The organism is Bradyrhizobium sp. STM 3557, from assembly GCF_045571465.1.
Taxonomy (GTDB): Bacteria; Pseudomonadota; Alphaproteobacteria; order Rhizobiales; family Xanthobacteraceae; genus Bradyrhizobium.
This window is the reverse complement of record NZ_CP120697.1, coordinates 5,721,691-5,831,624: the sequence shown is the minus strand read 5'-3', so window position 1 is coordinate 5,831,624 and position 109,934 is coordinate 5,721,691. Positions and strand designations below refer to the sequence as shown.

General features: G+C 64.6%; 118 protein-coding genes and 1 riboswitch (2 of these 119 only partly in view). Of the genes, 64 read left to right on the top strand and 54 right to left on the bottom strand.

The features are described 5' to 3' along the window. From P6U24_RS27015 to P6U24_RS27005, 3 genes are all read left to right on the top strand, one after another. A protein-coding gene (locus P6U24_RS27015; protein WP_407155495.1) for a TonB-dependent siderophore receptor crosses the window boundary here: on the top strand, positions 1-1,608 show its 3' portion. The gene continues 681 nt to the left of window position 1, outside the view; only the last 1,608 of its 2,289 coding nucleotides appear in the window; the start codon falls outside the window, past its left edge; its stop codon occupies positions 1,606-1,608. Between the two features lie 2 nt (positions 1,609-1,610). Continuing rightward, complete coding sequence (locus tag P6U24_RS27010; protein ID WP_407155494.1) at positions 1,611-3,059, top strand: PepSY domain-containing protein; 1,449 nt, start codon at positions 1,611-1,613, stop codon at positions 3,057-3,059. Between the two features lie 135 nt (positions 3,060-3,194). Continuing rightward, the gene (locus P6U24_RS27005) at positions 3,195-3,428 is read left to right on the top strand and encodes a hypothetical protein (protein ID WP_407155493.1); all 234 of its coding nucleotides are present in this window, start codon (positions 3,195-3,197) and stop codon (positions 3,426-3,428) included. A gap of 17 nt (positions 3,429-3,445) precedes the next feature. On the opposite strand, the gene P6U24_RS27000 is transcribed toward P6U24_RS27005, so the two are convergent. The 3 genes from P6U24_RS27000 to P6U24_RS26990 form a co-directional block, all read right to left on the bottom strand. After that, on the bottom strand, positions 3,446-4,423 hold the full coding sequence (locus P6U24_RS27000) for a glycosyltransferase family 9 protein (RefSeq protein ID WP_407155492.1): 978 nt from the start codon (positions 4,421-4,423) through the stop codon (positions 3,446-3,448). A gap of 267 nt (positions 4,424-4,690) precedes the next feature. After that, positions 4,691-5,443 carry a flagellar type III secretion system pore protein FliP gene (gene fliP, locus P6U24_RS26995; protein ID WP_407155491.1) on the bottom strand — a complete coding sequence of 251 codons (753 nt, stop codon included), beginning with the start codon at positions 5,441-5,443 and terminating at the stop codon, positions 4,691-4,693. Beyond that, positions 5,440-6,555 carry a flagellar biosynthetic protein FliO gene (locus P6U24_RS26990; protein ID WP_407155490.1) on the bottom strand — a complete coding sequence of 372 codons (1,116 nt, stop codon included), beginning with the start codon at positions 6,553-6,555 and terminating at the stop codon, positions 5,440-5,442. Before P6U24_RS26990 ends, fliP begins: the two co-directional genes overlap by 4 nt. Positions 6,556-6,913: 358 nt before the next feature. On the opposite strand from P6U24_RS26990, the gene flgB reads away from it, so the two are divergent. The 9 genes from flgB to P6U24_RS26945 all read left to right on the top strand — a co-directional run bounded on the left by flgB (position 6,914) and on the right by P6U24_RS26945 (position 15,324). Then, the gene (gene flgB / locus P6U24_RS26985) at positions 6,914-7,318 is read left to right on the top strand and encodes a flagellar basal body rod protein FlgB (protein WP_407155489.1); all 405 of its coding nucleotides are present in this window, start codon (positions 6,914-6,916) and stop codon (positions 7,316-7,318) included. Positions 7,319-7,350: 32 nt separating this feature from the next. Next, entirely contained in the window at positions 7,351-7,776 is a 426-nt protein-coding gene (flgC, locus tag P6U24_RS26980) for a flagellar basal body rod protein FlgC (protein ID WP_407155488.1), read from the top strand. Between the two features lie 19 nt (positions 7,777-7,795). Continuing rightward, positions 7,796-8,152, top strand: a complete 357-nt coding sequence (gene fliE / locus P6U24_RS26975; RefSeq protein WP_407155487.1) for a flagellar hook-basal body complex protein FliE — start codon at positions 7,796-7,798, stop codon at positions 8,150-8,152. Positions 8,153-8,323: 171 nt separating this feature from the next. Then, entirely contained in the window at positions 8,324-8,587 is a 264-nt protein-coding gene (gene fliQ, locus P6U24_RS26970; RefSeq protein WP_407155486.1) for a flagellar biosynthesis protein FliQ, read from the top strand. 92 nt (positions 8,588-8,679) lie between these two features. Continuing rightward, positions 8,680-9,447, top strand: coding sequence for a flagellar biosynthetic protein FliR (fliR, locus tag P6U24_RS26965; protein WP_407160599.1), 768 nt, complete (start codon positions 8,680-8,682; stop codon positions 9,445-9,447). Positions 9,448-9,462: 15 nt separating this feature from the next. Further along, a complete protein-coding gene (gene flhB / locus P6U24_RS26960; protein ID WP_407155485.1) occupies positions 9,463-10,542 on the top strand; it encodes a flagellar biosynthesis protein FlhB in 1,080 nt (359 codons plus the stop codon). A gap of 155 nt (positions 10,543-10,697) precedes the next feature. Continuing rightward, positions 10,698-13,292, top strand: a complete 2,595-nt coding sequence (gene cckA, locus P6U24_RS26955; protein WP_407155484.1) for a cell cycle histidine kinase CckA — start codon at positions 10,698-10,700, stop codon at positions 13,290-13,292. A 272-nt stretch (positions 13,293-13,564) separates the two neighbouring features. Beyond that, positions 13,565-14,503 carry a Tim44 domain-containing protein gene (locus P6U24_RS26950; protein ID WP_407160598.1) on the top strand — a complete coding sequence of 313 codons (939 nt, stop codon included), beginning with the start codon at positions 13,565-13,567 and terminating at the stop codon, positions 14,501-14,503. A 116-nt stretch (positions 14,504-14,619) separates the two neighbouring features. Beyond that, positions 14,620-15,324 (top strand): glutathione S-transferase, encoded by a 705-nt coding sequence (locus P6U24_RS26945; protein WP_407160597.1) that lies wholly within the window; start codon positions 14,620-14,622, stop codon positions 15,322-15,324. Between the two features lie 170 nt (positions 15,325-15,494). Here P6U24_RS26945 and P6U24_RS26940 read toward each other — a convergent pair whose 3' ends face one another. The 4 genes from P6U24_RS26940 to P6U24_RS26925 all read right to left on the bottom strand — a co-directional run bounded on the left by P6U24_RS26940 (position 15,495) and on the right by P6U24_RS26925 (position 17,518). Beyond that, the gene (locus P6U24_RS26940; protein ID WP_407155483.1) at positions 15,495-15,851 is read right to left on the bottom strand and encodes a GFA family protein; all 357 of its coding nucleotides are present in this window, start codon (positions 15,849-15,851) and stop codon (positions 15,495-15,497) included. A 55-nt stretch (positions 15,852-15,906) separates the two neighbouring features. Further along, positions 15,907-16,107, bottom strand: coding sequence for a hypothetical protein (locus P6U24_RS26935; protein WP_407155482.1), 201 nt, complete (start codon positions 16,105-16,107; stop codon positions 15,907-15,909). A 145-nt stretch (positions 16,108-16,252) separates the two neighbouring features. Next, the gene (locus tag P6U24_RS26930) at positions 16,253-16,729 is read right to left on the bottom strand and encodes a hypothetical protein (protein WP_407160596.1); all 477 of its coding nucleotides are present in this window, start codon (positions 16,727-16,729) and stop codon (positions 16,253-16,255) included. 111 nt (positions 16,730-16,840) lie between these two features. Beyond that, positions 16,841-17,518: an alpha/beta fold hydrolase gene (locus P6U24_RS26925; RefSeq protein WP_407155481.1), complete on the bottom strand. Its 678-nt coding sequence runs from the start codon at positions 17,516-17,518 to the stop codon at positions 16,841-16,843. 122 nt (positions 17,519-17,640) lie between these two features. Here P6U24_RS26925 and P6U24_RS26920 point away from each other — a divergent pair, with 122 nt between their 5' ends. From P6U24_RS26920 to P6U24_RS26905, 4 genes are all read left to right on the top strand, one after another. Further along, a complete protein-coding gene (locus tag P6U24_RS26920; RefSeq protein ID WP_407155480.1) occupies positions 17,641-17,862 on the top strand; it encodes a hypothetical protein in 222 nt (73 codons plus the stop codon). Between the two features lie 6 nt (positions 17,863-17,868). Then, entirely contained in the window at positions 17,869-18,111 is a 243-nt protein-coding gene (locus P6U24_RS26915) for a type II toxin-antitoxin system RelE/ParE family toxin (protein WP_407155479.1), read from the top strand. Next, on the top strand, positions 18,072-18,167 hold the full coding sequence (locus P6U24_RS26910) for a hypothetical protein (protein WP_407155478.1): 96 nt from the start codon (positions 18,072-18,074) through the stop codon (positions 18,165-18,167). Before P6U24_RS26915 ends, P6U24_RS26910 begins: the two co-directional genes overlap by 40 nt. A gap of 165 nt (positions 18,168-18,332) precedes the next feature. Then, a complete protein-coding gene (locus P6U24_RS26905; RefSeq protein ID WP_407155477.1) occupies positions 18,333-19,988 on the top strand; it encodes a fumarate hydratase in 1,656 nt (551 codons plus the stop codon). A 146-nt stretch (positions 19,989-20,134) separates the two neighbouring features. On the opposite strand, the gene P6U24_RS26900 is transcribed toward P6U24_RS26905, so the two are convergent. The 4 genes from P6U24_RS26900 to P6U24_RS26885 all read right to left on the bottom strand — a co-directional run bounded on the left by P6U24_RS26900 (position 20,135) and on the right by P6U24_RS26885 (position 23,237). After that, positions 20,135-20,431, bottom strand: a complete 297-nt coding sequence (locus tag P6U24_RS26900) for a hypothetical protein (protein ID WP_407155476.1) — start codon at positions 20,429-20,431, stop codon at positions 20,135-20,137. A gap of 100 nt (positions 20,432-20,531) precedes the next feature. After that, positions 20,532-21,083 (bottom strand): septation protein IspZ, encoded by a 552-nt coding sequence (locus P6U24_RS26895; RefSeq protein ID WP_407155475.1) that lies wholly within the window; start codon positions 21,081-21,083, stop codon positions 20,532-20,534. 31 nt (positions 21,084-21,114) lie between these two features. Continuing rightward, positions 21,115-21,690 carry a hypothetical protein gene (locus tag P6U24_RS26890; protein WP_407155474.1) on the bottom strand — a complete coding sequence of 192 codons (576 nt, stop codon included), beginning with the start codon at positions 21,688-21,690 and terminating at the stop codon, positions 21,115-21,117. Positions 21,691-21,827: 137 nt separating this feature from the next. Further along, the gene (locus tag P6U24_RS26885) at positions 21,828-23,237 is read right to left on the bottom strand and encodes a carotenoid oxygenase family protein (protein WP_407155473.1); all 1,410 of its coding nucleotides are present in this window, start codon (positions 23,235-23,237) and stop codon (positions 21,828-21,830) included. Between the two features lie 123 nt (positions 23,238-23,360). On the opposite strand from P6U24_RS26885, the gene P6U24_RS26880 reads away from it, so the two are divergent. Then, positions 23,361-24,077: a TetR/AcrR family transcriptional regulator gene (locus P6U24_RS26880; RefSeq protein WP_407155472.1), complete on the top strand. Its 717-nt coding sequence runs from the start codon at positions 23,361-23,363 to the stop codon at positions 24,075-24,077. Between the two features lie 12 nt (positions 24,078-24,089). Here P6U24_RS26880 and P6U24_RS26875 read toward each other — a convergent pair whose 3' ends face one another. Continuing rightward, complete coding sequence (locus tag P6U24_RS26875; protein ID WP_407155471.1) at positions 24,090-24,725, bottom strand: hypothetical protein; 636 nt, start codon at positions 24,723-24,725, stop codon at positions 24,090-24,092. Between the two features lie 155 nt (positions 24,726-24,880). Here P6U24_RS26875 and P6U24_RS26870 point away from each other — a divergent pair, with 155 nt between their 5' ends. Then, a complete protein-coding gene (locus P6U24_RS26870) occupies positions 24,881-25,501 on the top strand; it encodes an SET domain-containing protein (RefSeq protein ID WP_407155470.1) in 621 nt (206 codons plus the stop codon). 3 nt (positions 25,502-25,504) lie between these two features. Here P6U24_RS26870 and P6U24_RS26865 read toward each other — a convergent pair whose 3' ends face one another. From P6U24_RS26865 to P6U24_RS26855, 3 genes are read right to left on the bottom strand one after another with little or no spacing between them, the layout of a single operon-like run. Further along, on the bottom strand, positions 25,505-26,128 hold the full coding sequence (locus tag P6U24_RS26865; RefSeq protein WP_407155469.1) for a class I SAM-dependent methyltransferase: 624 nt from the start codon (positions 26,126-26,128) through the stop codon (positions 25,505-25,507). A gap of 18 nt (positions 26,129-26,146) precedes the next feature. Next, positions 26,147-26,434, bottom strand: a complete 288-nt coding sequence (locus P6U24_RS26860) for a DUF6522 family protein (RefSeq protein ID WP_407155468.1) — start codon at positions 26,432-26,434, stop codon at positions 26,147-26,149. Further along, positions 26,431-26,859, bottom strand: a complete 429-nt coding sequence (locus tag P6U24_RS26855; RefSeq protein WP_407155467.1) for an RrF2 family transcriptional regulator — start codon at positions 26,857-26,859, stop codon at positions 26,431-26,433. The genes P6U24_RS26860 and P6U24_RS26855 overlap by 4 nt, the downstream gene beginning before the upstream one ends. A gap of 96 nt (positions 26,860-26,955) precedes the next feature. Between P6U24_RS26855 and P6U24_RS26850 the strand changes: the two genes are divergently transcribed. After that, complete coding sequence (locus tag P6U24_RS26850) at positions 26,956-27,411, top strand: group III truncated hemoglobin (protein ID WP_407155466.1); 456 nt, start codon at positions 26,956-26,958, stop codon at positions 27,409-27,411. Between the two features lie 50 nt (positions 27,412-27,461). Here the strand turns inward: P6U24_RS26850 and P6U24_RS26845 are convergent, their stop codons facing one another. Beyond that, positions 27,462-27,869: a hypothetical protein gene (locus P6U24_RS26845; RefSeq protein ID WP_407155465.1), complete on the bottom strand. Its 408-nt coding sequence runs from the start codon at positions 27,867-27,869 to the stop codon at positions 27,462-27,464. A gap of 145 nt (positions 27,870-28,014) precedes the next feature. Between P6U24_RS26845 and P6U24_RS26840 the strand changes: the two genes are divergently transcribed. Together P6U24_RS26840 and P6U24_RS26835 are read left to right on the top strand one after the other, a co-directional pair. Further along, complete coding sequence (locus P6U24_RS26840; protein WP_407155464.1) at positions 28,015-28,833, top strand: helix-turn-helix domain-containing protein; 819 nt, start codon at positions 28,015-28,017, stop codon at positions 28,831-28,833. A gap of 63 nt (positions 28,834-28,896) precedes the next feature. After that, positions 28,897-29,562, top strand: coding sequence for a DsbA family oxidoreductase (locus P6U24_RS26835; RefSeq protein WP_407155463.1), 666 nt, complete (start codon positions 28,897-28,899; stop codon positions 29,560-29,562). A gap of 6 nt (positions 29,563-29,568) precedes the next feature. Here the strand turns inward: P6U24_RS26835 and P6U24_RS26830 are convergent, their stop codons facing one another. From P6U24_RS26830 to P6U24_RS26820, 3 genes are all read right to left on the bottom strand, one after another. After that, positions 29,569-30,771 (bottom strand): GNAT family N-acetyltransferase, encoded by a 1,203-nt coding sequence (locus P6U24_RS26830; RefSeq protein ID WP_407155462.1) that lies wholly within the window; start codon positions 30,769-30,771, stop codon positions 29,569-29,571. A 124-nt stretch (positions 30,772-30,895) separates the two neighbouring features. Further along, complete coding sequence (locus P6U24_RS26825) at positions 30,896-31,945, bottom strand: HD-GYP domain-containing protein (RefSeq protein WP_407155461.1); 1,050 nt, start codon at positions 31,943-31,945, stop codon at positions 30,896-30,898. Between the two features lie 236 nt (positions 31,946-32,181). Next, on the bottom strand, positions 32,182-32,616 hold the full coding sequence (locus P6U24_RS26820; RefSeq protein WP_407155460.1) for a hypothetical protein: 435 nt from the start codon (positions 32,614-32,616) through the stop codon (positions 32,182-32,184). Between the two features lie 198 nt (positions 32,617-32,814). On the opposite strand from P6U24_RS26820, the gene P6U24_RS26815 reads away from it, so the two are divergent. The 3 genes from P6U24_RS26815 (at position 32,815) to P6U24_RS26805 (ending at position 37,128) form a co-directional block, all read left to right on the top strand. Next, on the top strand, positions 32,815-34,380 hold the full coding sequence (locus tag P6U24_RS26815; RefSeq protein ID WP_407160595.1) for a caspase family protein: 1,566 nt from the start codon (positions 32,815-32,817) through the stop codon (positions 34,378-34,380). Between the two features lie 153 nt (positions 34,381-34,533). Then, the gene (locus P6U24_RS26810) at positions 34,534-34,776 is read left to right on the top strand and encodes a hypothetical protein (protein WP_407155459.1); all 243 of its coding nucleotides are present in this window, start codon (positions 34,534-34,536) and stop codon (positions 34,774-34,776) included. A gap of 321 nt (positions 34,777-35,097) precedes the next feature. Beyond that, a complete protein-coding gene (locus P6U24_RS26805) occupies positions 35,098-37,128 on the top strand; it encodes a pyrroloquinoline quinone-dependent dehydrogenase (RefSeq protein WP_407155458.1) in 2,031 nt (676 codons plus the stop codon). Here P6U24_RS26805 and P6U24_RS26800 read toward each other — a convergent pair. Together P6U24_RS26800 and P6U24_RS26795 are read right to left on the bottom strand one after the other, a co-directional pair. Then, on the bottom strand, positions 37,125-37,382 hold the full coding sequence (locus tag P6U24_RS26800) for a PilZ domain-containing protein (RefSeq protein WP_407155457.1): 258 nt from the start codon (positions 37,380-37,382) through the stop codon (positions 37,125-37,127). The two genes, P6U24_RS26805 and P6U24_RS26800, sit on opposite strands and share 4 nt — an antisense overlap. 151 nt (positions 37,383-37,533) lie before the next feature. Then, a complete protein-coding gene (locus P6U24_RS26795; protein ID WP_407155456.1) occupies positions 37,534-37,974 on the bottom strand; it encodes a PaaI family thioesterase in 441 nt (146 codons plus the stop codon). 264 nt (positions 37,975-38,238) lie between these two features. On the opposite strand from P6U24_RS26795, the gene P6U24_RS26790 reads away from it, so the two are divergent. After that, positions 38,239-38,544, top strand: coding sequence for a hypothetical protein (locus P6U24_RS26790; RefSeq protein ID WP_407155455.1), 306 nt, complete (start codon positions 38,239-38,241; stop codon positions 38,542-38,544). 77 nt (positions 38,545-38,621) lie between these two features. Continuing rightward, positions 38,622-38,873, top strand: a complete 252-nt coding sequence (locus tag P6U24_RS26785; protein ID WP_407155454.1) for a hypothetical protein — start codon at positions 38,622-38,624, stop codon at positions 38,871-38,873. 34 nt (positions 38,874-38,907) lie between these two features. Here P6U24_RS26785 and P6U24_RS26780 read toward each other — a convergent pair whose 3' ends face one another. The 3 genes from P6U24_RS26780 to P6U24_RS26770 all read right to left on the bottom strand — a co-directional run bounded on the left by P6U24_RS26780 (position 38,908) and on the right by P6U24_RS26770 (position 40,010). Beyond that, complete coding sequence (locus P6U24_RS26780) at positions 38,908-39,105, bottom strand: hypothetical protein (protein ID WP_407155453.1); 198 nt, start codon at positions 39,103-39,105, stop codon at positions 38,908-38,910. A gap of 138 nt (positions 39,106-39,243) precedes the next feature. Next, positions 39,244-39,483 carry a DUF6894 family protein gene (locus tag P6U24_RS26775; RefSeq protein ID WP_407155452.1) on the bottom strand — a complete coding sequence of 80 codons (240 nt, stop codon included), beginning with the start codon at positions 39,481-39,483 and terminating at the stop codon, positions 39,244-39,246. 341 nt (positions 39,484-39,824) lie between these two features. Next, positions 39,825-40,010: a hypothetical protein gene (locus P6U24_RS26770; protein ID WP_407155451.1), complete on the bottom strand. Its 186-nt coding sequence runs from the start codon at positions 40,008-40,010 to the stop codon at positions 39,825-39,827. Positions 40,011-40,515: 505 nt separating this feature from the next. On the opposite strand from P6U24_RS26770, the gene P6U24_RS26765 reads away from it, so the two are divergent. The 3 genes from P6U24_RS26765 to P6U24_RS26755 all read left to right on the top strand — a co-directional run bounded on the left by P6U24_RS26765 (position 40,516) and on the right by P6U24_RS26755 (position 41,356). Continuing rightward, the gene (locus P6U24_RS26765; protein WP_407155450.1) at positions 40,516-40,746 is read left to right on the top strand and encodes a hypothetical protein; all 231 of its coding nucleotides are present in this window, start codon (positions 40,516-40,518) and stop codon (positions 40,744-40,746) included. A 152-nt stretch (positions 40,747-40,898) separates the two neighbouring features. Continuing rightward, positions 40,899-41,150, top strand: a complete 252-nt coding sequence (locus tag P6U24_RS26760; protein ID WP_407155449.1) for a hypothetical protein — start codon at positions 40,899-40,901, stop codon at positions 41,148-41,150. A gap of 32 nt (positions 41,151-41,182) precedes the next feature. Beyond that, positions 41,183-41,356, top strand: a complete 174-nt coding sequence (locus P6U24_RS26755; protein WP_407155448.1) for a hypothetical protein — start codon at positions 41,183-41,185, stop codon at positions 41,354-41,356. 229 nt (positions 41,357-41,585) lie between these two features. Here the strand turns inward: P6U24_RS26755 and P6U24_RS26750 are convergent, their stop codons facing one another. Further along, positions 41,586-41,963 (bottom strand): ADP-ribosylation/crystallin J1, encoded by a 378-nt coding sequence (locus P6U24_RS26750; RefSeq protein ID WP_407155447.1) that lies wholly within the window; start codon positions 41,961-41,963, stop codon positions 41,586-41,588. Positions 41,964-42,019: 56 nt separating this feature from the next. Further along, a complete protein-coding gene (locus P6U24_RS26745) occupies positions 42,020-42,283 on the bottom strand; it encodes a hypothetical protein (RefSeq protein WP_407155446.1) in 264 nt (87 codons plus the stop codon). Positions 42,284-43,400: 1,117 nt separating this feature from the next. On the opposite strand from P6U24_RS26745, the gene recA reads away from it, so the two are divergent. Both recA and P6U24_RS26735 read left to right on the top strand, forming a co-directional pair. Then, positions 43,401-44,489 carry a recombinase RecA gene (recA, locus tag P6U24_RS26740; RefSeq protein WP_407155445.1) on the top strand — a complete coding sequence of 363 codons (1,089 nt, stop codon included), beginning with the start codon at positions 43,401-43,403 and terminating at the stop codon, positions 44,487-44,489. A gap of 159 nt (positions 44,490-44,648) precedes the next feature. Continuing rightward, positions 44,649-45,695, top strand: a complete 1,047-nt coding sequence (locus tag P6U24_RS26735) for a DUF1835 domain-containing protein (protein WP_407155444.1) — start codon at positions 44,649-44,651, stop codon at positions 45,693-45,695. Between the two features lie 4 nt (positions 45,696-45,699). On the opposite strand, the gene gcvP is transcribed toward P6U24_RS26735, so the two are convergent. The 3 genes from gcvP to gcvT form a co-directional block, all read right to left on the bottom strand. Beyond that, a complete protein-coding gene (gcvP, locus tag P6U24_RS26730) occupies positions 45,700-48,573 on the bottom strand; it encodes an aminomethyl-transferring glycine dehydrogenase (protein WP_407155443.1) in 2,874 nt (957 codons plus the stop codon). Between the two features lie 186 nt (positions 48,574-48,759). Continuing rightward, positions 48,760-49,128: a glycine cleavage system protein GcvH gene (gene gcvH / locus P6U24_RS26725; RefSeq protein ID WP_407155442.1), complete on the bottom strand. Its 369-nt coding sequence runs from the start codon at positions 49,126-49,128 to the stop codon at positions 48,760-48,762. Positions 49,129-49,151: 23 nt separating this feature from the next. Continuing rightward, entirely contained in the window at positions 49,152-50,300 is a 1,149-nt protein-coding gene (gcvT, locus tag P6U24_RS26720; RefSeq protein ID WP_407155441.1) for a glycine cleavage system aminomethyltransferase GcvT, read from the bottom strand. Positions 50,301-50,437: 137 nt separating this feature from the next. Next, positions 50,438-50,544: riboswitch (glycine riboswitch) on the bottom strand. Positions 50,545-50,723: 179 nt separating this feature from the next. Between gcvT and alaS the strand changes: the two genes are divergently transcribed. From alaS to P6U24_RS26705, 3 genes are all read left to right on the top strand, one after another. Then, a complete protein-coding gene (gene alaS / locus P6U24_RS26715) occupies positions 50,724-53,393 on the top strand; it encodes an alanine--tRNA ligase (protein WP_407155440.1) in 2,670 nt (889 codons plus the stop codon). A 212-nt stretch (positions 53,394-53,605) separates the two neighbouring features. Beyond that, complete coding sequence (locus P6U24_RS26710; protein ID WP_407155439.1) at positions 53,606-54,838, top strand: cyclic nucleotide-gated ion channel; 1,233 nt, start codon at positions 53,606-53,608, stop codon at positions 54,836-54,838. Positions 54,839-55,923: 1,085 nt separating this feature from the next. After that, complete coding sequence (locus tag P6U24_RS26705) at positions 55,924-56,076, top strand: hypothetical protein (RefSeq protein ID WP_407155438.1); 153 nt, start codon at positions 55,924-55,926, stop codon at positions 56,074-56,076. Positions 56,077-56,194: 118 nt separating this feature from the next. On the opposite strand, the gene P6U24_RS26700 is transcribed toward P6U24_RS26705, so the two are convergent. The 3 genes from P6U24_RS26700 to P6U24_RS26690 all read right to left on the bottom strand — a co-directional run bounded on the left by P6U24_RS26700 (position 56,195) and on the right by P6U24_RS26690 (position 58,803). After that, the gene (locus tag P6U24_RS26700; RefSeq protein ID WP_407155437.1) at positions 56,195-56,404 is read right to left on the bottom strand and encodes a hypothetical protein; all 210 of its coding nucleotides are present in this window, start codon (positions 56,402-56,404) and stop codon (positions 56,195-56,197) included. Then, positions 56,401-56,565, bottom strand: coding sequence for a hypothetical protein (locus tag P6U24_RS26695; protein ID WP_407155436.1), 165 nt, complete (start codon positions 56,563-56,565; stop codon positions 56,401-56,403). Before P6U24_RS26695 ends, P6U24_RS26700 begins: the two co-directional genes overlap by 4 nt. A 423-nt stretch (positions 56,566-56,988) precedes the next feature. Next, positions 56,989-58,803 (bottom strand): chloride channel protein, encoded by a 1,815-nt coding sequence (locus tag P6U24_RS26690; protein ID WP_407155435.1) that lies wholly within the window; start codon positions 58,801-58,803, stop codon positions 56,989-56,991. 188 nt (positions 58,804-58,991) lie between these two features. On the opposite strand from P6U24_RS26690, the gene P6U24_RS26685 reads away from it, so the two are divergent. The 3 genes from P6U24_RS26685 (at position 58,992) to P6U24_RS26675 (ending at position 61,229) form a co-directional block, all read left to right on the top strand. Next, the gene (locus P6U24_RS26685) at positions 58,992-59,456 is read left to right on the top strand and encodes a MarR family winged helix-turn-helix transcriptional regulator (RefSeq protein WP_407155434.1); all 465 of its coding nucleotides are present in this window, start codon (positions 58,992-58,994) and stop codon (positions 59,454-59,456) included. Between the two features lie 310 nt (positions 59,457-59,766). Then, the gene (locus P6U24_RS26680; protein ID WP_407155433.1) at positions 59,767-59,976 is read left to right on the top strand and encodes a cold-shock protein; all 210 of its coding nucleotides are present in this window, start codon (positions 59,767-59,769) and stop codon (positions 59,974-59,976) included. A gap of 251 nt (positions 59,977-60,227) precedes the next feature. Beyond that, positions 60,228-61,229, top strand: a complete 1,002-nt coding sequence (locus P6U24_RS26675) for a fatty acid desaturase (RefSeq protein ID WP_407160594.1) — start codon at positions 60,228-60,230, stop codon at positions 61,227-61,229. A 243-nt stretch (positions 61,230-61,472) separates the two neighbouring features. Here P6U24_RS26675 and ilvD read toward each other — a convergent pair whose 3' ends face one another. The 3 genes from ilvD to P6U24_RS26660 form a co-directional block, all read right to left on the bottom strand. Next, on the bottom strand, positions 61,473-63,314 hold the full coding sequence (gene ilvD, locus P6U24_RS26670) for a dihydroxy-acid dehydratase (protein WP_407155432.1): 1,842 nt from the start codon (positions 63,312-63,314) through the stop codon (positions 61,473-61,475). A 296-nt stretch (positions 63,315-63,610) separates the two neighbouring features. Beyond that, a complete protein-coding gene (locus P6U24_RS26665; RefSeq protein WP_407155431.1) occupies positions 63,611-64,111 on the bottom strand; it encodes a DUF3455 domain-containing protein in 501 nt (166 codons plus the stop codon). Between the two features lie 105 nt (positions 64,112-64,216). Next, complete coding sequence (locus P6U24_RS26660; protein ID WP_407155430.1) at positions 64,217-65,431, bottom strand: NADP-dependent isocitrate dehydrogenase; 1,215 nt, start codon at positions 65,429-65,431, stop codon at positions 64,217-64,219. A 294-nt stretch (positions 65,432-65,725) separates the two neighbouring features. On the opposite strand from P6U24_RS26660, the gene P6U24_RS26655 reads away from it, so the two are divergent. The 3 genes from P6U24_RS26655 (at position 65,726) to P6U24_RS26645 (ending at position 68,601) form a co-directional block, all read left to right on the top strand. Beyond that, positions 65,726-66,925: a TrmJ/YjtD family RNA methyltransferase gene (locus P6U24_RS26655; protein ID WP_407155429.1), complete on the top strand. Its 1,200-nt coding sequence runs from the start codon at positions 65,726-65,728 to the stop codon at positions 66,923-66,925. A gap of 305 nt (positions 66,926-67,230) precedes the next feature. Further along, positions 67,231-68,355: a DUF2336 domain-containing protein gene (locus P6U24_RS26650; protein ID WP_407160593.1), complete on the top strand. Its 1,125-nt coding sequence runs from the start codon at positions 67,231-67,233 to the stop codon at positions 68,353-68,355. A 27-nt stretch (positions 68,356-68,382) separates the two neighbouring features. Further along, entirely contained in the window at positions 68,383-68,601 is a 219-nt protein-coding gene (locus P6U24_RS26645; protein WP_407155428.1) for a hypothetical protein, read from the top strand. Between the two features lie 371 nt (positions 68,602-68,972). On the opposite strand, the gene P6U24_RS26640 is transcribed toward P6U24_RS26645, so the two are convergent. Further along, positions 68,973-69,644, bottom strand: coding sequence for a TetR/AcrR family transcriptional regulator (locus P6U24_RS26640; RefSeq protein ID WP_407155427.1), 672 nt, complete (start codon positions 69,642-69,644; stop codon positions 68,973-68,975). Between the two features lie 244 nt (positions 69,645-69,888). On the opposite strand from P6U24_RS26640, the gene P6U24_RS26635 reads away from it, so the two are divergent. From P6U24_RS26635 to cynS, 7 genes are all read left to right on the top strand, one after another. Further along, positions 69,889-70,431 (top strand): OsmC family protein, encoded by a 543-nt coding sequence (locus P6U24_RS26635; protein ID WP_407155426.1) that lies wholly within the window; start codon positions 69,889-69,891, stop codon positions 70,429-70,431. A 29-nt stretch (positions 70,432-70,460) separates the two neighbouring features. Then, positions 70,461-71,582, top strand: a complete 1,122-nt coding sequence (locus P6U24_RS26630) for an acyl-CoA dehydrogenase family protein (RefSeq protein ID WP_407155425.1) — start codon at positions 70,461-70,463, stop codon at positions 71,580-71,582. A 44-nt stretch (positions 71,583-71,626) separates the two neighbouring features. Beyond that, positions 71,627-72,505, top strand: a complete 879-nt coding sequence (locus P6U24_RS26625) for a sulfurtransferase (RefSeq protein WP_407155424.1) — start codon at positions 71,627-71,629, stop codon at positions 72,503-72,505. A 98-nt stretch (positions 72,506-72,603) separates the two neighbouring features. Next, positions 72,604-73,986 (top strand): CmpA/NrtA family ABC transporter substrate-binding protein, encoded by a 1,383-nt coding sequence (locus tag P6U24_RS26620; RefSeq protein WP_407155423.1) that lies wholly within the window; start codon positions 72,604-72,606, stop codon positions 73,984-73,986. 181 nt (positions 73,987-74,167) lie between these two features. Then, positions 74,168-75,007 (top strand): nitrate ABC transporter permease, encoded by an 840-nt coding sequence (ntrB, locus tag P6U24_RS26615; RefSeq protein WP_407155422.1) that lies wholly within the window; start codon positions 74,168-74,170, stop codon positions 75,005-75,007. A gap of 180 nt (positions 75,008-75,187) precedes the next feature. Continuing rightward, positions 75,188-76,120 carry an ABC transporter ATP-binding protein gene (locus P6U24_RS26610; protein ID WP_407155421.1) on the top strand — a complete coding sequence of 311 codons (933 nt, stop codon included), beginning with the start codon at positions 75,188-75,190 and terminating at the stop codon, positions 76,118-76,120. Between the two features lie 69 nt (positions 76,121-76,189). Further along, entirely contained in the window at positions 76,190-76,678 is a 489-nt protein-coding gene (cynS, locus tag P6U24_RS26605) for a cyanase (RefSeq protein ID WP_407155420.1), read from the top strand. Positions 76,679-76,754: 76 nt separating this feature from the next. Here the strand turns inward: cynS and P6U24_RS26600 are convergent, their stop codons facing one another. Continuing rightward, on the bottom strand, positions 76,755-77,072 hold the full coding sequence (locus P6U24_RS26600; protein ID WP_407155419.1) for a DUF1476 domain-containing protein: 318 nt from the start codon (positions 77,070-77,072) through the stop codon (positions 76,755-76,757). Positions 77,073-77,378: 306 nt separating this feature from the next. Here P6U24_RS26600 and purC point away from each other — a divergent pair, with 306 nt between their 5' ends. The 7 genes from purC (at position 77,379) to P6U24_RS26565 (ending at position 83,444) form a co-directional block, all read left to right on the top strand. Next, positions 77,379-78,146 (top strand): phosphoribosylaminoimidazolesuccinocarboxamide synthase, encoded by a 768-nt coding sequence (gene purC / locus P6U24_RS26595; protein ID WP_008974302.1) that lies wholly within the window; start codon positions 77,379-77,381, stop codon positions 78,144-78,146. 13 nt (positions 78,147-78,159) lie between these two features. Further along, positions 78,160-78,402, top strand: coding sequence for a phosphoribosylformylglycinamidine synthase subunit PurS (gene purS, locus P6U24_RS26590; protein WP_407155418.1), 243 nt, complete (start codon positions 78,160-78,162; stop codon positions 78,400-78,402). Between the two features lie 27 nt (positions 78,403-78,429). Beyond that, complete coding sequence (locus P6U24_RS26585) at positions 78,430-78,660, top strand: hypothetical protein (RefSeq protein ID WP_407155417.1); 231 nt, start codon at positions 78,430-78,432, stop codon at positions 78,658-78,660. After that, complete coding sequence (gene purQ, locus P6U24_RS26580) at positions 78,657-79,358, top strand: phosphoribosylformylglycinamidine synthase subunit PurQ (protein ID WP_407155416.1); 702 nt, start codon at positions 78,657-78,659, stop codon at positions 79,356-79,358. The genes P6U24_RS26585 and purQ overlap by 4 nt, the downstream gene beginning before the upstream one ends. Before the next feature lie 113 nt (positions 79,359-79,471). After that, on the top strand, positions 79,472-80,830 hold the full coding sequence (locus P6U24_RS26575; protein WP_407155415.1) for a DUF1236 domain-containing protein: 1,359 nt from the start codon (positions 79,472-79,474) through the stop codon (positions 80,828-80,830). A gap of 125 nt (positions 80,831-80,955) precedes the next feature. Further along, positions 80,956-82,560, top strand: coding sequence for an ABC transporter substrate-binding protein (locus P6U24_RS26570; RefSeq protein ID WP_407155414.1), 1,605 nt, complete (start codon positions 80,956-80,958; stop codon positions 82,558-82,560). Between the two features lie 146 nt (positions 82,561-82,706). Beyond that, positions 82,707-83,444: a tetratricopeptide repeat protein gene (locus P6U24_RS26565; protein WP_407155413.1), complete on the top strand. Its 738-nt coding sequence runs from the start codon at positions 82,707-82,709 to the stop codon at positions 83,442-83,444. 241 nt (positions 83,445-83,685) lie between these two features. Here P6U24_RS26565 and P6U24_RS26560 read toward each other — a convergent pair whose 3' ends face one another. After that, positions 83,686-84,168: a PaaI family thioesterase gene (locus tag P6U24_RS26560; protein WP_407155412.1), complete on the bottom strand. Its 483-nt coding sequence runs from the start codon at positions 84,166-84,168 to the stop codon at positions 83,686-83,688. A gap of 321 nt (positions 84,169-84,489) precedes the next feature. Here P6U24_RS26560 and purL point away from each other — a divergent pair, with 321 nt between their 5' ends. Beyond that, positions 84,490-86,700 carry a phosphoribosylformylglycinamidine synthase subunit PurL gene (purL, locus tag P6U24_RS26555; protein ID WP_407155411.1) on the top strand — a complete coding sequence of 737 codons (2,211 nt, stop codon included), beginning with the start codon at positions 84,490-84,492 and terminating at the stop codon, positions 86,698-86,700. Between the two features lie 91 nt (positions 86,701-86,791). Here purL and P6U24_RS26550 read toward each other — a convergent pair whose 3' ends face one another. Beyond that, entirely contained in the window at positions 86,792-87,988 is a 1,197-nt protein-coding gene (locus P6U24_RS26550) for an acyltransferase family protein (RefSeq protein WP_407160592.1), read from the bottom strand. Positions 87,989-88,194: 206 nt separating this feature from the next. On the opposite strand from P6U24_RS26550, the gene P6U24_RS26545 reads away from it, so the two are divergent. After that, positions 88,195-88,368, top strand: coding sequence for a DUF1328 domain-containing protein (locus P6U24_RS26545; RefSeq protein ID WP_407160591.1), 174 nt, complete (start codon positions 88,195-88,197; stop codon positions 88,366-88,368). Positions 88,369-88,441: 73 nt separating this feature from the next. On the opposite strand, the gene P6U24_RS26540 is transcribed toward P6U24_RS26545, so the two are convergent. Further along, positions 88,442-88,804: a DUF427 domain-containing protein gene (locus tag P6U24_RS26540; RefSeq protein ID WP_407155410.1), complete on the bottom strand. Its 363-nt coding sequence runs from the start codon at positions 88,802-88,804 to the stop codon at positions 88,442-88,444. Between the two features lie 254 nt (positions 88,805-89,058). On the opposite strand from P6U24_RS26540, the gene P6U24_RS26535 reads away from it, so the two are divergent. Together P6U24_RS26535 and P6U24_RS26530 are read left to right on the top strand one after the other, a co-directional pair. Beyond that, a complete protein-coding gene (locus tag P6U24_RS26535; RefSeq protein ID WP_407155409.1) occupies positions 89,059-89,295 on the top strand; it encodes a BolA/IbaG family iron-sulfur metabolism protein in 237 nt (78 codons plus the stop codon). 32 nt (positions 89,296-89,327) lie between these two features. Beyond that, positions 89,328-90,530, top strand: coding sequence for a low temperature requirement protein A (locus P6U24_RS26530; protein WP_407155408.1), 1,203 nt, complete (start codon positions 89,328-89,330; stop codon positions 90,528-90,530). Here P6U24_RS26530 and egtD read toward each other — a convergent pair. Next, entirely contained in the window at positions 90,506-91,477 is a 972-nt protein-coding gene (gene egtD / locus P6U24_RS26525; RefSeq protein WP_407155407.1) for an L-histidine N(alpha)-methyltransferase, read from the bottom strand. The genes P6U24_RS26530 and egtD overlap by 25 nt on opposite strands. Before the next feature lie 77 nt (positions 91,478-91,554). Beyond that, entirely contained in the window at positions 91,555-92,805 is a 1,251-nt protein-coding gene (gene egtB, locus P6U24_RS26520) for an ergothioneine biosynthesis protein EgtB (protein ID WP_407155406.1), read from the bottom strand. A gap of 269 nt (positions 92,806-93,074) precedes the next feature. On the opposite strand from egtB, the gene grxD reads away from it, so the two are divergent. Genes grxD through P6U24_RS26505 form a run of 3 tightly spaced genes read left to right on the top strand, consistent with a single transcriptional unit; the run spans position 93,075 to position 95,267 of the window. Continuing rightward, positions 93,075-93,413, top strand: a complete 339-nt coding sequence (gene grxD, locus P6U24_RS26515) for a Grx4 family monothiol glutaredoxin (RefSeq protein ID WP_407155405.1) — start codon at positions 93,075-93,077, stop codon at positions 93,411-93,413. Further along, on the top strand, positions 93,410-93,964 hold the full coding sequence (locus P6U24_RS26510) for an O-acetyl-ADP-ribose deacetylase (protein ID WP_407160590.1): 555 nt from the start codon (positions 93,410-93,412) through the stop codon (positions 93,962-93,964). The genes grxD and P6U24_RS26510 overlap by 4 nt, the downstream gene beginning before the upstream one ends. Before the next feature lie 43 nt (positions 93,965-94,007). Continuing rightward, positions 94,008-95,267 (top strand): serine hydrolase domain-containing protein, encoded by a 1,260-nt coding sequence (locus P6U24_RS26505; protein WP_407155404.1) that lies wholly within the window; start codon positions 94,008-94,010, stop codon positions 95,265-95,267. A gap of 9 nt (positions 95,268-95,276) precedes the next feature. On the opposite strand, the gene P6U24_RS26500 is transcribed toward P6U24_RS26505, so the two are convergent. The 9 genes from P6U24_RS26500 to P6U24_RS26460 form a co-directional block, all read right to left on the bottom strand. Beyond that, on the bottom strand, positions 95,277-96,344 hold the full coding sequence (locus tag P6U24_RS26500; protein ID WP_407155403.1) for a threonine aldolase family protein: 1,068 nt from the start codon (positions 96,342-96,344) through the stop codon (positions 95,277-95,279). A 116-nt stretch (positions 96,345-96,460) separates the two neighbouring features. Then, positions 96,461-97,012, bottom strand: a complete 552-nt coding sequence (locus P6U24_RS26495; RefSeq protein WP_407155402.1) for a hypothetical protein — start codon at positions 97,010-97,012, stop codon at positions 96,461-96,463. A gap of 184 nt (positions 97,013-97,196) precedes the next feature. Next, positions 97,197-97,814: a 30S ribosomal protein S4 gene (rpsD, locus tag P6U24_RS26490; protein ID WP_407155401.1), complete on the bottom strand. Its 618-nt coding sequence runs from the start codon at positions 97,812-97,814 to the stop codon at positions 97,197-97,199. A gap of 265 nt (positions 97,815-98,079) precedes the next feature. Then, positions 98,080-98,880: an acyltransferase gene (locus P6U24_RS26485; protein ID WP_407155400.1), complete on the bottom strand. Its 801-nt coding sequence runs from the start codon at positions 98,878-98,880 to the stop codon at positions 98,080-98,082. A 306-nt stretch (positions 98,881-99,186) separates the two neighbouring features. Then, a complete protein-coding gene (locus tag P6U24_RS26480; protein WP_407155399.1) occupies positions 99,187-99,960 on the bottom strand; it encodes an HpcH/HpaI aldolase family protein in 774 nt (257 codons plus the stop codon). A 114-nt stretch (positions 99,961-100,074) separates the two neighbouring features. After that, the gene (gene murI / locus P6U24_RS26475; RefSeq protein WP_407155398.1) at positions 100,075-100,872 is read right to left on the bottom strand and encodes a glutamate racemase; all 798 of its coding nucleotides are present in this window, start codon (positions 100,870-100,872) and stop codon (positions 100,075-100,077) included. 771 nt (positions 100,873-101,643) lie between these two features. Further along, positions 101,644-102,294: a hypothetical protein gene (locus P6U24_RS26470; RefSeq protein WP_407155397.1), complete on the bottom strand. Its 651-nt coding sequence runs from the start codon at positions 102,292-102,294 to the stop codon at positions 101,644-101,646. Between the two features lie 460 nt (positions 102,295-102,754). After that, on the bottom strand, positions 102,755-103,276 hold the full coding sequence (locus tag P6U24_RS26465) for a thermonuclease family protein (RefSeq protein WP_407160589.1): 522 nt from the start codon (positions 103,274-103,276) through the stop codon (positions 102,755-102,757). 236 nt (positions 103,277-103,512) lie between these two features. After that, entirely contained in the window at positions 103,513-104,613 is a 1,101-nt protein-coding gene (locus P6U24_RS26460) for a D-alanine--D-alanine ligase family protein (RefSeq protein WP_407155396.1), read from the bottom strand. A gap of 269 nt (positions 104,614-104,882) precedes the next feature. Here P6U24_RS26460 and P6U24_RS26455 point away from each other — a divergent pair, with 269 nt between their 5' ends. Continuing rightward, entirely contained in the window at positions 104,883-105,011 is a 129-nt protein-coding gene (locus P6U24_RS26455) for a hypothetical protein (RefSeq protein WP_407155395.1), read from the top strand. A 69-nt stretch (positions 105,012-105,080) separates the two neighbouring features. Here the strand turns inward: P6U24_RS26455 and P6U24_RS26450 are convergent, their stop codons facing one another. Beyond that, positions 105,081-106,487: a pyridoxal phosphate-dependent decarboxylase family protein gene (locus P6U24_RS26450; RefSeq protein ID WP_407155394.1), complete on the bottom strand. Its 1,407-nt coding sequence runs from the start codon at positions 106,485-106,487 to the stop codon at positions 105,081-105,083. Between the two features lie 225 nt (positions 106,488-106,712). On the opposite strand from P6U24_RS26450, the gene P6U24_RS26445 reads away from it, so the two are divergent. Both P6U24_RS26445 and P6U24_RS26440 read left to right on the top strand, forming a co-directional pair. Beyond that, a complete protein-coding gene (locus P6U24_RS26445) occupies positions 106,713-107,294 on the top strand; it encodes a bifunctional transcriptional activator/DNA repair enzyme AdaA (protein WP_407155393.1) in 582 nt (193 codons plus the stop codon). A 58-nt stretch (positions 107,295-107,352) separates the two neighbouring features. Continuing rightward, positions 107,353-108,366, top strand: a complete 1,014-nt coding sequence (locus tag P6U24_RS26440) for an NAD(P)-dependent alcohol dehydrogenase (RefSeq protein WP_407155392.1) — start codon at positions 107,353-107,355, stop codon at positions 108,364-108,366. A 2-nt stretch (positions 108,367-108,368) separates the two neighbouring features. On the opposite strand, the gene P6U24_RS26435 is transcribed toward P6U24_RS26440, so the two are convergent. Both P6U24_RS26435 and P6U24_RS26430 read right to left on the bottom strand, forming a co-directional pair. Then, entirely contained in the window at positions 108,369-109,277 is a 909-nt protein-coding gene (locus tag P6U24_RS26435; RefSeq protein WP_407155391.1) for a DMT family transporter, read from the bottom strand. 233 nt (positions 109,278-109,510) lie between these two features. Continuing rightward, positions 109,511-109,934, bottom strand: the 3' end of a protein-coding gene (locus tag P6U24_RS26430) for a M20 aminoacylase family protein (RefSeq protein WP_407155390.1). Its footprint extends 749 nt past the window's final position; 424 of the gene's 1,173 nt are visible here — the last part of the coding sequence; the start codon falls outside the window, past its right edge; it ends in the stop codon at positions 109,511-109,513.

Genomic DNA, 109,934 nt, shown 5'->3' with positions numbered 1-109,934 from the left:
CAGAGCAACCAGGCCGAGATGTCGTTCGACAGCAACATGACGCGGCGCATCGCCGTGGACAGCGGCGGACCGGTCAACAAGGATGTCGCGTACCGCGTCACCGCCACCGCCAATGCATCCGATGGCTGGGTCGATCGCGGTGATAACTCCAACGTCGAGTTGCATGCGGCGGTCCAGGTGAAGCAGAACGAAGACGTCACCTGGACGATGTCCACCGACTATGGCGACCGCCGCCCGATGCGCTATTTCGGCACGCCGCTTGTCGGCGACAAGCTCGTGGAAGCGCTGCGCTTCAAGAACTACAACGTCGGCGACAGCAATATCCGCTATCAGGACAGCTGGAACCAGGTGAAAACGGAGTGGCAGGTCACCGACGGCATCTCGGTTCGCAATACGCTGTATTATCTCAATAGCCAACGGCACTGGAGAGATGCCGAAAGCTATGCCTATGATGGCAATCCCGATCCCGTGAAGGGACAAATCAACCGCACAGACTATATCGAGATCTTTCATGACCAGCAGCAGATCGGCGACCGCATGGACGCTACCTTCCGCGGTCACGTCCTCGGCATGGCCAATGAGTTCGTCGCTGGCTTCGACGTCAACAACATCAGCTTCACCCACACCAACAACTCGCCCTATGACGGCACGTCGTCAGTACCTCTGTACGCTTTCGATCCCGGCCTCTTCAGCGGCGGGAACCCAACCCGCACGAGGCCGGGCTTCAGCAGCACGACCAATCAGTATGGCGTGTTCGCCGAGAACCGGCTGTCACTAACCAACGAACTATCGCTGATCGGCGGTATCAGGCAGGACCAGCCGACCATCGCGCGCACCGACTATGTCACGCCTGGCAACAGCTTCGAGAGATCGTATCACGCCACCAGCTGGCGTGCCGGCGCCGTGTATACGCCGATCAAGGATCTGGCCTTCTACGGCCAGTATTCTGTGGCCGTGGACCCTGTGGGCAGTCTGATCACGATCTCGAACGCCAACCGGAATTTTGAACTGTCGAGCGGCAAGCAGGTCGAGGTCGGCGTCAAGCAGTCGTTCTGGGGCGGCCGCGGCGAATGGACGCTCGCCGGCTACCAGATCGTCAAGAACAATCTGCTCCAACGCGACCCGACTGCGCCGACGCTGACGGTGCAGGTCGGTCAGCAGTCCTCGCGCGGCGTCGAGGCGTCGGTGGGCTTCGCCCTCGATCACGGCTGGCGTATCGACGCCAACACCGCGTTGCTGCGTGCGAAGTACGACAACTTCGTCCAGGTCGCAGACAATGCGCCCGTGAACTATGCGGGCAATGTGCCCGTCAACGTGCCGCAGACCGTCTCGAATATCTGGGCGACCTGGGCGTTCGCACCGAATTGGTCGGCCAATGTCGGCATCCAGATCGTCGGCAAGACCTATGCGGACAACGCCAACACGGTGGCGATGCCGGCCTACAACATCGTCAATGCCGGCGTGCAGTGGAAGCCGGAGCTGAACACGACCGTGTCGTTCCGGGTCTACAACCTGTTCGATGCGGTCTACGCGACCTCGGGCTATACCAATCAGTGGCTGCTCGGCATGCCGCGCACCGCCCAGCTCGCGGTCAACGTAAAATTCTGAGCATGCGCCGCGGACTGATCCGGACCGCGCGGCGGTGGCTGTATATCGGGCACCGCTGGGTCGGCATCATCACCTGCCTGCTGTTTGCCATGTGGTTCATGTCGGGCGTGGTGATGATGTACGTCGGCTTCCCCGGCCTGTCCGACAAGGAGAGGCTGGCGGCGTTGCCAGACATCAAGTGGGAGACGGTGGCGCTGTCGCCTGATGATGCGATGAAGGCGGCGGGAGCCACGCGCTTTCCACGTGATCTCAGGCTGTCGATGCTGGCCGACGAGCCGGTGTATCGGCTGACCGATTGGGATGGCAAGCGGCAGGCCATCTCCGCCGTCGATGGCCGCGCCATCACAGACATCTCCGAACAGCAGGCGCTTATAGTGGCACGGCATCATCCGGCCAGCCGCGCACCGCGATTAGCCGACATCATCGATCGCGACCAGTGGAGCGTGACGGCGCGCTATGATCCGCTGCGGCCGCTTTATCTGATCGCACTCGGCGACGAGGCCGGCACCGAGGTCTACGTCTCTTCGCGCTCCGGCGAGATCGCGCTCGACACCAACCACACCGAGCGCGTCTGGAATTGGCTCGGCTCGATCCCGCACTGGATCTATCCGACGGTGCTGCGCAAGCATGGGCCGCTCTGGCGACTCGTGGTGCTCTGGATTTCCGGCGTCGGCCTGATCGTCGGCATCAGCGGCATCTGGATCGGCATTTTGCGCGTACGATTGAAGCGGCGCTATGGCGACGGCAGGATCACGCCGTATCGCGGCTGGATGGCGTGGCATCACGTCACCGGACTGCTTGCCGGATTATTCGTGCTGACCTGGATGTTCTCTGGCTGGATGTCGCTCAATCCCGGCGACTACTTCGTGGAACGCGACACCGTGCGCGAGGCGATGCAGCGCTATGCCGGCCACGATGCGCCTGACATCGCGGCGCGACTGACGACACCGCAGCAGGGCGGTGTGGTCGAAGCGCGCTTCGTCTGGCTGGACGGAGGTGCGATGATGATCCTGGAGAGGCGCGACGGCGCCTCGTCGCCGGTCGATCCGACATCGGGCGCGCCCATCCACCTGGCGCAGGATCGGCTGTGGACCGCGGCTGCGAAGCTGATCCCGGACGCGCATCTCACAGGCCGGCTAACGCTCCAGCAATATGACGCGTACTGGTACGCACATCATCAGGAGCGCGAGCTGCCGGTCCTGCGCGCCGTGTTCGACGATGAGGCGCGGACCTGGTTTCACTTGAGCCCTATCACCGGCGACATCGTCGGGCGCGTTGACGAGAGCCGGCGCACCTATCGCTGGCTTTTTAATGCGCTGCATAGCCTCGATTTTCAGCTGCTGGTGATGTATCGCCCCGCCTGGGACATCGTCGTGGTGCTGCTCTCGATGCTCGGCACCATGGTGTCGGTGAGCGGTGTTGTGATCGGCTGGCGCTACCTCCGGCGCTGAAAGCGTTCCATCGGGATTCGCTGATCGCGGCATGCGCCTGTGCTCTCGACAGTTGCGCCGGAAGGCGGCAATTTGCGAATCGACCAGCTGCGCAAGTGCGAGCCGAGTTGATCGCACGATCGTACCGGAGGACTCATGAGCAAGCCGACCAAGACCGAAGCCGAGTTGATCGAGATGGCGATAACGGAGCTGAAGGCGCATCTCGATTATCCCGCGGGGATGTCGATCTCGGTGTTGCGTTGGGGCACGCGGTGGGAATTTCGCGCCAAGGCCGATCCGGGCACGGCAACCAAGCCGGGCTATCCCGAGTGCGTCGCGATGCTGGTGCAGATCGGCGATCATCTCAGCAAGCAATATGACGTGGCGTGACGGCGGCGTCCGTCCTCCTATGTGACCATCTCTGATGGAAGGGAGCGGGGCTCATGCCATGCCCGGCACCTGTCGATGACGCGCTTCAACCAGTCGAGATCCGCTCCATTCGGAAACCAGGCGCGGCGCGCCAGTGCGAGGTCACCGACGCCGCGCGCGAATTCGAGGCCAGGCGGCAGTGCCGAACGAAGTGGAACGGCGACACAGCGCGGATAGTCGCGCACGCGCCATTCCGGCCGATGGGTCGGGAAGAAGGCGAGGCACGGCACGCCGAACGCATCGGCCAGATGCACCATGGCTGTATCCGTGGAGATCACCCAGCGGGCGCCACGCACCAGCGCACATAGCTCCGCGAGCGCCTTGCATTCGGGTGCATGCGCGACCTCGTCGGCGAGACCGTCCGGTACGTGGCCCTGGGTGACCACGGCGCAGCGGCCGGCGAGTTGGCGCAGGATGGCGTCGTGAATCTCGTCCGGCATGTCACGAATGCGCATCGACGCGCGCGGGCAGACCAGAACATAACCTTGAACATGGCCCCGGGCACGCGCCGCCGGCTGCGGCGTCACGCGCGGCGCAAGCCATGTGTTGCGCTTGAAGGCGGACGGGAGGAGCTGCGGGTCGACGCCGAGCCGGCGCAGGAAGAAGTCGATCATCGAGGTCCGCTGGAAATCCGCTGCAAAGGCGAATTCTCTGACGTCGATGACCTGATCGAACTCGTTCGCAGCGTCGAATCGTGTCTGCGGCCTCGCATGCGCAGGCGGCAGGATCCTGATTTCGGCGATATCGGCCGCGGCATGGACGGCCTCGACCATCGGCCCGAAACCGGCAAGCCGAAACAATGTCGGACGCGAGGGCACGATGCCGAGCCGCATTGCCAGATGCAGAGCCTGCAGGCCGATGATGCCGTCGCCGAGCGTGCGACCAAAGCCGTTGAGGATCGCGACCCGGCGCGCGGGCGAATGCAGCGTGTCGACATCGATGAGCGGAGCGGTCATCAGCGGGCCATCCGGACTCACAGGGCCGTTGCGGCTGGGCACAACGGCGTGGGATCGAGGTGTCAACTACGGCCGACGATCGTCAGTCGAGATTGCCGATCGATGTCGCAAACGGACAAAATTGGTTGCGCTTGAAATGAGAGCCGCCGGTCGGGAATAGGTTGTAAACCGTATTGCAGCAGTAGTTTGAATGCGCGCATCCGCGCATGTCAATTCCAATGAAGGTTTGCACAGCGCGGTGCCGGGCCGCCGAAAGCGGCCCGGCGCTCAGCCTCCGTAGCTCTGCACCAGGCTGCCTGCCACCAGCGACCAACCGTCGACCAGCACGAAAAAGATCAGCTTGAACGGCAGCGACACCACGACCGGGGGCAGCATCATCATGCCCATCGACATCAGGACCGAGGCCACCACGAGATCGATGATGAGGAATGGCAGGAACAAGAGGAAGCCGATCTCGAAAGCGCGTTTCAGCTCCGAGATCATGAAGGCCGGCACCAGGATGCGCAGCGAGAGCTCGTCGGGCGTTGCCGGCGGCGCCTCGCCCGAGAGATTCAGGAACAGCTTCAGATCCTTCTCGCGCACATTCTTCTGCATGAAGCCGCGCAGCGGCACCGAGGCGCGCTGTAGCGCGTCCTCGACGCCGATCTGGTTCTCGATCAGCGGCCGGATGCCATCATCATAAGACTTCTGCAGCACCGGACCCATCACGAAGGCGGTCAGGAACATCGCCAGCGCGATGATGACCGAGTTCGGCGGCGCGGTCGCGGTGCCCATCGCCGTGCGCAGCAGCGACAGCACCACCACGATGCGCGTGAACGACGTCATCATGATCAAGATCGACGGCGCGATCGACAGCACCGTGAGCAGCGCGATCAGCTGCACCGCGCGCTCGGTGACGCCCCCATTGCCCGGCCCAAGGTTGATGCTGATGTCCTGGGCAGCCGCAGTCCCCGCCAGCGATCCGGCGGCAATCAGAGCGAAAAAGAAGACAACTCTACGCGGGGTGAGAAAGCGCCTCACGAAGACGACTTTGGACGGCCGAGCAGCGAGGCCATTTCGTCCTCGAGATTCTCGAAGCTGGTCTTGGGCCCCGGCGCCGGGCCCGAAGCAGGGGCGCCCGGCTCAGTGCGTGCGGCCGGCCGCAGCGGCGGCGGCTCGCTAGGTGGTGCGCCTGGGGCTGGCGGCTGCTCGGCCGGCGGACGGCGCAGGGCCGCTTCCAGTCGCTGCGCCATCTCGGCGAGATTGGCTTCCGCGCTCTGGGCTGGCGGACCGGCCGGAGATGCCGGCGGCGCAGGAGGAGGGGGCGGCGGCGCCGCAGCGCGTTCGGGCGCGCGCATCGGCGGCGGCTTGACCGGCTGCTCGCTCGCCTGCGGCCTGAACGGATCGACGGGCTTCGGCTGCTCGGCCGGCCGCAGCGGGCGCGGCACAATTGGCTCGCGCATCGGCTCGCCGCGCGGCATCAACCGTTCGGGGCGAGGCTCGCCACGCGGCTCCATTCGCGGTTCGCCGCGCAACTCGGCTCGCGGCTCTTGCCGTGGCTCGGGGCGCCCGGGCAGGGACTCCGGAGCAAAGCCTGTGATCGGCTCGCGCCGGTCGGGCATCTCGCTTCGCACGTCCCGCCGCTCGGGCATCTCGCCCCGTGGCTCGCGGCGCTCGGCCATCGCCGGGCGGCGGCCATCGTCACCGAACGCCGGGCGCAGCGGCCGGGTTGGCAACTCCGGCATCGGCGGCACGGCCGGCTCGGGATGGTCGACGTCGGCCTTGGCGGCTTCGCTCTCGGGCCAGGGCTGGGCATCCGGCAAGGGTGCGATCCGCGGCGGCGGCTCCGCGGCGAGACCGGGACGCTGGGGAATCTGCTCGCGTGCCGGCCCGGCCCGGACGATGTTCGATTCCACGACGATGTCGGTCGGGCCGCCGATCATGATGAGGTGTTCGATGTTGTCACGACGCACCAGCACCAACCGGCGCCGTCCATCCACAGCGGCGGCATCGATCACGGCCAGGCGCGGCATGCGTCCGCGATTCGCTGTCGTGCCGAGGCGATTCCCCGCGAATCGCCGCACCAGCCAGGCGACGAGCAATATCAGCGCCAGCACGGCCACGAACGCGAAAATAAAGGTCAGTGCCTGCATGTCTGTCCCCGGCAAATCCCGTTTCCTGAAGGGCTCTCGTCTGTCGGATGGGGTTCGCCAACGCTGAACGAAGCCGTCACGATCGGAACCACTGTTAACGCGCGGCGGCAGGAAATGCCGCCTGGTATCTTAATAGCCCATGAATCGGTTGGGCGAAAACGACTTCTTGGCCGCTGCTGGCGTGCCATTTTGGTGCAGCGCCGGGCGAGTGCCTCCGCCAATCCTTAAAAAATTGCCAAACCCCGGAACATTACCGGGGTGCACCGCACATCATCTTAACTCCGTATTAACCATAAACCCGGCAGATTGTACCTACCTCGAAGGAGGTCGAACCAGCCGGACAGAACGGAGCGGCGCAATGTCCATCAACGATCTTCCAGTGTTGTCGGCGTTGCGTACCAAGATGCAGTGGCACCAGGAGCGGCAGCGCGTCCTGGCCGAAAACGTCTCCAATTCCGACACGCCCAAGTTCAGGCCGCGCGATCTGGTTGAGCCGAAATTCGATTCAACCGGCGCGGTGGCGGGCGGCATGGCGCCGGTGGCGCTGACGCGCACCAGCGAGGCGCACATCGTCCCGGCCTCGGGCGGCGCGAGCTTCGATCAGAACCGCAAGGCCGGCTTCCAGACCAGGCCCACCGGCAATGCCGTCAATCTCGAAGACGAGATGCTGAAGGTTTCCGCCAACCAGATGGACTATGCCGCCGCTACCTCGCTCTACAGCAAGAGCCTGCATCTGCTGAAGACGGCGATCGGCAAGGGTTGAGCTGGCTGGACCGGGAATGGAGAACGACAAGCATGGCAAGTGATTCCAGCGATTTCCTGCGCTCGATGACGATCGCGACGTCGGGCCTGCGTGCGCAGGCCGGGCGCATGCGGGTGATTTCGGAAAACATCGCCAACGCCGATTCCACGGCAGCGACCGCGGGCGGCGATCCCTATCGTCGCAAGGTCCCGACCTTCACCTCGGCGCTCGACCGCGCGGCCGATGCCAAGGTGGTGAGCCTTGGCAAGGTCGTGCCGGACCAGTCCGCGTTTCGCGTCAAGTACGACCCGAGCAACCCAGCCGCGGATGCCACGGGCAACGTCAAATATCCGAACGTGAATCCGCTGATCGAAATGACCGACATGCGCGATGCGCAGCGGTCCTACGAGGCGAATTTGAACATCATCGGTGCAACGCGTCGCATGATTCAGCGCACGCTCGACATCCTCAAGACTTGAAGAACAGGAAACGTAAATCATGGCAAGCCCAATCAACGCCGCGAACGCCTACGCAAATCTCGCCCGTGTCCTCGACACCGGGGGCTCGAGTAACAAGTTCGGGGATCTCGCGCGCGTGCGCGACGTTCTCGGCAGTGCAGGCGGCCAGGAGACCGGCGGTCCCTCGTTCAGCGCCGTGCTGAAGGATGCGATCGGCGGCGTCTTGGAGACCGGCCGCAAGTCGGATGCCCAGACGGTCGCGATGGCCTCGGGCCGGGCGAACGTCATGGACGTCGTCACGGCCGTCGCGGAGACCGACGTTGCAGTGTCGACGCTGGTCTCGGTCCGTGACCGCGTGATCCAGGCCTATGAAGACATCATGAAGATGACGATCTGACCGATCGCGGCTTGCGCATCGCAGACGCGGCGCGCGCATCCTGCGCGAGCCCATTGATCTCGGATAGGACCACGCGCGGATCGCAGGGCCTCGCGCCGCATGGCGGCGTGGTTTGTCCGCGCCACCGCGATGATAGTACGCGATGGCAGTTACCTGAAAGGCTGGCGAGACATGACCGGTGCCGAAACGCTTGACGTCGCGCGCGACGCGATCTGGACCATCGTCGTGGTGTCGTCGCCGCTGATGGTGGTCGGCCTCGTGGTCGGCGTCGTCGTCTCCCTGTTCCAGGCGTTGACCCAGATCCAGGAGCAGACGCTGGTCTTCGTGCCGAAGATCATCGCGATCTTCGTGACATTGTTGCTCGCGCTGCCGTTCATGGCCGACGCGCTCGAATCGCACATGATGCGGATCTCGTCGCGAATCATCGGCGGATGAGGCAATGTCCGGTGCGGCGGAGCCTGCTCGCGATGGCTTTCGCAAATGAGCTGCCGCACCGCATGCGGCCGTCAAGGCCGGGACGCCGGGTGATGCGCATCGACATCTCTTTCCTGCCGGCCTACGCCGCCGCCTTCATGCTGGCCTTCGCGCGCGTCTCGGCCATGGTGATGCTGCTGCCGGGCCTCGGCGAGACCAACATCCCGGTGCGCATCAAGCTCTCGACCGCGCTGCTTCTCACGCTGATCATCCTGCCGCTGCATCGTCAGGCCTATCAGGTCGACATGGGATCGCTGACGCCGCTCCTCGTGATGATGCTGCACGAGATCATCATCGGCGTCGTGCTCGGCGCGACCGCGCGGGTGACCTTCGCCGCGCTGCAGGTCGCCGGCGCCGTGATTGCCCAGCAGATGGGGCTCGGCTTCGTCACCGCGGTCGATCCGACGCAAGGGCAGCAGGGCGTGCTGGTCGGCAACTTCCTGACCATGCTCGGGGTGACGATGCTGTTCGCCACCGACAGCCACCACCTGGTGATTGCAGCGCTCAGCGACAGCTACAAGGTGTTCGCGCCCGGCGAGCTGGTGCCGAGCGGGGACGTGGCGTCGCTGGCGACGCAGGCCTTCGGCACTGCGTTCAAGCTCGGCCTGCAGCTCTCCGCGCCGTTCCTGGTGTTCGGCCTCGTCTTCAACGTCGGGCTCGGCGTGCTCGCGCGCCTGATGCCGCAGATGCAGGTCTATTTCGTCGGTGCGCCGCTCTCGATCATGCTCGGCTTCCTGATCCTCGCCTTCGTGCTGGCGGCGATGATGGGAACGTTCCTCGGCTATTTCGACGGCGTGATGCACGACATGATGCCGAGGTAAGAGGCGCGTAGAGCGATGGCCGAGGGCGGCGATAACGAAGACAAAACAGAAGACCCGACGCAAAAGCGGCTCGATGACGCGGTCAGCCGTGGCGACGTGGTCAAGAGCCAGGAGCTCAACACCTGGTTCGTGATCGCGGCGGCGCTGTTGTTGATGTCGACCTTCTCGAACGCGATCGGCAGCGCGCTCATGGTGCCGCTGCGCAATCTGATCGCCAATTCCTGGATGATCCACACCGATGGCCCGGCGCTGCTGGCGCTCGGGCGCGGCCTCTTGTTCGCCGTGGTGACGGCGATCGGCATTCCGATCCTGATGCTCGCGCTCGCGGCGATCGGCGGCAATATGCTGCAGCACCGCCTGGTATGGTCCGCCCAATCGCTGAAGCCGGATTTTGGCAAGCTGTCGCCGCTCGCAGGCTTCAAGCGCCTGTTCAGCAAGCAGGCCGCGGTCAATTTCGCCAAGGGTCTGTTCAAGCTCGCCCTGCTCGGCACCGTGATGACCATGATCCTGTGGCCGGAACGGTTCCGCCTGGAATCGCTGCTTCATCTCGATCCCGGAGCGTTGCTCGGCGTCTCATTCTCGCTGATCCAGCACCTGATGGGCTCGGTGGTGGCGCTGCTCGCGCTGGTCGCGATCGGCGACTACGCGTTCCAGTACCGGCAGTGGTACGAGCGGCTGAAAATGTCGGTGCAGGAGGTCAAGGAGGAATACAAGCAGTCCGAAGGCGATCCCCACGTCAAGGGCCGCATCAAGCAGCTCCGCCAGGCCAAGATGCGCAAGCGCATGATGGCGGCGGTTCCCAAGGCCTCGGTGATCATCACCAATCCGACCCACTATTCGGTGGCTCTGGCCTATGAGCGCGGTATGTCGGCGCCGGTCTGCGTCGCCAAGGGCGTCGACAACCTCGCGTTCAAGATCCGGGAGGTCGCCCGCGCCCACGACATCCCGATCGTCGAGAACGTGCCGCTGGCGCGCTCGCTCTATGCCACGGTCGACATCGATGACGAGATCCCGGTTGAACATTATCACGCGGTCGCTGAGATCATCGGCTATGTCATGGGACTGCGGCGCAACCTCTCCGGGCGCCGCACGTGACGGGCATTCGGGGCACTGGACGCGGCGTAAATTGCGGATAAACCACGGAATCTCGCCTTGACGGGCTTGCGCAGGAGCGGTCGATTCAGGCAGGGGAAGGCAGAGAGCGCGCCGATGCGCGTCATGTCCCTGCCGGCAGGTCGCGTCCTTTTGCCATGAGTTCCGAACTCGACAACGATGCGTCCCAGGACCAGGTGAGCCTGCCCGAGCGAAACCGGCGCGGCGGCAGCATTCTCCTTGTGCTGCTCGTCGCCGGCGTGCTGGTCGCGGCTGCCGTGGTGCTTATGACGATCGGACGCGCCCAGGCGCAGCCGTACATCCTGGGCCTGTTGTCGGTGCTCGCCACCGTCGGGCTGTTCAACCTGTTCGCGTTTGCCGCCGGCATCGTCCGCTTTGCCGATCGCGCCGCCGACGATCCGGTGCTCGGGAAGGTGCCTGACCTCGCGCCCGACGGGCTTGCGGTCACCGACCCGCGCGGCCACGTGGTCTATGCCAATGCCGCCTATCTGACCATGACCGGCGCCGCCAGTGCGCAGGAGGCGCGGCCAGTCGAGCGCGTCTTCATCGGCAATCCCGACGTCTCGGAAGCGGTGTTCCGCCTGCTCAAGGCGGCGCGCGAGGGCAAGCGGCAGCAGGAGGAAGTGCGGATTGCGGCCGCCGGCGAGGGCGGCCAAGGCGGTCAAGGCCGCTGGTTGCGCATGCGCGTGCGGCCGCTCGGCAAGTCCAAGCCTGAGCAGAAATATGCGGTCTGGTCGATCGCCGACATCACGCGCGACCGCGAGCGCCAGGAGGACGTGTTCCAGGAGCTGCAGCATGCGATCGAATATCTCGATCACGCCCCCTGCGGTTTCTTTTCGGTCAATGCCGAGGGCAGTCTGGTCTATGTCAACGCGACGCTCGCCAACTGGCTCGACTACGATCTGGCCGAGATCGCCTCGGGCGGCCTGCGGCTCACCGACGTCGTCTCCGGCGACGGCGCCTCGCTCCTGACCTCGATCGTCGCAGTTCCCGGCGAGGTCAAGACCGAGGTGTTCGACATCGACCTGAAGATGCGTGGCGGCAAGACCATGCCGGTGCGGCTCTATCACAAGCTCGCCTTCGGCGCCGACGGCGCGCCGGGCCCGTCGCGCACGCTGGTGATCAGCCGCGCCCGCGACGAGCGCTCCGATCCCGAGCGCGCTGCCGAAGTGCGCTTCATGCGCTTCTTCGACCACACGCCGATGGCGATCGCCACTGTCGATCGCGGCGGCAACGTGGTGCGCGCCAATGCCCGCTACGCCAAGCTCGCGCAGGGCCTGACCACCGATGCGGCCGCAGCCAAGTCGATCTTCCGCGCGGTCTCACCGCGCGACCGCAACCTCCTGATCGCGGCGATCAACCAGGCCGCGGAAGGGCAGGCCGACATTCCGCCGGTCGAGGTGATGCTGGACGGGCCGAAGGAGCGGTTCGGACAGTTCTTCGTTACCCCGGTGGAGCAGAGCGAGCGCGAGACCGAGGCGGCGATTGTCTACATGCTGGAGACGACCGAGCGACGGACGCTGGAAAACCAGATCAACCAGTCGCAGAAGATGGAGATGGTCGGCCAGCTCGCCGGCGGCATCGCCCACGACTTCAACAACGTGCTCTCGGCCATCATGATGGCCAACGATTTCCTGCTGAACGCGCACAAGCCGACCGATCCGTCATTCCAGGACATCATGCAGATCAAGCAGAACGCGACGCGCGCCGCCACCTTGGTGCGGCAGCTGCTGGCGTTCTCGCGGCGGCAGACACTGCGGCCGCAGGTGCTCGACCTCGGCGATGCGCTGTCCGACCTCACCATGCTGCTGCGGCGGCTGATCGGCGAAAAGGTCAAGCTCGACCTGATCCATGGCCGCGACTTGTGGCCGGTCAAGGTCGACGTCTCCCAGTTCGAGCAGGTGATCGTCAATCTCGCGGTCAATGCCCGGGACGCGATGCCGGATGGCGGCAAGCTCATCGTGCGCACCGCCAATGTCGCAGCCGAAGAGACGGCACAGGCGGCCTACAAGGGCATGCCGGTCGCCGACTATGTGCGGATCTCCATCACTGACACCGGCACCGGCATTCCGGCGGAGATCCGCGACAAGATCTTCGAGCCGTTCTTCTCGACGAAGGAGGTCGGCAAGGGCACCGGCCTCGGCCTGTCCACGGTCTATGGCATCATCAAGCAGACCGGCGGCTTCATCTATGTCGACAGCGAGGTCGGCAAGGGCACCTCGTTCCACATCTTCCTGCCGCGCCATCATGTCGAGCAGGAGGCCCAGGCCGAGCCGCAGCACGCGATTGGCAATGGCATCGCCAAAGAGGCCGCAGCGACAGCGGGTGCGGAGGCGAAGCCGCGCGCCGACATGACGGGGCAGGGCACCATCCTCTTGGTCGAGGACGAGGAGGGCCTGCGCGCGCTCAACGCCCGCGGCCTGCGCTCGCGCGGCTATTCGGTCATCGAGGCCTCCAACGGCATCGAGGCGATGGAAGCACTGGAGGAATGCAACGGCGAGGTCGATCTCGTCGTCTCCGACGTCGTGATGCCGGAGATGGACGGCCCGACCTTGCTGAAGGCGATGCGCGACCGCAATCCCGAGGTGAAGATCATCTTCGTCTCCGGCTACGCCGAGGATGCGTTCGAGAAGAGCCTGCCGGAAAACCAGCAGTTCGCGTTCCTGCCGAAGCCGTTCACGCTGAGCCAGCTCGTCGCCGCCGTGAAGGAGACGATGGCGCCGCTGCATTAGAGCGTTTTCAAGCGAAGTGGATACCGGTTCGCGTCAAGAACACGCGTCAAAACGAAAGCTGGAGCCCGTTCCGATTCAATCCCGTTCCGATTCAATTCGGAACGGAAAAGGCTCTAGGCCCCGAAGCCATATTTCCGGAGGGGCGGGATACCGTTCCCCGCGACGCCGCGCCGCAGCCGCCCCGGTTGCTGGCGGCTTCACATTTCGACAACCTGGCCCATCTTAGAAGCGTTCTCGACAACGAGAATTCAGGAACCAAACAGATGAAATTCATGCAGCGCACCGGCGGTCTCGTGAAGGCCATGGCCGTAATCATCTCGCTGGCGCTGCCGACGGTGCTGGCCGTCTCGGCGGCCGATGCAAGGGTCGGCGGCGGACTCAGCTCGGGCTCCCGCGGCTCCCGCACCTTCTCTGCGCCGCCGTCGACCTCGACCGCACCGGGAACGGCGTCGCCCTTCAATCGCACCTACACCCAGCCGGGCTATAATGGCGGGTACAGCGCGCCCGCGCGCGGCGGCTTCTTCAATGGCCGCGGCGGCCTGCTCGGCGGCTTGGCCGCGGGCTTCCTGGGTGCCGGCCTGCTCGGCATGCTGTTCGGCGGCGGCCTGTTCTCTGGGATCGGCGGCTTCTCCTCGATCCTTGGCCTGTTGCTGCAGATCGTGCTGATCGTGTTCCTGGTGCGGATGGCGATGGCCTGGTGGCAGCGCCGGAACATGCCGGCCTATGCCGGCACCGTTCCGCCATCCGACCAGCAAAACTTCCGTTCCAACATGGGCTTTGGCGGCTTTGGTGGGACCAGCACCACGCCGCTGCAGATCCTGCCGGCAGACTATGAAGCCTTCGAGCGGCTGCTGGGAGACATCCAGGCAGCGTGGTCGAACGAGGATGTCGGCCGCATCAGGCTGCTGGCGACGCCGGAGATGGTGTCCTATTTCGAACGCGATCTCGAGCAGAACCGCGCCCGCGGCGTGATCAACAAGGTCACCGGCACCAAGCTGCTGCAGGGCGACCTTGCGGAAGCCTGGCGCGAGGGCGACACGGATTTCGCGACGGTGGCGATGCGCTTCTCGCTCGTCGACGCCACCTTCGATCGCGCCAGCGGTCGGCTGGTTGAAGGCTCGGAGCAGCCGCAGCAGGTCACGGAGGTTTGGACCTTCCTGCGCGAGCGCGGCGGCAATTGGCAGTTGTCGGCGATCCAGCAGACCAACTGACCGATCCAAGCACATCACGAGAGATGCAAGAGGCGCCGCGGAACCATCCGCGGCGCTTTTGCTTTGGCGGGCGACGACGACGCTCTATGATCCTCATCCCACGCAAGGACGTCATCATGCGCTACGAGCTCTATTACTGGCCCTCGATCCAGGGCCGCGGCGAATATGTGCGGCTCGCGTTGGAGGAGGCAGGCGCCTCCTATCGCGATGTCGCCCGCGAGCCCGGCGGCATGTCGGCAATGACGAAAATGCTTGAGGCGAAAAGCGGGACGCCGCCATTTGCGCCACCGTTCCTGAAAGCGGGCAAGCTCGTGATCGGGCAGGTCGCCAATATCCTGTTCTATCTCGGTCCCCGTCACGACTTGGTGCCGAAATCGGAGGCTGCGCAACTCTGGGTGCACCAGCTTCAGCTTACGGTCACCGACTTCGTGGTCGAGGTGCACGATACGCATCATCCGCTCGGGCCGACGCTGTACTACGAGGATCAGCGCGCCCCGGCCAAGAAGCGGACCGAAGAGTTCTGGAGAGAGCGGGTGCCGAAATTCCTCGGCTATTTCGAGCGCATCCTTAGCGATAACGGTCCCTATATCACCGGGCGCAGGCTCACTTACGTCGATCTCTCATTGTTCCAGAATGTCGAAGGACTGCGCTACGCCTTCCCGCAGCGCATGAAGGCATTCGAGCGCAGGATCCCATGCCTGATCGCGCTGCATGACCGCGTCGCCGCGCGGCCCAATATCGCCGCGTATCTTTCGAGCGAGCGGCGGATCCCGTTCAACGAGGACGACATCTTCCGCCGCTACAAGCCGCTGGACGCCTAGCTAAGCTTGCTGCATCGGTAACCCTCGTGGTGAGGAGGCGCGTTGGCGCCGTCCCGAACCATGAGCCCCGATTGCACTGTCCTGGCTCATCCTTCGAGACGCTTGGCCTTCCAAGTTCCTCGGGATGAGGAGAAGCGGCGGTTACGACGCGGTAGGACTGAACGGCCGGACTACAGGGCCCTGCCGTCGATCGGCGTCATCGTGAGCTTGGCCAGTTCGATACCGTCGATGCAGCTCACATTCAGCGCCACGACCTCGCTGCCGTCGGGCTTGCGGCCGCGCGCGAACACCTCGACGCCGCAGTCGACGCAGAGCTGATGCCGGATTGCATGCCGGTTGAAGAGATATTCGTGCAGGTTCTCCTCGCCGGCGCGGAGTTGAAACGCGGCGGGTGGCAGGAAGGTGAAATGCAGTCCCTTCTTGGTGCAGATCGAGCAATTGCAGGCCGTGACCATGGCAAGATCCGTGGTGCATTCGAAACGCACCTGACCGCAATGGCAGCCGCCCGTATAGGTTCTCTCGGTCATCCCTGATCCTCCTTTTGGCGGATGGATCAAGATATCACGGGCCGAGACGTTCCCGTCAGACCAGCATGTCGACCCGGGTGCCCTGGCCCGGCGGCAGCGGCGCTCGCGCCGATTGCTGTTGTTCGGCGGCGACATCGTCGCCATCCTTGTCAGCCTTGAGCGCCGGGCTCTGCTGAGCGGCGGTCTGCTGCGACGATGACGCCGACGGATCGGAGGGCGGCGGCGGTGGTGTGCTCGAAACGGTCGAAACGGACATGGTCCATCTCCTGGCTTGTGTCGTGACAAGCGTTGCCTGGAGGTGGCGAAAGCTTCGTCAAACAAATCGCTAAAATTGCGCGCAATCCGTCACAGCGCACGACGGATGGTGAACGTTGCCCTGCGCAATCGGCCGCTTTACGCGCCTATTGGTCCTTGCTGCGGGAGATCGTGATCGAAGATTCGGTTTTGGTCCTGGTGCAGCGCATGTCGAGCCGGCGATAACGGATCGAGACATCATCGCCATGCAGGAAGCCCATGCGGCGGATGCAGCGGGTGGCCCCGCGCTGCATGTCGTCCTTCGGCAGCGTGAAGACGATAGCAGACGCGCTCGCAATCAAATCGACGAAGGCGGCCGACGGCTTGCGGTCGGCTTTCGCGAACAGCTGGTTGCTGAAATTCTTGCTCGAGCAGCCAAGTGTTATCTCGCGCGCCTTGGGATGCGCGAGATAAATGGTGCCGGCCGCGGTCTGGCCGATGCGCATGCTGTCGATCTGATCCTTCAGATGTTGGGCGAGATCGTCGCACCGGTCGGCGGCGCTGGCCGGCTGAGCGGCGGCGAGCACCGTCGATCCGACCAGCGCGCACAAGAAGGCCCTGCGCAGAAATGGCTTAAATGTCATCATGAATACCCCCGCGCCATTGAAGCCTGCGCGCAGACCGCGCGCAAGCACCGATCCGTCATCGCTGTGCAAGACTGGAAGGCGTGTGACCGACGCGCTCCGCAGGCCGCATCACGACGGGATCAGGTCATGGGCAACGTCGGTCAGCACCTGGAAGATCTCGTCAGGCGCGTGGTGGACCAGGTCATGGACGGAGGCGATGGTGCGCACGGTCCAGGCGGGATCGCTGCGCAGCCGCTCATATTGGGCCGTGAAGGGCGTCGCGCTCCAGCCGGTGGCATAGACGAAGACGCGAGGGAGCTGCGGCGCAGGGCGTGTGAGGCGAAGGCTCTGCACGAAGGTGCCGAGCGGATGCGGCCGGCAACGCGGATCGACCCCATCGCGCGGCATCACGGTCAACCCATCGTGCGCGGCGCCCGCGATCGCCAGCCGACGATAGGCATCGCCGGCGAGATCCCACCAGGCTTGACCATGCTCCGGCGCGAACGCATCGAGATAGATCAGCGCGGCGAGCCGCTCGGGCGCGCGATCGGCGACCCCGGTCGCGACCATGCCGCCATAGCTGTGCGCGCACAGAATGACCTCTGTGAGGTCTTGGTCCGACAACAGCTCCAGCACGTCGGCGATATGTGTCTCCAGATTGATGCGGGCGGCGGGGGCGGGCGTTTCCTCCAGTCCGCTCAAGGTGAGCGCGTAGGCCGCATGACCGGTCTCTCGAAGCCGCGCCGCCAGCGGCTCATACCACCAGCCGCCGCGCCAACCGCCGGGAATGAGGACGAAAGTTGCCACGTGATCCTCCGTAACGCCATGCCGGGCATGTCTCGATCAGTTCCCGAGTTGCACTCTAACAGGGCTGTCAAGAGCCAAAGAGAAGGCCTTCTACCGCGCTCCGCCCATGCTAGAATATCGGCATGACCAAGTTGCTCGAGCAGGCTTTACGAGAGGTCCACCAGTTGTCGGCCGAGGATCAGAACGCCGCAGCCGGAGCGCTCCTCGACTATGTCAAACACATGCGTGATGTCGGGTTGACGGATGCGCAGCTTGAAGAAGTCCGCCGCCGGAGGACAAACCCGGATCGCAAAATTGTGTCCCACGCCAAGGCGCGGGAGCGCATTGGTCGGCTGGGCTCCTGATCGCGAATGAAGCTGGTTTTCGATGATCAGGCCCTTGCGGATATCGAGAACATTTACAGCTGGATTTCACAGGATAGTCCCTCGGCAGCGAAGACAGTCGTCAATCGGCTGTTCAGCAGCATTGAGTTATTGATCTCTTTTCCGCTGATCGGCCATGCCGGCCGCGGCCCGGGACGTCCGAATGGGTCGTGCCGCGACTTCCCTATATCGTGGTCTATGAGGTCGATCGGACGGCTGAGCAGGTCCTGATCACGGCGGTATTTCATGGTGCGCAGGCTCGAGATGGCGAAGCCGATGGCCCATGATTTTGGCCTGCCGGCGATGCGCGTCGCAATGAGGTCTCCGGATGGCGGATGGCCACGTCACGAAAGGGCATCCGAACCTTCCTTTTCCGCCAAAAGAGCTTAGAACGGCTCTATCGCCGGGCGCCCCGATAGGCGTCTTTCGGCCTTTCAACCCGTGAGCTGTCCATGAACGCGCCGACTGCCTTTCCCGACCAGAGCAAGCCTGTTCCGCCTTACAAGCATACGCCGCTGTTTCCGCTTGGAGCCGACACCACGCCGTACAAGAAGATCACGAGCGAGGGCGTGCGGGTCGAGAAGGTGCTGGGCCGCGACATGCTGGTGGTGTCGCGCGAGGCCCTGCGGGCGCTGTCGGAAGCGGCCTTCGGCGAGATCAATCACTATCTGCGGCCGGGACATCTGAAGCAGCTCCGGAGTATCCTAGACGACGCGGAGGCGAGCCCGAACGACAAGTTCGTCGCGCTGGATTTCCTGAAGAACGCCAACATCGCCGCCGGCGGCGTGCTGCCGATGTGCCAGGATACCGGCACTGCGATCATCATGGGCAAGAAGGGCTGCAACGTCATCACCGATGGCGACGACGAGGCGGCGCTCTCCGAAGGCGCGCGTGATGCATATTTGCGCCGGAACCTGCGCTATTCGCAGGTCGCGCCACTCTCGATGTATGAGGAGAAGAACACCGCCAACAACATGCCGGCGCAGACCGAGATTTACGCGGAGGGTGACGACGCCTACAAGTTCATGTTCATGGCCAAAGGCGGGGGCTCGGCCAACAAGAGCTTCCTGTTCCAGGCGACGCCATCGGTGCTGACCAAGGACCGGCTGCTGGCGTTCCTGAAGGAGAAGATCCTGACGCTCGGCACCGCGGCGTGCCCGCCTTATCACCTCGCCATCGTCATCGGCGGCACCTCGGCCGAGCTCTGCATGAAGACGGTGAAGCTCGCCTCCGCGCGCTATCTCGACGCACTGCCGACCCACGGCTCGCCTGATGGCAACGCCTTCCGCGACCTCGAGATGGAGCAGGACATCCACAAGATGACGCAAAGCCTCGGCGTCGGCGCGCAATTCGGCGGCAAGTATTTCTGCCACGACGTCCGCGTCATCCGCATGCCGCGTCACGGCGCAAGCTTGCCGATCGGGCTTGGCGTGTCCTGCTCGGCGGATCGCCAGGTGCTCGGCAAGATCACCAAGGACGGCGTCTATATCGAGGAGCTCGAGCACAATCCGGCCCAATATCTGCCGGAGGTGGAGCAGGCGCTCGGCGGCGAGGTGGTGAAGATCGATCTCAACCAGCCGATGAAGGACATTCTCGCCACCTTGTCGAAATATCCGACCAAGACGCGGCTGTCGCTGACCGGCACCATGATCGTGGCGCGCGATTCCGCCCATGCCAAGCTGCGCGAACGGCTGGAGAAGGGCGAGCCGCTGCCCGACTATTTCAAGAACCACCCGATCTATTATGCGGGGCCCGCCAAGACGCCCGAAGGCTATGCGTCGGGCGCGTTCGGGCCGACCACCGCGGGCCGCATGGATTCGTTCGTCGATCAGTTCCAGGCGGCCGGCGGCTCGATGGTGATGGTCGCCAAGGGCAACCGCGCCCCTAGCGTGCGCGAGGCCTGCAAGAAATATGGCGGCTTCTATCTCGGCTCGATCGGCGGCGCGGCGGCGAACCTCGCCGAGCACTGCATCAAGAAGGTCGAGGTGGTGGAATATCCCGAGCTTGGGATGGAAGCGATCTGGCGGATCGAGGTCGTCGACTTCCCGGCCTTCATCATCATCGACGACAAGGGCAACGACTTCTTCAAGGAGCTCAACCTGGGCTGATGCTGAGCATCGTCGTTGCGAGGAGCGTTAGCGACGAAGCAATCCAGACTTTCTTAGGCGCTGGATTGCTTCCGCCGTCGCCCCGGGGGCTTTGGCGGACACGTCGCTTACGCTTGCAATGACGTCCGTGAGGGCAGGCTTTGAATTCAAGCCCGCGTACCGGTGAAGGGGAACGAGCCCATGAAGCCGATACCCATGTCGCCGGAGATGGAATCGCCCGAGACCTTGCCGGTGAATTCGAGCGTGAGCGGCATCGGGTTCGTGATCGAGACCTTCCAGGCGACGTCGTCGCCATTGACGCTGCCGTCGAAAATCTCCGCTGAATCACCGTCCGCGGCCTGCGTGCCCGTCAGCGTGCTGCCGGAACTCGCCAGGGTCAGGGTCGCGGTCCGCTCGCCCATCGGTGTATTCAAGGTGAGATTCCAATTGCCGTCGACAGCCATCTGATCATGCTCCCTGGGGTTGCCTGTCTCAGCATCGAGAGCCGAGACGTCTTTCGACCGACCCTATAGCGCATCTTTCACGATAAGCCCATTGCGGCGATCAGGCGCGCGCGGCGCGAATGCGATGGGTGACGAGCAGGCGGAAGGTGACGTACTGGATGGCGAAGGCCGCGATCTTGGCGCCGACCGCGACAAAGGAGATGTAGAACGCCCACAGCTTGAGGTCGCCGCTCAAGGCCACGGCGATGGTGCCGAGACCGAGCGCGAACAACAAGGCCGCCCAGGCGTAGCCGGCGATATCGACCGCTGTCGGAATGGTCTCGGCCACGATCGGCGGCACGTAGCGCAGCATCCAGCCGCGCTTGAGCATGATGGCGCCGACAGCAAAATGCGCGATCGCGGGCTTGGCGAACATGAAGCGGGGATCGTTGGTGAGAAGTGTCACCGTGCCGAGCACGACCACGAGTCCAAGGCTGGCATAGGTCATGAAGCCGAGCGGCCGGCCTTTGATACGGGAATAAGCGACCTGAGCAATGGCCGCCGCGATGGCAACCGACGTTCCGAGGAGCGCATTGCCTGTGATCAGATAGAGCACGAGAAAGACGAGGGCGGACAGGAAGTCGGTGCCCAGCTGGAGTAAGGCGTCTTTCATCGGTCGCATCCTCTCGGGTGACAGGTGGTTGTTATTTCGCGGCCAGCATGGCGCCGGCCTGTTGGTGTGCGCTCTTGAGGCGATAATAGGCCGGATACCATCGGGTGAAATAGAGCGCGGAATTACGGGCGGCGAAAGCGATCGCAAGCCCGGCCCAGATTGGCAGGCCCGGCACGTAGATCATCGTGAGGTTGGCGGCGATCATCAAGGCGGTCGCCAGTGCCCAGGCGCCCGATATCACGTAGTTGGCGCGCCGGAAGCCCGCCATCGCGGCGGTCTCGGCCGGCTCCGCTTCCAGCGCATATTGCAGGGTGAAGGGGAAGCGGGCGAGGATCGAGCCGAGCGCGATCGCAAAGACGCCGCCATCGACCGCCAGATGCATGGCGGCAGCGCTCATCTCGGGATCGACGAGGCCGCGATAACAGGCGAGGCCCGCGAAGACGATCGCGGACCCTGCGCTGAGCAGCTTGAGCGAGCGCCCGCGGGCGAGATCGATTCCGATCGCCGCGAGGCAAAGCGCCGCGCCAACCACGACGCTCAGCGTCGGCGAGATCAGCATCAACGCCGCATGGGCGACATAGGGCAGCATGATCAGGATGGTCGTCATGGCCGGCTCCCGGCGTAATCTTTACGTTGGAAAGATCAGTAGCGCAGGCGCGACCTTGCCGTCAAGCGAAATCTAGACGGTGTCAAGATTCGCCGGACGGTATTCTGGAAGGTTTCACAGCTTCCCGGGTGGGGCAATCACGCCGCGCCGACCCAGTTGCCATGAAAGCCGTCGGGCACGCGGTGGCCGAGATGGACCAGCGCTGCGGGACCGGACCCGATGTCGGTGGCGTTGAAGATGGCAAGGTCGCTGCAATTGGTCGCCGCGCGCCAGACCACGCTGAGCAGCCAGCCATCGCCCTCGGCGGCATCATCGCCGCGTGGCACGAACACCGGCTCGGACAGCGTGTCGCCCTCCGGCAGCAGGTAGGCGGCCTTGCGCCTGCCGTGGCGGTCGACATGGGCAATGCCCGAGAACCCATCGAAAGCCGGCGTGTCGGGATTGACGCAGGCATACCAGCCGTGCTGGCTGATCAGGCCCGCGCGCCGATCGTCGATGCGCGGGAATTCGCCGGTGAGGTCGTCGAGATAGGTTTGGGTGAAGCGGTCGGTGTGGCCTGCGAGATCGAAGCTCCAGCGGCAGAGCCGGGCGCGGGACTTCTGCGGATCGGTGGGGCGGCCGTCGGGATGCGGAAACAGCGGCGGCTCGTCGAACTGCATGACGTCGGCGATGATGCGGCCGCCGTCCTCCCAGGCGTTCATGACATGGAAGACATAGCAGCTCTCGGCGCGGAACCAGACGATGTCCCGGGCGTCGCCGCTTCGCTTCATGACGCCGACGAAGGCGCCGTTGTCCGGCTCCCAGGCATAGGGCGGACGGCCTGACATCGCGCGGTCCATGCTGCCGGTGATCGGCAGCACCGGAAACAGCACGTGGTTTGCCGTGACGATGAAGTCGTGCACCATGCTGGCATAGGGCGCCTCGAAGCGCGTGAGGCGCGTCAGCTCGCCGGCCGCACTGATGGTCCCGAACGACAGCGTCGGCGTGAGCGGGCCGGAGGCGTTGTAGCCGAAGAACACCATCTCGCCGCTGACCGGATCGATCTTGGGATGCGCGGTGAAGGCGCCCCGGAGTCGGCCGTCATAGTCCTGGTAGCCAAGGGTGGCGAGCGTGCCGGGCGCGATTTCGGTTGGCAGATGCGCTTCTTCCAGCGCCAGCAGGCGGCCGGCATGGAAGATGATGTTCGTGTTGGCGACGCCGCCGTCGGTGAGCGTCACTGGTGCGTCCGGCAGCTTGCGGCCGAAGCCGCCGAACAGCGCCCGGCCGGCATCGTGCTCGGCGAGCCATTTCGGCGTGCGGACCCAGCGATTGCGATAGGAGGCGCGGCCATCCTCCAGGTGAAAGGCGTGCAGCATGCCATCGCCGACGAACCAATGCGCGCCAGGGGACTCGAACTGCGGGTTGGGGCCGTTGCGATAGAGGGTACCATTGAGCTCGCGCGGCAACTCGCCTGATATCTTCAGGAAGGGTGCGTCGCATTCGAACGGGATCGGCGCGAGATTGCTGCGCGGCTCGCGCGCGGCGCCTCGCGTGAGAGCGCTCGTCATGTCCTGATCCATGTGGCTTCCCCGCCTAGTTATCTTTACATCGTAAAGATAACGCTAAGCCTGATGCGCATGATCGTCAAGCCAAATCTTTACGATGTCAAAATGACGGCGTATGAAGGAGGAATGACACGACAGAAAGAAGCCGCCCGCCCGCGTCCCCGTCGTCCAGCCTCCGCGAGCCGCGCCGCCCAGCCCAAACGCAGCGCTCGGACGAGAGGCGGTGGGGAGGCCGCGCCGTACCATCACGGCGCGCTGCGCGAGGCGCTGTTGAAGGCGGCGGAGACGGTGCTCCGGCGCGACGGGCTCGCCGGTCTCACTTTGCGCGCAGTCGCCCGCGAGGCCGGCGTGTCGCATGCCGCGCCGACGCATCATTTCGGCGACCTGACCGGGCTGCTCAGCGAGCTTGCGGCGATCGGCTTTCAGCGCTTCGGCGCGGCGATGCAGGCCGCGATCGCAGCCGCGCCGCCGGCAGAGAAGGGGCTCGCATCGGCGCGCGCCTATGTTGCCTATGCGCAGGCCAATCCGGGCATGTACAGCCTGATGTTCCGCCACGAGCGACTGGACTATGCCCGGCCGTCGCTGCACGCGGCGGCGGAAGCCTCCTTTATGGGGCTGGCCCGCGCGGTTGGGGCGGCACACCCGGGACAGATCACCGACGGCAGGCTGTCGCTCGACGAAGCCGGCAGGATCGTCCACGCTTGGTCGTTGGTGCATGGCTATGCCATGCTGCTGCTCGATGGCCGCCTCACCGAGATGCTGCGCCGTGCGCCGGCCGGAACGACGCCGGAGACGCTGCTGCATGCGATGCTGAAGGCGAGCAGGCCGCCGCAACCGGGCTAGGGCAACGAGAAACTAGCGCTGCATGGCGAGCTCGATCGCCCGACCGCTCTTGCCAATGACCTTCACCTGGTCCTTGCCGCACGTGAAGCTACGCGCGGACTCGTCGGCGGCCTTCCGCGCCAGTTCGTTCGCGTTCGGATTGGCGGCGGCATCGACGTAGGCGACGTGGCAGACGCCGCCGGGCGACAGCCGCGTGACAATCAATAGCGCCTTGTCGCGTGGCCGGCCGTTCTTGTCCTGATCGGTCTGATCCGCGAGCTGCCAGCGTTGAATGATGGCAATCGGCTCGCTGCCGGCCATCCGCCATTCGATCCGCGGAGCGGCCGAGTTGAACGGCGCGAACCAAGCCTCCGCAGCCGGTTCCTTGGCGGCCTCGGCGAGAGTGTGGCCGATCGAGACAGTCTGTCTCATATCGACGACATCGACTGATACCACGAACCCCGACTTGCCGCGACAAACGCGCGAGGAGTGGTCGTCGGCCTCCTTCTTGCCGTCGCTCCAGCAGTTGGCTGCAGCGGCGCTGGAATAGCTGCTGCCGAATACGGGTTTTGCGGAACTGTCCTGCGTGCTGGCGGTCAGAGCGCCTGCGGCTGCAAGCGTTACGGCGACGGCCGAGCACACGATCAATCGCTGATGATGCGTTCTCATAGGCTCTAATCAGACCTGCAACGATGGCCATTGTTCGGCGGGCCTGGGTTGGGGACAGGGCGACAAAGCGACCGGAAGGACCTGACATTGAGGCGGATTTGTCCTAGAAGGGCGGGCTTGAATCATCCCTGCGTGTCTTCTGGCCTCCACGGATCATGCCCGCTATCCCGCCGTCCAAACCCTACCGCATCGGCCGTTCCAAGACTGGTCTCGGCCTGTTCGCCACCAAGCCGATCAAGAAGGGCGAGAAGATCATCCGCTATTTCGGCCCGATCCTCGACTCCAAGAAGGAGGACGAGGATGCGATCGAGAACAAATATCTGTTCGAGCTGACCAACCGCTGGACCATCGATGGCTCGGTTCGCGAGAACATCGCCCGCTACATCAATCATTCCTGCAAGCCGAACGCCGAATCCGACGTCAAGCCCCGCAAGCGCAAGGTGTTTATCCGCGCCATCAAGAACATCGAGCCCGGCGAGGAGATCAACTACGATTACGGCACCGACTACTTCAAGGCCTACCTGAAGCCGATTGGCTGCAAGTGCGACGCCTGCGAGAAGAAGCGAGCCAAGAAGCGCGCCGAGGCGAGAGCCGAGAAGGCCCGCCTGAAAGAGAAGGAAGAGCGCAAGGCCGAGCGGAAGGCCGAGAAGCTCGCTAAGAAGACGAAGGCGTCGAAGAAGGCCAAGGCGTCTTCTGGCAAGACCAAGCGTGCATCTGATGGTGCCGGCAAGCGGACCAAGGGCAAGGCCCTGAACGGCCATCGCGTCTCGGTCTAACGCCTAAGCGCGGTCACTCCTGACCAACGCCAGCGTCGTCCAGGTCACGCCGGCCGAATGGTTCTGCATGCCGAGCGAGCCGCCGTGATGCTCGAACACGCAGCGCAGGCCAAGCGGCGCGGCAAGCGCGGTCACATCCTCGGCAGCGACGTCGAACATGCGCCGTCCTGGTGGCACCGGGCCATGGCGGAGCCGCATGATCAGGAGGCCCTTGGGAGCAAGCAGGCTTGCGACGTTCGGCATCGCGCGGGCGCGCTCGTCCGCATCGAGATGCATCAGCACCGCGGTCATCATGATCAGGTCGAACGGATCATGGCGTGCGCGCAGGGCCGCAAGCTCCGGCAGGGAGTCGTCCACCCAGGCGATGCGGGGCGAGGGGTGCAGCGTCATGGCGCGCAGCCGCAGCGCGTCAGTCGGCTCGACCGCAACGACCTGGTGTCCCTGGGCGGCGAACCATGCGGCGTCGCGCCCGGTGCCGGCGCCGATGTCGAGCACACGCGCGGGCGCGCTCGGCAAGAGGTGCAGCACCGCGCGATGAACGTCCTGCGCGGCGAGACTCTCATAGCGGGCGAAGAGATCGTCGGCTTCGGCCGCGTAGCCTTCGGTGCCGCCGACATCTTCCGCCACGCCAATGCCCTCCGATGATTAGCCGCCCCGATGCACGGATGCGGGCAGCGGCGCCTCGCCGAAATCGAGCGCCGATCGCTGCACAATGAAGCCGTGCTGATCGACGATCAAGCGAAACCGCCGGTGCGCAGAGAAGAAGGTGAGACGATGCCGGCCAAGGTCGGTATCAACGCCGCGTTCGACCACGCTGGTGATGCGGCCGGCTTGCATTTCCTCGCGGAAGAGCGGCAGCGCCATGCCGAGCCCCTCGGCGATGATGGTGGCATCGACCTGGATGGAGTCGTCCTCGAAGTCGACCTTCGTCATGTCGCGGCCGCAAGCTTTCGCGTCGGCGCCGGATAGGCGCATTCGGCCAGTGTCGTCGTATCGAGCTCGCGCAGAAAGGCTTCGCGCGCGGCTGCGAGCTTGGCTTTCAATCGGCAGCGCGGGGTCAGCATGCAGCCGCCGCCATCGGCGCGGAAGCATTCCACCAGCGCCTCTTCCTCCAGCGCCCGTACCACCTCGCCGAGCGTGATCGATCGGGCGGGGCGTGCCAGCGTGAAGCCGCCGCCGACCCCGCGCTGGGTCGTGATGAAGCCGCTTCCCGCGAGGTCGCGCACGACCTTGGCGAGGTGGTTCCGCGAAATGCCGAACTCAGCGGCGATTTCCGCGGTCGCAAACGATCGTGCCGGTTCGCCCGCCAGTCGCATCAAGGTGCGCAAGGCAAAATCCGTGAACATCGTCAGGTGCATGGCTGACCTCGAGACGGCCGGAACCCAAAATTCGGCTTTGCAGGCGGAGCATAGCGCGTTAAATAGGCATTTGAAATACTTATTTCGGAGACAGCAATGGAAGGCGACGAGCGCCGCGCGCGGATCACAGCCGAGATCGTAGCGCGGACCGGGATCACGGAGGCCATGATCGAGCGTCTGGTGCATGCGTTCTACGACAAGGTACGGGCCGATGCCGTGCTCGGGCCGGTGTTCGACGCGCGCATCCAGGATTGGGGGCCGCACCTAAAGCAGATGTGTGCATTCTGGTCGTCGGTGGCCCTGATGACCGGACGTTATCACGGCACGCCGATGGTCAAGCACGCGCCGCTTCCGGTCGATGCCGCGCATTTCGATCGCTGGCTCGAATTGTTCGAGCAGACCGCGCGCGAGACCTGCCCGCCGGAAGCAGAGGCGCATTTCGTCGAGCGCGCCAGGCGCATTGCCGCCAGCCTCGAGCTCGGCATCGCCAACGCCAATGGCGTGATGCTCGGCATCGGCGAGCGCTTCCGGCGGTCGGAAGCCGTTCAGTAATAATCACCGTCGCGCGGGCAAGCCCACGCGACGGCTCGCATCGATCGCGCTTATGCGACGACCGCACTGTCGCTGCGGCGCAGCCCGATATATTGCAGCTCGGCGAAGACGCCCGTTGCGATCGCCTGCGCCACCACGAAGGCCTCGCCGAGCAGGTTCGGCGACACCGCACCTGAGAACAGCAGCGCCAGGCTGCCGACCGTCCAGGCCGCATTGCCGGCGATCACCAGCATCACCAAGGCTTTCGGTGCGACCGTCCTGGTGGCGAGCCAGCCGACGAATGCCGTGTAGGCGATCAGGAAAAGGCCGGTCTCGCGCAGCAGCGCCTCGGGCAATTGCAGCAGCGGCGCAAGCATTCCGGCATCCGCCGTCAGCAGCACGGCTGCGATGCCGCTGAAGACGGCATCGGCGGCGAGAGCGCGGCGCAGAAATTGCGAAGAGCGGATCGTGGCGTTCATGGCGGGTCTCCTTCGGTTGCGAGCTACATTCAAGCGGATGCAGGAGCTCATCTCCTGTGCGCCCGACCTTGATCCGGCTCGTGGTGCAATTCGATTACCTTGGAGGTCATGGAGTGACTGACATCCGCGTGATAGGTTTTCGGCCATGAACGCACCTACATCCATTGCGCGGGCCGACCGCGCCAGACCGGTCCATGTCGGCGAGCACTTGCGGCAATGGCGCCAGCGGCGGCATCTGAGCCAGCTCGATCTTGCCGTCGACGCCGAGGTCTCGGCGCGGCATCTGAGTTTCGTCGAGACCGGCCGCGCCTCGCCATCGCGCGAGATGGTGCTGAGGCTAGCGGAACGATTGGAGGTGCCCTTGCGTGAACGCAACGTGCTCTTGGTCGCAGCCGGCTACGCGCCCGCTTTCCCGCAGCGCTCGCTCGACGATCCCGCGCTGGCCGCAGCACGTGAGGCGATCAATTTGGTGCTCAAGGCGCATGAGCCGAATCCGGCGCTGGCCTATGACCGTCATTGGAATCTGGTGTCGGCCAACCGCATGGTGGCCCCGATCCTCGAAGGCCTCCCGCAGCGGCTGCTGGGCCAGCCCTTCAACATTCTCAGGCTCGCCTTTCATCCCGAAGGCCTTGCGCCGCGCACGGTCAATCTCGCCGAATGGTGCGGGCATTTGCTGGAGCGGCTGCACCGGCAGTGCGAGGCCACGGCCGACCCCGAACTGCTGGGGCTCTATCAAGACCTGAAATCCTATCCGATCCCGGCGCGATCAGGGCCGCTGCCGCCGGACAATGTCGCCATTCCGTTCAAGCTGCGACATGGCGGCGAGGTGCTGAGCTTCTTCTCCACGACGATGGTGTTCGGCACGCCGGTCGATATCACCCTGTCGGAACTGGCGCTGGAGACCTTCTTTCCTGCGGACGAACTGACCGCGACACGGCTGAAGGAGATGGCAGCGCGGCTCTGAGGGCGCTTGTGCCCGGCTTCGCAGGGCTTATCTTGGGCGGAACATTCCAAGCGAGGAAACGCCATGAGCGCCCTGAAACCGCTGACCATCGACATCGTCTCCGACGTCGTCTGCCCCTGGTGCTACATCGGCAAGCACCGGATCGAGGAGGCGCTGAAGCAGGTCACGGACGTGCCGGTCGAGGTGCATTGGCGGCCGTTCTTCCTCAATCCCTGGGTGCCGCGCGAGGGCATCAGCCGCGAGGACTATCTCACCACCAAGTTCGGCTCGGTCGAGGCCTATAAGGGCATCGCAGGACGCGTGGTCGCTGCCGCCGAGCAGGAAGGCTTGAGCTATCGTCCCGAGCGCGTCGCGCGCCAACCTAATACCATCGATTGCCACCGGCTGATCCACTGGGCGGAGGCGATCGGCAAGGCCGCGGAGATGAAGCAGCGGCTGATGGAATTGTATTTCCGCGACGGCGGCGATCTCACCGACATCAACGTGCTGGTGCAGGCGGCCGCCGATTGCGGGCTCGATGCGGAGGACGTGCGCCGCCGCCTCGCCACCGACGAGGACGTCGCGCTGGTGTCCGCGCGGGCGCAGGAAGCCGCAGACAAGGGCATCTCCGGCGTGCCGACTTATGTGTTCGCGCAGAAATATGCCGTCTCCGGCGCGCAGGACCCGCAGATGCTGGCGCGCGCGATCCGGCAGGTCTCGGCCGAGATCAACGCCGAGGCGGCGGAATAACAGCGCTCAGGTCTTACGAAGTTTGCGCGCGGCATGCACGCCGCGCCTGATGAGATCGAGCGCGGAGCGGCGCGCACGCAGCGCCGTGTCGATCAGCTCCACCATGGGATCACGCCCATAAAGCGGGATCAGCACGTCGCCGATCGCAAAGCGGCCGCGCCAGATCGGGTTGATCATCGGATGGTCGGGCCCTGCGGTGGAATCGGCCGAGGTGATGGCTGGATCGGCGCAGAGATGGCGGGTGAGATCCAGCGTGAGCTGCACACCCGGCGAATATTTCGCGAAACGTTCGTCGACGCCGAGCTTGAAGAAGAAGGCGCGGCCTTGATGACGCAGCACGACGCCGGCGGCGATTGCGGTATCGCCGGCGCGCAACGTCACGATCTCGCATTGATTGGTCGCGGCGAGCGCAGCCGTGGCGCGGCGGATGAAGGCGGCGTCGCCGTCATGCTGGATTAGCGCGGTGCCGCGGCGGCCCTTCCAGCCGCTGGCTTCCAGGCTAAGGAACGTCTCCAGCGCGGCTGCGACATCAGTCGGGCTGCGTGCCACTGCGAAGTCGACTGTGCCATGCTCGGCGAGCCGGTGCCGCTGCCGACGCAATTCCTTCAGCTTCTTGGCGCCAAGGGCATTCTGCAGCACCTCATCGCCGTCGCGTGTCGCGTCGAGGCAGGCGCGTTCGTAGCAGTGCAACACGCGCAGCCGGAGCCCGTCGCGTCCGAGCGCGGTCGCGATCGCACCCATCGTCACGCCATCGAGGGCAACGTCACGCAGCACCAGCGCATGCGCGCCGGAGCTGCGTGCGGCCTGCAAAAGCCGCGTCGCGGCCGCGTCCGATTTTTCGCTGTCGAGCAGGGGCGTGCAGAGCGTTCCGTAGGGGTGACCGCTGACCAGCGCGGGCAGGGGTAGCTTGTAGGTCCGCCACAGCGATATGACCGGCATCAGGCCGATCAGCGCAGGCGAGGGCGCATCATCATAGGCATAGAGCGCTGCGACGCCGGTGCGGCCGCGCGCCGACGCATTCACGGCCAATTCCCAATCGGGCAGATAGTAGCCGTTCGGCTCCAGGGTGCGCTGTGCAAGTGCGCACCAGTCGCCGGCCGGAACAGCGGCGAGCGGCATCGCTGTTGTGCCTCGGCCAAAGGTGTGCCGCGGCGCGGCGTCGCCATCGGACGCGGCACGGACGAGCGCTCGCTCGCTGATATCGGTCACTGCTGCCATTCCCCGGGGTGCGCGCTCAGTGGGCGCCATGCGGTGCACGTTAGCGGAAAGACGGCAACAGAGGCTTGAGCCGGACGCGCAATATGAACGGCCGCGTTAACGCGGCATTCAGCATCTAGCGCGTCAATGCGACCTCGCGGAAGGCGCCGACCAGCGGCTTCTCCAGCTTTCCCACCATGCCCTGCAGAATCTCGTAGGCCCGCTCCCGCGGCATCACCGGCTTGTAGCTGCGATATTCGATCAGGGCTGCGAAGATGTCGGAGATCGTCAGGATCCGCGTTAGGTCGGGAATGCTCTCGGCGCACAGCGCGTCCGGATAGCCGCTGCCGTCGAGAAATTCATGATGATGCCGGACGGCATCGAGAATCTCGGCGTTGATCGCGGGATTGTTCTTGAGCGCGTTGAAGCCGGAGACGGGGTGGGTTTCCACCAGCGCGCGCTCGTCGGTGTCGAGCCGGCCCGGCTTGTCGAGGATGGTCAGCGGGATTCGCGCCTTGCCGATGTCATGAAACATCGCGGCCATGTAGAGCCGCTCGAGATCCTGATTGGGGACGCCGAGGCTCAGTCCGAAATCGACGGTGACGCCGGTGACCAGCAGGCAGTGCTGATAGGTGCCTTCGTGATGGCGGCGCACGGTCGCGAGCCAGTCCGACAGGCCGTACTCCGCGACTGTATCGGCGATGCGCCGGCCCGCGCGCCGCGTATATTCGATGTCGATCTCGGTCTCGCCGAGCACGGCGCCGAACATCGATGCGATGCAGGCGGCGCCGGCAAAGGCGGCTCCGCGTCCGCCGTCCTGCGTGAGGCTCGGCGCGACCGAGGAAGGCCGCCGGTCCAAGAGCTTGTTCAGGAGCTGATTGCGGCTCGGCGTGCTCGACAGCACGCTGGTCGCGCCGAGCGCGTAGGCTTGCACCGTCGAGAGGCGGGACTTGTGGTTGGTGAGGAAGATCCGCTTCGGAACACGTGCGAGCTGATCCGAGACCTCCTTCAGCGCGGTGATGTTGTCGACCGCGCGCAGATCGGCGGCGATCACGACGGCGTCGATTCCGCGGCCTGTGATCCGTGCGTCGCCGAGCATCTCCGACGTAAGCGTGCAGTGCTTCTCCAGCATGCCGCGCAGCGCCCTGAGCTTTGTTGCATCGTCGCCGACAAGATGGACGTTCATGAAGAGCGGGGTCCCGCGGACGTGTATCCTCTGATCCCTGCAATGGTGCCGGGCATTCGTTAAATTTGCGCGTTCTCGTGATTCTCCGAGATCAAACGCGAATTAGGCTCGTGCTAACGATTGTGGCGTGAGCCCTGCATTAGCGGTACCGCAATCCGGTTTGCTGCCCGAATTCAGTCAGGGGTGTCGGTTTCCTGAACTAAATCGACCGAACTGAACGAAACCGGCCCGTCACGCTACTTCGTAGCCGCGACCGGCGTGTAGTGCTCGGAGGCGCAGTTGTCCTCATGCTCGACGCGGCGTCGATCGGCAATCTCGCCCTTCGCGATGGTGACGCGGTAGGTCTGCGATCCCAGCGGCGTTCCGGTTGCCGAGGTAAGTTCAGCACGCACGCACGCGATCCAGGCATCGCTGCGGAGATCGTGATGCGGCGGCGAGACGCGCACGTCACGCGGGTATGAGCTCGGCAGGAAGATAAGGTCGAGCTCCTTGCTGACCAGCGTGCCGACGTCGGGTGCGGTCTCCGGAGGCGGCGGATCCGCTTCCCTGGCGCGCATGAAATCCGGCACAGGCGAGCGGCTGTCGGCGATGCCGCATCCTGCCAGCGCCAATCCTGCCAGCGTCAAGACCATGCCGCCAACCAAGATCATGCGACGGTCGACGCGCGCCATTCGCCCCCCTCGAGTACCGGCCGCAGACTAGCTGTGATCACGGTGGAATTGTGCGCTGCGCGATCAACTCTCGCTGATGTGAAGCGGGCTGTGGATGCCCGCGACTGCATGGAATTGTTTCTGACTGTTGCATCAGCGGTGAACCCGCATCGGCCCGGCGCCGACCAACCAGCGGAGCTCGATGCAGGGGAGATCGCCATGGTCCGTCACGTTCTTTGCGCCGCGTGGCTCGTCCTCGGACTGCTCGCGACGTCCAGCGTGGCGCGCGCCGAAAGCCGATTAGCGCTGGTGATCGGGCAATCGTCCTACCGTGCTGTGGTCGCCCTGCCGAACCCGGTCAACGACGCCAAGGCGGTTACGCAATTGCTGGCCGACTCCGGTTTCGATGTGACCAATGCTGCCGACCTGTCGCAAAAGGAGATGAACAGGCAGATCAGCGACTTCGCAGCCAAGATCGCGGCCAAAGGACCTGACACGGTGGCGCTGCTGTTCTATGCCGGTCACGGGCTGCAGGTCGATGGCGAGAACTATCTGTTGCCGGTCGATATCGACGTGCAGCGCGAGGCCGACATCCCGCTGCAGGCGGTGCGGCTCAACGATCTTCTCAACACGTTGAATTCGGTGCCGAGCCGGATGCGCATCCTGTTGCTCGACGCCTGCCGCAACAATCCGTTTCCGGCGCTGAGCGGGACGATCGGCCGCGGTCTTGCCTTGGTCGATGCCAAGAGCGGCGCGCCCGGCACCTTCCTGTCCTATTCGACCTCGCCCGGCGCAGGCGCCGAGGATGGCAACGGGACCAACAGTCCCTACACGGCCGCGCTGCTCGCTGCTGCGCGGGAGCCGGGCCTGCCGATCGAGGCAGCGTTCAAGCGGGTGCGCCTCGCCGTCAACAAGGCCACCGCGGGCCGCCAGACGCCGTGGGATTCCTCCTCGTTGACCGAGGATTTCCGTTTCATTCCCGCCAGCGACGCGATTGTGGCCAGCGCCAATACGAATGTGGCCAGCAGCAATGCAGGTGTCACCAGCATCAACGCAAGCGTGGCCAACGCGAATGCCGGCCCGACGCCGGTCGCCGTCAAGCGCAGCGTCGCGGAGTGGACGCGCACATTGCAGGGCATGCCGGTCGAACCCGCGCACGATATCATCGTCAACGACGGCAGCCTCGAGGCGTATCAGGCCTTTGTCGCACTGTACGCGGAGCCGCCTTATGGGGCCGAGGCGCGCACCTGGCTGGCACTGCACCTGCGCATGGCGGCGTGGAACGAAGCGGTGCAGATCAACACGGTCGCGTCCTACCAGGCTTTTCTGGGCGTCTATCCGGATAGCGACCTGACGCCGACCGCTCGAAAGCTGATCGACCGGCTGCGCTATCGTCCCGTGCTCGCGTCTGCGGTGGCCAGGCCTGTTGCTCTGCCGACCAATGTCGCGGTCGGCCCGACCTGTCCGTGCGCGCCGGCGCCGCTGCCGATCAAGAGAGTCGACACGCCAAAGAAGGCTGAACTGCCGAAGAAAGGTGACGACAAGCCGGCCAGGAAGCACGACGATGCTCCGCCGAAGCACGCAAGCCGCTCACCGCGCGTCCGCGATGCAGGCGATGATGTCGTCTACGATCCGCCAACGCGCGACTACGGACCCCCGATGCCGCTACCCCTACCGCCCGTCGGGATCGGCATCGGGATCGGCGGCCTTGGTGGCGGTGGCGGCTATGGTGGCGGCTATGGCCGCGGGCCGGTCGGCAACTATTCCGGGCGTCGCGGCTACTGACCGGCGAAATCGGCCATCGTCGGCTTGCGGCGCGGGTCTGTTGCCCTGTGTTGCCGCGCATCAACAACTGCCGAAGCTGCACGGCAAATAACCGATTGCCGTGCGGGCCGCGCGCGATACATTCGTCCTGCCCGAAGCAGGAGATGGAAGGCAATGCGCAGCTGGCTCGCGGTCGCGGCAATGGTCGTGCTTGTTGCTGCGCCGGCGCAGGCGCAGATGGGCGGAGCTGGTGGCCGGCATCATCAGGGCGCCGAGAAGGGCTCTGAGCCCAAAAAGCCGCAGGTGGACGAGAAGGCCTACAAGGCGGCGCTCGACCGCATTCCCGAGCCCAAGCAGAAATACGATCCCTGGGGCGTTGCGCGTCCGAGCCAGCCGGACAAGGCCAAGCCCAAATAACCCGCCCGAACAGTCCACCAATATGTTTGGCGGTGCCGCCGACTGTCATCCCGGTCGCGTGGCGATAGCGGCAGCATCGAGGCTCGTCCTCCGCCTCTCCCAGCTCCAGCGCCGCTCGTCCTGACGCCGATCGGTTCGTCCCATCGGCTCAGCCGTCCGTCCCAAGCCGATGGACGGGCCGCGGCCGCGCGCGTTTCGCTCATGGCCTGACTATCCCTTCGATCCAGGCTCCCGCGACAAGAGGCGACCATGTTGATCGTATCGGAACGACGATGTCCCTGGCCTGCGGCGGCTCGACTGGGAACGGCGTGGCTGGTTGCCATGGCCGTGATCGTCGCGTCCGCCCATGCCGCGCTGGCGCGAGGCTCGGACCAAGGCTCAGATCAAGGCTCAGACCAAGCCTGGGAGCATTGGGGCGGCGATGCCGGCGGCACCAGGTTCTCGCCGCTGAACCAGATCACGCCCGCCAATGTCGACCGCCTGGTGCACGCCTGGACCTATCGCACCGGCGATCTCGATCATCGCATCGCGGCGGTCGGAGGCCGCATCAAGTTCGAGGCGACGCCGCTGCTGGTCGAGAACAGCCTGATCTTCTGCACTCCGTTCAACGAGGTGATCGCGCTCGATCCGCGCACCGGCGCGCAGAAATGGCGCTTCGACCCGAAGCTCAGCGACAGCCAGCGTCCGGCCAACCGTTACGCCTGCCGCGGCGTCGCCCATTGGACCGACGAGTCTGCCCCGCCGGATGCAGCCTGTCGCAGCCGGATCTTCACCGGCACCAATGACGCGCGCCTGATCGCGCTCGATGCGCGCACCGGCGAGCCGTGTGAGGGGTTCGGCGCGCAAGGCCAGGTGAAGGTCGAGATTGAAAGGACGCTGCAATGGCCGGGCGAATTCCAGATCACCTCGGCGCCGGTCGTGGGCCACGGCGTCGTCGTGGTCGGCTCGTCGATCGCCGACAACAGAAGTGTCGAGGCGCCCTACGGCACGGTGCGCGGCTTCGATGCGCGCACCGGCGCGCTGCGCTGGAGCTTCGATCCGCTCGTTCACGACGGCATCACCGCCGGTCATGCCAATGTCTGGGCGCCGATGTCGGTGGACGAGGCGAGCGGACTGGTGTTCCTGCCGACCTCCTCGCCGAGCCCGGATTTCTTCGGCGGCGGGCGGCCCGGCAACAACGACCATGCCGATTCGGTGGTTGCGCTTCATATCGAGACCGGCGCGCTCGCCTGGTCGTTCCAGACGGTGCACCATGACGTCTGGGACTATGATCTGCCGGCGCAGCCGACCCTGGCGCGCATCGACACCGGCGCGGGCGAGCGCGATGTCGTGATCCAGCCGACCAAGCAGGGTTTTCTGTTCGTGCTCGATCGTGACACCGGCAAGCCAGTCTGGCCGGTCGAGGAGCGGCCCGTGCCGCAGGGCGCCGCCGAAGGTGAGCAGCTGTCGCCGACGCAGCCCTTTCCGACCCACGTGCCGCCGCTGCTGCCCCAGCGTTTCGCACGGGACGACCTGTTCAAGCTGCCGTTGATCGGCAACTCGTCATGCGAGGCGCAGCTTGCGCCCCTGCGCAATGATGGGCTCTACACGCCGCCGTCGACGCAAGGCACGCTGCTTTATCCGATGACCGGCGGCGGGGTGAACTGGGGCGGGGTGGCGTTCGATCCGGTCCACCGGATCGTCTATGCCAACGTCACCCGCGCCATTCACATCATCAGGCTGATCCCGCGGGCCGAGGCCGACACCATGGCGCCGCCACGCGGCGTGGATTTCGGGCCGCAACGCGGTGCGCCGTTCGCGATGACGCGTGCCGTGGCGATGTCGAAACTGGGCCTGCTCTGCAATGCGCCGCCCTGGGGTGAGATGGTCGCCGTCGACCTCAAAGCCGGCCGCATCCTGTGGCGATCGACGGTCGGCACGTCGGAGGATCGCGCGCCGTTCGGGCTCGCCTTCAAATGGGGCACGCCGCTCGTCAACGGCGTCGCCGTCACTGCAGGAGGTCTCGTCTTCACCGGCGCGATGGATGCTTACTTGCGCGCGTTCGACGCGGCCTCGGGCACTGAGCTGTGGCAGGGGCGGCTGCCGGTGCCGGGTGTGGCCAATCCGATGACTTACCAGTGGCACGGCGAGCAATATGTCGTGATCGCGGCCGGCGGCCACTCCGAGGCCGGCACCACGCTCGGCGACAGCGTGGTGGCGTTCCGGCTGGCGCGCGACGGTGAGGCGCCGTCGCTCTGGTCGCGCACGATCGACCGCCCCGGCGGCCGTCTGGCCGGCGAAACCCTCGTCGCGTTGTTTGTGCTGCTGCTGTTCTCGGTCGTGATATGGCGGTGGCGATTCGCTCGAACCTAGTTGTCGAAGGCGACGCCGATTCGCTTGTCGTGACTCCACACCGCGTGACAGCGGCGGGTGAACTTGTCGGCGGGAATCACGAGCGTGAAATTCTCCGGCAGACCGACCGGCGTGACCACCTCGAGGCGCGCGCCGGCGTCGGAGAGATTGCGCACCATGCAATCCACCGCGCCGCCGCCGTCGAAAGCCAGCCTGCCTTGCTTGAGCACCCGGTGCCGGGGTGCGATCCGTTTGTTGCTTGTCGTTTCACTCATCACAGGCCACCCGATGATCCCGGATGTCGTCCGCTTCGCCTCAAAAGCAATGTAACAACTATAACGGAACTGGTTTCGTTCGAATGAAGCGCGCGCCGCGATTTCGCGGCAACGGACTCACTGACCGTTAACGATGCGGGCGCGGACGGCCTCACAACATCGCAAAGGCGCTCGAGACCATGGCGATCGGCTTCCCGTCGCTGGCAGCCGACAGCGTCACCCGCCCGAAGCTCATGGTGCGCCCGAGCCGGACCACCTGCGCATCGGCCAGCACGTCGGAGGAGGCGACCGCCCGCATGAAATGGGTGGTCTGATCGACCGTCGTCATCGGCCGGTAGCCGCGGTTGGCCGCCACCATCGCAATGACCATCGCGGTGTCGGCGAAGGCCATCAACGCCTGCCCGCAGACGACGCCATTGTCGCGACACAGCCGCTCCGAAAACGGCATGCGCAGCAGTGCGGTCGGATAGGGGTCTGCGGTATCTGTGATGCTCTCGATCCGGAGCGCGAGATCCTTGATCCAAGGCGCGAAGACATCATCAAGAATGCGACGCGCGTCATCGATGGTGAAGTCCAATCCTGGGACCGTCATGATCGTAGAGACCTCCAACGTTTCTTGCCGAGCTAAGCCTGAACCCATAGGCCGAGCAAGGACGCCGCAGCGGTGTGGCTTGAAAACGCCTGATATGGCTGCCTAAGATGCCAGGCCGTCGGGCAACAAGGTGCAATGCTGCGCCGGTTGTTTCTCATCGTTTCCGTGAAGGTCCTCGGACCGATGCTTGCGGGCGGTTGCACCAAGTCTTGGCGGCTGCGTCGGCGATGCTATAAAGCGGCCGATATCGGGAGAGCTAATGCGATGAAGAAGACGAGCGTGGCGATGATGATCGCGCTGCTGGCGGGATGGGCGGTGCCGTCGATGCCGTCCCACGCGCAGATGCCGAACATCAATCTGATGGCCGACCAGCCGGGCAAGACGCCTGAGGAAAAGGAGGCCGACGAGGCGCGGGACAAGGCCTACAAGGAAACGTTGAGGAAGATCCCTGACGCGAAGACCTCGTCCGATCCCTGGGGCGGCGTCCGGACCACCACCGACGCGCCGAAGACGCCGGCCGTGAAGACGACAGCGACGAAGAAACCAAAGGCGACCGCCAACACCAACTGATTTCCGCGTTTTCGGACTCGGATTCACGGCAGCCCAGGGCCATATTGGCTGGGTTGCAACGTGTTCGGAGTCTGCACATGGGCGGCGGTTCAGCCTTTCGCCCGCGGGATCTGGCCAGCCGGATGGCGGCCCGGCGCCAACAGGGCGGCGCTCCAGACGGTTATGTGCGCGAGACCTTCACCTTGCCGCGCGAGGACGCGCGGGCAAGGGCGCGCGACTATTTCACCCGCTATCCCAAAGCGGGCTACATGAGCGCGGTTGAGAGCTGGCGGGAACTGCCGGACGGGGCGATCGAATTCACAATGCGCCGGCTGCGCAGCGCGGATTGAACTGACCCGTCTGCGATGGCGGCATAGGCCCGATCTAGCCTTCGCTGCTTTCCTGCTCGTCCTGCTCGCCCAGCAGCTTGCGTGTCTGCCGGTTGATGAAATGCAGCCGCGTGCACGCCTTGCACACGACGGTCTCATAAGTGGAGACGGATTCGCCTTCGACAGCCTCGTTCAGCCAGTGCTGCACGTTCATTCCGGTACGGGGACATTTGAAGAGGAGATTGTTACCCATGCGCCTCCAGTGTCAGCCAGGACTGCGGCGCGCGTATTGATCTCGATCAATTTTTGCACGCGCTGTCCTTCGCAATGCGGCGCTGGCGCGGCCCCGGGGGAAGGGGCCATGAACGGCACGAGGCAGGATATTGGCAGCTCAGGCGCTATCGAGCGATTCGGCCACGATCCGGATGCGGAAGACCGGCTGACGGGCTTCGTCGAGCAGCTCCATCTGCCATTCGGAGTTTTCCGCCAGTTTGCGCGAGATGCTGCCGGCCATATCGGCGCAGACGGTGGTCATCTCTTTCCAGGCGGCATCACGATCGGCGCATTCTGTCCCGTATTCGGACGCGCCTGAAAAACGACCGTTGCGGATACGAAAAAAATAGAGCGGCATTGCAAAACCGTGAGCCCTGACCGCCCCAGGCCGCTGGGTTTTTACTAAACTGGGGCCGGATGGAAGCGCAGAGGCGGCCCTCAGATCAATTCCGGGAAACTACGGTCGAAATTCAATTGAAAGTTGTATTTGGTTCCCGTCGCCGCGCGCCCGCGATCGGGCCAGCCGCTCTTCTTGCGCACGGATTTAATGGCGGCCGATCGATGCCGATTGCAGATTGCAGGCTCCTGCGGCGCGACGTTTTCGTGACGGGAGACGGCCGCCGTACCCGAGGCTGATCGGGCTCGGATGGGAGCGGCGGCATCGGAATTGTCACGATCCCAGCGGATCTTCGGCTCGTGCTATTCGAACAGCCTTTCGGGCGCGACCGTGAGGCGGTAGGCGACCTCGGTCGAACCGTCGATGACTTCGAGCAGCGCGTTGCATAGCGGGCAACGCACGTCACGCGCGCGTCCGCTCCGCGACAACAGCTCGATCCTGCGAAAGCCGGCCTTGCAGGCTGGGCAGATCACGTCGTCTTTCTTCATGGACTGACTATGCACTGCGGGGATTACCGTTCCACGACGCCGCGGTGCCAGGGCACTTTTTCTGCTGCGGGACGGCAGGGTGGAGGCGCGGGCCTGCGGCACCGGCCAAACGTCAAAAGCCCCGGGCGCAGATCCGGGGCTTTCTTTCGGCGCGGATGGATTTCAGGGCCCAGCGCCTACGATGACGGTCGTTAACCAGGAGGCCGCGCCGGGGCACGGCCGACCTGATGTCCTGCTCGCGCTGGCACATTTTGGATCGTCCGACGTTTTCAGGTCGTCCGATCCATGGCTTGTCCGATTAGCCTATTCGACGTCCACAGTCGCTCGATGGTCTCGCTTCAGCGGACGACTGCTCGCCCACAACCCTAACCTTATACCTCAACCAAAAGTTTATTACAATGGATGTAGATAGAAGGGGGCGGGGCGGGATTGCCGGGACCAAGGCGATCCTCCATCCCGGCGGCCGCAATGATGGTTCTTCGCCGAGCCGTGCCGAGGCGGCCTGATGTACAAGGTCATCGACACCATCCTCAACATCGGCTGCCTGCTGGCGGCACTGTTCTATCTGCTGACGATCGTGTGGGCGCAGGCGAACTGCTCGCTGATCCCGGTTTTCGGCCGGCAATGTCGCGGGCCCGAGCTCGACGCGTGGATGATTCCGTTCTTCCTGGCGCCGATCGGAATTCCCGCGCTGATCGGGGTCGCCATGATGCTTTGGGGACTTCGTGAGCGCTAGAGCCTTCCCCGTTCCGACTGAATCGGAACGGGGCTCTAGGTTTTTGTTTTGACGCGTTTTCTTGACGCGAACCGGTGTCCACTTCGCTTGAAAACGCTCTAGCGCGCGGCCGTTGTCAGAGCCGTCGTCCTCGTGTCATTGGGATGCGGCGGATGGAAGCGGGGACGGCGGTGAATCAGACGGTTCGTAACGAACGCAAGAAGCTGCTGGCGACCTGGTACAATAACTTTTCCATCGCGGTGCTGGTCGCCGGCTTCCTGACGCCGTTCTGGACCATTATCTACGGAACGTCGCAGCCGCAATCCGGCGACCTGACGCGGATCATCGGATTTGGCATTTGCCTCGTGCTAGGCGCGGTCCTACGTTATCTGGCACATCGCACCTTGGGCGGACTGGAAGAGTAGAGCGTTTCGAACGAATGACAGGAGCCTCGATCATGACCAATTGGCAGATGTTCGCGCTCGCCTCACCTGTCATCGTGGTGCTCGTGATGTGGCTGCAGGGCCTTGCAGAAGGCTATTTCGATCGTGCCCCGTCATCGGATCGTCATCAGGTCGGCGGCGGTTCCGGTTTCCTGCGCGGCGCGCGCGCCAAGGCGGACAAGAACTAGCGCCTTCCTGCCGACGCAATATGCGATCGTGTGCGACTGCGAGCGTGCCGGTGCATCACTATCCGCTAACCATGATCAGCCTTGAAATCTGTTCAGCTCGGCTGGCAGGTACAACGTGCGATGGTGAAGCGGTTCATTCCACGCATCGCGTGCCGAACAAAAGCAGAAGCCTGCCCGGAACTTCGTTCTTGCCAGGAGAACAACGGATTGTGATGGAACTTTTTCGCGATCAGGAAAAGCTCCTCGCGACCTCGATGGGACCGACAATCGCTGCATTGAAGTCGTCCAGCGCGTCCGCCGGGATCCAATATTCGAGATGCGCGTGGCCGCTGGCTTCCTGCACCTGGGAGCGGGCAAGGAATCTCTGCTTCACCTGAAAGCGCGTCACATAACCGGCGCCGCTGGCGGGGACATTCCAATCCCGTGCGATCGTCACGGCGTAATCCTCGCTCAGCACCGGATAGAAGATCGGCTGATCAGGCAGTCGCGGCGGAAACGCCCTCATGCCACTCTCGCGAATCAGCGCGAGCTCGGTTGGGCCGACGGGCCGCCACAGAGAGATGGTCGCTTCCTGCTGCACGCGTCCTGATAGCGGAATGGAGAGCATTGAAGCACTCGGCTGAGCAGCAGCGATGCGCTGCTGCACAGCCGTGAATGACCTGCCTATGGCTTTACGCAGATCGCCGCGCAGGCGTCCTCCATCGGTGCCTGCGAGGTGCAGGTCGCGGCGTCAGGTCCGACATAGCTTGCGATGATCTCGCCCCCAGTCGCGGCGCTCTGTGGCGGCCGGTGATTGTTGCAGACCGCCGCCATGATGAGTTCACCCTCGGCGCATTTGAGCTTGCAGACCTGGCCGCCGGGCCCGTTGGACTGGGTGATGAAACGGATCGGCGCGGTGGCCGTGGACAGCGCGGCAGCATCGGACACGCTGGCGTCCTTGCCGGCGGGGCCGGGCGGGCCAGGCGGACCGGCAGGGCCAGGGGGGCCAGGGGGACCGGCGGGACCTTGTGCTCCCGGCGCGCCTTGCGCGCCCGCGAGGCCTTGCTTGCCTTCGGGGCCGGGGGGACCCTGCTTTCCTTCCGGTCCTGCGGGGCCCTGCTTTCCTTCCGGTCCTATCGGACCTGCAATGCCGGCAGGCCCTGCCGGGCCTTGCTCGCCCTTCGTGCCCGGCGGGCCGGCAGGCCCCTCAAAACACCCGCCCAACGACAACGCCAGACCGCAGGCCACGGCCGACACCAAGACGCGCGTCCTCATGCTTCCTCCCACCCCGTTTGCGTGTGTTGAATTTTCTCGCGATACAATCTGAAGGAACCCGGACGGGAGTCAATCCAAGTCTGATGTGCTGGCGATGGCCGAATGTGGCCGCGCATAAGGCCGGCACATTCTTCTTTTCCGCAGGATCTCTTTCCCGCAGGATCGGCGGGCTTGTCGGAGGCGTGTTACGATGCCCGGTCGCCTGGGACCGTCGAGTGGGCTGGCTCTCGCTCGTCATTGTCATCGTGTCGCTCGGCGTGATCCCGCTCGCCGTCCGCATGGCGCGCACGCGTGCACATAGGCGCTTCGCCCAAAGAAAGAGGCCGCCAACTGAGGCGGCCTCTCGCAATCTCTAAAGGTCAACCGCCTTCAGCGGCAAGGTTTGCCAGACATCATGGCCGCCCTGCTGTGGCAGCCGTCATGCATTCTTTGCTGAGTTTTCTGAGCGCCCGGTTTCTTTGCAGGGCCCTGTGTCTGTGCGTGCGTCGACACCGAAGAGGCTAAAATGATCAGAGCCAAGGTGACTTTGAAAAGTGATTTCATGATCTACCCCAAAATTGTTCAAGCTGAAGATCAGTCGTCAACGGGAACCAATCTAGCGTCAAAATCGAATGAGGACACTCCTCAGATCAACTTAGGACATCGGGGCTCATAAGAACTGTACCTCCGATTGCGTAAAGAACATATTGCGAACGTGGAACAGATCGGGTACATTGCTCCCCAAGATTGATCGGCCCCGTTCTCGTTAACCGTTTGTCCGTCACGCGAATCCCCGCCATAAGGAGCGCCTATGTCCGCCACCGCCCTGCGCATCGTCGAAGGTTCTTCCATGGATAAGAGTAAGGCGCTGTCCGCAGCCCTGTCCCAGATCGAGCGCCAGTTCGGCAAGGGCTCGGTGATGAAGCTCGGCAAGAACGACCGCTCGATGGACATCGAGACGGTGTCGACCGGATCGCTTGGGCTCGACATCGCGCTCGGCGTCGGCGGCCTGCCGAAAGGCCGCATCGTCGAGATCTACGGGCCGGAATCCTCAGGCAAGACCACGCTGGCGCTGCATACCGTGGCGGAAGCGCAAAAGAAGGGCGGCATCTGCGCCTTCATCGACGCCGAGCACGCGCTCGATCCCGTCTATGCCCGCAAGCTTGGCGTCAACATCGACGAACTCCTGATCTCGCAGCCTGACACCGGCGAGCAGGCGCTGGAGATCTGCGACACGCTGGTGCGCTCGGGCGCGGTCGATGTGCTGGTGGTGGACTCGGTCGCTGCGCTGGTGCCGAAGGCCGAGCTCGAAGGCGAGATGGGCGAGTCGCTGCCCGGCCTGCAGGCGCGGTTGATGAGCCAAGCTCTGCGCAAGCTGACCGCTTCGATCAACAAGTCGAACACGATGGTGATCTTCATCAACCAGATCCGCATGAAGATCGGTGTGATGTACGGCTCGCCCGAGACGACGACGGGCGGCAACGCGCTGAAGTTCTACGCCTCGGTCCGTCTCGACATCCGCCGCATCGGTGCGATCAAGGAGCGCGACGAGGTGATCGGCAACACCACCCGCGTCAAAGTGGTGAAGAACAAGCTGGCGCCGCCGTTCAAGCAGGTCGAGTTCGACATCATGTATGGTGAGGGCGTCTCCAAGATGGGCGAGATCCTCGATCTCGGCGTCAAGGCTGGGATCGTCGAGAAGTCCGGTGCCTGGTTCTCCTATGACAGCCAGCGGCTTGGGCAGGGGCGCGAGAACTCAAAGGCCTTCCTGCGTGCCAATCCCGACATGACCGCCAAGATCGAGACCGCGATCCGCCAGAACTCCGGCCTGATCGCCGAGCAAATCCTGGCCGGCGCCGCCGAGCGCGATGCCGACGGCGAAGAGCCGGCCGAAGAATAAGCCTTACGACGATAGCGGGCGCGCCTGGACGTTGACTTGCGGGCGTCCAGAGTGCCTGTTTGCGCGTGCCTATGCAGGGCCGAAATCCTCGGTGCCTTTCGGGCAGACTCCGCCGCGAATTTCGATGGGCGAGAGTGCCAGTCTTCCGGAGGGGAAAGCATGACGCGGTTGATCTTGACGGCTGACGATTCCGCCGCTGGCGCGCTTCGGCGAAGTGGTCTTGCCGACCTTGTGGTCCCAATTCTCCATCGATTCGCTTGGGGACCACTACCGTCGCATGCAGAGCTGTCGGCCTATCTCGCGCCCAGGACAATGCAACGGAAGGGATGGCATTGGCTGGATCACGTCTCTCATCGCAATATCGCCGCGATCGGGGGACGGAGGCAAAGTTTCCTCGAGATCGTCGAGCGCTGCGAGCGTGTCGAGCTGTGGATTGACAACCGTCCGAACGATCAGCTGGTTCTGATCTGGCTGCTGGACGCCTTGCGCGATTTTCCGGAATTGGCGACGAAGATCGTGTTGCGGTACGTCGACACGCCGTTGTTTGACGCGCTGCCGAAACAACTCGCCACCTGGACGTTTGTCGGCGTTCAGCTCACGCGTGAACATCTCGATGTTGCCGGTCTGGCGTGGCGGGCATTCCGGGCGCCGACCCCGCAAGCTTGGTTCGATCTGTTGAAGCAGGATCTCAGCGCGCTGCCGCAGCTTCCCCGCTGCGTACAGGAGATGCTCGAGGAGCTGCCCGGCGCGATGACGGGGCTTGGCGCGTCGGAGCTGCGGATGCTCGAATTGCTGTCGGCGGGCTACCGACAGCCATTCGATCTGTTTCCCCACGCTCGCGAGCGCTTTCAAAGGCGTGTGTACGACTATTGGGAGGCAGGCGCCTTGCTGGATGGTCTGGCCCTGGCGCCGGTGCCAGCCATCGCCGGCCTTGCCGAAGGGCCGTTCACGCTCGAACTGCACGACAACCCCGAGCGGTTCGATCGCTACCAGGCAAGTACGCTGTCGCTGACGCCGCTCGGCAAGGCCATCCTCGCCGGCAAGGAGGATTTCAGCCGGCACAATCCAATACACCGCTGGTGGGGCGGCACCGAATTGACCAACGCCAATCTCTGGCGTTGGGGCACGGTGCTGATCGCGCCTGATTCTGAAGCGCCTGATGTGATCGAGTGCCGCGAGCCGTGGCGCTCGATCGAACATGCGTGATGAGCTACTCCGCCGCCTGCGCGTAGTCCGCCATCGGCGGGCAGGAGCAGACCAGGTTGCGGTCTCCGTAGACATTGTCGACGCGACCCACGGGGCACCAATATTTGTCTGATCGCGAGGAGCCCGCCGGGAAGCAGCCTTCGCTGCGGCGATAGGCGCGAGACCAATCGTCGTCGGCGATGTCGTGCACGGTGTGCGGGGCATGGCGCAGCGGCGAGGCCTCGATCTTGAAGCGGCCTTGCTCGACCTCGGCGATCTCCTTGCGGATCGCGATCATGGCATCGCAGAAGCGGTCCAGCTCCGCCTTCGATTCCGACTCGGTCGGTTCGATCATCAGGGTGCCGGGCACCGGGAAGCTCATGGTCGGCGCATGGAAGCCGTAGTCGATCAGCCGCTTGGCGATGTCGTCGACCGTGACGCCACTCGTCTGCTTCAGCGGGCGCGGATCGACGATGCATTCATGGGCGACACGGCCGCGGACGTTGCGATAGAGCACAGGGTAGTGCGCTTCCAGTCGCGCTGCGATGTAGTTCGCATTGAGGATCGCGATCTCGGTCGCCTGCTTGAGGCCGTCGCCACCCATCAGCAGCATGTAGATGTAGGAGATGGTCAGGATCGAGGCGGAGCCGAAGGGAGCCGCCGAGACCGGGCCGATGGCATGCGCCACGCCGTCATCCGTCAACGGATGGCCGGGCAGATAGGGCGCAAGATGCGCCTTCACCCCGATCGGGCCCATGCCGGGGCCACCGCCGCCATGCGGAATGCAGAAGGTCTTGTGCAGGTTGAAGTGGCTGACATCAGCGCCGTAGTCGCCGGGCCTGGCGAGACCAACCTGCGCATTCAGATTGGCGCCGTCGAGATAGACCTGGCCGCCATGCGCATGCACGATCTCGCAGATCTCGCCGATATGCTCCTCGAACACGCCATGCGTCGAGGGATAGGTGATCATGATTGCGGCGAGCCGGTCGGCGTGCTTCTCGGCCTTGGCCTTGAGGTCGGCGACATCGACATCGCCGCGCGAATCGCAGGCGACCACCACGACCTCCATGCCGACCATCTGGGCCGACGCCGGATTGGTGCCGTGAGCGGAGGAGGGGATCAGGCACACCTTGCGATGGCCCTGCCCGCGCGCCGCATGATAGGCCTCGATCGCCAGCAGCCCGGCATATTCTCCCTGCGCGCCCGAATTCGGCTGCAGCGACACCGCGTCATAACCGGAGATCCTGCACAGCCAGTCCTCGAGCTTGCGGAACATCGCATGATAGCCGGCGGCCTGGTCGCGCGGCACGAACGGGTGCAGCGAGGAAAATTCCGGCCAGGTCAGGGGGATCATCTCGGTGGTCCCGTTCAGCTTCATGGTGCAGGATCCCAGCGGGATCATGGCGCGATCGAGCGCGAGATCACGGTCGGCGAGCTTGCGCAAATAGCGCAACATCTCGGTCTCCGAGCGATGCGCGTGGAATACCGGATGGGTCAGGAAGCGGCTCTGCCGCTTCAGCTCAGATGGCAGCGCCTCGCGCGCTTCCGTCTCCACCGCCGCGTAAGCGAGCTTGCCACCGAAGGCGCGCCACACCGCCTCGACGGTCTCGGGCGTCGTGGTCTCGTCCAGCGCGATCCGCAAGCACTGGTCACCGCGGCCGAGATTGATCTTCTCCGCGAGCGCCCGCGCGATGATGTCCTCGCGTCTGGCGCCGGCGTCGACCGACACGGTGTCGAAAAAGGTCTCGCTGGCCGGTGCGAAGCCGAGCTTGCGCAGACCCGCGGCCAGCACGGCGGCGCGACGATGCACGTTGCGCGCGATCGTCGTGAGCCCTTCGGGACCGTGATAGACCGCATACATGGCGGCAATGACAGCAAGCAGCACCTGCGCGGTGCAGATGTTGGACGTCGCCTTCTCGCGACGGATATGCTGCTCGCGGGTCTGCAGCGCCAGGCGATACGCGGGCGCGCCACGTGAATCGACCGAGAGGCCGACGATGCGTCCGGGCAGCGATCGCTTCAGCGCATCGCGCACGGCCATGTAGGCCGCGTGCGGGCCGCCATAGCCCATCGGCACGCCAAAACGCTGCGCCGAGCCGATCGCGATGTCGGCGCCGAGCTCGCCCGGCGAGGCGATCAGGGTCAGCGCCAGCAGATCGGCGGCGAGGATCGCGAGCGCGCCTTTGTCGTGCAGCTTGGCAATCGCGGCGCGCGGATCGCTCAAGCGCCCGGTCGTGTCGGGGTATTGCAGGAGGCCGCCGAACACATCGGCGGCATCGAGATCGGTTGCGGGATCGCCGACGATCAGGCTCCAGCCGAGCGGCTTGGCGCGGGTACGCAGCACGGCGAGCGTCTGCGGATGCACGTTCCTGTCGACCAAGAACGCCTTGGTCTTGGCCTTGGCCGAGCGCTCCGCGAGCGCCATCGCTTCCGCGGCCGCCGTGCCTTCATCGAGCAGCGAGGCGTTGGCGACGTCGAGCCCGGTCAAATCGCAGATCATGGTCTGGAAGTTGAACAGCGCCTCGAGCCGGCCCTGACTGATCTCGGGCTGATAGGGCGTATACGCCGTGTACCAGGCCGGGTTCTCCAGGACGTTGCGCTGGATGACAGCCGGCATGATGGTGCCGGAATAGCCCTGGCCGATCAGCGAGGTGAACACCCGATTCTGCGCGGCGAGCTCACGCATGTGGCCGAGCGCCTCGGTCTCGCTCAAGGCAGGCCCAAGATCGAGCGGGGCCGCCTGGCGGATGGCTGCCGGCATCGTCTGGCTGACCAGCTCCGACAGGCTTTTCGCGCCCACCGTCTCCAGCATCGCGGCGACATCGCGCGGGGCAGGGCCGATATGGCGGCGGACGAAGCTGGTGGCGGCGTCATCGATCGGTTTGAACGGCGCGTTCATTGGGGGCCTCGCTGGATCATTCAAATTCGGTGTCATCGTCCGCCAACGGGTCTCGCCTTCGGCGAGCCCGATGACAGGCTAAGGCGGACGATCCGGTACGCGGCGGCATCTCGGTTCAAGCGCTGGCGCCTGCGGCTACTGGATGCCCCGCCTGCGCGGGGCATGACGGCGTTCATTCTCATCGCATCACGCGGTGTGCGCCTTGTAGGCGGCCTCATCCATCAGCCCGCCGAGCTCGCTCTTGTCCGTGATCTTCATCTTGAAGAACCAGGCCTTGCCGGCCGCGTCGGTGTTGACCAGTGCCGGCTCGTCGACGATGGCCTGATTGACCTCGATGACTTCGCCGGAGATCGGCGCATAGACGTCGGAGGCTGCCTTCACCGACTCGACCACGGCGGCGGCTTCCGCTTTGGCCAGGGTGCGGCCGACCTTGGGCAACTCCACAAACACGACATCGCCGAGCTGCGCCTGTGCGTAATCCGTGATCCCGATGGTGGCGACATCGCCATCGATGCTGAGCCATTCATGGTCTGATGTGTAGAGCGTGGTGGTCATGGACATCCTCAGCGTTTGCAAATTCAGCGTTTGTAAGTGTTGGGAACGAACGGCATGGCGGCGACGCGCAGCGGCAGCCGCTGGCCGCGCACATCGGCGAAAACCTGTGTGCCGACGACCGCCAGCGCGGTCGGCAAATAGCCCATCGCGACCGGCGCGTTCAGGGTCGGCCCGAAGCCGCCCGAGGTGACCTTGCCAATCGCCTCGGTGGAGCTCGCATCGGCAAACAGTGTCGCCCCCTCGCGTACCGGGGCGCGGCCCTCGGCCCGCAAGCCCACCCGGCGGCGCGCGGCGCCGGTATCGAACTGGGCGAGAATCCTGTCGGCACCAGGAAAGCCGCCAGCGCGGGCGCCGCCAGCGCGGCGGGTCTTCTGCACCGACCATTCCAGTGCAGCCTCGACCGGCGTGGTCGCCTCATCGATGTCGTGGCCGTAAAGGCAAAGCCCGGCTTCGAGCCGCAGGCTGTCGCGGGCGCCAAGGCCGATCGGCAGCACATCGCTGTCGGCGAGCAGCAGCTTTGACAGCTGCTCGGCATGCGCGGCCGGAACCGAGATCTCGAAGCCGTCCTCGCCGGTATAGCCGGAACGCGAGACGTAGCAGTCGAACCCGGCGACCTGGCGAGGGCCGGAGTCCATGAACCGCATCGCCTCGATGCCTGCCGAGAGCTTCGCCAGCACAGACGCCGCCTTCGACCCCTGCAGTGCCAGGAGCGCGCGGTCGGTCAGCGGCCTGATCTCGCAGACCTCGGACAGCCCGGCGCGGAGCAGGGCCTCGTCGGCCTCCTTGCAGGCCGCATTGACCACCAGCACCAGATGGTCGTCGAAATTCGAGACCATCAGGTCGTCGAGGATGCCGCCGGCCTCGTTGGTGAACTGCGCATAGCGCTGCCGGCCCGGCGCGATCCCGACGATATCCTGCGGTACCAGATGTTCGAGCGCGATCGCCGCAGCCTCGATGTGGCCGGATTTCGGAACCAATGCCACCTGGCCCATGTGGGAGACATCGAACAGACCCGCCGCGGACCGGGTATGCAGATGTTCCTTCAGCACGCCAGGCGCATATTGCACCGGCATCTCGTAGCCGGCGAACGGCACCATCTTGCCGCCCAGGCTGACATGGAGCTGGTGGAGCGGGGTTCGCTTCAGCGTGGAAGGGGCGGCGGTTGCAGGCATCGCGGGGTCCTCGCCGGTTCCCGGGACCATTCCCGGGACACCATCGAAGCCCCATCTGTCGCTGTGCCTGAGAGTATTATCCCGTCGGCGGACGCTACTCCGGGCCAAGCCCGCCAGCGCCTCTTTCCAGATGTCGTTCCAGCCGCGTGGTCCTTTTGCCTGAGAGTTTCCGGGGCGGTTGCTCCTTCGGCGCCGGCCTTCCCGCAAAGCTGCGAAAAGGCCGATCTCTCCCGACGCGGCGGTCGTGATGAAGGGAGAAAACACGAGGTGACGTGAACTGTCAACGCGCGCGCGGCCCTATCAACCAGCTTTAAAAGCCCCGCAGCAACCCCATGATCTCTCTGCACAGTTTCTGGACACGCAAGCCCAGCCTCGTCTAAAAGCGTTCGGCCCAATTCCGCGCTAATTTTCGATTGGATTGCTATGAGCGGCGTCAACGAGATCAGGTCGACCTTCCTCAATTTCTTCGCCGAGAACGGCCACGAGATCGTGCCGTCCTCGCCGCTCGTGCCGCGCAACGACCCCACGCTGATGTTCACCAATGCCGGCATGGTGCAGTTCAAGAACGTCTTCACCGGCGTCGAGAAGCGGCCCTACAGCCGCGCCACCACCTCGCAGAAATGCGTCCGTGCGGGTGGCAAGCACAACGACCTCGACAATGTCGGCTACACCGCGCGTCATCACACTTTCTTCGAGATGCTCGGCAACTTCTCGTTCGGCGACTACTTCAAGGAGAACGCCATCGAGCTCGCCTGGAGGCTGGTCACGAAGGAGTTCGGCCTGCCGAAGGACAAGCTGACCGCCACCGTCTATATCGACGACGACGAGGCGTTCGGGCTCTGGAAGAAGATCGCCGGCCTGCCGGAATCGCGCATCATCCGCATCGCCGGCTCGGACAATTTCTGGCAGATGGGCGACACCGGCCCCTGCGGCCCGTGCTCGGAGATCTTCTACGACCATGGCGACAAGATCTGGGGCGGCCCGCCGGGCTCGCCGGAGGCGGACGGCGACCGCTTCATCGAGATCTGGAACCTCGTGTTCATGCAGTACGAGCAGCATGAGGGCGGCAGCCGCACCAATTTGCCGAAGCCGTCGATCGACACCGGCGCGGGTCTCGAGCGCGTCGCCGCCGTGCTGCAGGGCAAGCACGACAATTACGACATCGACCTGTTCGTCGCGCTGATCCGCGCCATCGCCGACCTCACCAATGCCGACCCGCAAGGGCCGCAGAAGGCGTCGCTCCGCGTCATCGCCGACCACCTTCGCGCCTCGTCCTTCCTGATTTCCGACGGCGTGCTGCCGTCCAACGAAGGCCGCGGCTATGTGCTGCGCCGGATCATGCGCCGCGCCATGCGCCACGCGCAGCTGCTCGGCGCCCGCGAACCGCTGATGCACCGCCTGGTTGGCGCGCTGGTGCGCGAGATGGGCGCAGCCTATCCGGAACTCACCCGCGCCGAGAGCCTGATCAAGGAGACCTTGCGCCTGGAGGAGACCCGCTTCCGCAAGACGCTGGAGCGCGGGCTTGCCATTCTGGACGAGAAGGCGGCCGGGCTGAAGCAGGGCGACATGTTCGACGGCGACACTGCGTTTACGCTCTACGACACCTATGGCTTCCCGCTGGATCTCACGCAGGACGCGCTGAAGTCTCGCGGCATCAGCGTCGACCAGGCCTCCTTTACGGATGCGATGGAACGGCAGCGCGCCAAAGCCCGCGCCGCCTGGGCCGGTTCGGGCGAGGCCGCGACCGAGAGCGTCTGGTTCCCGCTGCGCGAGAAGCTGGGCGCCACCGAATTCCTTGGCTACGAGACCGAAACCGCGGAAGGCGCCGTGACCGCCCTGGTCAAGGACGGCGCTGAGGTCGAGACCCTGAAGGCGGGTGACACCGGCGCGATCGTGCTGAACCAGACCCCGTTCTATGGCGAATCCGGCGGCCAGGTCGGCGACACCGGCGTGCTCACCGGCGACGGCATCCGGTTCAAGGTCACCGATACCCAGAAGAAGGCCGGCGATCTCTTCGTGCATCTGGGCCAAGTGGAGCAGGGCACGCTCAAGGTCGGCAGCGCGCTGCAGCTCGAGGTCGATCACGGCAGGCGTAGCGCGATCCGCTCCAACCATTCGGCAACGCATCTTCTGCACGAGGCGCTGCGCCAGGTGCTCGGCGATCACATCGCCCAGCGCGGCTCGCTGGTCTCGCCGGACCGGCTGCGCTTCGACTTCGCCCATCCGAAGCCGATCACGGCCGAGGAGCTTGCCCGCGTCGAGGACATCGCCAACGACGTCGTGCTGGAGAACGCCGAAGTGACCACGCGGCTGATGGCGCTCGACGATGCCCGCGAGGCCGGCGCGCGGGCGCTGTTCGGCGAGAAATATGGCGACGAGGTCCGCGTGGTGTCGATGGGCAATGCCGCGCGCGACCATGGCAGCAATGCGATGGGCTGGTCGGTCGAGCTCTGCGGCGGCACCCACGTCAAGCGCACCGGCGATATCGGCCTGATCTCGGTGACCTCCGAGAGCGCAGTGGCCTCCGGCGTGCGCCGCATCGAGGCGCTGACCGGTCGCGGCGCGCGCGCTTTCGTCAACCACAATCTCGCGCTGGCGAAGACTGCTGCGAACGAGCTGCGTACCACGGTCGAGGACGTGCCGGCCCGCATCACGGCGCTGCTCGAGGAGCGCAAGAAGCTCGAGCGCGAGCTGTCGGACGCGCGCAAGAAGCTGGCGATGGGCGGCGGCGCAGGTGCCGGCGGCGCTGACTCCGGCATCCGCGAGGTCGCCGGGGTCAAGCTGATGGCGCGCGCGGTCGCGGGCGTCGAGATGAAGGATCTCAAGAGCCTTGCGGACGAGGCCAAGAAGCAGGTCGGCTCGGGCGTCGTCGCAATCGTCGGCGTGTCCGCCGACGGCAAGGCCGGCGCGGTGGTCGGCGTCACCGCCGATCTCACCTCGCGCTTCAACGCGGTCGAGCTGGTGCGCGCAGCCTCCGAGGCGCTGGGCGGCAAGGGCGGCGGCGGCCGTCCCGACATGGCTCAGGCCGGCGGCCCCGACGGCACGAAGGCCGATGCCGCGCTGGCCGCGATCGAGAAGGCGATGGCTGGCTAGGCCGCCCCCTAGCAATACGTGGCGGCGCATTCCCGGGCTGCCTTCACCTCTCCCGCTTGCGGGGGAGGTCGGATCGCATCGAAGATGCGATCCGGGTGGGGGCATTGCTGACGCTAACAGCCGATTCGGAGCGCGCCCCCACCCCAGCCCTCCCCCGCAAGCGGGAGAGGGAGCATACCTCCGCTGCCGCGACGATTTATGGAGTCGGGACCTTGGGGAACAATGCCGGGGACATAAGGCCCAGAACGGATCTGCGCGATCGGCTGTATGAGCTGCTGGAGCACGATCATCTGCCGCTGTCGGTCGGCTCGCGCTTCGTGCGCATGATCGTCATCGTGATCGTCGCCGACGTGCTCTCGCTGATCCTCGCCTCAGTGCCGGAGCTGGACGCCCGCTTCGGACCGGTCTTCACCAGCATCCAGGTGATGGCCGACATCGTCTTCGGACTCGAATATCTTGCCCGGCTGTGGAGCGTTGCCGGCCACGGCCCGCGCAAGGTGTCGCCGCTGCGCGACCGGCTCGACTACGTTTTCTCCGCGCTCGGCATCATCGATCTCTGCGCCTTTCTGCCGGCCGTGATCGTGCTGGTGGTCGGCGACCACGCGACCTTGGCGGTGCTCGGCGTGCTGCCGTTCTTTAAGCTGATCCGCTATTCGCCGGCGATGCGCTCGCTGCTGGCGGCGATCCAGGCAGAGCGCCGCGCGCTGGTCGGCTGCCTCGTCATCCTCACCGGCGCGGTGCTCTTGTTCGCCTCACTGCTCTATGCGGCCGAGCGCGACGTGCAGCCGGACAGGTTCGGCACCATCCCGCAGGCGATGTGGTGGGCGATCGTCACGCTCGGCACCGTCGGCTATGGCGACGTCGTGCCGGTGACGCCGCTCGGCAAGATCATCACGGTGTTCGCGATCGTCGCCGGATTTGCCATGATCGCGCTGCCCGTCGCGATCATCTCCACCGCGTTCGCCGACGAAATCAAGCGGCGCGACTTTGTCGTCACCTGGGGCATGCTGGCGCGGGTGCCGCTGTTCGCGCATCTGTCCGCCGGCGAGATCGCCGACATCATGCGGCTCTTGCGGGCGCGCACCATCGAGGCGCATGAGGTGCTGGTGCGGCGTGGCGACACGGCGTCCTCAATGTACTTCATCACCGCCGGCGAGGTCGAGATCGAGCTGCCCGCGCAGCATGTGCGGCTCGCCGATGGCGCCTTCTTCGGCGAGATCGCGCTGCTGCATCGAACCAAGCGCTCCGGCACCGTGACAGCGCTGCGCAAGACGCGCCTGCTCGTGCTCGATGCGCAGGATTTCCACGCGCTGATCGAGCGCATGCCCGCGCTCGCCGCGCATGTGAAGAAGACCGCCAAGGCTCGGCTCGCCGAGCTCGGCGGCGATCTCGCAGCGGCAGAGATTGCGGAGGGTGTGCCGCATGATGATCAGCCAGGCGGGTAGGGCGGTGTCTCCGTGCGCTCGCTGCACCCTCTTCCCTTGTGAGAGCTTTGCATAATGGGCGAAAACGAGAACGATGTTCTGCTAACGAATCTCGTCGGTTCTCGTTTCGATTCCGATGCATTCGGTTTCGTTCCGAATTGTGCAAAACCCTCCTTGTGGGAGAGGGTGGCGCGCGAAGCGCGGCGGGTGAGGGGTCTCGCGGAGACAGACCTCTCACCCGGCGCAGGGAAGGCCGGGGGCCGATCGCACCCATGGTCCGCGTGCAGCAAAAAAGCACGCGGCAGAACCACAGGAGCCGGATCATCCGGCCTTCCCTGCGCGAGTGGCTTTACGGCTTATACGTACTCTCCCCGGGGACCGGCGTTCTTGCCCCCGTTTGCGACAATGCGCGTTCCGCGCATTGCGCAGGCCTCAGCACCGGGAGGCCAGGACCACACGATTTCGCCGTCCGCGCCATGTCGTTCGTCCGCATGTGAAACACACGCTGCGCCATGCCGCGGCCATCGCATTCCCTGTCCAACGTTCGTGACGACGCGTACGTCCCTCATCCGGACCGGAACGCGCGCAGCATACGCTTGATTTGCTGATTTTCAGAAGCGATTTATTTTTCGCGGTAGGGCTTGACCTTCAGAGGCGCATTGAAAGAACTGACGAAATGAGCGTTTGCGCGCAGCAGCCGCAGGGGCGATCGCATATGGCGAACAGGCAGCAGCATCGCTAGCCGTCGCGTTCAAGCTGTCGAACGGCGGACGCGCCTCATCGCTCGCCCGCTTTTGGCACGACTGATTAGTTCGCGCAGCGACGGCGGGGGCTCGACCAGCCGGCCGGTCATTCGTTACCGATTGCACATGTGATGATCACTTCGTTTCTCGGATCGAGAGAGGACCGTTCAAAGACCGACTGCGGGTTGAGTTGAAAAGTCGAAGGGCTCCGACAGCTCGTTACATTTCGCCTAAAAAACGACGCGATGCTCGGGCCGCCTGGAGCTGTTGTTATTGCGCCAGTCGGACTTGCACCGGAGCGTTCGCGTCGCCGGTGTGCATCACAGCCCTTCTGTTTTGTAACGAGTACAAGGGACCGTCCAAATGACCACTCTTACTGCTGTTTTTTCTCGTGCGTCCGGGATCAACCTGAATGCAAAGCTTCTCCAAACCGCTGCTATGATCGCCGGCGCGGGTGTCGTCGCTTGGCTGCTTTATTCCAGCTATGGGCTAGACCTGAGCTACGCCTTTTTCTGATACAGATCATCGCCAGCCATCGGACGCGCGCGGGGCCCAGTTCTAGGCCGGCGATAAGGCTGGTGTCTTCCAGCAACGTAGGACGGGTTGAATCGTACGCCTGCGCTCAACCCGCCTACTAAACGCCCCTGCCATCTTGTTTGCCGACCACGCAGCGCCACGCCGCGAGGCGCTCGGCGGGGTGCTGCTTCATCCACTCGGCAAGCTGCGGTGCGCCCATCAAGCAGGATTGCATCGAGACGTCTGCGAAGTCCGAGGTGGTGACGATCTGCTCGCGGCAGTTGGCCGGGGCGGAGAGGCTGCAGAGCACGGCGATGATCTTGATCACGACAGCAGAACCTCGTCTCGACGAGAGGCATCTGCCTTGTCCTGCTGCCCGCCGAGCGAAGAGGCCGGCGGAAAGATGCTGTCATAGATCGCGCGGGCTTCCCGAATGAGACGGATTCGCTCGCGCTCGGCTTTCGGAATGAATTGAATGATCTCGGCCATTGTTCGCTCCGGACTCTCAGCGACGGACTTATGTCCCGATTAGATTATGATCATAATGCAATGTCTTATGTGGGACCTCGGCGTCGAGTTGGAAGCTCTGCAGACGGTAACGATGGAACAAGAACTTGTGATCGGGCTGGTTAGCGTTTCGTGGATGAGCCGCTAGAGGAAGTGGCGTCCACGGGAACGCCGGGCCGCAACGTCACTCGATCGCTAGTCGATGCGTGTCCGCCTTCGGCCCTTTCGGCCGCGGTGGACAAGCCGCTCGGACATGCCGGAGACAGCTTCTAAGGTCGTCATTGCGAGCGAAGCGAAGCAATCCAGACTTGTCTTCGATACTGGAAGTACTGGATTGCTTCGCTTCGCTCGCAATGACGATGCTGACCTACTTCTCAACAATTGTTAGGTCCGTCGTCGCACTGCTCAGGCCAACCCCTCAACGTGCTCGCTCTCGTGCGGTGCCGTCTCTCTTGATTGCCCGAAATAGGCGATGCGCGTCTCCTCGCTGGCGCGGGCGGTGCGGCGGATCTGCAAGAGGTCCTTGCGCGAGACCAGGCCGACCAGGCGCATGGTGCCGGGCTCGACCACCGGCACGCGCCCGATGCCTTCCACGGCCATGCGATCGGCAAGCCGCGCGACCGGCTCGTCGGGAAAGCCGACGACGAGCGCTTCGTCAGACAGGCGATCGGCGAGCGTGTCGTCGCCGCGGCCGCGCGTCTCCGTGCGCCATTGCAGAACATCGCCGCGGCTCGCCATGCCGACGATGCGCCCGTCGGTCCCGCGAACGGGATAGGATTTGTGGCGCGGCTCCTCGGCCGAAAAGAAATCGATGGCCTCGTCGAGACGCATGCTCGACGGCAGGGTGTCGACCTCGGTCACCATCACCTCGCGAACGCGCAGCAGCTCGAACGGATCGATGCTGTATTCGCGCGTGATGTGCTGGCCGCGCCGGGCGATCTTCTCGGTCAGGATCGATCGCTTCAGCATCAGCACGGTGACCGCATAGGCCGCGCCGGTCGCGATCAGGAGCGGCAGCAGCAGGCCGAAATTGCCGGTCAGTTCGACGGCGAACAGCACGCCGGTGAGCGGCGATCGCATCGTGCCGCCCATCATCGCCGCCATGCCGAGCAGGGCCCAGGCGCCGGTATCGCCAGCCAGATACTGGCCCTCTAGCCAGCCGAGGCAGCCGCCGAAGATCAGGAGCGGCGCCAGCACGCCGCCGGAGGTGCCGGACGCCAAGGCCACGATCCAGATCACCGACTTGACGACGAGGATGAGCGCGACCTCGCGTGCGCCGATATGGCTGCCGAGCAGATCGGCGATGATGTCATATCCGACGCCGAGCGCGCGCGGCGCGATGAGGCCGCCGAGCCCGACGACGAGGCCGCCGAGCGCCGGCCACCACATCCAGTGGATCGGCAGCGTGCCGAACAGGTCTTCCGCCTTGTAGAGAAGCCCGGTCAGGAGGCCCGACAGCAGGCCTCCCATGATGCCGACGCCGATACAGCTTGCCAGCACCAATGGCGAGAAGGGCAGCGCGCCGGAGAAGGGAAAGAGGACGCCGGAGCCGAGCACAAAGGGACGCAGCGCGGCGGCCAGCACGCAGGCGGTGATGACCGGGATGAGGCTGCGCGGCTTCCATTCGAACAACAACAGCTCGACCGCGAGCAGCACCGCCGCGATCGGCGTGCCGAAGATGGCGGTCATGCCCGAGACCGCGCCCGCGACCAGCAGCGTCTTGCGCTCGGCCGCGCTGAGGCTGAAGCATTGCGCGAACAGCGAGCCGATCGCACCGCCCGTCATGATGATCGGGCCTTCGGCGCCGAACGGGCCGCCCGATCCGATCGAGATTGCCGAGGACAAGGGCTTGAGCACCGCGAGCTTGGGCGACATCCGGCTTTGGCCGATCAGGATCGCCTCGATCGCCTCGGGAATGCCGTGGCCGCGAATCTTCTCCGATCCGAAGCGGGCCATCAGCCCGATCAGAACGCCGCCGAGCGCCGGCGCCAGCACGGTCCAGAGGCCCGGCTTGGTGGCGCCGAGCTGGATCGTCTCGAAGCTGATGCGCTGCAGCCAGAACAGATTGGTCGCGAGCGCAATGGCCTGCAACAGCAGCCAGGCCGCCGCAACGCCGCCCGCACCGACGAACAGCGCCATCGCGACCAGAACGAGGACGCGGCGGTCGGTGCTGAAATCTCCCAAGCGCGCGTGGGCGAGGGCGGACGGCAGGGAATTCACGAAAATCTCCTGGAGCCAGGCTTGATGCGTTGCGACGTGAGGCGGTGCGAAATACATCGTGTCACGATATATTGCAAGGCAGCGAGCAAAAGCGGATAGGATGGCAGCCATCCGCTCTGCGCAACGGGCACCTTTCCCTTCGCCGGCGTTGATCGGAATCCGGCCTGAGCTGACGATATGGAGCCCGCATGACCGCACGACGCGCCAAGGCGCTTCCACGACCTGCCATCGATGTTGCAAGGCCGTTTCGTGACGCCGACTACGCGGCGCTGGCACAATTCCGCTACGAGCTGCGCAAGTTTCTCGCCTTCAGCGAGAGCGCAGCGCGCAAGGAGGGGCTCACGCCGCACCAGCACCAGGCGCTGCTCGCCATCAAGGGGTTCTCACAGAACCATCCGCTCTCGGTCGGCGAGTTGGCCAAATATCTGCTGATCCAGAATCACTCCGCGGTCGAGCTGGTCGACCGCATGGAGCGGCTTGGCCTGCTCCAGCGCGCTGCCGATCCGCATGACGGCCGCCGTATGCTGGTCCGGCTTTCGTCAGAGGGCGAGCGGCGTTTGAAACGGCTATCGAAGGCGCATCTGGAGGAATTGAGCGCGGCGGACAACTCTCTGTTCGACCCCCTGGCGCATTTCCGTAGCGTGCGGGAGTGACTCCGCATTGCCTGCAACGTCTCCGTAATTTCCCTGCGTGTGGCCGTAGAATCACCGCTCCAGGCGGACATCGACCAACGACTCCTTGACGTCACGCCCTTTCGCGCCCATATGTCGGTCATCGACACGTTTATCGACAAGTTTATCGACCCTTGGCCGAACGAACTGGGCCGCTTCGCCTTGTCAACGACAGGCGCGCACGTTTCAGACCCCTTCTCCAAAATCGATCAACCGACAAAAGGCGCCGATCACTTTGATCCGTCGGCGCCGACGAGTCTGACGTGCGAATTGTCAGTGAAAGGACATCCAAGTGAATACAGGAATCGTGAAGTGGTTTAACGGCCAAAAGGGTTTTGGCTTCATCGAGCTCACCGGCGGCGGCAATGACGTCTTCGTTCATATCAGCGCCGTCGAGCGCGCCGGCCTGAGCACCCTGAACGAGGGCCAGAAGGTCAGCTTCGATATCGTCGCGGACCGCCGCACCGGCAAATCCGCCGCCGAAAATCTGCGCGCCGCCTGAGCGATTGCGCACTTAGCCATATTGCTTTGACCACGGATGTACCGGCAGAGCTCATGGTTGCCTTAAATCCCGCGGCCGATCCTTCGGCACGCGGGATTTCTGTTAGGTGCAATCGCATCGGCGCAGTGGAGGGGATCTTGCCGCTCAACAAATCAACGGCGACCGCCGATGCGCCGGCGGGGGCGCGACAAACGTCGCAAGCAGCGGGCGTCGGACACAACTCGGGTCTGGCGACCGAGGCGCGGCGCTGGATGCGCATTCTCGCTCACTATCGCACGCCAGATCCGGTGCGCAGCATCGCCGAACTGGCGATCACGGCGCTGCCGCTGGTGGCATTGTGGACGGCAGCCTGGTTCAGCTTCTCTCTTGGTCACGCCTGGGCATCCCTGCTGATCGCAATTCCGGCTGCAGGCTTCCTGGTGCGGCTGTTCCTGATCCAGCACGATTGCGGACATGGCACCTTCTTCACCGGCCGTTTCGCAAACGACTGGGTCGGCCGCGTCATCGGCGTGCTGACGCTAACGCCCTATGACTGGTGGCGCCGCACGCACGCAATCCATCATGCTTCCACCGGCAACCTCGATCAGCGCGGCATCGGCGACATCGATACGCTGACGGTCCGCGAATATCTGGCCCGCTCGCGGTGGGGCCGTCTGGGATACCGGCTCTATCGCCATCCGCTGGTCATGTTCGTGCTCGGTCCGGCCTATCTGTTCTTCCTGCAGCACCGTCTCCCGGTCGGCCTGATGCGCCACGGATGGCAGCCCTGGGTCAGCACAATGGCGACCAATGTCGCCATCGCGCTGGTCGTCGTCGCGCTGACGTGGCTGATCGGCATCAAGGCGTTCCTGGTCGTGCATCTGCCGATCATGCTGCTCGCCGCCATCGCAGGCGTCTGGCTGTTCTATGTGCAGCATCAGTTCGAGCAGACCGTATGGGAGCGCGACGAGCGCTGGAGCCTGCATGACGCGGCGCTCTATGGCAGCTCGCACTACGATCTGCCGGGATGGCTGCGCTGGCTCACCGCCAATATCGGCATCCATCACATCCACCATCTCTGCAGCCGGATTCCCTATTACCGGCTGTCGCGCGTGCTGCGCGACCATCCGGAGCTGCGCGAGGTCGGCCGCATCACGCTGCCGCAGAGCTTGCGCTGTGTCAGGCTCGTGCTGTGGGACGAAACCCAGCGCCGCCTAGTGTCGTTTCGCGACATCCGAGCCGGGGCTGCAGCGGCACGGTTCGCCGCGCCATAGCGATAGTTGCTCATCGCGCACGTAAGAAGTACCGGCAAAGCGGTACACTGACCTCGGGCGAAACTGCGCTCCCTCTCCCGCTTGCGGGGGAGGGCTGGGGTGGGGGGCGAGGCAGGCGCGCGCGGAATGAAATTCCCCCACCCGCATCGCATCTTCGATGCGATGCGACCTCCCCCGCAAGCGGGAGAGGTGGAGCACACCCGTGGATAAACCGGTCTAAACCGACGACGTGCGCTGAGCCCCTCAATCCTTCACCACGCGCACCGCGCCCTTGGCGGCGCTGCTTGCGAACGCGGCGTAGGCTTTCAGCGCGGTCGAGACTTTGCGCGCGCGCTTTTGCGGCTTCCAGGCCTCTCCGCCCTTGGCCTCCATCACCGCGCGGCGATGCGCCAGCGTCTCGTCGTCGACGGCCAGATGGATGGTGCGGCTCGGAATGTCGATCTCGATGCGGTCGCCGTCCTGCACGAGGCCGATCAGGCCGCCTTCGGCAGCTTCCGGCGAGACGTGGCCGATCGACAGGCCCGATGACCCGCCGGAGAAGCGGCCATCAGTGATCAGCGCGCAGGCCTTGCCGAGGCCTTTCGATTTCAGATAGCTGGTCGGGTACAGCATCTCCTGCATGCCCGGGCCGCCGCGCGGGCCTTCATAGATCACCACGACGATGTCGCCGGGCTTGATCTTGTTGGTGAGGATCGCTTCCACCGTCGCGTCCTGGCTTTCGAACACGCGTGCGGGCCCTGAGAATTTGAGGATGCTGGCGTCGACCCCGGCGGTCTTCACGATGCAGCCATCGAGTGCGATGTTGCCGTAGAGCACCCCGAGCCCACCGTCCTTGGAGTAGGCGTGCTCGATGTCGCGGATGCAGCCCTTCTCGCGGTCGAGATCGAGCTCCTGATAGCGGCGGTCCTGGCTGAAGGCGACTTGCGTCGGCACGCCGCCGGGCGCGGCCATGTAGAAATTTTTCACGCTCTCGCTTGTGGTGCGGCGGATATCCCAGCGCTCCAACGCAGCAGCGAGCGAGGCCGAATGCACACTCGGCAGCTCCGTGTGCAACAGGCCGGCGCGGGCCAGCTCGCCCAGGATCGCCATCACGCCGCCGGCGCGATGCACGTCCTCCATGTGCACGTCGGCGACTGCCGGCGCGACCTTGCACAGCACCGGCACCTTGCGCGAGAGCCGGTCGATGTCGGCCATCGTGAATGGCACGTCGCCCTCATGCGCGGCCGCCAGCAGATGCAGCACGGTGTTGGTCGAGCCGCCCATCGCGATGTCCATGCTCATCGCGTTCTCGAAGGCCTTGAAATTGGCGATCGAACGCGGCAGCACCGATGCGTCGTCCTGCTCGTAATAGCGGCGGGCGAGATCGACGATCAGATGGCCGGCCTCGACGAACAGACCCTTGCGGTCGGCGTGCGTTGCCAGCACCGAGCCGTTGCCGGGCAGCGACAGGCCGAGTGCCTCGGTCAGGCAGTTCATCGAGTTCGCGGTGAACATGCCCGAGCAGGAGCCGCAGGTCGGGCATGCCGAGCGCTCCATCACCTCGACCTCGGCATCCGACACCTTGTCATCGGCCGCCGTGACCATCGCGTCGATCAGGTCGACCTTGCGCAGCTTGCCCTGGATGTCGACCTTGCCAGCCTCCATCGGGCCGCCGGAGACGAACACGGCGGGGATGTTGAGCCGCATGGCCGCCATCAGCATGCCTGGCGTGATCTTGTCGCAGTTGGAGATGCAGACCATGGCGTCGGCGCAATGCGCATTGACCATGTATTCGACGCTGTCGGCGATCAGCTCGCGCGAGGGCAGGCTGTAAAGCATGCCGTCATGGCCCATCGCGATGCCGTCGTCGACCGCGATCGTGTTCATCTCCTTGGCGACGCCGCCGGCCTTCTCGATCTCGCGCGCCACCAGCTGGCCGAGGTCCTTCAGGTGCACATGGCCGGGCACGAACTGGGTGAACGAGTTGACCACCGCGATGATCGGCTTGCCGAAGTCCTCGTTGCTCATGCCGGTGGCGCGCCACAGGCCGCGGGCGCCGGCCATGTTGCGGCCATGGGTGGAGGTTCGAGAGCGGTAGGCGGGCATGGCGGTTCCTCAAAGCGGCAATGTTGGTCCGGCTCCCGGGGAACCCGGGAGGGCGATCCGGGACGGATGGCGATCGAGCGAAATCGGCCGAAGGGATACCGCGAAGTGCTTGAATATTCGACCCTAAATTTCGGAAGGCCAGCGATGCCCGCGGACGGCCGATGGCCGCGCGTCACATCAGCTGTCGTCCGGCCTCGCGTCGGGACCCATACGCACCGGCATCAATGTTGCGATGACTGGCAACTGCAACCATTCAACCGACGCGGCCTCCGGGACGCCAGCGGAGAAATGAGGCCTCACTCCTTGCGCAGGAACACGTAATCGGCCGAATAGGCCACGCTCTTGAGCGCACCTGCGGTGTCGCAATCGCCCGAGAGCTGGCCGCCTTTGGTGTTGAGCCGCTGGATGGTCATGACGGCGCCGAGCGCGCCGGTGCCCTTGTGCGCCACCGCATTGAGCTTCAGCCAGGCGATGTCGTTGTCGCTTGCGCCGACCGCGGTGCCGACCACATGGCCGGTGACCATGCTGCCGTCCTCATGCTCCCAGCGGGGTCCGGCATAGTGCCGGCCGACGGTCTTGCCGTCCTGGATCAAGGTCGCGATCGGTTCGCGGAACGCCCAGGCCAGCTTGCCGCCGTCGCCGGCCTTGCATTCATAGATCTGCGCGCCTTCGGCGTGAAGGGTCAGCACGGCGTGCTCGCCCGCGGCGACCAGCGCATCGGGGATCGCGGGCTCGGCCCGCGCACCGCAGATCGAAGCAACCAGGAGCAGAGCGGGGAAGGCGGTCGTTGCACGCATGATCGGTACCCATACACCTTATGATGCCGGAAACGAAAGAGCCGCGCAGGTAGCGCGGCTCTTGTGATGTTCAAACCCCAGTCGGGCGGAAACGCGGACGAAGCTTTAGGCCGCCATCGCCTTGGTGAGATTCTCTGCAATCTTGTCCAGGAAGCCGGTGGTCGAGAGCCAGCGCTGGTCGGCGCCCACCAGCAGCGCGAGGTCCTTGGTCATGTAGCCGGCCTCGACGGTGTCGACGCAGACCTTCTCGAGCGTGGCGGCGAACTTGGCGAGCTCCTCGTTGTTGTCGAGCTTGGCACGATGCGACAGGCCGCGGGTCCAGGCGAAGATCGAGGCGATCGAGTTGGTCGAGGTCTCCTTGCCCTTCTGGTGCTCGCGGTAGTGACGGGTGACGGTGCCGTGGGCGGCTTCGGCTTCGACCGTGTTGCCGTCCGGCGTCATCAGCACCGAGGTCATCAAGCCCAGCGAGCCGTAGCCCTGCGCCACCGTATCGGACTGCACGTCGCCGTCATAGTTCTTGCAGGCCCAGACATAGCCGCCCGACCACTTCAGCGCCGCCGCGACCATGTCATCGATCAGGCGGTGCTCATAGGTGATCTTCTTGGCCTCGAACTTGTCCTTGAACTCCTTGTCGAACACCTCCTGGAAGAGGTCCTTGAAGCGGCCGTCATAGACCTTCAGAATCGTGTTCTTGGTCGACAGATAGACCGAGTAGTTGCGCGCCAGGCCCATGTTGAAGGAGGCGCGGGCGAAATCGACGATGGAGTCGTCGAGATTGTACATCTGCATCGAGACGCCGGCGCCGGGCGCCTTGAACACCTCGCGCTCGATCACGGTGCCGTCCTCGCCGACGAACTTCATCGACAGCGTACCCTTGCCCGGGAACTTGATGTCGGTGGCGCGGTACTGGTCGCCATAGGCATGGCGGCCGATGATGATCGGCTTGGTCCAGCCCGGCACCAGGCGCGGCACGTTCTTGCAGATGATCGGCTCGCGGAACACGACGCCGCCCAGGATGTTGCGGATGGTGCCGTTCGGCGACTTCCACATCTCCTTGAGGCCGAATTCCTTCACCCGCGCTTCGTCCGGGGTGATGGTGGCGCATTTGACGCCGACGCCGACCTTCTTGATCGCGTTCGCCGCATCGATCGTGACCTGGTCGTTGGTCTTGTCGCGGTGCTCCATCCCGAGGTCGTAATATTGCAGCTCGACGTCAAGGAAGGGATTGATCAGCTTGTCCTTGATGTACTGCCAGATGATCCGGGTCATCTCGTCGCCGTCGAGCTCGACGATCGGGTTGGTCACCTTGATTTTTGCCATGGTCGATAGGGCCTCTCGGGGAACGGCGCGCCTTTATAAAGGGGCGGGTGGAAAATCAGGCCGCGTCATAGCACCGTCGCACCGCGGGAGGAAGCCGAGCCGTTATGCGGCCGGTGCCGATTTTGGCAGCCAGCCCGGCGCTGGCTGCGGGGCGGCGCCGCAGTTTCGGATAAGTCGTAAAATCGGCCGCTAAGCTCATATTTTGCTTGAGAAATTCATCTAATCGGGCCAACGGGGGCGCGGCGGCAAGCGCCACGCGACCGAGCCCCCGAACCTGAGCAAGAAGGACTGATCGTGTCGGGCACCGACAAGACCAAGAGCGGACTTTCCATTGATGGTCCCGTCGTCATCCTGGTCGAGCCACAGCTCGGCGAGAACATCGGCATGGCGGCCCGCGCGATGGGCAATTTCGCGCTTGCCGAGCTGCGGCTGGTCAACCCGCGCGACGGCTGGCCGAATATCGCAGCCCAGCGGGCGGCGGCCGGCGCCGACCACATCATCGAGAAGGTCGCGCTATTTGCGACGCTGGAGGAGGCTGTCGCCGATCTCGACCTCCTGTTTGCCACCACCGCCCGCGCCCATGACCAGGCCAAGCCGGTGATGAGCCCGGAGGCGGCTGCGCAGGAGATCCGCGGTCATGTCACCGGCGGTGGCCGCGCCGGCATCCTGTTCGGCCGCGAGCGGGCAGGGCTCACCAACGAGGAAGTGGCGCGCGCCAACCGCATCATCACCTATCCGGTCAATCCGGGTTTCGCCTCGCTGAACCTCGCGCAGGCCGTGCTGCTGATGGGCTATGAATGGTTCAAGCTGGCGACATCAGGCGCGCTGCCATTCGCGATGCCGGAGCGCTCGGAGCGCGCCTCGCAGGAGCAGATGGAGGCGTTCTTCGAGACGCTGGTGCGCGAGCTCGACCGGGTCGAATTCCTGCGGCCTGCCGAGAAGCGCGACACCATGCTGGTGAACCTGCGCAACATCTTCTTCCGGATGGAGCCGACCAAGCAGGACATGCACACGCTGCACGGCGTGATCACGGCGATCGCCGAAGGCAAGAAGGGGCCCGCCAAGGGCGGCGTGCTCGACAGCGAGCAGGCGACACGGCTGCGCGCGCTGCTCGCCGAGCAGGGGCAGGTGGCAAGCTTGCCGGATTCCTCCGGCTCGCTACGCGGACTGGCGCGGCTGCTGCGGCGTAACCCGACCGATGCCGAGCGCATGCTCTGGCACGCGCTGACCCGCGACCGCCGCTTCGCCGGCCAGTTCAAGCGGCAGACGCCGGTCGGCCGCCAGATCCCGGATTTCGTCTCCTTCGTGCACCGGCTGGCGATCGAGCTCGTCAACAAAGAGGAGAGCGAGGCGGTCGTTGCCGACCGCGCCGCGCGCCGCGCCTGGCTCGAAAGCCGCGACTATCGTGTTGCAGATATCAAGGTCGCCGATATCGAGACCGACCTGGAGACGGAGCTGGCCCGCCTGCAGGCGATCATCGCGGAAGCGAAGTAGCTGGCGCAATTAGGTACGGTCGCGACTCCACACGGCCGTCATGCCCGCGAAAGCGGGCATCCAGTACGCCGCGGCCTCTCGGTTGATCGCGAATGTCTCGGAATACTGGATCGCCCGGTCGAGCCGGGCGATGACGACGGAGTTTGCTGCCACGCTGAACGGTAAAGGAGAGCCGAACGGATTGCTGCGCAATTTAACGAAAAGTCAGGACAAAATGCCTGCACGCCAATTTACGGAAAGCTCGCGTTCGAGTGGTACTCATGCGGCATTCCGAAATCCTTGTTGCGGGCGACGGCTTTTCCATGATGAGCGAAACCAAATCGGTGCTGCAGGACCTGGACGATGCGATTGCGCGGGGCACCGCCGAGAGCCGCGCCCGGGCGCTGTGGCACGCCACGGATCTTTTGATCGCCGGGCGCTATTGCGAGGACGAGATCAAAACCTTCGGCGACGTGATCGGCCGCCTGGCGGACGAGATCGAGACGGTCGCCCGTGCGCAATTGTCGGACCGGCTTGCCAGAATCGAATATGCGCCGGCGAGCGTGATCCGCAAGCTTGCCTTCGATGACGAGATCGAGGTGGCCGGCCCGGTGCTGCGCGAATCCGATCGGCTCGATGACGACGCGCTGATCGAGAATGCCTCGACCAAGAGCCAGGATCATTTGCTCGCGATCGCCTCGCGCCGGAGCTTAAGCGAGGCCGTGACCGACGTGCTGGCCTCGCGCGGCAATCGCGACGTTGCCCAGGCGGTCGCCCGCAACGAGGGCGCGCGCTTCTCCGGCGCGGGCTTCCTGCACATGGTGAAGCGGGCCGAGAACGATTCGATCCTGGCCGAGAATCTTGGGCTGCGCCGCGACATCCCACGGCATCTGTTTCAGCAGCTGATCGCCAAGGCCTCCGACGATGCCAAGAAGCGCATTGCCGGCGAGCGCCCGGAAATGCTTCAGGAGATCCAGAGGTCGGTCGCGAACGTCGCCGGCGAGCTGCAATCGAAGTTCGGTCCCGGCTCGCGCAACTACTTCGTTGCCAAGCGCACGGTGTCGATCCAGCACCGGCTCGGCAATCTGCACGAGAGCAGCATCGCCGGCTATGCCGTTGCGCATAAGATCGAGGAGGTGACGATCGGCATGTCGCTTCTCTCTGGCCTGCCGGTCGATGTGATCGAGCGCGCGCTGTTCGACCGCAGCCGCGAGTTGCTGCTGATGCTGGCCAAGGCGCTCGGCTTCTGCTGGGACACTACCATGGCGCTGCTCTTCCTCGGCGCCCGCGAGCACCGCATCACCGCCGGCGAGCTGCGCGACCTCGAGCGCGACTACGCGCGGCTCAACGCGCAGACCTCGCGCAGCGTGCTCGAGTTCTATCAGTCGCGAAAGAAACCGGGTGTCGCTACTAGCGATGCCTCGCGCGAGTCTGAGCTGCAGACGCATTGAGATCGATCGGGGGAACGAGGTGGTCAAATGAACAGCATGAGCTCCCATTTCGTTGCCCGCGAACGATTGACCGCTCCGCTCGCCGACAAGTCCGCGGTGGATACGGCCTGGTTGGTGCTGGAGGCCGCCCTCGACCTCGGCGACGAGCTTGCGGTCGCGGCCTGCCGCCGCGTCATCGATGCCAGCCTGACGGGCGCTGTGCCTGCGCCGGACGATTTGCACCTCGTGCTGGATTATTTCCGCTGATTCAGCGAGGGGCGGGGCAACTGCTCAAAACCTTGCCCATCATTGCGAGGCGCAACGCGCCGAAGCAATCCAGGGCTCAGCGCAAGGGCTGGATTGCTTGCGCCGTCGCCCTTCGGGCTATGGCGGACGCGTCGCGGAGCCTGTCATCGGGCCGCGCTTCGCGCGGACCCGTTGGCTCGCAATGACGCTGATGAGGCATGATCGCGACTACACACGCGGCCGTCATGCCCCGCGAAGGCGGGGCATCTAGTACGCCGCGGCCTCTCGATTGATCACAGCGGCCTCTCGATTGATCACAAATGTCTCGGAGTACTGGATCGCCCGCCTTCGCGGGCGATGACAGTGGGGATTGCAGCGAAAGCAAACCCCATTCACGCTGCGAACTGATCGTCCGCCTTGGCACGCTTCGGCGCTTTCTGCTTCGCAGGTCCGAACAGTGCACTCGCTGCCAGTCCTGCAGTATCCGCGACGTCGGGATTGCGCGACACCATCGCCGCCACGATGGCGCCATCGATCAACAGCGCGAGCTGATGCGAAAAGCTTTCCGGGTCGGTGGCGCCCATTTCGGCGGCGAGCTTCTCGATATGCGCTAGCACCACTTTCTTGTGGCGCAGCGCGATGGTGCGGAACTGCTTCTGGTCCTTGTCGTGCTCGGCGACCGCGTTGATGAAGGGACAGCCGTAGAAGCGTTCCTCGCCGAACCAGCGCTTCAGCGCCGGGAAGATGCGCGCCAGCTTGGCCTCCGCGTCACCGCCGCCTGACTCCATTTCGCCGATGAACCACTCGCGCCATTGCCGTCCCTCGCTCTCCAGCACGGCGTGAACGAGGGCCGTCTTCGAGCCGAATAATTTGTACAGCGTGGTCTTGGCGGTGCCGGCCTCGCTGATGATCGCATCGATGCCGGTGGCGTTGATGCCGTTCTTGCAGAACAGATGCGTCGCCGCGCTCAGCAGGCGGCCGCGCGCCGACTCGTCATCGACGATAACGGCGCTCTTCGCGCTCGCTCGCTTCTTCGTTTGTTTGCCCGCAGCTGACTTGCCCATGTCGGCAAGCTTAAGCGGAGCGCACGCGATTCAGCAAGCCGCATCTGGCGCGATCGTGCTGCGCTCGTTTTCATCGCTCTTGCTGCCTGATTGCATCCGGCTTGAGCAGGCCGCCGCTGCCCGCTTTTGCGGCACGGCCTACTAACCAGCGAAGACCGTTCGGCTTTTATTTTTCGTACCTCCTGGCACGCTTCGTGCAGGAAACAGACCGTTCGGTATCCTCGACTCCAGGGAGACAAAAGAGATGACCGCAGTGGTTCAGAAGACGGCACTCACAGGCTGCCTCGCGCCCATCGACAAAGGCGGATTGGAGCAGCTCATCGCGAGTGGCAAGGCCAATCCCAAGGTCATCAAGACCCTGAAGTGCAAGACCGTGGCCGAGGGCAAATTCCGCCACGCCAACTACATCCGGAACCTGCCGCCTTACATCGTCGACGAGCCGCCGGGGCTGCTCGGCGACGACACCGCGCCCAATCCGTCGGAGGCTTCGCTTGCCGCGCTCGGCTCCTGTCTCGCGGTCGGCCTGCATGCCAACGCCGTGCATCGCGGCTGGATCGTCAACAAGCTCGAGCTGGAGCTGGAGGGCGATCTCAACATCACGGCGGTGTGGGGCACGGGGGACGTGTCCGAGAAGCCGGTCGGCTTCACCGATGTGCGCGTCAAGGTCGACATGGAGTGCCGGGGCATCTCGCCGGAGGAAATCCAGGCGCTGGTCGCGCATGTGAAGAAGTGGTCGCCGGTCGCCAACACCTTCACCCGTCCCGTCAATCTCGAGGTCGGCATCTGATCCGAAGCGGCAAGATAGCGGAGGGCGCGATGGGTTCACTGGCATCGAAGCTGGCGATTGATGATGCGGGCCTTGCGCCTGCGCCGTCGATCGTGGACGACGTCGCGGCGATCGCGCGCAAGGACCTCGCGCCGCTTGCTGCCGCGATCGACGCCGGCGACATCTATCCGGCCGAACTGCTCCGGCGTCTGGGCGAGGCCGGCGCCTGGGGCAGCCACGTGCCGCAGGACGGCGTGGCCGATCTCAGTTGCGCCATCGAGACGATCTCGGCGCTCGGCGAGGTCTGCGGCGCGACGGCGTTCATGGCCTGGTGCCAGAACACGCTGGCCTGGTATGTCGCCAACTCCGACAATCTGGCGCTGGTGGACCGTCTGCTCGCCGATGTCGCATCGGGCCGCGTGCTCGGCGGCACCGGGCTGTCCAATCCGATGAAGAGCTTCTTCGGCATCGAGAAGCTCAAGCTGAAAGGGCGAAAGGTCGAGGGCGGCTATGTCGTGCGCGGCGCGCTGCCCTGGGTCTCCAACCTTGGGCCGGATCATCTGTTCGGCACCATCTTCGAGCGAGAGGATGCGCCCGGCGAGATCGTGATGTTCATCGCCGATTGCGCCGATTCGGCGGTGACCTTGCAGCCGTGCCAGCCGTTCCTGGCAATGGACGGCACCGGCACCTACGGCGTGCAGTTTCGCGACCTGTTCGTGCCGGATGAGCTGATCCTGGCCGATCCGGCCGGGCCGTTCGTGAAGAAGATCCGCGCCGGCTTCATCCTGCTGCAGGCGGGCATGGCGCTCGGTCTGATCCGCGACTGCATCAAGATCATGCAGGAAGTTGCGAGCCCGCTCGGCCACGTCAACCGCTATCTGCCGCAGCAGCCGGTCGACTTTGGCGAGCTCGCCTCCGAGCTTGCGCGCGAGACGGCGACGCTCGCGCGCGATCCGTTCAATGCGGACGATACCTACTGGCGCAAGGTGGTCGCGTTGCGGCTGCGCGCCGGCGAAGCCAGCGTCGCGGCGGCCCATGCCGCGATGCTCCATTGCGGCGCCCGTGGCTACCTCAGGGGTCACCGCGCCGAGCGCAGGCTGCGCGAGGCCTATTTCGTCGCGATCGTCACGCCTGCCACCAAGCAGCTCCGCAAGATGCTCGCCGACGGCTGACGCCGGCGAGATCACCTGAAGCTTCAAACCAGGAGAGGCCTGCCATGACGGACGTTCTGATTTCTGCCGGCGAACTCGCTGATCTCATCAACAAAGAGCCGTGTGTCATCATCGACACGCGCAATCCGGATACCTACGGCGCGGGGCACATCCCGAACGCGGTGAACGTACACGAGATCTTCACCTATCTCGCCACGTCGACGCCGGAGGGCATGACTGAACTGAAGACCAAGTTTGCCGACGCGTTCGGCGCGGCCGGACTATCAGGCAATGAGACCGCGGTGGTCTATGAACAGTCGATGAACTCCGGCTTTGGCCAGTCCTGCCGTGGCTATTTCCTGCTCACCATGCTCGGCTATCCCAAGGTCAAGGTCCTGCACGGCGGCTATGATGCGTGGGTGGCGGCTGGCCAGCCTGTGACAACGGATGTGCCGTCGCCGGCGAAGGCGTCGTTTGCGATTGTGCCGGAGGCAGGCAGCATCCTGATCGACGCCAAGGCGATGCTGGCGGCGGTGGGCAATCCAGCCATCGCCATTCTCGACGTGCGCGACGTCGATGAGTGGATCGGCGACAGCTCCTCGCCTTACGGGAAGGATTTCTGCCCTCGCAAGGGCCGCATCCCCGGTGCGGTCTGGCTGGAATGGTATCGCATGATGAAGCCGACCGCGGAGGGACCGCGCTTCAAGTCGAAGGACGAGATCCTGGCCGAGTGCGCCACCGTCGGCATCACCACGGAGACGCCGGTGTATCTGTATTGCTTCAAGGGCGCGCGCGCCTCGAATACCTTCCTCGCGCTGAAGAATGCCGGCGTGAAGGACGTACGGATGTATTTCGGCTCCTGGAACGAATGGTCGCGCGATCCATCGCTGCCGATCGAAGAGGGGTTGCCGATCCCGTCCATGACGACCAGCAAGGCGGCATAAAAGCTGCATGCTTCGCATCGTCCGGCCGCGGCCAAGGCGGCCGGACGATCCGCTCGCGGCAGGCTTGCCGCGATGCGAGTGTGACAAAGGGGCGCAGCATGTCGATGTTTGATGATCCGTTCGATGCCGATAGCAGCGTGAATGCCGGATGCATCTGCGGCCGGCGTCGCTCGAATGCCGAACATGAGCAGGCGACGCCCGCATTGCGCTGCGAGCCGGTGATCGGCGAAGAAAAGCGCTACGAGAATCTCGTTGCATCTGCCGTGCTGCGCGCAGTGTTTCCGGAAAGCACGACGCGCCGCGCCTTCTTGAAATCCGTGGGCGCGGCGACCGCGCTTGCCGCGCTGTCGCAATTCTTTCCCTTGAAGCTCGCGACCGAAGCCTTCGCGGAAGGAGGCACGCCGGAGAAGAAGGATCTCAAGGTCGGCTTCATTCCGATCACCTGCGCGACGCCCATCATCATGGCGGCGCCGCTCGGCTTCTATGCCAAGGCCGGCCTCAACGTCGAGGTGGTGAAGACGGCCGGCTGGGCCGTGATCCGCGACAAAACCATCAACAGGGAATACGACGCCTCGCATATGCTGGCGCCGATGCCGATCGCGATCTCGCTGGGCCTCGGCGCACAGCCGATCCCGTTCGCGGTGCCCGCGATCGAGAACATCAATGGGCAGGGCATCGTGCTCGCCATGAAGCACAAGGACAAGCGCGACCCGAAGGACTGGAAGGGGCTGAAATTCGCCATTCCGTTCGACTATTCGATGCACAACTACCTGCTGCGCTATTATCTCGCCGAGCACGGCATCGATCCCGATACCGACGTGCAGCTGCGCTCGGTGCCGCCGCCGGAGATGGTTGCGAACCTCCGCGCCGACAACATCGACGGCTTCTTGGCGCCAGACAACATCTGCCAGCGCGCCATCTATGACGGCGTCGGCTATCTGCACATCCTCTCCAAGGAAATCTGGGACGGCCATCCCTGCTGCAGCTTCGCCGCCAGCCGCGAGTTCATCGCGACAGCGCCGAACAGCTTTGCCGCGCTGACGCGTGCGATCGTCGATGCGACCGCTTATGCCTCGAAGGCGGAGAATCGCAAGCAGATTGCGGAGGCAATCGCGCCCGCCAACTACATCAACGCGCCGGTCACCGTGCTGGAGCAGGTGCTGACCGGCACCTATGCCGACGGCCTGGGTGGCGTGAAGACCGATCCGAAGCGTGTCGATTTCGATCCGTTTCCCTGGCAGTCGTTCGCGGTGTGGATGCTGACCCAGATGAAGCGCTGGGGCCAGATCAAGGGCGATGTCGACTACAAGGCGGTGGCCGAGCAGATCTACCTCGCGACCGATACGCGCAAGGTGATGGCCGAGATGGGGCTGACACCGCCGGCCGAGTCCACGAAATCATTCGCGGTGATGGGCAAGACCTTCGATCCGGCCAAGCCGGACGATTATGTCGCCAGCTTCAAGATCAAGAAGGCGTCGTGATGGGGGCGATGAATACGACGCCGCCGACCAAATCAACGGTGTCGTCCCCGCGAACGCGGGGACCCATACGCCATGACCTATCTTGGGGCAGGAACGGCAGCGACGATTTTTTCTACCAACTTCGGACGGTGGTTATGGGTCCCTGCGTTCGCTGGGACGACAGCGGTGGGTGGGACTGCTGATGACCGCCTCCCTTCGTCTGCGCGCCGGCGTCGTCTCGGTGCTGCTGCTCGCCGTCTTCCTTGGCGTTTGGCATATCGCGACGCGCGGCACGGGGCCGTCCGCGAACATGAGCCCGGACTATGCCAAGCTGATGGGGTTGACGGCGACGCAAGGCAAATCGGCCATGCCCGGTCCGCTCGATGTCGGTGCGAAGCTGTGGGAGCATTTGCGCCGGCCGTTCTACGACAACGGGCCGAACGATAAGGGCCTCGGCATCCAGCTCGGCTGTTCCCTTGCGCGAGTCATGCTCGGCTATCTCGTTGCCGTGCTCGTTGCCATTCCGCTCGGCTTCCTGATCGGCATGTCACCTTTGATGAGCCGCGCGCTCGATCCGTTCATCCAGATCCTCAAACCGGTCTCGCCGCTCGCCTGGATGCCGCTCGCGCTCTACACCATCAAGGATTCGAGCCTGTCGGCGATCTTCGTCATCTTCATCTGCTCGGTGTGGCCGATGCTGATCAACACCGCCTTTGGCGTCGCCAGCGTGCGCAAGGAGTGGATCAATGTCGCGCGCACGCTGGAGGTGGGCAACCTCAGGCGTGCCTTCACGGTGATCCTCCCCGCGGCGGCGCCGACCATTCTCACGGGCATGCGGATCTCGATCGGCATCGCCTGGCTCGTGATCGTCGCGGCCGAGATGCTCGTCGGCGGCACCGGCATCGGCTACTTCGTCTGGAACGAGTGGAATAATCTCTCGATCACCAATGTGATCATCGCGATCCTGCTGATCGGCCTGGTCGGCATGGCGCTCGATCAGATGCTGGCGCGTGTCTCCCGGCTCGTCACGTTTCCGGAGTAGGGCATGGGGAATCCGGAGCAGGGACATGGGGAATAGTGCTCCAGCGGCAAGCGGCGCTCTGCTCCCCTCCCCCTTGCGGGGAGGGGTTGGGGGTGGGGGTGCCTCAGGCGCGAGTCTTTGCTGGGGACCCCCCTCCCTGACCCTCCCCCGCAAGGGGGGAGGGGACGGAGAGAGCGTGCCATGACGGACAATATCTCGATCGAAGGCATCGCCAAGCGCTATGAGGGCGGCGCGCGCGAGACGATCATCTTCGAGGATCTGTGGCTGTCGATGGCGCGCGGCGAGTTCGTTTGCGTGATCGGCCATTCCGGCTGCGGCAAGACGACGGTGCTGAACATCCTCGCCGGGCTGGATAGCCCAAGCGAAGGCGCCGTCATCGTCGACGGACAGGCCATCGACGGGCCGAGCCTCGACCGCGCGGTGATCTTCCAGAGCCATGCGCTGCTGCCATGGCGAACCGTGCTCGGCAATGTCGCCTATGCCGTCGGCTCGAAATGGCGCGGATGGGACCGCGCCAAGGTGAAGGCGCACGCGCAAAAGTTCATCGATTTGGTCGGCCTTGCCGGCGCGGAAGCCAAGCGACCCTCCGAATTGTCCGGCGGGATGAAGCAGCGCGTCGGCATCGCCCGCGCGCTCTCGATCACGCCGAAGATCATGCTGATGGACGAGCCGTTCTCGGCATTGGATGCGCTCACGCGCGGCACCTTGCAGGACGAGGTTCGCCGTCTTTGTCTCGAGACCGGACAGACCGTGTTCATGATCACCCATGACGTGGACGAGGCGATCTATCTCGCCGATAGAATCGTGCTGATGACCAACGGCCCCGGCGCGGCGCTGGCGGAGATCGTCGAGAACCCGCTGCCGAAGCAGCGGCTGCGCGCCGATCTGCACCGCCATCCGCTCTATTACGCGCTGCGCAACCACATCATCGATTTCCTGGTCAGCCGCAGTAAAACGTTCAATACCGACAAGCCGGACCATGATCCGCGCCAGGTGCCGCTGGTGCGGATCGGCAAGCCTGAATTGACGGTCGCGTCCGGCTTTGAGTTGCAGGGTGCAGACGCGCGCCAGGGGTCATGGCCGGGCTTGGCCCGGCCATCCACGCCGTCGTGATGAGGCACTGCAAGACGTGGATGCCCGGCACAAGGCCGGGCATGACGGAGGAGAAAGGGAGAGACTCATATGAAACGATCCGACCTCACCGAGAAGCTGCTCGACATCAAGCGCGAGAAGGGATGGAGCTGGAAACATATCTGCGAGACGATCGGCGGCTATTCCGAGGTGCTGATCGTCGGCGCCATTCTCGGCCAGCACAAGCTGACCAAGCCGCAGGCCGCCAATGCCGGCGAGCTGTTCGGCCTGTCGAAGTCGGAGATCGCGATGCTGAACGAGACGCCGATGCGCGGGCAGGGCGTGCCGATGCCGCCGACCGATCCGCTGATCTATCGCTTCTACGAACTCGTGATGGTGAACGGCCCGGCCTGGAAGGCGCTGATCGAGGAGGAGTTCGGGGACGGCATCATGTCGGCAATCGACTTCGACATGGTGATGGAGCGGCTGCCGAACCCGAAGGGCGACCGCGTCAAGATCACGATGTCCGGTAAATTCCTGCCGTTCAAATATTACGGCAACAGCGGCAACGTGCCGGACTACGGTTTCAAGGAAGAATAGGCGAATGGTGAATGGCGGGTAGCGAACAGGGAAGCCTCTTCCACCATTTCGCTACTCCCCATCCGCTATTCGCCTCTCAGGCTTTCACCTGCTCCACTGCGGCCACGAGCAATTCGCTCATTTTCGCGCGGACATCGGTCTCGGTCACCGCAACGCCGTTGGCCGTGAGGTCGCCAAGTACCTTGCGCAGCACGCCGGCGTGGCCGGGCTCGTCAAAATCGGCTGCGACCACCTCCTTGGCGTAGGCCTCGGCCTCGGGTCCCTTCTTGCCGAGCTGGTCCGCGGCCCACAGCCCGAGCAGTCTGTTGCGGCGTGCTTCGGCCTTGAATTTCAGTTCCGCGTCATGCGCAAACTGACGCTCGAAGGCTTCCTCGCGCTTGTCGAAAGTGGTCATGGGTTCGAGTTCCGCGTCTGGACCGAAAGGAATGAGCCTCGGTTGCAGCCGATGGGCTCCATGCCTAAATAATTGGTACGTCATGCCAAGACAACGGGCACGAAGCCGCAGGGAGGGATGGTAAAACTCCTGAAGGAGGTGCGGATCGATTGTGCTGGGAGAGCCAATCGGCTAGGTTTCCGTCAGGCTCGGTTCTTGTTCTGTTTCCCTCTAGGTCCGGGCCATCGCGGCAGCTCCGTCGTGGTCCTGTCCCAGTCATCCGGAGCCCACCAATTCATGGATTTCAACAAAACACGGTACATCCCAATGAGCCGTCGGCGTCGCATTTATGAAGGCAAGGCGAAGGTCCTTTACGAAGGTCCCGAGCCGGGCACCTTGATCCAGCACTTCAAGGACGATGCCACCGCGTTCAATGCCAAGAAGCACCAGGTGATCGAGGGCAAAGGCGTCCTCAACAACCGGATCTCGGAGTACCTGTTTCAGCACCTCAACGACATCGGGGTGCCGACCCACTTCATCCGCCGTCTCAACATGCGCGAGCAGCTGATTCGAGAGGTCGAGATCGTTCCGCTCGAGGTGGTGGTGCGCAATGTCGCGGCGGGCTCGCTGTCGCAGCGGCTCGGCATCGAGGAGGGCACTCAGCTGCCGCGCTCGATCATCGAGTTCTATTACAAGAACGACCAGCTCAATGACCCTATGGTCTCTGAAGAGCACATCACCGCGTTCGGCTGGGCCACCCCGCAGGAGATCGACGACATCATGGCGCTCGCCATCCGCGTCAACGACTTTCTGACCGGGCTCTTCCTCGGCATCGGCATCCGCCTCGTCGACTTCAAGATGGAATGCGGGCGCCTGTTCGAGAACGAGATGATGCGGATCATCGTGGCGGACGAGATTTCCCCCGATTCCTGCCGGCTGTGGGACATCAAGTCGAACGAGAAGCTCGACAAGGACCGCTTCCGTCGCGATCTTGGCGGCCTTCTGGAGGCCTATACCGAGGTCGCCAAGCGGCTCGGCATCCTGATGGAAAACGAGCGCCCGGCGGGCTCCGGCCCCGTCCTCGTCAAGAGCTGAAGGTTAAGAAGACGTGAAAGCGCGTGTCACGGTGACGTTGAAGACCGGCATCCTCGATCCTCAGGGCAAGGCGATCGAGGGCGCCTTGAAGGCGCTCGGCGTCGATGGGGTCGCCAGCGTCCGGCAGGGCAAGGTGTTCGACATCGAGCTCGCAGGCGACGACAGGGCCAAGGCGGAAGCGGCCCTGAAGGAGGCCGCCGACAAGCTACTGGCCAACACGGTGATCGAGAATTACCGGGTCGAGCTGTTGGGGTAGGGCATGTCCGCGATAACCAATGAGCTCATGTACGAGATCCTGAAGTCGATCCAGGCGCGGCTCGCCCAGGTCGACGGCAAGATCGACGAGCTCAAGTTGGAAGCGCAGGCTTCCCGCACCGCCCAGATCGCCCTACGCCAGGAGATCACCGGAATTCACCAGGAGCTTTCCGGCATTCACGCGACTTTGGTTCGCCACGAGGGCCGCCTCGATCGGATCGACCGCCGCCTCGAACTCAGCGACGCGCCCACGCCATGAAATCCGCCATCCTTGTCTTCCCCGGCATCAATCGCGAGCGCGACATGGCGCGGGCGCTGCGCCTGATCTCGGGCCATGAGCCTGCCATGGTCTGGCATGCCGAGACCGCGCTGCCCAAGGGCATCGATCTCGTCGTCGTGCCCGGCGGCTTCTCCTATGGGGACTACTTGCGCTGCGGCGCGATCGCGGCGCGGTCCCCGGTGATGGATGCGGTGCGTGACTTCGCCGCACAGGGCGGACTGGTGCTCGGCGTCTGCAACGGGTTTCAGATCCTTTGCGAATCCGGCCTGCTGCCAGGCATCTTGATGCGGAACGACCGGCTCAAATTCATCTGCAAGGATGTGCATCTGCGGGTCGAGCGCTCCGACACGCCATTCACGCGCGGCTACAATGCCGGCCAGGTCATCCGGGTACCGGTGGCGCATGGCGAAGGCAACTATGCCGCGGATGAGGAGACGCTGAAGCGGCTCAACGGCGATGGGCGCATCCTGTATCGCTACTGCTCGCCGGACGGCGACGTGGGCGACACCAGCAACATCAACGGTGCGGCGCACTCGATCGCCGGCATTGTGAGCGAGCGCGGCAACGTGCTCGGCATGATGCCGCACCCCGAGAATCACGTCGAAGACATCATGGGCTGCACCGACGGCCGTGGTTTGTTCGCAGGCCTGGTGGCGCATCTCGACCGCGCAGCCTGATCAGCTTTCGCGACATTCGTTCCGATATTTTTTGTCGTGCCGCCGCGCAACGGCTGGCCGGTGTTTGCGTTGTCCGCCCACAAAATGGCGCAGGGAACCAGAGGAGGATTCCTATGACAACAAAACATTGGCTCGGCACTGCCGCGCTCGTGCTCGCGATCGGCACCGGTTCGGGGATCGCGTTTGCGCAGAATCAACCCGAGATGAAACGCGAGGAAGGTCGCGGCGGTGCGGCGGCATCGCAGCACGAGATGAACCGTGGCGAAATGAACCGCGGCGAAACCAGAAGCGGCGGTGCCGGCGAGCGGGCCGCGTCCGAGTCGAAGCAGGGCGGCAGGGAAGCACAGGGCGGTGCCGGCTCTGCGCGGGAACAGGCCGAATCCCGTGAATCGAAACCCGCTGCTGGCCAGAGCGCTCAGCAATCCACCAGGGGCGAGCGCGACCAGTCGGCGCAGCGTGAGCGTGAGCAGCACGAGGGCCGCGAGGCCAAGGATGCATCCAAGACTGCCACCGAGTCCAAGCAGAACGCGGCGGAAGACCGCAGAGGCGAGACCAGGAACGCGGCCGAGACCAACAAGACCGACACCAACAGAGCAGCGCAGTCCGGGCAGCAGCGGCAGGATCGGGAGGCGGATCGTCATGACCGCAATCCCGCAAATGCGACGCAGCAGAGCCAGGACGAGCGCAGGGGCCGCGGGACGGACCAGGCCGCCGACAAGCAACAGGGTGCGGGTCACAATAATCAGGCCGAGCAGCGGCCGACCGGCCCCGCTACGCAGCAGAGCACGCAGACCGATCAAGGCCAGCGCAACGCGGCAGGTCAGACGCAGACCAACGTGACCGGTCAGGCGCAGAACCAGACCGATCGCGGCCGCTCGAGCACGAACGTCTCGGTGAACGATCAGCAGCGCTCGCGGGTATTCGATACGCTGCGCCGCGACCATGAGTTCGACCAGGCGCGAACGGATATCGACATTCGCGTCAACGTCGGCGAACGCCTGCCCGAGCGGGTGCGGCCGCGTCGGCTGCCGGATGATATCGTGACGATCGTGCCGCAATATCGCGGCTACGACTATACCGTCGTGCATGACGAGATCGCGATCATCGATCCGCGCAGCCGCGAGATCGTCGATGTGATCCCGCAGGGCGGTGGCCGGGCCGATCGCTATGCCGGCAGCTATGGTGGAGGCTACGGCGGCAGCCGCGTGACGCTGTCCGATGAGCAGCGCCAGATCCTGCTGCGCTCCGCGACGTCGACGAGCACGATAGGCTCGACATCGACGTCATCGGGCTCGTCTTCGTCAGGATCGACCTGCCTGTCCTTGCGGCGCGTGCCCGACGAGCTCGCGAAGAGCAACCCCGATCTCGCATCGTACCAGTACTTGGCGATCGGTGATCAGGTCGTCCTGGTCGACCCGCAGAACCAGAAGGTCGTTCAGGTCATCGACCAGCAGCAGAGTCAGCAGCAATAAGCTCCTTGCGCTGAGATAGAAGGCGGGGCGGGCCTGCCGCCTCGCCTTCTTTGCAGCTATGCCCTGCGGCTGGCCTGAAACTTGCTGATTTTGTCCCATTCGTCGAATGCCGAATGGGAGTCGTCATGTTCGCTCGCAAAGCTTGTCACGCGCTTGCGCTTGCTGCCGGTTTATTGGGCGCGCCCGCCGCTGCGGCAGAGACCACGCTGCGGATCGCGATGACCGCGGCTGACGTCCCGACCACGACCGGCATGCCGAACAACGGCTTTGAGGGCATGCGTTTCCTCGGCTATCCGATCTTCGAGGGGCTGGTGCTCTGGGACCTCAGTGCGACCGACAAGCTCGCCACCTTGCGGCCCGGCCTTGCGGAAAGCTGGGAGCAGGACCCGAACGACACCAAGACCTGGACCTTCCATCTTCGCCATGGCGTGAAATTCCACGACGGCACTGATTTCAATGCCGACGCGGTGATCTGGAATTTCGACCGCTTCTTCGACTCCAAGAGCCCGCAATATGAGCCGGCGAGCGCAGGTATCTCGCGGGCGCGGGTGCCGCTGCTCGCCAGCTACAAGAAGGTCGACGACTTCACGGTCGCCATCACGACGACGCGGCCGGCATCCTATCTGCCTTACATGGTCGTCTATCTGCTGTTCGCCTCGCCGGCGTCCTACGAGAAGGCGGGTAAGGATTGGGGCAAGGTCGCGAGCCTGCCGGCGGCGGGCACCGGGCCGTTCAAGCTGACCAAGGTGGTGCCGCGGCAGGAAGCCGATCTGGCACGGTTCGATGGCTATTGGGATGCGGCCAAGAAGCCGAAGGTCGACAAGGTCATCCTGATGCCGATCCCAGAGGCCAATTCGCGGCTCGCCGCGCTGCGCTCGGGGCAGGTGGACTGGATCGAGGTGCCGCCGGCGGATGCGATCGACTCGTTGAAATCAGCGGGCTACCAGATCGTCACCGGCTCCTATCCGCATGTCTGGCCCTGGTTCTACAACATCGGCGCCGCCAACAGCCCGTTCAAGGATGTGCGCGTGCGCCAGGCGCTGAACTACTGCATCGATCGCGACGGGCTGGTGTCGCTGCTCAACGGCACCGCGGAGCCATCGGTCGGCTGGCTGAAAGCCAGTGATCCCGATTTCGGCCATCCGCAGAACCACTACAAGTTCGACGCCGGGAAGGGCAAGGCGTTGCTGGCGGAGGCGGGCTACGGCGCCGCCAAGCCGCTGTCGTTCAAGATGATGATCTCGAACTCAGGTTCGGGCCAGATGCTGCCGCTGCCGATGAACGAATATCTGCAACAGAATTTGAAGGACGCGTGCGGCGTCGACGTGCAGTTCGACATTGTCGAATGGCAGGTGCTCTTGACCAATGCCCGCGCCACGCCCGATGCCCCGGCGCTGCAGGGGTCGATGGGGCTGAACATCTCCTCGCCGTCATCGGATGCCGGCATCATGGCGCGCTACTTTTCCTCGGCCAATTTCTCGCCCAACGGCTTCAATTTCGAGCAGTGGAAGGACGACGCCTTCGAGGACGCGCTGAAGACGATCGAGACCTCGACCGATCCCAAGGTGATTGCGGAAGCCTACCGCAAGGCGCACGAGCGCCTGGTCGACAATCCACCCTGGCTCTTCATCGTTCACGATCTCAACCCGCGGGCGTTGAGCCCGAAGGTGAAAGGCTTTGTCTCGCCGCAGTCGTGGTTCGTCGATCTCACCACGGTCAACATGCAATGAGGCAGCGGCCTCGGGCGAATCGAACCTGCCGCCCGTCCGTGCGTCATATGGTTGCCGCGGGTTAACGCTGGTGGCAACCGGGGATTGTGCACCTGCGGCGCGCAGGCTAATAGACCGGTCCGTTATTCCTTGATCGGATATGTGCCGTGCCCGTCGCACTGATCGTGCTGCTGCTCGAAATCTCGCTGATCTATCATGCCGCTCGCACGGGCAGGTTGCGGCCTTGGGCCTTCATCATCCTGCTCGCGCCGCTGATCGGCTCGCTCGCCTACATCGTGGTCGAGCTGGTGCCGGAATGGCTCGGCAGCCACGACGTGCAGAAGGCGCGCAAGCGGGTCGCGAACAAGCTCGATCCGGAAAAGCAATATCGCGAATTGTCCGACCGACTGGTGATCACCGATACCATCGCCAATCGCGCCGCGCTGGCTGCCGAGTGCGTCGAGATCGGCCGGTTCGACGAGGCCGAGCACCATTACGATCACATCCTCAGCCTGCCGATGGGCCACGATGCGATCTATGCGCTCGGCAAGGCCAAGGCGCAATTCGCCCGCAAACGCCCCGCGGAGGCGCTGGCGACGCTCGACGACTTGCAGCGGACGTGGCCGGACTACAACTCGGCCGAGGCGCATCTGGTCTATGCACGTGCGCTCGAGGGCGCCGGCCGCACCGATGAGGCGCTCGAGGAATATCAGGCGCTGCTCGACTATGCGCCGGGGGCCGAGGCCAGGGTCCGCTATGGAATGCTGCTCAAGCTCGCCGGCCGGCTCGCGGACGCCAGGCACGTGTTCAACGAATTCCTGATCCAGATGCGCCGCCAGCCAAAGCATGTCCGCAAGGCGCAGGCCGAATGGATCGCGATCGCCGAGAAGCAGATCGTGGGGTGAGGCAGGTCATTGCCCGCCCAGCGATCGGACAGTTTGCATTGGGTCACGATGGTCGCTGCGGACTGCGTCCACCTCTCCCCAGCGGGGAGAGGTCGGCGCGTAGCGCCGGGTGAGGGGGCGCTGTTCTCACGATACGCCGTAACCCCTCACCCGAATTGCATCTGACGATGCAATTCGACCTCTCCCAATGGGAGAGGTGAACTGCCAACGCCGCAGCAGATCGGCAAAATCGTATCGAGAGCTACGGCGAGTTCGCCGCATCTGGTGTCCGCCGCTTCACGCGCTTGATGGTGGCGGAAAACGACAGCAGCGGCCGTGCGCCGGATTTCAGCATGCCACGCAGGAAGATCAGCGACATGCCGGCGCGGGTCACCTCGCCGGTCGCCTCCACCAGTTCGCCCTCGCGCGCGGCGTCGAGGAATTCGCTCGAGAACGAGACGGTGACGGCAGGCCCCTGCAGGATCGGGGCGGCAAAGGCGAACAGGCAGTAATCCGCAAACGCCATGAAGCAGCCGCCATGAACATTGCCGCTGCCATTGAGGTGCTTCTTCTCGACCCGGAAGGCGCAGCGGATGGTGCCGTCGTCCTCCATCCGATGCCAGAACGGGCCGGTATGGGTCTCGAAGCTGTCACGCTGCCAGGTCATCCAGCCGGCGAATTCGCCCTGGGTGGCGATGTGGATGCCAGGGCGGCTCTCGAAGGCGGTTCGGTTCAGATCGTGCACGCGAGGAAGGCCTTTACCTATTTGGTTCGGCTCCTTAAATCCGATCCTGCGGGATAGCGCAAATCGGCACGCCAAAGCTCTGGACAGGACCAAATAGGGCCGTAAAAGGCCTTTTCCGGTTTGGCCGATGTTTCTATGAACCGGCAGAAGTTGCTGCCGTTTATCGGCAGGTTTATCCGCGTACGCAGCTCGGCTCTCTCCCCCTTGTGGGGGAGAGCTGGAGAGGGGGGTAGCCACACCCACCTCTCTTGGAGTTACCCCCCTCCCTAACCCTCCCCCACAAGGGGGGAGGGAACACAGATGTGGTCCCGGCGAGAGCCCATGCAAAAGAACGAACCGCAGATCACCCCCGAGCTCGTCGCCGCCCACGGACTGAAGCCGGACGAGTATGAGCGCATCCTCAAGCTGATCGGGCGGGAGCCGACTTTCACCGAGCTCGGCATCTTCTCGGCGATGTGGAACGAGCACTGCTCGTACAAGTCCTCGCGCATCCATCTGCGGGGGCTGCCGACCAAGGCGCCCTGGGTGATCCAGGGTCCGGGGGAGAATGCCGGCGTCATCGACATCGGCGACGGCCAGGCGGTGGTGTTCAAGATGGAGAGCCACAACCACCCGAGCTATATCGAGCCGTACCAGGGTGCGACCACCGGCGTGGGCGGCATTCTGCGCGACGTCTTCACCATGGGCGCGCGGCCCATTGCCTGCCTGAACGCGCTGTCGTTCGGCGCGCCGGAGCACCCGAAGACGCGGCACCTGGTCTCCGGCGTGGTCGCCGGCATCGGCGGCTACGGCAATTCCTTCGGGGTGCCGACGGTCGGCGGGCAGACCCGCTTCCACACCCGCTATGACGGCAACATCCTGGTCAACGCCATGGCGGTGGGCCTCGCCGATGCCGATAAGATCTTCTACGCGGCCGCCTCCGGCGTGAACATGCCGATCGTCTATCTCGGCTCCAAGACCGGCCGCGACGGCATCCATGGCGCCTCGATGGCATCGGCCGAGTTCGACGATTCATCGGAAGAGAAGCGCCCGACCGTGCAGGTCGGCGATCCCTTTGCCGAGAAGCTGCTGCTCGAAGCGTGCCTTGAGATCATGGCGGCCGATTGCGTGATCGCGATCCAGGACATGGGCGCGGCGGGCCTGACCTGCTCGGCGGTCGAGATGGGCGCCAAGGGCGATCTTGGCGTCGATCTCGATCTCGATGCGGTGCCGACCCGCGAGACCGGCATGAGCGCCTATGAGATGATGCTCTCGGAAAGCCAGGAGCGCATGCTCATGGTGCTCAAGCCCGAGAAGGAAAAGGAAGCTGAGGCGATCTTCCGCAAATGGGGCCTCGATTTCGCCGTGGTCGGCTACACCACGCCGAGCAAGCGCTTCATCGTCAAGCATGGCGGCGACGTCATGGCCGACCTGCCGATCAAGGAGCTCGGCGACGAGGCGCCGGTCTATGACCGGCCCCACGTGGAGTCACCGGCGCTGCCGGTGATCCATGCCCGCGACATCACGCCGCCGCTTGCCATCATCCCGGCGCTCGAGAAGCTGATCGGAACGCCCGATCTCTGCTCGAAGCGCTGGATCTGGGAGCAGTACGACCACGTCATTCTCGGCAACACCGTGCAGCGTCCAGGTGGCGATGCCGCCGTGGTGCGTGTGCAGGACGGGCCTAAGGGCCTCGCACTGACCGTCGACGTCACGCCGCGCTATTGCGAGGCGGATCCGTATGAAGGCGGCAAACAGGCGGTGGCGGAAGCCTGGCGCAACATCACCGCGGTCGGCGGACGGCCGCTCGCGATCACCGACAATCTGAATTTCGGTAACCCGGAGCGGCCCGAGATCATGGGCCAGTTCGTCGGCTGCCTGAAGGGCATTTCGGAGGCCTGCCGTGCGCTCGACTTCCCGGTCGTGTCGGGCAACGTCTCGCTCTACAACGAGACCAACGGCCGCGCGATCCTGCCGACGCCCTCGATCGGCGGCGTCGGCCTGCTCGACGATTTCACCAAGTCGGCGAGCATCGCCTTCAAGGCCGAAGGCGAGGCGATCCTGCTGATCGGCGAGACTCATGGCTGGCTCGGCCAGTCGGTGTACCTGCGCGACATCTGTGGCCGCGAGGAGGGCGCCCCGCCGCCGCTCGATCTCGAAGCCGAGAAGCGCAATGGCGACGTGGTGCGCGGCATGATCCATGCGGGCACCGCGACCGCGGCGCACGACCTCTCCGATGGCGGCCTCCTGGTCGCACTCGCCGAGATGGCGATGGCCTCAGGCATCGGCGCGCGCTTGCTCGCAGCACCGGCCGCCATTGTGCCGCATGCCTATTGGTTCGGCGAGGACCAGGCGCGCTACATCGTGACGGTGCCGGAGAGCGAGGCGGGCCGGGTGCTTGCGAAAATGCGCGGCTGCGGCATTGCCTTTGCGCGCATCGGCACCACCGGCGGCGATGCGATCACGATCGCCGGGGAGGCGTCGGTCGGCGTGGCAGCGTTGAGGACACGATTCGAGAGCTGGCTCCCGACATATATGGGTGGGACCGCGTAGGAGATCGCGTAGCCCGGATGAGCGCAGCGACATCCGGGGCAGGTGGTTGTGAATCCCGGGTGTCGCTGCGCTCACCCGGGCTACATCATCCTCACAGCACACTCCTCGCGCCCGGGATCTGCCGCAAGGCCCAGGTGATGCCCCAGCTGATGATCGTGGTGCCGACGAAGGCGACCGTCGCCTTCACGATCGCCGGCACATTGATGTCAAACAGCCAATATTGGATCCACAGCACGACCGGATAGTGCACCAGGAAGATGCCATAGGCGTCGGCCTGCATGCGGTCGAGCACGGAGAATTCCGAGCGCCGTTGGTTGAGGAAATAGGCCAGGATCGCGAACATGGTCGCGGCGCTGAACATCACGAAGAACAGGCCGTAGGCGGTCTCGTACCAGTCAGGCTGGGTCGGCGGGTTGCCGAGCACCTCGCGCTTGATCGTGATCAGCACCCATAGCAGCGCGTAGGGCACGATCATCGCCACGATCCAGGGGCCCATGCCCCGCTGCGAGAGCTGGCCTTCCGCGCCGAGCACGCCGCGTTCGAAATTGGCGGCGCCGATTCCGGCGCCGAAGTAGAAATAGGCTGCGTAGAGCAGCAGTCGGTTGGTCTGCACCGAGAACGGTCCGAACTCGAACCAGTTGTTTGGGCCGTAATAGACCCGGAGCGGGATGTAGACGACCGCCGTCACCGCAACCAGCGCATAGAAGAAGTTGACCGGCTTGTCGTATCCGCGCAGCGACAGCCGGTTGAGCGGATCGAGCAAGGTCGGCGAGATCTGGAAGGCCACGCTCGCGGAGAGGTCGAACAGAAGCAGCACCCAGAGAAACCACACCGGACCGCTCGGCCAGGGTCCGACGGTGACGGTCTTCCACCAGAAGGCGGCAAAGGTGGCCTGCGGATTTGCGCGTAGCTCGATCGCGTAATAGGCCAGCGGAATGATGGTGAGCGCGGCGATTGCGAAGGGCAGACCGAGCCGCACCAACCGGTCGCGGAAGAAGACGTGCGGCGCCTTGTGCGCCAGCCCCGGCCAGACGAACAGGCCCGACAGGAAGAAGAACATCGCCATGAAGAAGCTGTCGGTGGCGAGCACGATGCCGTCGAAGCCGAGGAACGACTTCGGATCGGTGTGGCCGAAATAGGTGTAGGGGATCACCGAGTGGTGCAGCACCACCACGAGCGTCAGGAAAGTCCGGGCGTGATCGAGCGCCGCGTTGCGTGAGCGCGTCCGCGGTGCCGCCGGTATCTCGACCTTGGCGGCAGCGGCCGATTGTGAAACCGAGATGACCATCGAGCCCCCGCTCGGATCGTTTCGAGATGTTGCCATGCGCGCTGCATAACAGCGCGTATCCGACACAGGCTACTTCATTCGCGTTGCAACTGAAATGCGTTCATGCACCTCGGCCTTTGCGCCAGCGTGCAATTCTGGAACCGGTTCCAGCGCCTGCGGTTAGTGAGAAGGCGCCGTTGCGGCGCAACAGTCTGGAGGAGTGGACCGTGACACTGCTAAGATGGGCGTTACTATTCTTCGTGATCTCGATCGTCGCCGGCATCCTGGGCTTCACCGGCATCTCTGCAGCCTCAGCCGACATCGCGCGGATCCTGTTCTACATCTTCATCGTGATCTTCCTGGTGCTGCTGATTCTGGGGCTCACGATATTCAGAGCGTAGCAGTCGAGCGCCATCTCTCACCGCCATTCCGGTTCGGCTCTTTGAGCCGCCCCGGAATGACGCGCGAAAACTCCTAGCCGGCGACTTCCTCGATCCTGACCTTGTCCGGATAGAAGGCGAGGTATCCCGAGATTTCCGCCATCGCCGGGTAGGGCGTCTCGTAGGTCCAGATCGCGTTATCGAGCGTCTTGCCACCGGCCACGATGCTGAAATAGTTCGCGTCGCCCTTGTAGGGGCAATGGGTCACACGGTCAGTGCGCTGCAGCAGCTCCATATGGGCATCTTCCCGCGGCAGATATTGCACGGCGGGATAGCTCGCTTCCTTCAGCGTCAATGCCTTGCTTGTGTCGGCGATCACAATGCCGTCGGCCAGCACGCGGACGCGCTTCGGGTTGGCGGTGATCGTGATGGGATGGTCCGGCCCTGGAAGTTTCATGATCTCAAAGCCCTTTGGTCTGCTTTTGGATTATTCCGCGCCACTTTGCCTCGTCTCATTGCGAGCGGGCAAGGAGATATAGTCGCGGGGCAGGTGACCCCGGAACCCTTCCGCGCTAAGTTTGCCTATCACGGTCGCGCGAGGGCCTTGATTCGAGATGCCAAAGCGGTCGAAAAAAGCCGGCACCGCCTGAGCCCGAAACGGCGGTAGGCCGAATACTTTAGGCGAACAGGCCAAGAAGGAGACAGACTGGGATGCCGATGGACGCTCGCGATATCGAGTCGATGATCAAGGCCGCGATTCCCGACGCCGAGGTCACGATCCGTGATCTTGCCGGCGACGGCGACCATTATGCGGCGACCGTTATCGCCGAATCCTTCCGCGGCAAGTCGCGCGTGCAGCAGCATCAGATCGTCTACCAGTCGCTGCAGGGGCAGATGGGCGGCGTGTTGCACGCCCTGGCGCTGCAGACCGGGGTACCGGAGCGCTGACCGACGCGGCTCGACCGGCCAAGGGGGAAGCGATGGCGGCCGATCATCCCCACGGCGCGCTGTTTCGTGTGCTGGTGCCGAACCAGCATAGCCGCGTCACCTACGCCGAACTGTTCTTCGATCTGGTCTTCGTCTACGCGGTGACGCAGATCTCGCATTTCCTGCTCGGACGCCTGACCGCACTCGGCGCGCTGCAGACGATTCTGCTGTTTCTCGCCGTGTGGTGGGGGTGGGTCTACACCACCTGGGTGACCAATTGGCTCAACCCGGAAAAGACGCCGGTCAGGATCCTGCTCTTTCTGTTGATGCTCGGCGGCCTGGTGCTGTCGATGTCCATCCCGCAGGCTTTCGAGGCGCGCGGGCTCTGGTTCGCATTGGCCTATGCGGCCATGCAGGTCGGCCGCACCGCGTTCTGGCTTACGGCAACGCCGCGCGCACGCTCAGCGACACGGTTGAGCGCGATCCGAATCTTGGCCTGGCTCACCGCATCGGCGGTGTTCTGGATTCTCGGCGGCCTGAGCGAAGGACAGGGCCGGCTCGAGCTCTGGGGTGTCGCGCTCGCGATCGAATATGTCTCGCCGATCGCGCGATTCTGGACGCCCGGCCTTGGCGCCTCGACCGTGCAGGACTGGTTCGTCGAAGGCGGCCACATGGCCGAGCGCTGCGCCGGCTTCATCATCATCGCGCTCGGCGAATCCATCGTGGTGACCGGTGCGACCTTTGCTGACCTCGATTGGACTGCGGCAAACATCGCGGCTTTCGTGGCGGCCTTTGTCGGCAGCGTCGCGATGTGGGGGATTTATTTCAACCGTGGTGCCGAGGCGGGGTCGGAGTTGATCTCGAAAGCGGAGGATTCGGGCCGCGTTGCACGTTCGGCCTACACCTATTTGCACATGCCGATCGTGGCGGGGATCATCCTGTCGGCCGTCGCCGACGAGATCTTGCTGAAGCATTCGTCAGGGCACACGGAGGTCGCGACCATGCTGACCGCGGTCGGAGGACCGCTGGTGTTCCTGGTCGGCACCATCCTGTTCAAGTTCGACATCCGCGGCTTCCTGCAATTGTCCCACGCCGCCGGCATCGCGGCGCTGCTCGGGCTTGGCTGGTTCGCGACCGCGCTATCACCGTTGGTCCTGTCGGCCCTGACGACGGCGGTGCTGGTCGTCGTCGCGATCTGGGAGTCGATCTCGCTACGGACGCAGGCGGAGGCTCACGCCTCCGCCACCAGCGCGTGAACCGAGAACAGCTTCTCGGCATCGGTCCAGGTCTTGAGCACCCTCCAGCCGGAGCCGCGCGCCAGCGCGCCGAAGCGCTCGACACTGTATTTGTAGGAGTTCTCGGTGTGGATGCTCTCGCCGGTGCGGAAGCTGAAGCTCGTGCCCAGCATCCGGACGCTCTGCGATTTCCGGCTCACCAGATGCATCTCGATCCGGTGTTGCTCGCGATTGTAGATCGCGCGATGGGTGAAGGCGGAGATATCGAAATTGCCGCCGAGCTCGCGGTTGATGCGCACCAGCAGATTGAGGTTGAAGCGCGCGGTGACGCCGGCTGCATCGTTGTAGGCGTCATGCAGCATCCGCTCGTTTTTCTCCAGATCGGCGCCGACGATCATCAGTGCGCCGACACCCAGGATCTCGCGGGCCGAGCGCAGGAAGCGGCAGGCTTCATGCGGTTCGAAATTGCCGATGGTCGAGCCCGGGAAGAAGCCGACCTTCGGCATGTCCTTGATCTCGCCCGGTAGCGCGAAAGGCATGGTGAAATCAGCCACCACAGGATGCACGGCAAGATCAGGGAAGTCCTTGCGCAAGGCGCTCGCCTGCTCGTTGAGGAAATCCCCGGAAATGTCGACCGGCACATAGGTCTTGAAGGCGCAGCTCGCCAGCAGCAGTCGAACCTTGGTCGTCGCGCCGGCGCCGAATTCGACCAGCGCCGCGCCTTGCGGAATGATGGCCGCGATCTGCGGACCACAATCCCGGAGGATGCCGAGCTCGGTACGTGTCGGATAATATTCCACCAGCCGCGTGATCTGTTCGAACAGCTCCGAGCCGGTCGCATCGTAGAAATATTTCGGCGACAGCCGCTTGGGCTGCTGCGAAAGGTCGGCGATCACGTCTCTTGCGAAAGCTGACGTTCGCTCGTCGGGAAGGTGAGCATTGGCCAAAGCAGGCGCGTGCACATTCATGATACTCTCCTGAACGCGCTGATAGGCGCGCCTTGGTCGGAATTCAGCAGGTAGAACCATCAAAAGCGCAGAACACGTCAGACGTAGTCGGCGAGACGCAACCCGGTGAATTGCCAGCGGTGATGCGGATAGAAGAAGTTGCGATAGGTGATACGGCTATGGCCTTCCGGAGTTGCAAGCGATGAGCCGCGCAGCACCAACTGGTTGACCATGAACTTGCCATTGTACTCGCCAAGCGCGCCTTCGATGGCCCGGTAGCCGGGGTAGGGCGCGTAGGCGCTGCGCGTCCATTGCCAGACGATGCCGAAGGCGTCGTTGAGCTGGCCGCCACGCGCGGCCACCTCCCACTCCATCTCGGTCGGCAGGTGCTTGCCGCTCCAGCGCGCGAACGCATCCGCCTCGTAGTAGCTGACATGGCAGACCGGCGCGTTCGGGTCGACCGGCTTCAGACCGCCGAGCGTCATGATCTTCCACTCGCCCTCGACCTTGTACCAATGCCCCGGTGCCTGCCAGCCTTCCTTGGTGACGGTCGCAAAGCCGTCCATCAGCCACAGCGTCGCCGTCTGGTAGCCGCCGTCGTCCATGAAGGCGCGCCATTCGGCGTTGCTGACGAGATTGCGGGCAAGCTTCACCGGGCCGACCAGCGCGCGATGCGCCGGCTTCTCATTGTCGAAATGGAAGCTGTCATCGGCATGGCCGATGCTGTGGATGCCTTCCGGCAGCGTGACCCAGTCGTTGCCGCGGCTCGCATCCGGAAAGCGCCAGTTTGGATCATAGGCGGGCGCGGTCGGGTTCTGCGCAAAGGCATGCAGGATATCGGTCAGCATCAATTCCTGATGCTGCTGCTCGTGGTTGAGCCCGATCTCGACCAGCGGCGCGACCTTGTCCAGTGTAGCCGCATCGGCCTCACGCAGCAGCTTGACCATCGCAGCATCGACGTGACGCCGATAGGCGGTGACGTCCTCCACGCCGGGGCGGGTGATCAGGCCGCGTTCGCCGCGGGTGTGCCGCGGCCCGGCGCTGACGTAATAGGAATTGAACAGAAAGGCATAATCGGGGTGAAATGGGCGATAGCCCTTGCAGTGCTCGGAGAGCAGAAACTGCTCGAAGAACCAGGTGGTGTGGGCGCGATGCCACTTGGCGGGGCTCGCGTCCGGCATCGACTGGATGACCTGGTCCTCTGCACTCAGCGGCGCGGCCCGGCGTTCGGTCTCGCCGCGGACGTCAAGAAAGGAATCAACGAGAGTCTGGGCGAGAGTGCCGGACCCGGAGAAGAGCGAGGGGTCGGCAAGCGGGGCGGACGCCGCGGCGGAGGCTGGACTGGTCACAAGAGTCTCCGTTTGAAAGGAGAAAACGTTGTTCCGGGGAACAAGTTCCTGGGCAGTCCGTCCTAAATAGGGGCTTGGCTCCAGGATAAAACCCTCCCGCCCTGTATTATATTGTTGTCGTCAGGCTATGGTCCCAAGGGTCGCCGGGGCGTGTCCGGCCCATCCTTTGCATGCCTGATCCGCCGCATTTTACTTTGGCAGACCAACGGTTTGCGCTACATATAGCGTCAGTGACGCCGATTGACGCGCGCCCCAAGGGACATCAGAAAATGAGCATCGAGCAATTCATTGACAACGAAGTGAAGTCGAACGACGTGGTGCTGTTCATGAAGGGCACCCCGCAATTCCCGCAGTGCGGCTTTTCCGGCCAGGTCGTGCAGATCCTCGACCATGTCGGCATCGGCTATAAGGGCTTGAACGTGCTGGAATCCTCCGAACTCCGCAACGGCATCAAGGCCTATTCGAACTGGCCGACCATTCCCCAGCTGTACGTCAAGGGCGAGTTCGTCGGCGGCTGTGATATCGTGCGCGAGATGTTCCAGTCGGGCGAGCTGCAGCAGCTGTTTGCCGACCAGGGCATCCCGGTCGGCACCACGGCCTCCGCCTGAGCTGGCCTGTCCGAAAGATCGGCACGACCCGTTTCGAGGTCATCGTCGCCGATATCACCACGCTGCGCGTTGACGCCATCGTCAACGCGGCGAATACCTCGCTGCTTGGCGGGGGCGGGGTCGACGGCGCGATCCATCGCGCCGCCGGACCTGAGCTGGTCATGGAGTGCCGCATGCTTCATGGCTGCAAGACCGGCGATGCCAAGATCACCAGGGGATATCGGCTGCCGGCCAGCCATGTGATCCACACCGTCGGGCCGGTCTGGCAGGGCGGAGATCGCGGCGAGCCCGAGCTGCTCGCCTCCTGCTATCGCCGTTCGATCGAGCTCTGCCACAAGCACGGGCTTCGCTCCGCCGCATTTCCGGCGATCTCGACCGGCGTCTATCGTTTTCCCGCCGACCGCGCGGCCCATATTGCCGTCGCCACGACACTTGAGGCGATCCAGCCTGAGACGTCGCTAGAGCACATTGTTTTCTGCTGCTTCTCCGAGGACAGCGCCCACCTGCATGACCGGGCGCTGAGCGAGCTGATCGCCAATCGCACACGTTGAAATTCGCAGCGAGATTCTCGCCAACCAAAAGGCGGAGCAATCCATGATCGAACGGCTGATTTCCCGGCGGCGCCTGATCTCTTGTGCACTCGTCGCGTTGCTCACGGCGAGCGCCCATGCTGACAATTCCGCCACGGAAGCTGCCCGGACTCTCGATCCGCGACGGATCGAGCAAGTCGGCGATTATGTCCGGAGCGAGATCGCAGCCGGCCATCTTGCCGGCGCCGTCGTGCTGGTGCAGCAGCACGGCCGACCTGTGCTGCTGCAGGCCTTGGGCGTGCGCGATGTCGCCACACAGCTGCCGATGACACCGGATACGATCTTCCGCATTTATTCGATGTCGAAGCCGATCACCGCGGTTGCTGTGATGATGCTGGTCGACGATGGCAAGCTCCGGCTCGATGACCCCGTCGCGAAATACATTCCGGCCTTTGCCGACACGAAAGTCGCGGTGCTCGCACCCGACGGCAAGAGCGTGCGATCGTTCGAGCCGCTCGCGCGTCCGATCACGATCGAGGATTTGCTGCGCCATACCTCGGGTATCACCTATGGCTTCTATGGGGATACCGCCGTGCGCAAGCTCTACGCGGCCTCGAACCTGTTCGATGGCGACATCGACAACGCGACTTTCGTGGACCGCTTGGCCAAGCTGCCGCTGGCCGAGCAGCCCGGCACGTTGTGGGACTACGGCCATTCCTTTGATGTGCTCGGCCGCGTCGTCGAGGTGGTGTCGGGACAGTCGCTGTATGAGTTCGAGAAGCAGCGCTTGCTCGATCCGCTCGGCATGACCGAGACCGCATTTCATCTTGCCGACCAAAGCAAGCGGGACCGTGTGGCCGAGCCGCTGCCGCAGGATCGTTTCGACCGGCCGGTCGCGGGGCTCGATGATCCAATCCGGCCGCGAAAATGGGAGTCCGGCGGCGCCGGCATGATCGGGACCATCGGCGATTACGCGCGGTTCTTGCAGATGCTGCTCAACGGCGGAACGCTCGACGGCCGCCGCTATCTGAAGCCCGAGACGGTCGCGCTGATGACACGCGACCACTTGAACCCTGAGATCGCGCGCGACAACTTCTACTTTCCGGGGCCGAGAACCGGTTTCGGGCTCGGCTTCGCCGTGCGGACAGCGGCCACACCGCCATTCGCGGTCGGCGAGTATCGCTGGAGCGGCGCCGGCGGCACGTTCTTCCTGGTCGATCCACAAGACGACTTGTTCGTGATCGTCCTGGTCCAGGCGCCGTCACGGTTGGGCGAGAACGAGATCGAGGTGCGGCGCCTCGTCTATGAGGCGCTGGTGCCGTGAGCGGAAGGCTTATGCGGCTCGCACGATCTCCCTGACGTAGCCGATCGTCTCCTCGATCATCGCGGCCGTGACGTCGAGATGCGTGCAGGCGCGGATCCGGCCGTCCATCATCGCCAGCGACACGCCACGCTTGCGCAGCTCCGCGACCATCTTGTCGCCGGGAACGCCGGCGCCATCAGGCTTGAAGAACACCAGATTGGTCTCGGGCTCCTGCACCACGATGCCGTTGATCTGTGCCAGCCCGCGCGCGAGCGCTCGTGCATTGGCATGATCATCCGCCAGGCGCTCGACATGATGATCGAGCGCATAGACGCAGCCAGCGGCAACGATTCCGGCCTGCCGCATCGAGCCGCCGAGGCGCTGCTTCCAGCGCCAGACCTCGTCGATGAAGGCGGCGCTGCCCGCCAGCACGCCGCCGATCGGCGCACCAAGTCCCTTGGAGAAATCGATCCAGGCGGAATCCCATCCCTCGGTCATGTCGTGCGCCGGGATGCCGGTCGCGACCGTGGCATTGAGCAGCCGCGCGCCGTCCATATGCGTGATCAGGCCGTTCGCCTTGGCGATGGTGACGATCTCGTCGAGCGCGGCCTTCTTCCAGATCGTGCCGCCGCCGATATTGGCGGTCTGCTCGACGCTGACCAGCGTCTGCGTCGGCTGGTAGCGGGAGCGCGGATGCAGCGCCGCGCGGAACGTCTCCGGCGTGAATTGGCCGTCAGCACCCTTGAGCTGCGTGATCTGGAAGCCGCCGAGCGCGGCATGCGCGCCGCCTTCGCGCGAGATGATATGGGCGGTCTCGTGGGCGAGAAGCTCGTCTCCCCTGCGGCAATGCACGAGCGTGGCCGCGACGTTGCACATGGTGCCCGACGGCATGAAGACGGCTGCTTCCTTGCCGAGCAGCTCCGCGACGCGCGCACACAACAGGTTCACGGTCGGATCATCGCCGGTCTGCTCGTCGCCGACCTCCGCGCCTGCCATCGCCTCGCGCATCGCGGGCGTCGGCTTCGTCTGGGTGTCCGACAGCAGATTGATGCGAAGCGGCGGCGCGTTGGGATCGCGCGGAGGCGGGGTATAGAACATGAGCAGTCCTCGTTCGGGATCGCTTGGGCGATCGTGATCGCGAGGACCTTACTCAAATCCGGCGAGGGCGGCAAAACGCGATCGCATCCATCGCGTTTTGAAGATGTCGTGAGCGCTCAGGCCGCGAGCGGCGGATGCAGCCAGATGTCGGGACGGCGGGAGCGGGATGCGGGCATGAACGGCTCGGCAACGAGCGGCGGCGCCTCAGCGTAATCGAACACCCAGGGCTGCAGCGGACTTTGCCGCGAAGGGGAGAGATAGAAGGTGCCGGAAACGCCCGGCGGCCGCTGGTTTCGTACGTTCCAGGCGATGTTCAGCGCGGCCCAGCCGACCAGCATGGTCCGCCATTCGCTGGAAAGTTCGCGCTCATCATCGAAGCAGTGCAAGAGCTCCAGCGCGTTCGGATCGTAGGAGAGATTGGCGCCGGTGAAGGTCAGCCCGGTCTCGATGTGACGAATGACGAGGGCGGTGTCGTCGGTCTGAACGTGCCATTGCGAACGTTCGAGGATGTCGAAGACCGTCGAAGGAAAGAGACCGTCGTTGAAGCGGTAGAGAATTCCGGAGAGACGTCCGCGCAGCGGTGGCGCACGGAGCGGTGGCAAGGGAAGCGCGGTACTCGCGTGATCCGCGATCGCGCCGAAAACGATACTGCGCCTGTTAAACTCCATGGCGAACGCCCCATACTTACCCACGCGGACATTGAATCACGCCATGGTCTTGTTGTCAGCGGGGGGCAGATCGATTGTCGGGAACTGTGGCTTTCGGGAATCGGTGGTCGGAATGGAAAAAAGGCCCCGGCGTACCGGGGCCTTTCGGATTATCAGATAGGGTGGCGCGAACGCCGGATCAAGATCAGCGCGAATAGAATTCGACGATCAGATGCGGCTCCATCTGCACCGCGAACGGCACGTCGGCAAGGCCGGGGATGCGCACGAACTTCGCGGTCATCTTGGAGTGATCAACGTCGAGATAATCGGGCACGTCGCGCTCGGCGAGTTGGCTCGCCTCGAGCACGATGGCGAGCTGCTTGGAGGCTTCCTTGACCTCGATTACGTCGCCGACCTTAAGCTGATAGCTCGCGATGTTGACCTTGCGACCGTTGACCTTGATGTGGCCGTGATTGATGAACTGGCGCGCCGCGAACATGGTCGGCACGAACTTGGCGCGGAACACCGCGGCATCGAGCCGACGCTCGAGCAGGCCGATCAGGTTCTCGCCGGTGTCGCCCTTCATGCGGCCGGCCTCGACATAGACGCCGTGGAACTGGCGTTCGGAGATGTTGGCGTAATAGCCCTTCAGCTTCTGCTTGGCGCGGAGCTGCACGCCGAAGTCGGAGAGCTTGCCCTTGCGGCGCTGGCCGTGCTGGCCGGGGCCGTATTCCCGGCGGTTGACGGGGCTCTTCGGGCGGCCCCAGATGTTCTGGCCCATGCGGCGATCGATCTTGTATTTCGCCTCACTGCGCTTGGTCATCGCGTCCTCTTCAAGTCATACATTAGGGTTTGAGGAAACGCGCCCTCCTGTGTGCCCGGACATGGCCCCGGCACCGACAGGCCCAGCCCCCAAAGCATGAAGGGATGGGCCACGGGTCGCGAAACGCATCGCGGGCCGAAACGGCCCGCGAGCAGGGCGGTTTCTAGGGGCAAAACCGCCGCCTTGTCAAACCAATAGTCCCATTTCCGAGTCCGAAATCGCATCTGAACTGTCCGATTCGGCTCTCATGTCCCGAATCGGCGTTCTAAACCCCGACCGCCCGCACCGCCTTGTGCTCGTTCTTGGGCTCGGCTTTGGCCTCCGCCGCCCGGAGGGCGCGCAGCTCGGCCGTAATCTCTCCATTGAGCACCTGCTCCAGCCGGCCGAAAACCCGGGCGATCAGTGCCGCGTCGGTAACCCGGTGATCCCAGCGGATCACGACATCAATGCCGTGGTCGGGCCTGACGACGTCGAAGCTCAGGATATAGGGCCCCGGGCTCAGCGCATGCAGCCGGCCGCCGCCATAGGCAGCGACGCCGGTAACCGCGAAATTGCCGAAGAAATTGCCGCGCTGCCGGCCGCAATTGGTCCCGACGGCCCAGGCCAGCCGGCGCAGCGGCAGCGGCAGCCGCGTCGCCAGCATGATCTTGCGGAACATCGGCACCTCCGCGAACGGCGCCTCCTTGGCGGTGCGGATGACAGCATCGACCTCGGTCAGCGCGAGCTCGTCCGGGCGGCAGACCCGTTGCGGCAGCACGCAATGCTCGCCATCCTCGACCCGGGCGATTGCGACCATGGCGACGCTGCGCGGCAGCTCGTAGAAGCAGCGCCGCGGCCATTTGGCGTAGAGCGTGCGCAGGGCCGGCTCGTCGCGGGCGACAAGCGCGAAGGCCTTGACGAAGATCGCGGCATAGCCGGGCCGGCGGGCGAGAGCGGCCCGCGCCTCGATCAACGGGCGTATATGAAGCGTGCGGGCCAGCGACACGAATGGCACGTCGCGCGAAGCATGCATCAAATCGATGATCAGACGGCGCAACAGCGAGATGTTCTTAACCGTTCCGCGCATCGTCCAATCCGGCTTCCATCACCTTGTTCGATTGATCTTTAACTGCCCGCGTCTCCGGGCGCAGCCTGTCAGGCTTGGCTAGGGGCAGTCTATGGCGCCGACGAGGCAGGCAAGCAATCTCCGCCGCCGACGCTTGGCGTGGGATTGCCGGTTTCGTGCGCACCACGACCTTCGATGCGGCGAGCTGCCGCAATCCGAGTCCTCGCGGCCCTCCATGCCGCGAATATGAACGATCTGAGCGTTGGTTCCCCCAGGGCGGGACCATAACAGCGGTGCCTTCAGGCGCAAGGCCGGCCTGGTTGCGCGCTATCGCTTGATCCCCTCGAAGCTCGCGGCAATGCCGCGCTGAAACAGCGACCAGTCGAAGCCGAGCGCGATGGCGAGATAGCCGCGCGCGGTCATCGCATTGGCCTGTTCCGCCGTGCGCGCGGCGCCGCCGATCGGCACGCCGCTTTTCAGGATGCCGGCTTCGGCGCGCGCGATCAGGTCCTGCACCTCGGGATCATCGAGCTGGCCGCGCTTGTTCACCGAGGTGGCGAGATCGCCGGGCCCGATCACCGCGATATCGATGCCGGGCGTCGCCATGATCTCGTCGATGCGATTCACCGCCTCGACATGCTCGATGGTGATCATGCAGATCATGTCGTCGTCGGCGCTCGACATGTAGTCGGTCATCGAGACGTTCCAGCGGAACGGCGCGTGGAACGGGCCCCACAACCGCTCGCCACGCGGCGGATAGCGCACGCTACGCACCGCCTTCTCGGCCTCGTTGCTGTTCGAGATCATCGGGAAATTGATGCCGAGCGCGCCGATGTCCATCGGCGCCTTGGCGAGATGCGGCTCGTTCGCGGCGATGCGCACCAGCGGCACGCAGGGCGTCCCTGCGGTCGCCATGATCATGCCGTGCGCGGTGGAAAGGTCGATCGGCCCGTGCTCGAGATCGACGATGATCCAGTCGAGCGTTTGCGCCATGATCCGCACGGTCTGGATGCTGGGAATGGTGGCGATCGCGCCGAAGGTCGGGCGCTTGTCGCGCCAGGCCTGCTTCAGGCGATTAAGTGGCTTTGCGGCCTCTAGCATCGGCGGACTTGCTCCACTAGAGCATGATCCGGAAAAGTGGAAACCGGTTTTCCGAAAAGATCATGCTCAATCAAAGAGATTAGATCATGATGCGATTCCTTATCGCATCATGATCTACGCAGGCACCCGGCCGCCGAAATACGGTGTCAGCGCGCGGCTGAGATTATGCCGTTTGTTCGAGGTGAAGATCATGGTGGCGCCGGCCTCGTCGGCCTCCAGGCCCGGCGGTCCCAGCAGGTCGGAGACGCGGCGTGCGATGGCTGGCGCCGGGTCGATCCAGGCGACCGGCCATGGCGCGAGTTGCTTCAATCGATCGAGCAGCAGCGGATAATGCGTGCAGGCCAGCACCACGGTGTCGGTGCGCACGGCAGGATCTGCACCGTTGCCGACGAAGCAGGGCATGATCTCGGCCGCGATCGCATCGTCGGCTGCGCTCCCGCCACTGAGCGCCGCCTCGGCGAGCGCGGCGAGCTCGGGCGAGCCGACCAGCGTCACCTCGCAGCCGCCGCCGAAATCGCGAATCAGCGCACGAGTGTATTCGCGCGCCACCGTGGCCTTGGTGCCGAGCACGGACACGCGCTTGGTCGCCGACCCGGCGCAGGCCGGCTTGATGGCCGGCACGGTGCCGACGAACGGCACGCTGTAGGCGGCGCGCAGCGGCGCCAGCACCTGCACCGAGGCGGTGTTGCAGGCGATCACGACCAGATCGGGCCTGTGAGCTGCGATCAGATCGCCCATCAGCGGCACCACGCGGGCAACCAGCGCCTCCTCGGTGTGATGGCCGTAGGGGAAGAAGGCGTCGTCGGCGACATAGACGTAATGCGCGTCAGGCCGCGCGCCGACCACCTCGCGCAGCACGGACAGGCCGCCGAGACCGGAGTCGAAAACGAGAATCGTAGGGATATTTGGCACGCGGCGAGTGTAGCGGATCGGAGCGGGGGATTCAGTCGGTTTTTCTGCGGGGTTTGGGGTGAAGGACGGCTCTATCCTCGACTTCGATGTCGTCCCTGCGAACGCAGGGACCCATAACCACAGGCAGCCGTTGTTCAAGTGGGATATTCGACCAGCTGACGTCAAAACTCCGTCCTGTGAGTATGGGTCCCGGGTCGGCGCGCTGCGCGCTTGCCCGGGACGACAGCGGAGAGGGCGGCAAGACATGTGGCATCATCCTCGCGCCGCTTTCGCGCCGAGCTCTGTTCATCTTCCGCCCTCGGGTAGTGGAGGGCGCAGGGAAGGCCGGGTACCAGCTGATACCCGCGGTCCGCGTGCAGCAAAAAAGCACGCGGCAGAACCACAGGTACAGCCAAATAACCGGCCTTCCCTGCGCGATGGCTTTACGGCTTATACGCGCTCTCCTCGGGGACCGGCGTTCTTGCCCCCGTCGAACGCTGGACTCAAGGAGTCAGCGACCTTGGTCTCAGCACCGGGAGACCAGGACCACACGATTTCACCGTGCGCATCGTGCTGTTCGTCCGCGCGAAGAACCACGCTGCAGCCAGATGCGCCCACCGCATCCCGCGCTCAACGTTCGTGACGGTCGCGAAACGCCCCTCATCTCGAGGCGGGACGATGCACTATGGCACTAAATTCTGAAAAACGGAAGTAAAATGTTTCACCTGGGGCGATGGCGCGATCTGCTTGCAGGATTTCGAAAATCGTCCTTTCGGCGCCAGTGCTCCGAGTCTAGCGAGGCTCGTTCAGCTTCGACCACGCGGGTGCGTCCCAAAGTGTTGTCCATTCGCCGTTGCCGCATCCATCTTCCTGGATGTCGATATGAGTCAGAACAAATCCTATGCCGTCGCTGGCTCGTCCTGCATTATCGCCGAGGCTATAGATGTGGCGTAGCCTTGACGACGGGCACACATCCGAGCCGATTTCGGATTGCAAGGTTTCGCTATCCTTGTTCCAGGTGACGTAGCCTGGCCCGGAGGTCGTGCCGAAGCCTCTATTGATAGCAAAAAACGGCACATACATCACTCTTGGCTTCCTGATATTTGTAAGGTCGAAAATTTTGTGAGTTCCAAAGAGTGCTTCGCAATACACCAGTGCGAAGCGCTGATTGCTCATCCGAATGAAGCGAGTTGGAAAATCCTTGATTGCTCTCTCGTAGTGACACCCGGATTGCGCGGCAGCCTGTGCGAGTTGCCGGGGCAGCAGATGAGGATCGGAGACCTCAAACTCGGTTTGTCCTTTGAAGTCGACTCCGTCGAACTCACGCTGCTCGCTTTGGACGATATGAGAAGTGGCATGGTCTGCGGCGTTCATCGGCGCAAGCCATGAGCCGATCAGAGCAAGCGCCAAGACAATGTTGCGGACGAGCGTCGTTCTGCGCATGAGCCAGCCTCTTAAATTCCACCTGTCGAAGTCTATTTCGTGAGGTGGACAAAGCGAAGCGTGCAAACTATTTCAGACCATGATTTTCGTCGGTGGGCACGGCGACCCGCTGCATCTTCGGTCTGTCGGACCCGCCGGGCAAGGCGTCTTTGCCCACGCTACACCTGAGCCATGAGCTCCGACGGTCTTGGGAAGTTGTGGCGCGCCGAGTGCGTGATATGTACAAGTTTGCCGGTTAGATAGGCACGACGACGGCAAAGAAATTGCAACATCAGTCAGTAGGCAGCGAACGCACGCAGGGTGAGCCGCAGCAACGGGTGGTATCCTCGCTGCACTCCGCCGCTCTCCGCTCGTCGGCGTGAAGCTTGGTGTGGCACGTCCCCAAGAAGTGGGGCGCGAGATTGATCTTGATGGCAATCCGGCCGGAGGTCTTGACGAAGAGTCGAAATAGAAGCGCACGTCACCGCCATCCCGGCGTGCCGTCCGAGCACTCCGACACCCGTCCGCCGGCGGCATGCATGCAGGCGCGGTAGAATGACGGCTCGACGAAGCGGCCGGCCCAGATGCCGCGGCCGGCGCGGCGGGCGGCGAGCTGATCGGCGCCATAGTGGCCGTGCGAATATTGCGGCTCCTCGACCGCGAGCCCGCGCGATACCAGCATCTGACCGAGATCGACTTTGCCGACTGCGCAGCGGGCGACGATGCGGCCGTAGCGATCATCGTCGACCGGGGTGCAGCGCACGGTCTTGGCCCTGACGAAGGCGTCGAGCGTGTTGGCGGCCAATGCGCCGCATCGATAGGGACGGCGGTCGCGGCCGCGGCACAGCTGCGTGCTCTCGGGCGCATCGATCCCCCACAATCGGATGCGTTCGTCGTGGATGTCGAGCGTGTCGCCGTCGACGATGCTGACCTGTCCGACCAGGTCGCGGGCTGCGGCTGGCGCAGCAGAGATGATGATGACGAGAGCGCAGGCGAGGTGCATCAGTGGATTGGACAAATGTGCACCTCGAATGTTGGGCAGTGCGTTGGGGCGTGCGCGCCGAATCAGTTCTTTGATGCTGCCTGTCGGAATGCGGCCGATTTCCAGCTTGTCGAGTGCTTGGAGGGGGTACAGGTCTAACAATCTGAACTGAGCAAGCGTCTGCCCCTCACCCCAACCCTCTCCCCGTGAAGAACGGGGAGAGGGGGCGCACCGTTTCCTGTGCGACGGCTTCAGGCTCAGCGCTGGAAGCTGAGCTTCCTGATCCGCTGATGACGCGCCAGCGCGTGGGCGATCAGGGCGTCCATCAGCGCGGGCTGGGGCAGGCCGGTGGCCTCCCACATCTTTGGATACATGCTGATATTGGTGAAGCCCGGAAGCGTGTTGACCTCGTTGACGTAGACGTCCTCGCCGCTGACGAAGAAGTCGACCCGCGCGAGAGCCTCGCAGCACAACACGCCGAACACCTGAACCGCGAGCTTGCGGATGCGCTCGGCGAACGCCGGGTCCAGCTGCGCCGGTACGTGCAGCGACGCGCCATTGGCATCGGTGTATTTCGCCTCGTAGGAATAGAAGCCGTGGCTGCCGGCCGGGACGATCTCGCCGAGCTCCGACGCGCTGACCTTGCCGTCGGCCGTCTCCAGCACGGCGCATTCGATCTCGCGCACCGGCGCGATAGCCCGCTCGATCAGGATCTTGCTGTCGTAGCGCAGCGCGAGGCGGCAGGCGGATTCGAACTCATCGGCACTGCGCGCCTTGGAGATGCCGACCGAGGAGCCGAGATTGGCCGGCTTGACGAACAGCTCGCCCGCGCCGATCGCGCGGACCGCATCTTCATAGGCGATCGGCGCTGATGCCGTCATCGCCACGTAAGGCACGATCGGCAAACGGGCGTCGCGCAGCAGCCGCTTGGCGACGTCCTTGTCCATCGACGCCGCCGATCCCATCACGCGGGCGCCGACATAGGCGACATCAGCCAGCTCGAGCGCGCCCTGCACCGTGCCGTCCTCGCCATTGGGGCCGTGCAGGACCGGAAAGATGACATCGAAGGCCAGCTCGCGCAGCGGCGCGCCGTCCTGGACCACCAGAGCGCGGCCGCCGCCGCCCGGCAGCAGCGCGAGCTGCGACCCGTCTGAGGGAACGACCAGCGCGGAGGTGTTCCTGTCATCGGACGCATCGGCGAGGGTCCAACGGCCGTCGCCGGTGATCCCGATCAGCGTGATCTCATAGCGATTGGGATCGAGGGAGCGATAGATATTGGCGGCCGAGGCCCGGGAGACGTCGTGCTCGGCGGAGCGCCCTCCGAACAGGATCGCCACTCTGGTCTTGTGCTGGGACATGGTCTCGATCTGCATTGCGGTGCACAGACGGGTTTACAGGCAAAAGCGGCACGATTGAAGGCTATTGCCGCTCTCGGTAGCCGTCACGTCTGGGCACGCGTCATGGGCCGCGGATCGCATCCGCAGCCCGCGAGACGGTCTCTTGGGGATGAGGCGGCTGGTTGGTGCTGGAACGGGGACTGCGCCAGAAAAGGTTCCAGAGTTCGGCATTTTATTGTCATGCGCGCCATAATGTTGAAACTATCGGGAGGTCTGGACGTACCTCCGCGATGCATCGACGCGACATCATCATGGTCCTGGCAATGCTGCTGCTGACGATTGCCGTCACGTGGGCCGGTACCGATTATGTGGTCAGGCAGGTGGTGTTGCCGCTGGTCGAGGACGAGCCGGCGCCGTGAGGCCGGCGAATCCGGCGGCAGGCCCGTGGGAATGAGACCTGCGGCCGAAATCGTTCGCAATCCGAACATCTATCCCAGTGCGCGCCGCGCCGCCGCGACGGCGCGATCGACGTCGTCCGTACCTGTTTGCCAGTTGCAGATGGAGACGCGCATGCAGCGTCTGCCGCGCCAGGTGGTGCCGCCGAAGAAGGCCTCGCCCGAGGCCGTTATGCGCGCGATGACCGCATCGGTCTGGCGATCATGATCCTGCTCGGTGGCCCCCGAATGGGGGCTGAGGAAGCGGACCAGGCCCTGGTTGATGACCGGCTCCCAGACGACTTCCGCGCCGGGCAGGCTGCCGATGCGTGTCACCAGCGCATGGGCATGGGCGCAGCAGCGCTCGACCAGCGCGGCGACGCCGGCACGGCCGAGCTGGCGCAGCGCCGCATAGGTCGGAACGCCGCGGCCGCGCCGCGACCACTCCGGATTCCACTCGATCTGGTCGCGCGCATCATCGACGAATTGGGTGTAGCTGGTGCGATGCGAGAAGGCGCTGCGATGCGCATCGGTATCGGCGACGAAGGCGTAGCCGCAGTCGAACGGCGTGTTGAGCCATTTGTGGCCGTCATTAGTCCAGGAATCCGCCAGCTCGACGCCTTGCAATAAATGCCGATGGTTCGGGCTGGCCGCGGCCCACAGGCCGAAGGCGCCGTCGACATGGACCCAGGCGCCAAAGCGGCGCGCGATCGGGATCAGCTCGGCAAAAGGGTCGAAGGCCCCGATGTTGAGGTCGCCGGCCTGCAGCACGACGATGGCCGGCTGCGAACCATTTTCCAGCGCCTGCGCCAGCGTCTCGGGGGCGAGCCGTCCATCGATATCGCAGGGCAGGGCCGTGACCGCGCGTTTGCCGAAACCGAGCATGCGGACGGCCCGCTCGACCGAGCCATGGCGCTCGCTGCTGGTGAGGACGCGGACGGCGGGAGCGCCGAACAAGCCTTGCTCCTCGCCGTTCCAGCCGGCCTGCTTCAGCAACCGATGCCGCGCCGCGGCAAGGCAGGTGAGGTGCGCCATCTGCGTGCCGGTGACGAAGGCAAAGCTCGCCGTCTGCGGCAGGCCGAACAGCTGCTTGAGCCAGCCACCCGCCACCTCCTCGATCACGGCCTCCGCCGGACCGCAGGCGTGGATCGCGCCGTTCTGGTCCCAGGTCGAGACCAGCCAGTCCGCTGCGAGCGCCGCGGGCAGGGTGCCGCCGATCACCCAGCCGAAGAAGCGGCCGCCGTTCGAGCCAAGGATTCCGCCCGCTGCATCGCGCACGAGATCGTCGATCACCGCTGCCGGGTCGGTGCCGTGCTCCGGCAGCGGTTGCGCAAAGCGTGCGCGCAGCGTGGAGAGATCCGCGGTGGCGTTGACCGGTGCAGCGTCGGCGGACGAGAGATGATGGAGCGCATGACTGACGGCGCGTTCCAAAGCTGGCTTGAAAAGGTCGCTGCTCGACATTGTCATTCTCAGAGTGACGTGGATCGCGCTTGAGGTAACATCGCGCAGCGATCGCGGCTCGCCGGAATCGGACTCGGTCGTCGGTGTTTTCACTCGCTGTCATCGTCCGCGAAGGCGGACGATCCAGTATCCAGAGGCAGTTGTGATTGAGCCGATAAGCCGCGGCGTACTGGATGCCCCGCCTGCGCGGGGCATGACGGGGGATTTGAGGATGCTGCACGCGCCATGACGCCTGACATCAGCGAATGCGAACGGGCGCGGGTGGCGCGGGACAGCCGTTACGACGGCCGCTTCTTCATCGGCGTGCGGACGACGCGGATCTATTGCCGGCCCGTGTGCCCGGTGCGGCCGGCGAAGGCGGCCAATGTCAGCTTCTATCCATCGGCGTCCGCAGCCGAAGCCGCCGGCTTCCGTCCCTGCCTGCGTTGCCGGCCCGAGACCGCGCCGTTCTCGCCGGCCTGGCAGGGCACGCGCACGACAGTGGCGCGGGCGCTCCGCCTGATCGATGACGGCGCGCTTGATGACGGCAGCATCGATGAGCTAGCCGCGCGGCTGGGCATCGGGCCGCGGCATCTCGACCGGCTGTTTCAGCGCCATCTCGCCGCGAGCCCGATCCAGGTGGCGCAGACGATCCGCGTGCAGCGCGCCAAGCGGCTGCTCGACACGACGGACTGGCCGATGACCGAGATCGCGCTGCAGGCCGGCTTCGGCAGCTTGCGACGCTTCAACGCCGCTTTTGCCGCGATCTACCGGCGGCCGCCGAGCGATCTCAGGCGGCGCGGCGCTGCCGATCGGCGCTCAGCTTGATCCTCACTGCGAACCGCGCCAGGATGTCGACAAATCAGACAGCGCGGAGGAGCGGCCGGTGAAATGCTATGAGCTGCAGGGGCCGGGCGGGATCGACGCGCTGGCGCTGGTCGACAAGCCCATTCCGCAGGCCCGCAAGGGCGAGCTCTTGGTGCGGCTCACGGCCGCGAGCCTGAACTATCGCGATCTGCTCACCGTGAAGGGCGGCTACGGCTCGCGGCAGAAATTTCCGCTGGTGCCGTGTTCCGATGGCGCCGGCGTGGTCGAGGCGGTCGGCGAGGGCGTGCGCGGCTTTGCGATCGGCGATCGCGTCCTCGGCAGCTTCTTCGAGGGCTGGCTCGGTGGCGAGCCGAGCGAGGCCAAGATGCGCAGCGCGCTCGGCGGCGCGGTCGACGGCACATTGAGCGAATATCGCGTGTTTCGCACTGACGCCGTGGTGAAGACGCCGGCGCATCTCACCGACATCGAGGCGGCGACGCTGCCATGTGCCGGGCTCACCGCCTGGAGCGCGGTGGTCAAGCTCGGCAACATCAAGCCGGGCGCGAGCGTGCTGACGCAAGGCTCGGGCGGCGTCTCCATCTTCGCGCTGCAGATCGCAAAGCTCTGCGGCGCACGGGTGATCGCGACCTCATCGAGCGAGGCCAAGATGGCGCGGCTGAAAGAGCTTGGCGCCGATGTCACGCTGAACTACAAGACGACGCCCGATTGGGGCAAGCGGGCGCGCGAGATCACGGGCCATGGCGTCGATCTCGTGGTCGAGGTCGGCGGCGTCGGCACGCTGAACGAGTCGATCCGCGCGACGCGCATCGGCGGCAGCATCGCCTTCATCGGCGTGCTCGCCGGCCCACCTCCGGCGGAGCTGCGGCTGCCGCTGATGGTGATGCAGCAGCAGCGGCTGCAGGGCGTCACGGTCGGCTCGGTCGAGGACCTCCAGGCGTTTTGCGACGCGCTGGCGCTGCATGGCACGAAGCCCGTGATCGATCGGGTGTTTCCGTTCGACCAGGTGAAGGAGGCGTTCCATCACATGGCGAGCGGCGCCCATTTCGGTAAAGTGGCGATTGCGATCGGGTGATTTCAGCTCGCAGGCGCTGTGACTGTCTTGCGCGCCGGCAGCGTCATTGCGATGACGCCGGCTACGACACAGCCGAGCCCGAGCCAGGCGGTCGGCGACAGGCGTTCGCCCAGCGCGAGCACGCCGATGGCGACCCCGATCGGCACCCGCAGATAGGATTGCGCGGTGGCCCCGACCGAGCCGAGCGTCTGCACCAGGCGGAAGTAGATCACCAGCGCGAGCGCGGTAGAGATGGTCGCCAGCGCCAGCAGCGCCTGAAGCGATGCCGCTGATGGCGCCAGTGTCCAGGGACGGTCGACCACCAGCGCCGCCGGCAGCAGCACCGCGGTGCCGGCCAGCAGCGAGCCCGCCGCCGGCAGCATGGGATCGAGGCCTTTGAAGCCCCTGCCGTAGATCGCCGCACCCGCATAGCAGATGGTGGCGGCGACGATCGCGAGCTGGGCCCAGAGCGCTTCGCCGAGCCCGTGCAGCGCCTCGACGCCCACCAGCAGACAGACGCCAAGAAGGCCCGCGGCGACGCCGACAAGCTTGCTCATTGTTGCCGCCTCATGGCGCGTCACCAGCGCGGTCAACAGGAACGCGAAGATCGGCGAGGTCGAATTGAGGATGGTGGCGAGCCCGGCGTCCACCGCCTGCTCGGCCCAGGCGATCAGGGTGAAGGGGACGACGCTGTTGAGGCAGGCCTGCAGCAGGAAGCGACGCCAGGTCGCGGCATCGCGCGGCCAGGCAAGGCCACGGACGCGGATCACCGCGGCGAGCAGAAGCCCCGCGATCAGCGTGCGTGACGCGATCAATGTCAGCGGCGGGATGGTGGCGACGCCGAGCTTGATGAAGGTGTAGGACGCGCCCCACAGCGCGGAGAGCAGGAGGAGCAGCGCGAGCTCGGTCGCGACATTGGGTCTTGCGGTCATGACGCCTCGCAGGATCGGGAGCAGCGGGTTCCGCTCTCCCTAATCCCGCACGGTGGCTACATGTTTCGATGTCGGGCGAACTGTCGTAGTTGTCGTCATTGCGAGCCAACGGGTCCGCGCGAACGCGCGGCCCGATGACAGGCTCCGCGAAGCAATCCGGAAATCTTCGTGTTGTGCTGGATTGCTTCGTCGCCTTCGGCTCCTCGCAATGACGATAGCAGGGTTTGAGCTACCTAATTTGCCGGCATGCTCTTTTCGACCAGGCGCACCCAGAAGGAGGCGCCGGTGGCGAGCACGTTGTCGTTGAAGCGATAGGCCGGGTGGTGCAGTTCGTTGCCCTCGCCGATGCCGAGGAAGACGAACGCGCCGGGACGCTCCTCCAGCATGAAGGAGAAGTCCTCGCCGCCCATCCGCGGCAGCGCGCGCTCGTCGACGCGCTCGCTGCCCGAGATGTCGCGCGCCACCTCGGCGGCGAACGCGGCCTCGCGCGCGTGGTTCATCGTCACCGGATACATTCGCGTATAGACCGTCTCGGCGCTGCCGCCATAGGCGCGCGCGGTGGCGTCCGCGACCTCCGCGATGCGCTTCTCGACGAGATCGCGGATCTCCGGGTGCAGCGTGCGCACCGTGCCCTTCATCTCGACCGTCTCGGGGATC

Excerpts from the sequence above, each read along its gene's own strand:
- P6U24_RS27010 (WP_407155494.1), top strand. The coding sequence starts at position 1,611 with ATGCGCCGCGGACTGATCCGGACCGCGCGGCGGTGGCTGTATATCGGG.
- P6U24_RS27005 (WP_407155493.1), top strand. The coding sequence starts at position 3,195 with ATGAGCAAGCCGACCAAGACCGAAGCCGAGTTGATCGAGATGGCGATA.
- P6U24_RS27000 (WP_407155492.1), bottom strand. The coding sequence starts at position 4,423 with ATGACCGCTCCGCTCATCGATGTCGACACGCTGCATTCGCCCGCGCGC.
- P6U24_RS26990 (WP_407155490.1), bottom strand. The coding sequence starts at position 6,555 with ATGCAGGCACTGACCTTTATTTTCGCGTTCGTGGCCGTGCTGGCGCTG.
- flgB (WP_407155489.1), top strand. The coding sequence starts at position 6,914 with ATGTCCATCAACGATCTTCCAGTGTTGTCGGCGTTGCGTACCAAGATG.
- flgC (WP_407155488.1), top strand. The coding sequence starts at position 7,351 with ATGGCAAGTGATTCCAGCGATTTCCTGCGCTCGATGACGATCGCGACG.
- fliE (WP_407155487.1), top strand. The coding sequence starts at position 7,796 with ATGGCAAGCCCAATCAACGCCGCGAACGCCTACGCAAATCTCGCCCGT.
- fliQ (WP_407155486.1), top strand. The coding sequence starts at position 8,324 with ATGACCGGTGCCGAAACGCTTGACGTCGCGCGCGACGCGATCTGGACC.
- fliR (WP_407160599.1), top strand. The coding sequence starts at position 8,680 with ATGCGCATCGACATCTCTTTCCTGCCGGCCTACGCCGCCGCCTTCATG.
- flhB (WP_407155485.1), top strand. The coding sequence starts at position 9,463 with ATGGCCGAGGGCGGCGATAACGAAGACAAAACAGAAGACCCGACGCAA.
- cckA (WP_407155484.1), top strand. The coding sequence starts at position 10,698 with ATGAGTTCCGAACTCGACAACGATGCGTCCCAGGACCAGGTGAGCCTG.
- P6U24_RS26950 (WP_407160598.1), top strand. The coding sequence starts at position 13,565 with ATGCAGCGCACCGGCGGTCTCGTGAAGGCCATGGCCGTAATCATCTCG.
- P6U24_RS26945 (WP_407160597.1), top strand. The coding sequence starts at position 14,620 with ATGCGCTACGAGCTCTATTACTGGCCCTCGATCCAGGGCCGCGGCGAA.
- P6U24_RS26940 (WP_407155483.1), bottom strand. The coding sequence starts at position 15,851 with ATGACCGAGAGAACCTATACGGGCGGCTGCCATTGCGGTCAGGTGCGT.
- P6U24_RS26935 (WP_407155482.1), bottom strand. The coding sequence starts at position 16,107 with ATGTCCGTTTCGACCGTTTCGAGCACACCACCGCCGCCGCCCTCCGAT.
- P6U24_RS26930 (WP_407160596.1), bottom strand. The coding sequence starts at position 16,729 with ATGACATTTAAGCCATTTCTGCGCAGGGCCTTCTTGTGCGCGCTGGTC.
- P6U24_RS26920 (WP_407155480.1), top strand. The coding sequence starts at position 17,641 with ATGACCAAGTTGCTCGAGCAGGCTTTACGAGAGGTCCACCAGTTGTCG.
- P6U24_RS26915 (WP_407155479.1), top strand. The coding sequence starts at position 17,869 with ATGAAGCTGGTTTTCGATGATCAGGCCCTTGCGGATATCGAGAACATT.
- P6U24_RS26905 (WP_407155477.1), top strand. The coding sequence starts at position 18,333 with ATGAACGCGCCGACTGCCTTTCCCGACCAGAGCAAGCCTGTTCCGCCT.
- P6U24_RS26900 (WP_407155476.1), bottom strand. The coding sequence starts at position 20,431 with ATGGCTGTCGACGGCAATTGGAATCTCACCTTGAATACACCGATGGGC.
- P6U24_RS26895 (WP_407155475.1), bottom strand. The coding sequence starts at position 21,083 with ATGAAAGACGCCTTACTCCAGCTGGGCACCGACTTCCTGTCCGCCCTC.
- P6U24_RS26890 (WP_407155474.1), bottom strand. The coding sequence starts at position 21,690 with ATGACGACCATCCTGATCATGCTGCCCTATGTCGCCCATGCGGCGTTG.
- P6U24_RS26885 (WP_407155473.1), bottom strand. The coding sequence starts at position 23,237 with ATGACGAGCGCTCTCACGCGAGGCGCCGCGCGCGAGCCGCGCAGCAAT.
- P6U24_RS26880 (WP_407155472.1), top strand. The coding sequence starts at position 23,361 with ATGACACGACAGAAAGAAGCCGCCCGCCCGCGTCCCCGTCGTCCAGCC.
- P6U24_RS26875 (WP_407155471.1), bottom strand. The coding sequence starts at position 24,725 with ATGAGAACGCATCATCAGCGATTGATCGTGTGCTCGGCCGTCGCCGTA.
- P6U24_RS26870 (WP_407155470.1), top strand. The coding sequence starts at position 24,881 with ATGCCCGCTATCCCGCCGTCCAAACCCTACCGCATCGGCCGTTCCAAG.
- P6U24_RS26860 (WP_407155468.1), bottom strand. The coding sequence starts at position 26,434 with ATGACGAAGGTCGACTTCGAGGACGACTCCATCCAGGTCGATGCCACC.
- P6U24_RS26855 (WP_407155467.1), bottom strand. The coding sequence starts at position 26,859 with ATGCACCTGACGATGTTCACGGATTTTGCCTTGCGCACCTTGATGCGA.
- P6U24_RS26850 (WP_407155466.1), top strand. The coding sequence starts at position 26,956 with ATGGAAGGCGACGAGCGCCGCGCGCGGATCACAGCCGAGATCGTAGCG.
- P6U24_RS26845 (WP_407155465.1), bottom strand. The coding sequence starts at position 27,869 with ATGAACGCCACGATCCGCTCTTCGCAATTTCTGCGCCGCGCTCTCGCC.
- P6U24_RS26840 (WP_407155464.1), top strand. The coding sequence starts at position 28,015 with ATGAACGCACCTACATCCATTGCGCGGGCCGACCGCGCCAGACCGGTC.
- P6U24_RS26835 (WP_407155463.1), top strand. The coding sequence starts at position 28,897 with ATGAGCGCCCTGAAACCGCTGACCATCGACATCGTCTCCGACGTCGTC.
- P6U24_RS26825 (WP_407155461.1), bottom strand. The coding sequence starts at position 31,945 with ATGAACGTCCATCTTGTCGGCGACGATGCAACAAAGCTCAGGGCGCTG.
- P6U24_RS26820 (WP_407155460.1), bottom strand. The coding sequence starts at position 32,616 with ATGGCGCGCGTCGACCGTCGCATGATCTTGGTTGGCGGCATGGTCTTG.
- P6U24_RS26815 (WP_407160595.1), top strand. The coding sequence starts at position 32,815 with ATGGTCCGTCACGTTCTTTGCGCCGCGTGGCTCGTCCTCGGACTGCTC.
- P6U24_RS26810 (WP_407155459.1), top strand. The coding sequence starts at position 34,534 with ATGCGCAGCTGGCTCGCGGTCGCGGCAATGGTCGTGCTTGTTGCTGCG.
- P6U24_RS26805 (WP_407155458.1), top strand. The coding sequence starts at position 35,098 with ATGGCCGTGATCGTCGCGTCCGCCCATGCCGCGCTGGCGCGAGGCTCG.
- P6U24_RS26800 (WP_407155457.1), bottom strand. The coding sequence starts at position 37,382 with ATGAGTGAAACGACAAGCAACAAACGGATCGCACCCCGGCACCGGGTG.
- P6U24_RS26795 (WP_407155456.1), bottom strand. The coding sequence starts at position 37,974 with ATGACGGTCCCAGGATTGGACTTCACCATCGATGACGCGCGTCGCATT.
- P6U24_RS26790 (WP_407155455.1), top strand. The coding sequence starts at position 38,239 with ATGAAGAAGACGAGCGTGGCGATGATGATCGCGCTGCTGGCGGGATGG.
- P6U24_RS26785 (WP_407155454.1), top strand. The coding sequence starts at position 38,622 with ATGGGCGGCGGTTCAGCCTTTCGCCCGCGGGATCTGGCCAGCCGGATG.
- P6U24_RS26780 (WP_407155453.1), bottom strand. The coding sequence starts at position 39,105 with ATGGGTAACAATCTCCTCTTCAAATGTCCCCGTACCGGAATGAACGTG.
- P6U24_RS26775 (WP_407155452.1), bottom strand. The coding sequence starts at position 39,483 with ATGCCGCTCTATTTTTTTCGTATCCGCAACGGTCGTTTTTCAGGCGCG.
- P6U24_RS26770 (WP_407155451.1), bottom strand. The coding sequence starts at position 40,010 with ATGAAGAAAGACGACGTGATCTGCCCAGCCTGCAAGGCCGGCTTTCGC.
- P6U24_RS26765 (WP_407155450.1), top strand. The coding sequence starts at position 40,516 with ATGTACAAGGTCATCGACACCATCCTCAACATCGGCTGCCTGCTGGCG.
- P6U24_RS26760 (WP_407155449.1), top strand. The coding sequence starts at position 40,899 with ATGGAAGCGGGGACGGCGGTGAATCAGACGGTTCGTAACGAACGCAAG.
- P6U24_RS26755 (WP_407155448.1), top strand. The coding sequence starts at position 41,183 with ATGACCAATTGGCAGATGTTCGCGCTCGCCTCACCTGTCATCGTGGTG.
- P6U24_RS26750 (WP_407155447.1), bottom strand. The coding sequence starts at position 41,963 with ATGCTCTCCATTCCGCTATCAGGACGCGTGCAGCAGGAAGCGACCATC.
- recA (WP_407155445.1), top strand. The coding sequence starts at position 43,401 with ATGTCCGCCACCGCCCTGCGCATCGTCGAAGGTTCTTCCATGGATAAG.
- P6U24_RS26735 (WP_407155444.1), top strand. The coding sequence starts at position 44,649 with ATGACGCGGTTGATCTTGACGGCTGACGATTCCGCCGCTGGCGCGCTT.
- gcvP (WP_407155443.1), bottom strand. The coding sequence starts at position 48,573 with ATGAACGCGCCGTTCAAACCGATCGATGACGCCGCCACCAGCTTCGTC.
- gcvH (WP_407155442.1), bottom strand. The coding sequence starts at position 49,128 with ATGACCACCACGCTCTACACATCAGACCATGAATGGCTCAGCATCGAT.
- gcvT (WP_407155441.1), bottom strand. The coding sequence starts at position 50,300 with ATGCCTGCAACCGCCGCCCCTTCCACGCTGAAGCGAACCCCGCTCCAC.
- alaS (WP_407155440.1), top strand. The coding sequence starts at position 50,724 with ATGAGCGGCGTCAACGAGATCAGGTCGACCTTCCTCAATTTCTTCGCC.
- P6U24_RS26705 (WP_407155438.1), top strand. The coding sequence starts at position 55,924 with ATGACCACTCTTACTGCTGTTTTTTCTCGTGCGTCCGGGATCAACCTG.
- P6U24_RS26695 (WP_407155436.1), bottom strand. The coding sequence starts at position 56,565 with ATGGCCGAGATCATTCAATTCATTCCGAAAGCCGAGCGCGAGCGAATC.
- P6U24_RS26685 (WP_407155434.1), top strand. The coding sequence starts at position 58,992 with ATGACCGCACGACGCGCCAAGGCGCTTCCACGACCTGCCATCGATGTT.
- P6U24_RS26675 (WP_407160594.1), top strand. The coding sequence starts at position 60,228 with ATGCGCATTCTCGCTCACTATCGCACGCCAGATCCGGTGCGCAGCATC.
- ilvD (WP_407155432.1), bottom strand. The coding sequence starts at position 63,314 with ATGCCCGCCTACCGCTCTCGAACCTCCACCCATGGCCGCAACATGGCC.
- P6U24_RS26665 (WP_407155431.1), bottom strand. The coding sequence starts at position 64,111 with ATGCGTGCAACGACCGCCTTCCCCGCTCTGCTCCTGGTTGCTTCGATC.
- P6U24_RS26660 (WP_407155430.1), bottom strand. The coding sequence starts at position 65,431 with ATGGCAAAAATCAAGGTGACCAACCCGATCGTCGAGCTCGACGGCGAC.
- P6U24_RS26650 (WP_407160593.1), top strand. The coding sequence starts at position 67,231 with ATGAGCGAAACCAAATCGGTGCTGCAGGACCTGGACGATGCGATTGCG.
- P6U24_RS26645 (WP_407155428.1), top strand. The coding sequence starts at position 68,383 with ATGAACAGCATGAGCTCCCATTTCGTTGCCCGCGAACGATTGACCGCT.
- P6U24_RS26640 (WP_407155427.1), bottom strand. The coding sequence starts at position 69,644 with ATGGGCAAGTCAGCTGCGGGCAAACAAACGAAGAAGCGAGCGAGCGCG.
- P6U24_RS26635 (WP_407155426.1), top strand. The coding sequence starts at position 69,889 with ATGACCGCAGTGGTTCAGAAGACGGCACTCACAGGCTGCCTCGCGCCC.
- P6U24_RS26630 (WP_407155425.1), top strand. The coding sequence starts at position 70,461 with ATGGGTTCACTGGCATCGAAGCTGGCGATTGATGATGCGGGCCTTGCG.
- P6U24_RS26625 (WP_407155424.1), top strand. The coding sequence starts at position 71,627 with ATGACGGACGTTCTGATTTCTGCCGGCGAACTCGCTGATCTCATCAAC.
- P6U24_RS26620 (WP_407155423.1), top strand. The coding sequence starts at position 72,604 with ATGTCGATGTTTGATGATCCGTTCGATGCCGATAGCAGCGTGAATGCC.
- ntrB (WP_407155422.1), top strand. The coding sequence starts at position 74,168 with ATGACCGCCTCCCTTCGTCTGCGCGCCGGCGTCGTCTCGGTGCTGCTG.
- P6U24_RS26610 (WP_407155421.1), top strand. The coding sequence starts at position 75,188 with ATGACGGACAATATCTCGATCGAAGGCATCGCCAAGCGCTATGAGGGC.
- cynS (WP_407155420.1), top strand. The coding sequence starts at position 76,190 with ATGAAACGATCCGACCTCACCGAGAAGCTGCTCGACATCAAGCGCGAG.
- P6U24_RS26600 (WP_407155419.1), bottom strand. The coding sequence starts at position 77,072 with ATGACCACTTTCGACAAGCGCGAGGAAGCCTTCGAGCGTCAGTTTGCG.
- purC (WP_008974302.1), top strand. The coding sequence starts at position 77,379 with ATGAGCCGTCGGCGTCGCATTTATGAAGGCAAGGCGAAGGTCCTTTAC.
- P6U24_RS26585 (WP_407155417.1), top strand. The coding sequence starts at position 78,430 with ATGTACGAGATCCTGAAGTCGATCCAGGCGCGGCTCGCCCAGGTCGAC.
- purQ (WP_407155416.1), top strand. The coding sequence starts at position 78,657 with ATGAAATCCGCCATCCTTGTCTTCCCCGGCATCAATCGCGAGCGCGAC.
- P6U24_RS26575 (WP_407155415.1), top strand. The coding sequence starts at position 79,472 with ATGACAACAAAACATTGGCTCGGCACTGCCGCGCTCGTGCTCGCGATC.
- P6U24_RS26570 (WP_407155414.1), top strand. The coding sequence starts at position 80,956 with ATGTTCGCTCGCAAAGCTTGTCACGCGCTTGCGCTTGCTGCCGGTTTA.
- purL (WP_407155411.1), top strand. The coding sequence starts at position 84,490 with ATGCAAAAGAACGAACCGCAGATCACCCCCGAGCTCGTCGCCGCCCAC.
- P6U24_RS26550 (WP_407160592.1), bottom strand. The coding sequence starts at position 87,988 with ATGGTCATCTCGGTTTCACAATCGGCCGCTGCCGCCAAGGTCGAGATA.
- P6U24_RS26540 (WP_407155410.1), bottom strand. The coding sequence starts at position 88,804 with ATGAAACTTCCAGGGCCGGACCATCCCATCACGATCACCGCCAACCCG.
- P6U24_RS26535 (WP_407155409.1), top strand. The coding sequence starts at position 89,059 with ATGCCGATGGACGCTCGCGATATCGAGTCGATGATCAAGGCCGCGATT.
- P6U24_RS26530 (WP_407155408.1), top strand. The coding sequence starts at position 89,328 with ATGGCGGCCGATCATCCCCACGGCGCGCTGTTTCGTGTGCTGGTGCCG.
- egtD (WP_407155407.1), bottom strand. The coding sequence starts at position 91,477 with ATGAATGTGCACGCGCCTGCTTTGGCCAATGCTCACCTTCCCGACGAG.
- grxD (WP_407155405.1), top strand. The coding sequence starts at position 93,075 with ATGAGCATCGAGCAATTCATTGACAACGAAGTGAAGTCGAACGACGTG.
- P6U24_RS26505 (WP_407155404.1), top strand. The coding sequence starts at position 94,008 with ATGATCGAACGGCTGATTTCCCGGCGGCGCCTGATCTCTTGTGCACTC.
- P6U24_RS26500 (WP_407155403.1), bottom strand. The coding sequence starts at position 96,344 with ATGTTCTATACCCCGCCTCCGCGCGATCCCAACGCGCCGCCGCTTCGC.
- P6U24_RS26495 (WP_407155402.1), bottom strand. The coding sequence starts at position 97,012 with ATGGAGTTTAACAGGCGCAGTATCGTTTTCGGCGCGATCGCGGATCAC.
- rpsD (WP_407155401.1), bottom strand. The coding sequence starts at position 97,814 with ATGACCAAGCGCAGTGAGGCGAAATACAAGATCGATCGCCGCATGGGC.
- P6U24_RS26485 (WP_407155400.1), bottom strand. The coding sequence starts at position 98,880 with ATGCGCGGAACGGTTAAGAACATCTCGCTGTTGCGCCGTCTGATCATC.
- P6U24_RS26480 (WP_407155399.1), bottom strand. The coding sequence starts at position 99,960 with ATGCTAGAGGCCGCAAAGCCACTTAATCGCCTGAAGCAGGCCTGGCGC.
- P6U24_RS26470 (WP_407155397.1), bottom strand. The coding sequence starts at position 102,294 with ATGCGCAGAACGACGCTCGTCCGCAACATTGTCTTGGCGCTTGCTCTG.
- P6U24_RS26465 (WP_407160589.1), bottom strand. The coding sequence starts at position 103,276 with ATGCACCTCGCCTGCGCTCTCGTCATCATCATCTCTGCTGCGCCAGCC.
- P6U24_RS26460 (WP_407155396.1), bottom strand. The coding sequence starts at position 104,613 with ATGTCCCAGCACAAGACCAGAGTGGCGATCCTGTTCGGAGGGCGCTCC.
- P6U24_RS26455 (WP_407155395.1), top strand. The coding sequence starts at position 104,883 with ATGCATCGACGCGACATCATCATGGTCCTGGCAATGCTGCTGCTGACG.
- P6U24_RS26450 (WP_407155394.1), bottom strand. The coding sequence starts at position 106,487 with ATGTCGAGCAGCGACCTTTTCAAGCCAGCTTTGGAACGCGCCGTCAGT.
- P6U24_RS26445 (WP_407155393.1), top strand. The coding sequence starts at position 106,713 with ATGACGCCTGACATCAGCGAATGCGAACGGGCGCGGGTGGCGCGGGAC.
- P6U24_RS26435 (WP_407155391.1), bottom strand. The coding sequence starts at position 109,277 with ATGACCGCAAGACCCAATGTCGCGACCGAGCTCGCGCTGCTCCTCCTG.